Below are 115,343 nucleotides of genomic sequence, written 5' to 3' on the forward strand. Positions count from 1 at the left end.
ATTCGTACGATTTAACGCTGCAAGCTGTGGAGGAAGCGCTCCAATATGAGTAGTGTGTATCCCGCTTCGATCAGCAAAGCAAGGTACTTCTACGCAAGCCTCGGATGGTAAATTCGTAATTAAGCCAGTATTCATGACGTTGCCGCCAAATTTAAATGGCACGCCGGTCTCCATGGCCTCAAAAATACGGGAAGCGTATTCCCCACTTTTCTCATGTTCTAACTCTTTATTGTGAATTAGTTGTTCTCGGAGCTGTTTCCAGCTATTTATTTGGCTGACGCAGCGTCTTGGATATTCGTCCAATGGAATATGATAACGTTCAATCAATTCAGGTGCAGTGCTTTTAATAAAGTATGGATGGTACTCAGCACTGTGCTCGGATGATTCAGTCACATAGTACCCAAACTTAAACATTAATTCATAACGGACCATGTCATGATGCTTGTTCTGCTGCTTCTCTAACGCACGGCGCTTAATTTCGGGGTACAGGTCCACCCCATCCTTGGATACTTCAAGGAGCCAAGCCATATGATTAATGCCAGCGATATGGGATTGTACGCCTTCTACATCAAGGCCGAGATCATAGAACAGATCAGGTATGCACGATTGCACACTGTGGCACAATCCAATGGTACGGATACCTCCGTAGGTGTTCATGACGTTGGTTAATACCGCCATTGGATTTGTGTAATTTAGGAACCAAGCGTCAGGACAGACTTCCTGCATATCTTTAGCGAAATCAAGCAGGACAGGTATGGTACGCAGATTGCGGAATATACCGCCGATACCGACCGTATCAGCGATCGTCTGGCGAAGTCCGTATTTCTTCGGGATTTCAAAATCAGTTACTGTACAAGGTTCATAGCCTCCGACCTGGATGGCGTTAACGACGTATTTGGCATGGCGAAGCGCTTCTTTACGATTATGATAGACAACGATGCGGCAGGAACTTCTGGTTGTCTTTACCAGGTTAAGCAGCATGCGCTCAGAATCAGCCAGTCTTTCCGCATTAATATCGTACAAGGCTAATTCAAAATCTTGCAGAGCAGGAGTCAGCATGCAGTCGCCTAATACATTTTTAGCAAATACAGTGCTGCCGGCACCTAGAAAAGTTATTTTAGACATCAATTTCACTCCTCAAATCAATAGTATTGTTGTAGTGTGGGGAATTTTCGAATTTAAGTGATAGATCATGGTAAATAAATTCGAAATCCCTCATACATGCAGTTAGTTCATGCTTTCGTACTTATAGAGTAAACGGAAGCGAATGCATGTTGACAGGGGTAAAATCATTCAACATATGGAATTATGTATTCTTTTTTCATCAAACACGATAAAATGAATGTAGTATTAGATCCCTCATCAAGGAGGCGTTGACGTGTCGGAGAAGTTGAGCTTTATCATGAACGATGCGCCAAGCAAAGGCGAAATTACGGTATTATTCAGCGGACAATCGCAGACGGACAACGGTCATGATGTAGGTCCGACTGTACTCGACTATATATTGATTCATTGTGTTCAATCTGGTTATGGTAGGTTGACGATGCGAGGGACTACTTATGATTTGGGGAAAGGCGACAGCTTTTTTATATTTCCTGGTGAGCTGTTCCGGTATGTGGCAGATGACAAGGAGCCGTGGGCCTATCGATGGTTTGCATTGAGAGGTACGCATATTGAAGGAATGCTGGCAGATATCGGTATCGGACCACATGCACCGGTTGTACATCCTGCCAGGTCGATGAAAGTGGAGTTGGCATTCAAGAAGGTGCAATCTGCCCTTAGAGAAGGAGGAATCAGCGGTGATCTGGAGGCAGAGGCGCATGCTAGATTAGCGTTGGCAGAATACAGCAGGGCGTCACACCTTGAACGATTAGGGACCTCGGAGGTTCGTTCTGACATCGAGCGGCAGGTGGAGCAAGCCGTACGCTACATTACACTTCGTTACTCAACACCTATTTCTATTGAAAGTTTAGCCCAGCAGTTTGGTTATCATCGGACGTATTTTTCTAAAATGTTTCACGAGCTTACAGGGGAGTCACCTATTCAGCTTCTTATAAGGCTGCGGATGGAGCGAGCACGAACGCTAATCATGACAACAAAGCTGGCTGTTGAACAGGTGGCCTCCTCAGTTGGGTATAATGATGCGTTGTACTTTTCGAAGATGTATAAACGTTGGTTCGGGATGGCACCGTCCAGCTATCGTAAAGAATATCAGCCTGCCTTGTTACCAGTTATGAAGATTGATCCGGTATAACAGAGGAATGAATGCGAATTGGAGCGAATCAAGATTCAAATTAGATATATTCATTTAAGTACGTTAGTACCAATACCCGTTAACTTTTTTTGTAATACGCATCAGATCTACAGTATAGTAATGTGGAGCACATTTTCGAAGATGCATGTGGTGAAATGAAAATAAAGCTGCAGCACCGTCGATGAGATCGAGCAGTCTGCAACTTTATTATTTTTATTGCTTTATTGTTTCTCCTGCAGCGTGCTGCGCTTCAGGCCAGGCAGCAGCGCAAATGCGAATGTACAAAGTGGCGAAATCCAAAGGAAAAAGGCGTAAGGTGTATAATCAAGGACGCTCATTCCTAATGCACTTGTCATCATTGCACCACTTACACCCCAAGGAATTAGCGGATTCACAAGCGTACCGCAGTCTTCTAGTGTCCGTGATAGGGTGAGGCGGGGAATGCCGCGGCGTTCATATTCATCCTTAAACATTTGACCCGGCAGAAGGATTGACATGTATTGTTCACCTGTCATTAAGTTTACCCCGATGGAACTGATTCCGCTGGATACGACTAGCGTTTCTTTTTTCTTAACAGGCGCAATCAAGCGGGTAAAGAGCGCTTGGATGACACCGCCATGCTGCAAAAGCCCTCCAAATGCAAATGCAATCGCAATCAAGGAGATAGACCACATCATTGATTGCACACCACCTCGGTTGACGATAGCTGCTATTGCTTCATTGTGGAACGTACCGTTATAACCAGCCTGCATCACCTGAAGCCATTCCCCAAGGCTCCAGTTATGCTGCACGAACCCAGTTACGAATAAACCTCCTGCGATTCCAGCTAGCATCGTTAATACGATCGGAACTCGCTTTATCGCAGCGATCATGACAATTGCAAGCGGCAGTAACGTAACAATATGAATCTGAAATGCATCTTGTATCGCTTGTTTCATCACAACTAGCTGCGTCATGTCAGCTGAATCCGAATGACCCCATACAATAAATGCTGCACAGGCCATCAGAAAGGCAGGAACGGTAGTCTTGGTCATATTACGAATATGATCCGTCATTTTAACACCGGCTATTGCTGAGGCAAAATTAGTCGTATCGGATAAGGGGGACATCTTGTCCCCAAAACACGCACCAGAGACTACTGCGCCTGCAATGAGTGCAGGATTAAGACCCATCGATGATGCAATACCAACTAGAGCAACGCCGAATGTGCCTACAGTAGTAAGTGAGCTGCCTACGCACATCGATACGATAACAGTAAGCAGCATAGCACTCAGCGCAAACCATTCCGGCTGGAAAAATGAAGTGCCATAAACAAGCAGCGTTGGCACAGTACCACTCATCATCCATACAGCAATCAAGATGCCAATCAGAATGAGCACCATAGCAGGTTGAACAGAGGAATGAAGTCCTTTGACGATGGCTTGTTCCACTTGATCCCAGCTTTGTCCGAATATCATCAGCATGATTCCAGTTGCGGCTGCAGCAATCAGTAATGGCATATGGGGAGCAGCCCCTAAGCCTAATATTGTAATCAAGATCCAACTCATCACGATAATAATAATAATGCTGCTTTGCCTGAATGTGACCGATTTAAGTTGTTCCTTTTGAATGGTTGTGTGCTGTGAATCCATGATGTCCTCTCCTTTATGTGAACGCCCAGTTAGAAGTGAGTAAGCAAGCTGAACCCAGGAATCAAGTGTGAAGGCAAAACACTTTCTCGCTTACACGCTTCTATGCTTTTGTGTATCGAAGTATATAATGTTAACGTACTTACCTTAACGCCAAAGCTTAATCTTGGCAAATGGTATTATATTACACGTTAAGCGGTTTAAATGTTGTCACGGGGAAACGGGATGGTGTCCATCGGAAGATAGGATACTTTGGTGCCAACACAAAAGGCACCGGACTCGCGAGCGCTGTAGAGTACAGCGTGCGCGAATCCGATGCCTGATAACCAATAACGGATAGGTTTACAATTATTCGTCTGCTACTTCAACGATGATCTCTATCTCAACCGGTGTGTGGAACGGCAGATCACTTGTGCCGATCGCAGAACGGGCGTGACGACCAGCATCACCAAATACTTCAATTAAGAGATTGGAACCGCCATTGATGACGTAAGGCTGGTCACCAAATCCAGGAGCACTGTTAACAAATGCAAGCATTTTGACAACTTGCTTTACTTTGTCGAGAGAGCCAATTTCTTTCTTAATGACGGCCAGCGCATTAATGATACATTGACGTGCTGCTTCTTGTCCTTGCTCGATTGTGAGGTCAGAGCCTACTTTTCCTTCGTGAATAAGTACGCCATCTACCCGACAATCCATGCCGGAAGTATAGACCAAATTACCTGTACGGCGGCTTGGAATATAAGAGAACTTTGGCTCGCCAACCTCCGGTAGTGTAATTCCCAATTCGTTTAAGCGCTTTTCAATTTGTCCCATGATGATGTCTCCTTTAAATAAAATAGAAATCAACTCGTTCATAACATAATCCGGCATAACATGTTGCGTTGACGCCATACGAGAGATAACTCATGTAAGCGGCTAATATATGTCTTGCTTTATGCCTGTGAGTGAGCATGGTGTTGACAGCAGCCATGTACTGAACTTGCGGCACGCAGCATGGAGCCTGCGTAGACATCACGGAATTGCCCGTGTTCCATCGTCCATTGCCCGTTAACAAACACATGTGAGATCCCAGTTGGATACTGACGTGGGTCCTCGAAAGTAGCCTGATCCTGAATCGTCTCCGGGTTAAATAATACGAGATCAGCCGCATATCCAGGGACAAGCAGTCCACGCTTGCCAAGCCGGAAGCGGGCGGCAGGGAACGAGCTTACTTTCCGTACAGCATCCTCTAGACTTATGAGCTTGCGCTCACGAACGTACTTGGCAAATAGCCGCGGGAATGTCCCGTACAGCCGTGGATGCGGCTTACCTGTCTCGCAGTGCAGACTATCAGAAGCGACCAATGATTGTGAATAACGAATCACTTGCTCTATATCATTATTATCCATGTGGTAATATACAATGGTTATCTTTCCGCTTTCCTCCAGCAGTAAGTCCATCATAGCATCTATCGGATGGACCCCTCTAAGCTCAGCAACTTCAGCGATAGATTTGCCTTCAAGCTCTTTGTTAGCCGCTGTCTGCAAAGCAGAGATGACTACGCTGTGCCAGCCAGTTGATGCTACTAGATTGTCCCAATCTTCCTGTTCCTCAGCTAATTCCTCGTGCAGCTTTTTGCGAATGGCTGGCTGCTGCAGTGCTTCGAGTACTCCTGCTAGACCACCTTCCAAAATCCAAGGAGGCAGCACAGTAGTCAATGTAGTTGAGCCGGCATGATAAGGATAGACGTCGCAGGTGACGTCCATGCCGCGTGCCCGAGCTGACTCGATTCGATCAAGTGCTTCAAGTACTTTGCCCCAATTGCTGCGTCCAGCAGCTTTTAGGTGACTAACGTGAAGCGAGACACCTGATTGTTCGGCAATCCAGATCACTTCGTCAATGGAAGGGAGAAGGTGGCGTCCTTCACCACGAATATGGGTAGAAAGCAAGCCGCCAAATTCGGCCACGACGCGGCATAACTCAGCAATTTCATGTTTGGTAGCGTAGCTGCCTGGTGCGTACAGGAGACCGATCGATAACCCGATGGCACCTGATTCCATTCCTTCGCGAACGATTGCCTTCATCGCTTCCATCTCAACCTCAGTTGGCGGCCGGTTCTCGAAGCCCATCACACCGATCCGCAAAGCTCCATGCGCAACATAAGTAGCCATATGCTCCGCTGGCCGACTGGCATGAATCGCATCCATAAATTGTCCGACCGTCCGCCATGTCCACGGCTTATTCGTGCTGCCGATAACCGGCGTAATGTACTCGCGAAGCAGATCTGCGCGTTCAGGGATAAACGGCGCTGGTGCTAGGCCGCAGTTGCCTACAATCTCGGCGGTTACGCCTTGCTGCATCTTGATGCCGCTTTCTGGATAATCCATAATCATCAGATCAGAGTGACAATGGCCATCGATAAAGCCTGGCGCGAGTAAATCGCCGGATGCATCCAGCACGTGACGTGCTTCTACGTCAATGGAGCCTGATCCTCCAACATGCGTAATATGCCCATCCTTGATGCCCACTTCTCCCCAGTACCAAGGGTTTCCACTACCGTCCGCGATGCGGGCGTGCTTGATTATCGTGTCTAGCATGATACATCCTCCTACACTTTAGAAGTAATGAGTGCTACTAGTAAACGGACTAAAAATAAGATAACGTTGCGATTCGTCGCAATTGATGCTTGGGACAGCACATCAGAGGCAGTTGAATATAGCAGCTACCAACTGTGTCCTCTGGCGCTTATTTCGAGTTGACGGGGCGGCTGAGTACCAACTAGCCACAACGAATTATACAAATTAAGCGAACTGCAAATATGGTTCGGTATGATGTGCAGCCGATCACCGATTTGGAAAGTGTGACCTTCTTTCAGACGAATGACACCATGCTCCTCTGACAGTCGTTCGAGTATGGCTTCCGGACTTTCTAAAATATGACCAAAGCCCTTCATATAGAGTGGGGCGGTATTCGGTTGTACGTCAGTGGCAAAGGCCTTGCTTCCACCGTCAATGACGATCAAATCAGGATGCGGACAGCTGACCACTGTAGCTACGATGAGAGCTGCGCAATCACGCTGTGCTGCAACTCGAAAATGAAATTGCATACGATCGTTAAAAATGTAGGTGCCCGGTCGAATCTCCGTTACACCTTCAACTGCCGCCGCATAAATGCCAGTCGGTGAGGAGCCGACGCTTACATCACGGATGTCATGACCGGCTTCACGTAATGTCTCGGCATGCTTGACCATGATCTGGCCTTCTTCCAAGCCTGCGGCTTTCAGATCATCGGTGGCTTCGCCATTAAGCATGGCGCCACGGAACGTATAAATACCTGTCAAGCGCAGATGCGTACACGCACCGATAAACGATGCAACCGCAGCTAGATCGGAGGCTCTGACACCCGAGCGTCGAAGTCCGGTATCTACTTCCAGCCGAACCTCCAGCGTGGTCTCCGCTTCTCCGGCTACCTGCTCAAGGATGGCAGCACCCTCCTGACTATCCACACCAACAATGACTCGGGCCTGCTCTGTTAACGCAATGATCCTTCTGATCTTAGAAGGCACGACGATGGGATAAGCAATAAAGACATCTTTGATTCCGGATCGCACCATAACTTCAGCTTCAGATACTTTAGCGACTGTAATACCGACAGCCCCACGATCGACCTGCTTTTGTGCGAAATAGGGCATCTTGTGAGTCTTGATGTGGGGTCGGAGCGACACGCCGCACCGCTTAGCGGCTTCAGCCATTGTATCGAGATTACGATCCACGCGTCGTTCATCCACTAGGACGTAAGGTGTCTCGGCTTCGGGAATATCCAGGGGCGGTGAGTCATTTCCAACTAATTGCCCGTAGGTCTGCATTTGTTCCGTCATTCGTCTAATCCTCCGTGTTTATCGTATTTTTAGACTCATCAAGATAGCTGTACAGCGTGTATTTGGAAATTCCCAGATAGGTACAGATCTTTTCACTGGATTTTTTGATCAGAAATGCGCCTTTCTGATCGAGCAAACCAATCATTCTCATCTTGTCATCTTTTGTCATTACAGCGACAGGCTTCGCCACAGTCTCCTGTGCTTCTTGCAGCAGGGCATCCAGCAGATCGTTAACATTTGTGACAAATGATTCGCGCACCTCTGCCTGCAATCCGCTCATCGTGATGGAACGAAGCGCATGCTCTGCCATCGTTAACTCGGTGATATCAAAATTCATGCAGAGCGAACCAATGATCTTGTCCTCTTGATTACGCATATACAGCGAAGTAGAGCGAAGTAAGCGGCCATCTTTCGTCTGCGTGACATAATTCAGCTTATTGCCATCTTCTGTTGATCCTCTCAGCAATTCCAGACCCAGATTTGTCCCGGGACCGCCGACGGATCTGCCTGTTACATGGCCATTCTCAATGGCTACGATCGTCTGATCATAGGGCAGAGTCAGATCATGGAGCACCACCTCGCAGTTTTCTCCAAATTGCGAAGCGATGCCTTTCACAAGTGCTTGTAGAAAAGGCAGTTCATCTTTAACAGATTCCATAGTTCCTCCCATCGCAACTTATCGTTATAATCAAATGGTGTTGGAAATGATATTGCTTTCATTTTAGCATATGTCGTTATGTAGTCAAACAAAAAGTTTGTTGATCAAACAAAAATTTTAGATGCTATAATGGGCCGAAAGAGAGGATAGAAAGGATGAGCTATCACATGTTGAGATGGTTAACGCGCTCACTGCACCGAAAGCTGACCTTTGTGTTAGTTATCGCCACCATGGTGCCCGTCATCTTGCTAGGAATGGTGTCTTATCACACAGCATCCACCATTACGGAAGAGAAGGCCAAGCTTACAGGCGTTAATACACTCCGGCAAGTTAATGCTATCATCGAAACAATGGTGCAAGATGTTGAGAATATGTCTGTGTTTCTAATCGGGCAACAGGAAGTTCAATCTTATTTAACACGAGAGAGGTCAGGAGCTTCCGAATATTTACGGATGATCGGATTTCTGACGAATCTTGCCTTTTCCAAGCCCTACATATCCGATATCCGCATCATACCTTTTAACGGAAATCCAGAACTGACCAATACTACGATTCTCCAATCTACGTTATTTCAACAAGTCCATACAGAACCTGAATTTTGGCATAAGAATACAAAGTGGTGGTCTCCTCCATTGACAACGGCCACCAGCTCAGGCATAAAACAAACGGTTTCCCTTGTTCGTCCGATTCGCGACATGAATACCTTTAAAACGATTGGCATGCTGTCGATTGGAATTGATACAGCTGTTATTGCCCAACGCCTGCGTGATGCTGCTGTAGATGGAGCCGTCATGCTGGTTCAGGATGCTGAAGGGCATACCATTGCAGCAAGTTCAACCTCTATTACCCCTTCATTTGTTAAAATAGTGACCGATAAAACGAATAACAACCAGGAGTCAGAACGATTGAATAGCGTTGGTGAGGGAGAAGACAATCAGGTTGTTATTGCTGCTCCCGTGCCGCTTGTACCGTGGGAAGCGTATTTGGCTATCCCGCATCATACATTTAGCGCACAAAATCGTTATGTCTTGCAATTAACGGCAGTCGCAGTCATATTGGCAGTCGTGATCATGGCATGTGCGGTAGGCTATTTTGTTCGTCGAGTGACCAAGCCGCTTATTAGACTTGCGAGGCATTTGCCAGCTGTATCTCTTGAGCGAGCATATCGTCCATTGCCTGTAGAGTCAGAGGACGAAATCGGAACCCTAATTTCCAGTTATAATTTGTTGAACGAAAATATCGGTCAATTGACCGAGCAGGTGAAGCGGAATGAAGCCGCCAAGATTGAAGCCGATTTGCAGGCGCTGCAAGCGCAGATCCAACCTCATTTTCTATATAATACTTTGTCTTCGGTTCAATGGATGGCCTGGATGAGCAGCAACGATCAAATTGCCAATATGGTAGGCGCACTGGGTGATTTTCTGCGGTTCAGCTTGAATCGTGGCATGCAGATGTGTACGGTTCAACAGGAACTGGAACACATTCGAAATTATTTATACATTCAGTCGATTCGATATCCTGATCGATTTACGGTAGAAACTTATTTTCCTGACGAATTGATGAGCAATCAGATGCTCAAATTGCTGCTGCAGCCCCTTGTGGAGAATTCAATCATCCACGGCCTGCTCAAAAATAAAGCGGTTCAGCCGGGCCTGCTGACCATAGAAGCGGAAACGCCAGAGCCTGGCTGGATTCGGCTGCGTGTTTGTGACAACGGGGTTGGCATGACGGAAATGGAACTCCATTCGCTTCGCGAACGATTAACCCGCTACCGGTTCGATGATAAGGCCGCTTTGTGTTCGACTATTGGACAAGAAGCGAGTGCTTGTCCGGCACAAATGAAGCCGCAGGGAGGATATGGACTATATAATGTCCAGAAACGACTGCTGCTGCATTACGGAGAACGAGCACAGCTGCATGTTGACAGTAAACTAGGCGAAGGGACCGTCATAACACTTTACTTGTTGAGCAATTGGACGGAGTCTCAGTTGAACGCTTCTTAGAAAAACAATGAGTATAGAAATTGAATGATGTTGAAGTAGAACGAGGAGGTAAGACGATGAAAGCGCTAATTGTTGATGACGAAGTTATTATCCGGACAGGATTGGCTAAGGTTATTCCATGGCAGGAGCTTGGCTTTGAGCTGCTTCCACTCTGCGGATCTGCGGAAGACGCGATGCCTGTTATTGAACAGGAGCTGCCGCAGTTGGTTCTTACAGACATTCGTATGAATGGGTTGGATGGTTTGACACTCGCAGCATTTATCCGATCTAAGAGTCCAGATACGGAAACGATTGTGTATACGGGCTACGATAATTTTAGTTATGCCCAACAAGCTTTAAGAGAGGGCGTTAGCGATTATTTACTAAAAACAAGTCGGCCTGATGATATCATTCGAGCAGCACTTCAGGCGAAAGAGCGAATTTTGATCCGGCGGCAGCAGTTGGCAGAACAAGCGAAGAAAGAATCTTCTTATCGCGACCAACTTTTGCGCATGTGGCTGAGCGGTACTCTATCTTCACAGGAGGCTGAATTGGCAGCTGTTACTCTGCTTAAAGGTAGGGGACAAATGCAAGGTATTTCCGGGGAAATGATTAGCGAGCATGAGGATGAAACACTGCGGGGGTTATTCCCTGCTTATGAGGTGGCTGTTGTTCGAGCGGATGGCTGGGACAACGGACAGGAGCAATTGTTGTTATTTGCAGTTGAGAATATGCTTAAGGACTGTTTGTGCTGTGCGGTGCTGCGTGCCGAAAGCCGGCTTATTGTTGTTTGTTATGAGGCGCAGCATGGCTGGGCACGGGACTGGGAGCATATTTGCAAGCATGTGGAACAGCACTTGAAATGCCGCTTATTTGCGGGGATAGGCAGCGCCAGTCTGTATCCGTCCCGTGTATATATTTCATCACAAGAGGCGCAGCGTGCTGCTGACTTTAGACTAGTGTCTGCTGACAAACGTGCCATGAATATTCATGAGATTCAACAACGTGATGGTTATCCTGTATTAATCAGTGCCGAAGATGAAGCGGGGTGTGTGCATTGTATCAAGGGCGGGAATCCAGATCTGCTGCGACAGTGGGTTACTACTCATATAAGTAAACTGTTGAATGAGCCGCGTGCAACACCAGAATCAGTGATGGCGTATATTCATTCCATCGTAACGGGGACTAGAAGATGGCTGGAGAAATATGCGGATTCATTGTCGATGTCACTGCAACCAATTGTGTGGCGAGCGGACGCTCTGGTGTCTGCAGCAGGAGCTGACCGTATGCAGTGGGAACGGGCTATTTTCATCCAATTGCAAGAAGTATTACAATACTACCGCGATCTGGCGGATCAGACAGCAGGCTCGATCGTTACCCGAGCTATGCATTATATACGAGAACATGCGGATGGAACCTTAACGCTGCAGCATGTGGCAAAGGAGGTACATATTCATCCACATCATCTAAGTGAACGGTTCAAAGTAGAGACCGGGATGAATTATATCGAGTTTGTCACTCAGGCTCGAATGGAAAGAGCGGGTACGCTGCTGAAGGAATCAGGAGCTAAAGTTGCGGATATAGGTCGAAGCGTGGGATATGAGGATGTTAAATATTTCTCACAGCTATTTAAGAAGCATACAGGATGCACACCATCCGAATATAGGGGAGGGAAAAGCTGAATAAGTTCCCGCTATAAGCTGAAGATTTTCCCTCACGCTGATGGTAAACGCTTACTTATACTAAGGATAGTTCCTCAGTTACATGTGAACGGAACATTACATAATGAGATCAGGAGGGGTCCTCATGCGCAAATCATTGCTGCTCGTATTGGTCATGATGGTAGCTGTATCTGTATTTACTGCTTGTTCGGGTAGTCAGAATACAGGAAAGGGAACGAGTGATGGTGGTTCTGGCAAGGAAGAGAAAGTAGCACTTTCCTTGTGGCATAACTTTACAGGAGATGACCTTCGTGCAAGAACAATGCGTGAGATTGTGGACAATTTCAAGAACGACCATCCGAATATTGATCTAAATATTCAGGCGATTCCGCCAGACGGCTACAAAGCAAGACTTAAAACAGTAGCTGCGGCAAATGAGATGCCAGATGTATTTCTAATGTGGCCGGGAACGATGACAAAGGAATTCCAGGGTGGAGATTTACTGCAGCCGATAAATGAATTGCTTGACAGCAAAGCGGATTGGAAAAGTGGCTTCTTACCAGGCTCGTTTGACGGTTTTACGATAGACAATCAGATTTACAGTGCGCCGATGGGTTTATCACCGACGTCAATCTTATATTACAATCAAGCCATTTTTGATAAACACCAATTGCAAGTACCTAAGACATGGGATGAATTGATTAAAGCTGTCGAGAGCTTTAAGTCTAACAAGGTTACACCTATTGCACTGGGGAATAAAGCAGCTTGGCTCGCACAATCCAGCATTATATCATCGCTTGGCGATCGAGTGACGGGAAGCGAATGGTTCATAAAGGCTGCCGCGCAGGACGGTGCTAAATTCACAGACCCCGAATTCGTTAAGGCATTGGAATTGCTTCAACAATTACAGCAGGCAGGTGCTTTCCAAGAAGGTTTCAACAGTATTGACAACACACAGATGGAAATGATGTTTGTACAAGGGCAGGCAGCGATGATGATCGATGGTGGCTGGGCGTTAACGAATTTGTCTGCTAATGCCCCTAAAGAAGTGCTGGATCAAATGGGTGCAACTGTACTGCCATCCGTTCCTGGTGGAAAGGGTGACCCCAACACAACTTCTGGTGTAGTCGGAGTAGGTCTTGGCCTAAGCAAAAAGGTCGAAGGCAAGAAAAAAGAAGCGGCCCATGAGTTAATCTTGGCTATGTCAGGACCGGACGCTCAAAAACGTACGTTGGAAGCGAATCAATTAGTCAGTTACAAGGTTGAATTGGATGAGAGCAAAGTGTCCTCGTTATTCGCCAAAGTGTACAAATTGATGAACTCGGTACAGCGGACGCCTGTATACGATGCCATTTTATCTAGTGCAGGAGCTGATGCAGTTAACAACGGATTGCAAGAACTGCTGATGGGTGGAAAAGCACAGGATATTGCACAGAAAATACAGGATGCGCAGGCCAAGTCCATTCAAAAGTAAGTATGATGGAGAGCGCTCAACGCTGTTCTGCTTAGACGATGGCTATGCCCTGCTGCCTGAATAAGCATAAGCATGGGCAGGGCATAGGTTTTCGTCTTTGAGAAGGGAGGATCACGATGCGAACGTTTACTGCCAAGCGTGCCTTTGTCACGTTCGGTCTTCTTCCGTCGATCATAATTTATACAGTGTTTGTCATTGTGCCTGTGTTCTGGTCGGCATACTACGGTTTTTTCGATTGGAAAGGTATCGGTGAAGCTCGCTTTATCGGCTTCGGCAATTTTACGGAGGCGCTTGGTGACAACATCTTCTGGCTATCGCTTAAAAACAATCTGATTGTTGTTGTTGCCTCGGTATTTGGCCAGGTTCCTATTGCATTGCTGCTGGCACTGCTGCTGCGCAAAGGCACCTGGTTCCAACGCTTCGTGCGCGCATCCGTTTTTATGCCGATGGTACTCTCCTCAGTCGTCATCGGAATCATCTGGAGCACGATTTATCATCCGCAAATTGGTCTTCTCAACGGTTTGCTTGACATGGTTGGCTTAGGCGAATGGAAAAAAGCGTGGTTGTCTGACCCTGCAATTGCAATGTGGATGATTGCGATCCCGATAATATGGAATTTTATCGGTCCTTATCTTATTATGTTCCTTGCTGCTCTCAGCAGCATACCGAGCGAGCTGGACGATGCAGCCGCAATGGATGGCGCCTCAGGAACACGGAAGTTGATATCCGTTACGCTGCCTATGATATGGGATACGATCAAAGTGACCATTGTACTATGTATTTCAGGCAGTCTGAAGGCATTTGATCTGATCTACGTCATGACAAATGGCGGACCAGCACACGCAACGGAGCTGCTAGCTTCTTATATGTACAATAGTACATTTAATGTGTTCCGTTACGGGTACGGCAGCGCGGTATCGACCCTTATTATTATTATTAGCTTAATACTTATTGCCGGGTCCCAACTGCTTATTCGCCGCCGCAACCATACCTGATGCAGCGTGAACATACAACGGAGAGGAGTGGATCCAGTGAACACGACTACTGCAGCCCATAGAAATAGATCAATTCGTGCAAAGCAGCAAGGCGTGCCCAGATGGAAGCAGTTATTGCGAAATGCTGTACTTGGCGTATACGCGTTATTAACGTTGTACCCACTGTTATGGATGTACATGAGTGCGTTTAAGACGAATGCAGAATTTTATGCAAGTCCTTTCTCATTGCCTACTTCCTGGAATTGGGACAACTTCGTCCGTGCGTGGGAAGTATCTGGTATGGGGAAAGCAGCACTGAACTCTTTGTGGGTTACGTTCTTGGCGTTAGTATTAACTTTGCTGCTCGGTGCTCTGACGGCCTATATTTTGTCCAGATTTACATTCCGCGGGAAACGTCTGTTAACGGGAATGCTCCTGCTGGGCATGCTTATTCCTGTTCACAGCACCCTTGTCCCCTTGTTCATTATGATGAATAAGATGGGATTGCTGGATACACATGCAGCGCTTGTGCTGCCCTATACTGCTTTTGAACTTCCGATTGCCGTCTTTATCGTCCTTGCTTATCTAACCAATATTCCAAAAGAAATGGAAGAGGCAGCATTGGTAGATGGATCGGGGTATCTGGGTATCTTTACCCGAATTATTTTGCCAGTGACGCTGCCAGCACTATCGACAGTTGCTATTCTGGGCTTCCTGCGATTCTGGAACGACTTTGCATTTGCGCTTGTGTTTATTAATGATCCGAATTTGAAGACGCTTCCACTAAGCTTGTCCGTGTTTGCAACAGGCTACTCAACCGATTTCCGGCTAACGATGGCGGCTTTAGCGATGGCATCATTGCCAACGATAATCGTATATCTTATGTTCCAGGAACAGGTGATGAAAGGGATGGCAGCAGGTTCTGTAAAAGGTTAGCTGCTTCATCAGGACGACTTACAACTTTGTAAGCAAGCTGTAAGCAGAAGCAATGGCGTGGGATACGAACGACATGTACACTGGTAATCAGGCAGGGGTTTCCATGGAATGGATGATTGCTGGAGATTATCCATTGCAAATGTCATGAGCACCCGTTACGCTCATTGCTCTAATACCCATCCCATCAGGATGTTTATATCACTTTCTCTTTATCTTTCTGCCGATAGAAGCACCGTTTCAATGGAGAACGATGATATAAACATTCACATTCCCTTATAGGCCCATTTGGCGATCGATCTTGTCTGCGACGTCTCATGGGGCTTTTTTTTGTGTACGGAATACCTTCTGCGTTAGGGATATACCAACTGCTCTTTGATTAGATGATAGCGATTACCGCAAACTACGAACAGACACGGAAAATAGATTCGGATAAATGTGGAATAGTTGAATGTACTCGAATAAATGCTGCTTACATGCTCGAGGGGAGCTCTGCGGAGGCCGTTCGATGCATACAGGGTGATCATCATGATGAGGGTAATGTCACGCTATCACCCCGTATCATTACATGGAGCTGGCCGCTACAGGAGTAGGCTCATAAGGAATGACTGAGCCGCCGTGTTTGATCTCGCATGGGAGCTTGACAAGTTTCGGTGCTTGATTCCGGTTGCGGATTCGATCTAACAGAAGCTGAATACCGATCTGGCCGAAATCGTAGGCCGGTTGGGAGGCGACAGAATAGAAAGAATTCATGTTCTCTACCGTGCCGAGGTCGTCGAAGCAGGCAATGGACATATCTTCGGGTACTCGCAGCCCGCGTTCGCGCGCTTCACGGAAAACGGTTAACGCAAGCATATTATTTGCTGCAAATATAGCCGTGGGGCGTTCTTCAGGTGTACGTTCAAACCAATCGTTTAAAATAAGATCCTGCTTGTCCTTGATATAGCTAGCTGTAACGATATGCTTCTCGTCAATTGGAAGTCCTGCTTCGCGAAGTGCGTCTTCGTAGCCAGCGCGGCGTTCACGAGCTGTTGATACATGTTCCAGACCGTTAACAAGTCCAATTCGAGTATGCCCTTGGCGAATCATTTCTCTTACAAGCTGCTTCGCTCCCGCGCGACTGTCTCCCAGCACGGTGTCACAAACGATTCCTGGAACTTCCCGATCAAGCAGAACAAATGGAACGTTTTGACGTTCAAGCCACTGTAAATGATCAAATGACATATCATTGCTTGGCGCGAACAGTACACCGTCTACCCGCATGGAAAGGATCATTTCTACATATTGACGTTCTTTGAGCAGGTTCTCGTCGCTGTTGCCGAACATGAGTCGATAGCCATGCTTGAGTGCAGCATCTTCAGCGCCGCGAGCTATCGTTGTAAAGAAGGGGTTGGTAATATCGGTAATGAGGAGGGATAACACTTTACTTTCCTGTGTAACAAGGCATCTCGCAACGGAGTTGGGGATGTAATGCATCTCTTCCATTACCTGCTTCACTTTGACTCGTGTTTTCTCGCTGACTCTTCCGGTGTTGTTAATGACTCGTGATACTGTCATCGCCGATACGTTAGCCAGCCTCGCAATATCATAAATAGTAGCCATTGCCTCTTCTCCTGCCGTTAGTGGGATAGATGCTAAAAAAGTTATACCGATTTCATTTTATTCTATCGGTAGCGCAAGGGCAAGAGGTTTCTAGGGATCATTTGGAAATAAATAGACTCATTCTATCGGAATTGTGCTAAAATCGTCAGAATGAGCCTAAAATTAACCTAAATTATGACTTGAAAATGAAGGTTATCCTGATGTAATGGGCGATAACCAGTGATCTAATTGCTCACGTGTCGGCATACCGCTTTGCGCACCAAAACGAGTCACAGATAACGCACCAGCTGCAACAGCCCAAGCGATTGCTGCTTCTGTTGGCCGTTTCTCAGCAAGTGCAACGGCCAGTGCTCCGTTAAAGGTATCACCGGCGCCAGTCGTATCCGCTACCGTTACCTGACGGCCAGGACTGTGGTGAACAGACCCATCTGCACTGCACCAGTAAGCGCCTTCACTTCCTTTTGTCATAATGACTTTTCCTGGTAATTGCTGCAGCATACGGCGGTAGAAGTCATCCGTCTGTACTGGATTCTTCTCTGGTGAATCGGATTCATCCTGGCTCGTTTGAACTTGCACGAATGCAGAATCGCCCAGCATAAGTTCCAGTTCGTGCTCATTCGGGGTAACCCAACTGATTTTGTCTATGAGAAGGGGGTCCAATTGAACGGCTGGCGCTGGATTCAGCATGACAGGTACATGATGACGATTGGCGATGTCGATAGCCGTACGTACGGATTCCAAAGGAATTTCCAACTGCAGGACGACGAGGTCAGATTCAGCAATAAGCTTGGTGTGAAGGGTGACAAGCTCGGTTGTGACGGCCTCATTTGCACCCGGTACGACGATAATCCGGTTGTCTCCATCGGCAATAGTAATCGCAGCGATGCCAGAAGATACATTTGAGATCGTGGACACTCCATCACAATGGATGTCCTCACGCTTTAAATTAGCCAGCATCTCTATGCCGAAGCTGTCATCACCTATACATCCAATCATATGCACTTCTGCACCTAGACGGGCTGCAGCTACTGCTTGATTGGCACCTTTTCCACCGCAAAACGTACCAAATTTCTTACCCTGTACAGTCTCACCTGCCTGGGGAATGATATCGGTAACTGTTACAAGATCCATATTTAAACTGCCAATAACCGTAATACGTGGGCGCCGCAATGTAGAGCGGGCTGGATCAGCACTCTGAGATGATTGATATGGGGATGAGTTCAATAGGCTCGACTCCTTTATATAACGTACGTATATGATCTATTTTAGCGGTAATAACGGGAAATATCAAAAATGAAATGAACATCACGAAGACGGTTTCTTTTTTAGAAGGGATATGGTAAAATCTATATACTTACATTTTGTAAGTTGTATAAGGAGGGATAACGAATGGATAATGACCACTCGGGAATGTGTCCGCGATTTGAAGCTGCATTTTGTATATTAGGAAAGCGTTGGAACGGCCTGCTCATCAAGGGCCTGTTAAGTGGACCTAAGCGCTTCAAGGATATCTCCTCTCTCATTCCAACGATGAGTGACAAGATGCTTAGCGAGCGGATGAAGGATCTAGAATATTCTGGAATAGTCACCCGCAATGTATATCCGGAGACTCCTGTACGTATTGAATACGCCTTAACTGACAAGGGACTTGCTTTACAGCCTGTCATGGAAGCAATCCAGTTTTGGGCTGAGTCATGGGTGGATAATCTGCCTGATGCCTCGTACCCTTACTGCGATGAATCTGATTCAAATGTGAGTAACCCGGTGAATGGTTAACATGAATTCATCTTTCTAGTCGAAAGGAATGGATACGATGTTGGATGTGGTAATCATTGGGGCAGGACCAGCAGGCGGCAGTGCGGCGCTATTCACTGCTAAGGCAGGCAAGCAGACTGTAATCATTGACAATGACAGCGGATTGACTAAGCGTGCTTGGATCGCCAATCAATATGGTGTAAGAGAGACGTCAGGACCTGAACTGCTCAAGGTTGGTCAAGAGCAAGCGGCCAAGTTCGGTGCCTTGCTCGTGAGAGACAAAGCAATTGCTGTTGACTCGTCTAGTGAAGGTGTTATTGTCAGGACAGAAAGCGGACAGACCTATGTGACGAAGCATGTCATCATCGCAGCTGGATTCGGAATCGATATTGCGGAAGCCAGCGGTATTCGTACAGTTCCGGGAACAGAACCACGGGTGAAGACGATTATTGATGTCGATATCGAAGGACGCAGCAGCATGGAGCATGTATGGGCAGCTGGTACAATTGCAGGTGTCAGCATGCACACGATTATTACTGCTGGTGATGGGGCAAAGGTTGCGATTAATGTAATCAGCGAGCTGAACGGCACCCGTTACGTAGACCATGATGTCATTAAGGCTTAGCCTAATGCACATGAATGGACAAGATTAAAGCCTGTCATCAGACATGAACTGATGGCAGGCTTTTTTCGGGTGGGGATTGAGTTATTGTTAGGCTATCTGTCGATATAGGAAGACCCTCATACGCATAAAGAGTACATTACCACAGCAATTGTTCTCCAAGCTCCAGATAAATGTCAGCGTTCGTAAAGTCTAACTGATTCCGACGAGCTTTGTCAGAGATAATACTTATCATAGTGGACAGCCCTAATACATCACTGCGAAAAGGCTTATGACGTGTGCCGCCAATCAGATGAGTACCTTTTATGAAGTTCCAGCCGCCTTGTGTATAAAAATCAATCAGTTCAGGCTTGCATGTAAATATACTGATGTCAGCTTGGCTGCTATGAATAAATGACATCGCTTCCCGGATGAGCCGTAGGCCATACCCTTGATTACGATAGGCAGGGTTCGTCACGACCTCGCTGAGCGCATATGCTTTATATCGTTCCCCTTTATGTATAACTTGTTTCCAAGGGACAGCAAGGTAACTGATTACGATATCATCTTCGGTGAGCAGAAATGAAGTGGGGTTTGTGTCGACTTGATGTACCCACTCCATATGGTCATCTCGCCCGTCGAAAGCGGCGGGCCACTCTTGACGCATGAGCTCGACAATTTGATTTCTGTATTGGAAAGGACATTGTTCTTTGGGGAACTGTAAAAGTCGCTGCATTTAAGGTCTCCTTGTGAGTCGAATCATTATTTACAATGTGCATCACTACATATTATAAAATTATTTACAACGATTGAGCAACGATGAACCTTTTTGCTCGTATATATGTTTCGTTGTGACCTAAATTAAAGGGAAGTACAAGGGGGATTGGCTAGGGTGAATTCGTCAAAGTTGGCTCTCCGTTATGTAGAATGGGATGAGGAAGCACAGCTGGAACGAGGCGAGTTGTCTAACTGGAGCGTGTCGCGGGATTATTTGTTTATTTGCAAGCTTGCAGATGCAACCGTGCTCAGAAACCGATTGTGGGAGCATACGTCACATGAGACAGATCAATATGGTCAGGCTATCATTTACGTTCGTGCATACAAAGGTCAGTTGGCACCTGATGTTGCAAACGCGGTGAAGCATACCATTTTTCATACTAAATGTGATGTGGCCGATCCATTTGAAATGGTCTGGTACGTATATGATCGCGTTCAGAATACGTTTCAACATGCAGGCACAGAACGACCATCAGAGCCGCTTCAAGCTGCGTTAGTTATGCTGGATCACTATATGTATTGGCAAAACATGGAGGTAGAGAGTTTAATGACAGTGCTTGACGCAGATCGAAATAAATTGTTGCTGTTTGTCGAGAGATTGAATTAAGGGGAAAAGCAGTTGCTATGAGGAAGACGAAACGGGGAGAGCAAATGAATAACGAAGCCAAGCTGTCGGAACAAAAGGGGCTGACAGGTTCAAGCGAACGCACCGCAACGATGAAGAAGCGGCTTGCCTATGCATTAATGGTCTGTATGCCGTTAACAACGACAGCATGTGATGATAATAATCCGAGCGCCTATGATGAATGTGTCTATGAGCGGCAGACGAGCAAAGGCAACTGGGACTGTGACGACGATGGCAGCAGCAGTCATTCTAGCTGGTATCATACCCGAGGTTACTCGTCCAAGAAAAGTTCAGCAAAGACAGGGACTTCATTTTATAACAGTTATAAAAGCAGTCACTCCACTTATTCAGGTATTGGTAGCAGCGGTCATTCCAGCGGAGGATAATAACAATGGAACAACAAGTGAATCGTATTCGCCACACCATAAAGCTCCCGCTCGGAGACAAAGAAGCATTTACAGATACAAGACTGCACGTCGTACCTTATGTTCGCATGTATGATCAGCCCTATTGTATGACTGAGGCCATACTCTATGATGAAACGGAGGTTATGGAGCTGCGTCAGGCATCTGAACATGTTCACTCTGTATACGAACGGGTAATGCGATTCGTACAGCATGAACTGCCTGATATAACACTTGTGCAGCAGCTTGGAATTCCCATGCAGTTGGTGGAAGCCGCAAGACAATCCGAGCCCATTAGTGGAATCAGCAGGCAAGATTGGATAAAAGGCCCGCAAGGCTGGAAATGCATTGAGAACAATGCGGATACGCCGACCGGTATTCCAGAGGCTGCTTATTTGGCAGAAGAGCTGATTCAAGAAAGCAATCGTTTGTGGGGGAGCATGGGAGCAGGCCAGCGGCTATTGAATCCATCCAATGAGTTATCCAGTCAGCTGCAGCAAGTGTTGGTAAAGCTGCTTCAGCATTATAGGGAGCAAGGATATTCGGGTTCCATCGTATTTAGTGCATATCGAGATCATGCAGAAGATCGGGCAAATACCATGTATCTGCTTAAGCTTGTACAGCAAGCGGGGTGGGAAGCCGAGTTCTGTGCGCTTGAAGATCTCCGTGTAGTGCCAGGTGAAGGCTTATATGCGAATGACAATAAAGTAGGGATATGGTACAGGTTATATCCACTAGAGTATTTAATGACAGATGAGTCCGAGGACGGATTTCCGATTGGCAGGGCTGTACTTGCGCTTACCGTAAGCAAACAACTTGCCGTCATGAACCCTTTGCAGTCCATCTTGCTCCAAAGTAAAGCAATGATGGCGCTCATATGGGCACTTCATGAGCATCACGATGAATTAAGCAGCACGATGTCCACGCCTATTTTGACATCATGGGAGCGTGATATCATCGAACGATATATTCCGCCTACGTATTTGAACCCGGAGCCATTTAGGGCCATGGGAAGTTCATATGTAGCGAAGAGCATCTGGGGCAGAGAAGGGAAAGGCACAGCTATATATGATGCAAATGGCGCATGCGAGGAAATTCAGGATGAGCGTGTAACTAAGCAAGCTTCTATTCCATCCGAAGCTTATATTGAGGATAACGATGACCAGCGATATTATGCAGATCAGCCCAAAGTATATCAGGCATATGTGCCGATGGAAGCGGTACATATGGAATCAACGGGGAACCAGTTAAGCGGATATTTGTTAACGGGGGTATATGTTCCTGGTGGAATATATGGCGGATTGCTGCCAAGAGTTGGGGGACGCATAACCGGTGATCTGGCTAGATTCTGTCCAGCTGCAATCCAGAAAAACTCCCATTTGATGATAAATAAGGAGCAGATAGAAGAGGGGGAGTCAAATTGAAGTCATTTATAGTTGATCTAGGAAACGTTGCGATTGGCGTGGTTGTCATTGCTGTTATTTTAAGCGTCGGTGCGTTTGTGTTCAGTAGGTTAACCAAATTTAACGATCAGCAGGAAATTAGTAAAGGAAATGAAGCAGCAGGCATTTATATGGGGAGTAAACTGTTGGGGTTATGTATTATCGTTGCGATGGTATCCTTTAGTACAGATTCATGGCTCATGATGCTGATGTGGTCGGCCATTGGGATTGTTATCTTATGTCTGTTGTATGTACTTGTGGATCTGCTGCTGCCTCAATTTCGAGTATGCGAGGAGATTGCAAAGGGCAATATGGCTGTGGCACAGTTGCTGCGTTCGATTATTATCGGAGTATCGATTGTAATAGGTACGATGCTTATATAGTCATTGAATAGATAGATTTTGCCGTTTTCATCATACATATGTCACATTATTGTCGAATAAGCTCGGTCTGCCTTCTTTTAGCCGTTGTCAATAGGTTACATGCTCCGTATAATAGAACGGACAGAGACGGTGTAGTCAACAATAAGATAGACAGGAGAATGACATGACCATTCATATCATCACAGACGGAAGCTCCGATTTGACTCCAGAGATCGCCAGCCAATTCGGAATTAACGTTGTCCCGCTCTACGTTCGATTTGGGCAGGATATTCATACTTCAGACATGGATTCGGCAGTGTTCTATGAACGCATGCGTAATGAGGAAGAATTACCTAAAACTTCAAGCCCATCGCCTGGTGACTTTTATAATATGTATAAATCATTGGATGCTGACAAAGACATTTTGGTTTTGTGCTTAACTTCGCAATTAAGCAGTACCTATAACCATGCTGTAATGGCAAAGTCGATGTACGAGGAAGACGGGCACACGAACAGAGTAGAGGTCATCGATACCAAGACGGCTTCTATGGGATTAGGATTGCTGGCAGTCCGTGCAGCTCTAATGGCTAAGGCCGGCAAGAGCCTGACCGACATGAATGAAGCGATCAAGCAGTGCGTACAGCAGACGAGGACTTATTTTACATTGGATACACTAGAGAACGCGATTCGTGGCGGACGCCTGAACCGACTTAAAGGAACAGTGGCTTCTATGCTGAACATTAAAGTATTAATGCGAGCGAACGAAGACGGTGTTATTGAGACGATGGAGAAGATCCGGGGTACGCAGCGAGCGCTCAAGCGAATGATCGAGAAGGTTGGTGAGGCATGGCATCATGCCGACCGCAATTGGATCGCGTTGGCCCATTCCAATTGTGAAGAGCGCGCAAAGGAATTTCTGAATACACTGTTAGAGAAATATCCATTTGAAAATGTGCTATTCGTCAACATGGGACCGGTGATCGGTACATATGCCGGTGAAGGCGGCGTTCTGCTGGCCTTTGAAGAGCCGAATTCGAATTGATTCAGGCTTCCTGAATTGGTCACATCATAAGTGCGTACAATCACAATGGCCTCCAGCCGATTGTTCTATTCTAAATCTGTGAGATTCTTTCACTAGATGCATGAGAAGAACAGTTCGATAGGAGGCTATTATTATGAAATTTCATGATCAAATGATGGTGCGGGATATTGTGCTTTCATATCCTGCGGCTAGCGATATGTTTAAAAAATTAAAAATCGATTTTTGCTGTGGCGGCAATCGTCCACTTGCTGAGGCAGCAGCTTCACGTCAATTAGACCCTGCCTCGATCATTCAACAATTGCAGACTCAATATGACGAGGCTCCTGCTGTATATACAGGAGTGGATTGGAAGTACATGTCCTCCAGATCATTAATTGATTATATTGTGAATAAGCATCATCGTTATTTGGAAGAACAGCTGCCCATGATTGCAGCTAACGTTGCACGGGTGTATCATGTCCACGGGGCAGAACAACCACATTTGCAGGAAATGCACCGATTATTTGGGGAACTTCGTGCAGAGCTTGAAACCCATACCGCCAACGAAGAAGCCGAACAGTTTCCGGCACTTATTCAGGCTGAGGAGATGGGAACAGCGAATGATGAGCTTGCCCATGTGGCAGAAGCAATCGCTAAATTGGAGTCCGAGCACAGTGCAGCAGGCGAGCTGTTAAGACAAATCAGGGAGGCCACTTCCGATTTTACTGTTCCTGAACATGCCTGTACAACCTATCGCGTCACATACGCAAGGCTCGAAGAGTTGGAAGCGATGACGTTTGAACATGTACATCTTGAAAATAATGTACTGTTTCCTCGATTCCTTTAAACTAGAAGGTCGGATTTAAGACATAAAAATGATATGAATTATGCCCAAAACAGCACCTTCCGTTACCACCGAGCTCAAGCTTGGGACGGAAGGTGCTTATGCTGTTTATGCAGCTAATTGGAATGGATTGCTAGATAGCATTACATATGAATACCTGTATGAGCTTTGACGACTACTTCATCAAACTTGGCATCAGATGTCACTGGTCGTGAAGATAGCATTGTGCCGAGCCATGCTCCAATAAACCCTAACGGTATGGATATGATGCCTGGATTCGTTAAACTGATGAGTGGATCACCGGTGAAAATGGCTTTTCCCGCAGGGCCCCAAACACTTGGGCTGATGGCCACCAGCACAATAGCTGAGATCAAGCCAGTGAGCATACCGGTCACGGCCCCAGTCGTGTTAAACCGACGCCACATAATCGTAAACAAAATGACAGGCAAATTTGCACTTGCAGCAACGGCAAACGCCAAGCCAACGAGAAAGGCGACGTTAAGCTTCGATGCAAGCAGCGCCAGTGCGATGGAGAGAACAGCAACGCCAATTGAAGCACAGCGTGCTGCTGACATTTGCTCTTTCTCGCTTGCTTTTCCCTTGCGGACAATATGGTTATAGAAGTCATGTGCAAATGCGGAGGCAGCGGATAAGACGAGTCCAGTAACTACGGCTAGTATCGTTGCGAAAGCAACCGCCGAGATTAATGCAAAGAAGAAATCACCGCCAAGCGCCTTCGCTAGTAAAGGGGCCGCCATATTGCCACCCTTATCCGCACCGATAATGGCATCTGTGCCAACAAAGGCAGCAGCGCCAAATCCTAGAAAAATAGTCATCACGTAAAATATTCCGATTAACCAAGTTGCATAAACAACGGATGTGCGAGCTGTAGGTGCATCTTTTACCGTAAAGAAGCGAATTAGAATATGCGGCAGACCTGCCGTGCCAAGGACAAGACCGAGATTAAGCGAGATGGTGTCCAGAGGGTTCTTATATTTATTGCCTGGGTTGAGGAAGGCGTCACCTAAAGGTGTGGCTGATTTCATCTGGTGAAACATCTCCGTAAGACTGAAGTTAAATTTGGAAAATACGATAATTGACAGCAGCAAAGTGCCGCCCATCAGGAGAATCGCTTTAATAATCTGCACCCATGAGGTGGCATGCATGCCGCCGAAGACCACGTACAAGGTCATTAATAGACCTACAATAACAACCGACCATACATAATCGATACCAAGCAGTAGCTTGATTAACGCACCTGCTCCGACAAGCTGGGCAATCATATAAAAGGTGGAGATGGTGACCGTATTTAAGGCGGCAATGCCTCGAATCTTATTATTGTTAAAGCGCGCTGCAATCATATCGGCTAACGTGTATTTGCCCAGATTACGCAGCGGTTCTGCGACAAGGTATAACACAACAAGATAAGCAACGAGAAAACCGATGGAATAGAAAAATCCATCAAAGCCGACAAGTGCAATAGAACCTGCGATCCCGAGAAATGAGGCGGCCGACATGTAGTCGCCTGCAATGGCAAAGCCGTTTTGCCATCCTTTGAGTTCCCCGCCTGCTGTATAAAATTGTGAGGCGGAGTTGGTTTTTCTGGCGGCGACATAGGTAATGACCATGGTCAGCATCACGATCAGACAGAAGAGTATAAATGGTGTTGTGTTCATTATTGCTGACCTCCCCATTCACGGCTCAGCTTGCGAACCATGTGGTCAAACTTGGCAGCCTTCCGAACGTATAGGGTACACAAGGTCCATGTCATGATGAACTGGGCGAAGGCAAATATCCAGGCCCAGCTAATCGGGCCGATCGCAGATTGGTTTAGTATTGTCGTGTATGAGGTCAATAGAGGAAGCGCCAAATAAAACACCAAAAAAAAGATCGTAGCCGGGATAATAAATCGTTTCTTTTTGTACATTAGAGCTCGAAAATGGGGGGATTGCGCGATGTGTGTATATTCGTGGTCTTGTATTTTTGTCATTTATTCAACCTCCGTATCGATCTTATCAATTGCCTGAATATGTACCCTAAAACTGGCGATAATGCCGAGCAATCTTCCCACCTCCTCCTGCTCCCCATTGATGGCTCCATATGGAATGTATAATGTTGATTGTGCTATGATGGGAAAGCACGGAATGATTTGAATTTAATAAGACTATATGAACATGTTAATGGGGGAACACCTATATGTACCGCATTCTTATCGTAGAAGATGATGACAAGATTGCTTCGATGTTGCAGTCGTCACTTGAAAAATATGATTATGAAGTAAACAGGCCTACGAATTTTAAACTGTTAAAGGAAGAGGTTGTCAAGTTCCAGCCAGATCTTATTCTGTTGGATATCCATTTGCCATCCTATGATGGGTTTTATTGGTGTCGTCAATTCCGATCGGTAACAAATGCACCTATTATTTTTGTGTCGGCCCGTACAGGTGAGATGGATCAGGTGATGGCAATAGAGAACGGCGGCGATGACTTTATTACGAAGCCATTCCATCTTGACGTGCTGCTTGCAAAGATTAAGGGTGTGCTTCGTCGTTCATACGGCGAGTATGCGGCCAGTGGTTCCGGCAACGGTGAAGAGATTGTCGTCCATGGCCTATCTCTGCATCGGTCCAAGAACATATTGGAGTGGCAGGGCAAGCGTGTTGATCTCACAAAGAACGAAGCTTTGCTGCTGGGAAGCTTGATGGAGCGTGTTGACCATATTGTCTCTCGTGAGACGCTGTTGGAGACGCTGTGGGACGACGTTGATTTTGTGGATGATAACACGCTAACTGTAAATGTCACTCGCGTTCGCAAGAAAATGGAAGAGATCGGTGTAATGAAAGCTATTGAAACGGTACGTGGCCAAGGATATCGACTGCTCCAGACCTGGACTGAAGACGGTGCTCTTTCATGACCCTGTGGAAGTACGCGAAGGATCGCTCCATCTTGATTTTGGCATGGCTGCTTGCCTTGTTGATGTCGCTGTTCGTCATTTATCTTGACTTGAATATCGGACGTCAGTATATTCGGAGCCCGAGTCTCGTGTATGTGTTTGTCCTTGGAGTCATTATATTAACACTAGGCATCGTCTATGATTATTTGCGTCAGCGTGATTGGTACAAGGAACTTCATAATGCTTGGGATAACACGTCAGACAGCGATTTTACCCTTTGTATGCAGAACCCGGTTACCGAAGAACAGAAGCTTATGCACGAGCTGATCAATCGGCAATACGGTTCATTTATGAACGAGTTGCTTGTGATGAGGCAGCAGCGTGAGCAGCATGTACATTTTACGAATCAATGGGTTCATCATATGAAAACGCCTGTATCCGTCTTGCATTTATTGACGCAGCAGCCTCCGACGGCGATGAATATCATTGAGACGGAAGATTTGCTGCAAAATGTAAATGAGGAAGTGGAGCGGTTGGCTCGCGGATTGGAAATGATGCTGACGACGGCCCGCCTGGAGAAGTTCGAACTTGATCTTCACGTATCGCGGATCTCAATTCATCATACAATTCGTCAGGTAATCAACCAGAATAAGAAGTCGCTCATTCGCCATCAAATCTTTCCTAAGATTAGTGGGGAAGACATACAGGTGGAGAGCGATGAGAAGTGGCTGCAGTTTATTATTACGCAATTAGTGACTAATGCGATCAAATATTCGAAAGATAAGCCTGGGACGAAGTCCTTACAATTTGAGATCGAGCAGGCTTCATACGGCATATTGCTGCATGTGAAGGATGAAGGAATTGGGATCGCTGAGCACGACGTTGCACGCGTATTTGATCCTTTCTTTACAGGTGAGAATGGCCGCAAAGAAGGTGATGCGACAGGAATGGGACTCTATCTAGTGAAGCAGGTATGTGCTCGCCTAGGACATACGATAACGGTGAACTCTAAGATTCAGGAAGGTACAACGTTTACGATTCGGTTTACATCTGATAGCTTGCAGCGCGGTGTCTATGTGGCTCCCAAGTAACCAGAGCAGAACGTTTCTATTGTATTCGGTTGATAATCAAATAATTGTGTGCACGTATCAGAAAAGCGAACCTGCTCCTCTTAGGAGAAGGTTCGTTTTTTGTGTTAATCTAAACAACAGGCACATCTAGAGGAAGAGGCACCACGAACACTTAAATAGAACCATGGATATAGTCCATCCGAGCGTATTTGTGTTAAAATATTGGGGTTATGAACCATATGCAAGATGTTGGCAAAATGAATTAGGAAGTAAAATGTGAGATGGCTTCCGTCCATCATATTGGATAGATGCTGTATGTATAATGGAAGTACAACATAGAGCGTCTTGTCTGCTTGAACCGGCGGAAAGACGTTTTTCCTTTTTTAGCTGCAGTATGGATATAATAAGAAAGGTGAGCAGCCTCTCTAAACATGTAAAGCAGTATTAAATCAGCTCTAAATTATTATTGGAGGGTACAACATGGAACCATTGCTGCGTGCAGAACAGATCACGAAAGTATATGGCACACGCGGGAAGATGACCTATACAGCGTTGCAGGATATACATTTACAAGTGGAAGCAGGGGAGTTTGTCGGTATAATGGGGCCTTCCGGAAGCGGAAAAACGACGCTGCTGAACCTATTAGCCACAATAGACAAGCCAACGTCAGGCAATATTTATATTAACGGTACGAACCCTTACAAATTAAATAATCGCAAGATTGCCAAATTCCGCAGACATGAGCTTGGCTTCGTATTTCAGGATTTTAATTTGATTGACACCTTAACGATTAAAGAAAATATCATACTACCGCTAGCTTTGGATCGCCTGCCGATCAAAGAGATCGAAGCAAGGCTCGAGAGTACAGTCAAATGGCTTGGTATTGATCATATTCTGGATAGACGCCCCTATGAAATCTCTGGTGGACAGAAGCAGCGTACAGCTATCGCGCGAGCAGTCATTCATCAGCCTTCCCTGTTGTTAGCCGACGAATTGACAGGTAATTTGGATTCCAAGGCTGCGAAAGACGTGATGAAGGCCTTGCAGGATCTGAACGAGAATTTGAATCGAACAATCTTAATTGTCACACATGACCCGTTTGCGGCTAGTTTCTGCAAGCGAATCTTGTTTATTAAGGATGGCAAGCTGTTCACTGAAATTCGCCGAGGCACTAACCGTCAAACTTTTTTTCAACAGATATTGGATACTTTAAGTTTATTGGGAGGCAATTTTGATGACATTCCGACGGCTCGCTTTCAGTAATATTCGACAGAGCTGGCACCGTTATGCAGCTTACTTTTTGAGCTGTGTTTTTTCAGTTACCGTATTTTTTTTGTATTCTTCTTTTATATATCATCCAGATATTGTGAGCGGAAAAGTAAGCGGTGGAGAGATGATCAGCGGTCTCATTGTAGTATGCCAGTTCATGATTATGATGTTCTCCTTTTTCTTTGTGTTATATTCCAGTTCGGCGTTCTTACGTTCGCGTAAGAAGGAATTTGGATTGTTTACATTGTTCGGAATGACCAAATGGCAAATGAGGAGAATGGTCATTTATGAAAATATGATTATTTCTTTGCTTGCGATTGCAAGCGGCATGGCTGCCGGAGCAGTAACGTTAAAGCTTTTTCTAATGGTACTGTCCCATTTGCTGCGAATTGATACACCTTTGCCTTTTTACATCTCATTATCATCGATTCAAATCACGATCATTGCTTATCTGCTGCTGTTTGCGCTTATTACGCTATTCTCCCTGCGTAAAGTAGGCAAGCTTCAGATCATTCAACTGATTAAAGCAGAAAACCAGACCAGGAAACCCCCAAGGTTTTCTTGGTTGTTATTTATCGCATCGCTTGTTTTAATTGGTTCGGGGTATTACATGGCATTTAATACCGACTTGCTGAATATTGTTGCGAATTTCTTTCCAACGATTGGCTTAACGTTTGTTGGTACATATTTTCTGTACACACAAGGGAGTACAGCTATAGTAAAGCTTCTCTCCTATAACAAGCGGTATTTGTATACCGGAACAAATTTGTTAAACGTTACCCAAGCCACTTATCGGATTCGGGATAATGCTCGGGTATTATATACGATTACCTTATTAAGTGCGGTGGTGCTAACGGCTTCAGCTACGTTTTTTGTCGTGGATAAAGGGCTGCAGATCAAAGCAGACGCGTTTAATCCGTTTCAATTTACGGTAATGCAAATTCATGGAGAAGGCAGCCCTTTGGCTATGAATAAAGTCAAAGATACGGTAGAAAGCCATGGACATCAGATAACGGCAGCGATCACAGCCAATATCTTGCTAGCGTATGTGGAAGACGTGTACAGCTTTAATAAGAGCGCAGCGGTGATTGGTGTCACCAAGTATAACGAGATTGCGATAAGTAAGCAGTTTCCAAAAGTCAAACCGATTACTTCAGGAGTTTATTGGATTGATCAAAGTGAGTACATCAAATATACAGACAGCTCTTATCGGAAGTCGGCTGCGCTCGATAAAGTGACCATTAAAGTTGAGGGTATGTCGCAGTCCTATACAGCAAAGGTGATTGAACGAAGAGAGCAGGTTGTGATGACGCCTTCGTATACGGCTAATTTATTGTTTGTTGTTCCTGATAATGTGATGTTAAAGCTGCAGTCCACAGCTCCCGCTGAGGAGAAGAGGATCATTTATAATATTGATTGGACAGACGGGAACGAAGCCCTGCCTTTAGTCCAAGATTTGAAGAAGCAGCTTGCTGCTGATTCACAGCACTTTGTATCCAATCGCATCGAAGATCGCAACGAGCTTAGCCAGACAACTTCGCTCATCTTTTTTATTGGTATTTTCATTAGTCTGCTGTTCTTTATCGCAAGCGGCAGTATTATTTACTTTAAGTTATTCAGCGATCTACAAGAAGATCAAGCCTATTTCCGATCTTTAACGCGTATAGGTTTATCTTTAAGTGAGATTCGCCGTGTAGTAAATGTTCAAGTGGGATTGGTATTTTTCTTGCCTTGTGTAGTAGGAAGTGTCCATACGATGTTTGCAATGAAGACTCTAAGTAATTTGCTGTTAGAAAATATAATGGGTTATGCGTCTACCATTGTTTGCGCATTCATTGTGATGCAGTTCATATACTTTTTAGCAGCAAGACGAACCTATTTGAAGAAAATAATGCAGGAAATCGTCATTTAGGTCCAAATGGTTAAGTTATCATCCAATAGCCACACTTTGTTGACATTTTGAACGGTTATCGCCGTTTTGTTACGGATTTGATACTTTTATCTTTGTATATTCGTGCATAATAACTGATGAAGGTAGATGCCCGTCGAAGAGGAATGCAAGAAAGTGAGTGGACAGAATGAACAATCAACGATTACGCATCGGCAGATCCGGAATTCTTCTCGTGATCGCGCTGCTGCTTATTGCGGGGTGTGCGTCGGTTCAGAAAGAACAGCCACTTATGAGGCAGTCAGCTCCCGCGGTATCTGACACAGCTGTATCCGTCAAAATTGAAGGTGGAACGTATGTCCCTAATTTATCAGAGCGGTTGCAGATTGAATGGCATAATGGATTACAAGTGAGCGAAGCCCTTAAAGCAACAGGCACGATTAAGCTGAAAGAAGACGGATCTGGTGTTGCTTCAGTAGGGGACGCATCATTGGACACTAATATGTCATGGGGTATTTATTTAAATGAAACGGAACTTCGCACGACGGCAGATTTGTCTGCTGAGTTAAATAACGACGATAAGATACTCATTTTCGTGAAAGAGCTTGATGTAGATACAAGCAGTGTGCCGATGCCAAGTATTGACTTGAGTATAGACGGCGGCAAGCTTGCTCCGCATTTAACGAATACGTATGCGATTCCGTGGCAGGAGAACTGCACACTGGCTGATATATTTGAACAATTCGGGCACATAAGAATGGCAGAGAACGGCACCGAGATTAAGCAAATAGGCGACAAGCCGCTGCCTAAAGACACGGTTGCGCGTGTAAAGGTAAATAACAAAGTTATACCTTCAGATCAGATGCTTACTTTTCTGATTCAATCCGATGATCATATTGAGATCGATATTGATAACAAGACCCCATAAGAAGCCTTGCTCCTTAGCAGCTGAACAAGCTGTGTGAGGACAAGGCTTTTGTTATGGAAGTATGCTCTCACTTCTGCATAACATACGAAGTAAGGCATAGATGCGGCCAAAGGCAAAAAATCGCGCTGCAAGGTGACCGTTTGCAGCGCGATTATGTCATAGCTAGAGAGGAGGTGTAGCAGTGGAGGGTGATTGAACCAAATTGTTTCCGGTATCTCTAAATTCGGCAAATTTCCTTTGGACACATTTCACAATGACATACATCCTGCAGATGCTCCAATTCACGTATTACGATCATGCCATTGTCATATTCCAAGACGCCTTTCTTGCGCAGGTCGCTCAGCATCCGGTTTACACTTTCACGAGTTGCGCCTATCATGTTGGAGAGGTCTGTATGGGTTATCTTTTTATTAATAAGTTTCCCGCCATCTTCCAGTTCTTGACCGTACGTGTTCGATAGCCGAATCAATGTAGAGCATAGTGCGCCTGGCTTACCATACATCATCAGATCGCGGAATTTCGTCTGCGTCAAGCGGTGGTGAATTCCCATCCACTTCATAAAATCTATTGAGAAGTCGCAATGCTGACAGATTAGCACCTCCAGATCACGCTGCTCGATCAGGCCAACTTCACCTTCTTCAATGACTTCAGCAGTAAAGCTGTGCTTTGTACTGTGGAAAGGATCGACTTGACCGACAAGATCTCCGGCTTGATACATATATAAAATAAGTTCTTTACCTTCATCCGTTGATTTGGTAACTTTGACACGTCCGCTCTTCAACATAAACAACTTGTCTGCCGTGTCGCCTTCCCAAAATAGGTGAGAGCCTTCGGGGTACGTGCGATCCTTTGCTATGGAAAGGATACGTTCTCGGTTCTGATCCGAGAAACAAGTAATATTTGAATTGTCTCCGTATTGTTCGCTCATATGTTCCACTCCGTTCTCCTCCAATAGGTCTCTAGGCTCATGGTATTAGATTTAGCTGTTAACTACCTCATAGAAACCTTGTGACTTGTTTCACTATTTAATACGTTACTTATATATTGGACGTTCCAGTGATTATTGTCAATTTAATTTATAATTTAAATGAATTTATGAGAACAATTGTTGAACATTGTGCATATATAGTGAAGTTTTTCGTTTTGATGCAGCATGCTGACTATAAATATGCCCACTGTGAGTGTGAAATACCCAAAACAAATCTATCCAACAATGGGGCATACCTTGTATTGTATAACATCGGCCAATCTGTTAAACAGGTGCTGTGGATGCGTTTTTATACAATATTAAAAGCACGCCAACAAAGTTATTTAAAAATGTTTTTACTACGTGAAAAAAATCACTTGATATTTACAGAACTTCGTATTATGATTGAGTTGTGAAATGATTCACATAATAAATTTTAGATCTGACACCCTGATCCAATAGATAACAGGTATAATAGAACGGAGATCGGTGTTTGGTAAATATACCCTTACTGGAGGCGGAGAATGATGGCAAAAGCAGAAGTGAAACCAACTGTAGAGATGAAGGAAGCAACAAATGTCGAAGCGCATATTCAACAACTGATTAATCGTGCGAAGAAGGCTCATGAAGCATTTATGTCCATGAACCAGGAGCAGATCGATGTTGTTGTTCAACAAATGGCGCTTGCCGGTCTTGACAAGCATATGATGCTTGCCAAACTCGCAGTAGAGGAAACGGGTCGTGGTGTATACGAAGACAAAATCACGAAAAACATTTTTGCAACGGAATACATTCATAATCATATCAAATATGCCAAAACGGTTGGTGTAATTGAAGACAATGATTATGATAACTGTGTAAAAATCGCAGAGCCTGTCGGCATTGTAATGGGCGTAACACCGGTTACGAATCCGACTTCAACGACCATGTTTAAGGCGCTTATCTCCATTAAGACACGGAACCCGATCATCTTTGCTTTCCATCCATCCGCACAGAAGTGCAGTGCCGAAGCAGCAAGAGTGCTGGCAGAAGCCGCAGTGAAGTACGGTGCGCCTGAACACTGTATCCAATGGATTGAGATGCCTTCGATGGAAGCTACCAACGCCTTGATGAATCATCCTGATGTAGCGTTGATCCTGGCAACAGGCGGTTCTGGAATGGTTCGAGCAGCATACAGCGCTGGCAAGCCAGCACTGGGTGTAGGACCTGGTAACGTACCTTGCTTCATTGAGAAAAGTGCGAAGCTGGATCAGGCCGTAACGGACTTGATTTTGTCCAAAACATTTGATAACGGTATGATCTGTGCATCGGAACAGGCGGTTATTATTGAGGAACCGGTATACAACGAAGTGAAAAAATTAATGCAGTATTACGGCTGCTATTTTACTAATAAAGAAGAAACAGCGAAATTGCAAGCGATGGCGATCAAGGCAGAGACTTGCGCAGTAAATCCGAACATTGTTGGTCAACCAGCAACTAAGATCGCTGAAATGGCTGGCATCAAAGTGCCTGCCGACACCAAGATACTGGTGGCTGAACTCGACGGAGTAGGACCTAAATTCCCGTTGTCTGCTGAGAAATTAAGCCCTGTGCTTGCTTGTTATAAAGTAAAAACAGCGCAAGAAGGCATCGATCGTGCAGCTGAAATCGTCGCTTTCGGCGGTATGGGCCACTCCTCGGTTATTCATTCGAATAACGAAGAGGTGATTGCAAAGTTCGGTGATCGCTTGCCTACTGGACGTATTCTCGTTAACTCGCCGTCGACTCACGGAGCAATCGGCGATTTGTACAATACCAACATTCCATCTCTTACACTGGGCTGTGGTTCTTATGGTCGCAACTCGACTTCGAACAACGTATCGGCAGTTAATCTTATTAACATCAAACGGGTGGCGAAGCGTACAGTGAACATGCAATGGTTTAAAGTTCCTAACAAAGTGTATTTTGAAAAAGGCTCCACACAATACTTGGCGAAAATGCCGGATATCGAACGTGTGATGATCGTAACGGACCCTATGATGGTCAAATTGGGATACGTGGAACGTGTTGAACACTACTTGCGTCAACGTCGTAATCCGGTAGCTATCGAAGTGTTCTACGATGTAGAACCAGATCCATCAACAACAACAGTAAACCGTGGTACGGATATGATGAAGAGCTTTAAGCCTGACTGTATCATTGCATTAGGCGGTGGTTCCCCAATGGATGCTGCAAAAGCGATGTGGCTATTCTACGAATATCCAGATACTGATTTCAACAACTTGAAACAGAAATTCTTGGATATCCGCAAGCGTACATTTAAATATCCGCGTCTGGGTCAGAAAGCGAAGTTTGTGGCGATTCCAACAACTTCCGGTACAGGTTCTGAGGTTACCTCGTTTGCGGTTATTACAGATAAAGAAAATGGCAACACCAAATATCCGTTGGCTGATTACGAGCTGACACCAGATGTAGCAATTATCGATCCAGAGTTTGTATACAGTTTGCCTCGCGTAGCGGTAGCGGACACAGGAATGGACGTATTGACTCACGCGATTGAAGCGTATGTATCCGTTATGGCTAATGACTATACAGATGGCTTGGCTATTAAAGCAATCCAACTCGTCTTTGAGCATTTGGTTAAATCGGCTAATGAAGCATGCCCACTGGCTCGTGAGAAGATGCATAATGCATCTACGATTGCAGGGATGGCGTTTGCAAATGCGTTCCTCGGAATCAATCACAGTTTGGCACACAAATGGGGCGCTCAGTATCATACGGCACACGGCCGCACAAATGCCATCTTGATGCCGCATGTCATTCGTTACAATGCGAAGAAACCGACGAAGTTCGCTTCGTTCCCTAAATATGACCACTTCGTAGCAGATGTGCGCTACGCTGAGATCGCTAGAATCTTGGGATTGCCAGCACGTACGACTGAGGAAGGCGTGAATAGCTTGATTGATGCCATTCGCGACTTGAACCGTCAATTAGGAATCCCAGAAACATTCCAAGAAATTGGTTTCGATCCTAAGGATTTTGAATCCCGTGTGGATTACTTGGCAGACCGTGCATTTGAAGATCAATGTACGACCGCCAATCCGAAAATGCCGTTAGTACCAGAATTAGCTGATGTATACCGCAATGCATTCTACGGCAGATTCTAATCGAGTGTACGACACCTCATTCCTTTGAGGTAGTAACGGATCCTGATCACGAGCATATCGCGATCAGGACTCCATTCCATCAGGTTGCATCCACCTTTTCTTATAGGCGGCAGACTAATGTCTGCTGCCCTTTTTCCAAATTATTTACGGTACTAAATAGCAAACGGATTATGAGGAAAGATAGGGTATTGTAACAAAATTCACAAAATTGAGATAATTGATGTGATTAAACTCATGTTGAATTGAGATAATGTGATTAAAGTCACATAACCACTATGTGAAAAGGGGTACAATTAGCTCATAGCAAAGAAGTTAACGCTATCGATAAAGGATAAGATTCCTATGATGCATCACTCTTTGCTTAGCTGCACTTGGCGTCATCGTATTGTCAGTTTTACTTCTTACTTTCCATTTTATTGGATAAGACGTAATGCTGGGTGCAACAAGGATAAGATCTATATATAAAGAAAACCTACTTAATGGAGGGATTTCGATGTCGGTAATTGAAAAGAATGTATCAGAAGCAACTAGTCCATGGCGTGGATTCCAAGCAGGAAAATGGAACAATCATGTTGACGTTCGCAATTTTATTGAAAAAAACGTTAACCCTTATCTGAACGACGAATCGTTCTTGGTTGGACCAACTCAGAATACGAAAGATTTGTGGGACATCGTCAGCCAACTTTCCAAAGAAGAACGTGATCGCGGTGGTGTATGGGATGTAGACGTCAATACGCCAGCAACGATTGTTTCTCACAAACCTGGATACTTGGATAAAGACAAGGAAGCTGTAGTTGGTGTACAAACAGATGCACCATTCCGTCGTTCCATTCAGCCTTTCGGCGGGATTCGCATGATGATTGATGCTTGTGAAGCATATGGCTTCAAAATGCCGCAAGAAGTCATCGACATTTTCATGAATATTCGTAAGACGCATAACCAAGGTGTCTTTGATGCTTATACAAGCGATATGCGTATGGCCCGCAAATCCGGTATTATTACAGGACTTCCAGATGCATATGGTCGTGGACGGATTATCGGTGACTACCGTCGAGCTGCGTTGTATGGTATCGACTTCCTAATTAAAGAAAAGAAACAAGTACTGCAAGATCTTGAAGTGGACGTAATTGATGAAGATGTAATTCGTGATCGTGAAGAGACCTCCGAACAAATTCGTGCACTTGGCGAATTAAAGCAGCTTGCAGAAATGCACGGCTTTGATATTTCTAAGCCAGCAGCTAATGCTCGTGAAGCATTCCAATGGTTGTATTTTGCTTACCTGGCAGCTATTAAAGAACAAAATGGTGCTGCAATGTCACTTGGACGCGTATCCTCCTTCCTTGATATTTACGTTGAACGTGACCTTAAAGAAGGCACTTTGACCGAAGAGCAAGCGCAAGAATTGGTTGACCATTTTGTGATGAAATTGCGTATTGTGAAGTTCTTGCGTACACCTGACTACAACGAATTGTTCTCCGGCGACCCTACATGGGTAACGGAATCCATCGGTGGTATGGCGCTTGACGGCACGACGCTTGTTACTAAAAATAGCTTCCGGTTCCTGCACACGCTGTACAACTTGGGTGCTGCTCCTGAACCTAACTTAACCGTGCTCTGGTCTGAGAAATTGCCAGATGCATTTAAAAAATATTGTGCAAAAGCGTCAATTGAAACAAGCTCGATTCAATATGAGAACGATGACCTGATGCGTCCACACTTTGGTGATGATTACGGTATTGCTTGTTGTGTATCTGCAATGCGCATCGGTAAACAAATGCAGTTCTTCGGCGCTCGCGCCAACTTGGCGAAATGCTTGCTGTACGCTATCAATGGTGGTATAGATGAGAAGCTTGGCGTTCAAGTAGGCCCTGAGCTGCCTGCGATCACAAGCGATGTGTTAGATTATGATGAAGTTATGAAACGCTTCAAACAAATGATGCAGTGGCTCTCGAAGCTGTACATGAATTCCTTGAACGTAATCCATTACATGCATGATAAATACAGCTACGAGCGGATTGAGATGGCCCTCCACGATCGTGAAATTCTGCGTACGATGGCATGTGGTATCGCAGGTTTGTCCGTAGCAGCCGATTCTTTAAGTGCTATTAAGTACGCTAAAGTGAAGCCAATTCGTAACGAGCAAGGCATTGCAGTTGACTTTGAAGTAGAAGGCGATTTCCCTTGCTACGGTAACAATGACGATCGTGTTGACAACATTGCAATTGAGCTTGTTGAGTCCTTTATGAACATGATTCGTAAAAACAAAACATATCGGAATGCGTTGCCGACACAATCCGTCTTGACCATTACGTCTAACGTAGTTTATGGTAAGAAAACAGGTACAACACCTGACGGTCGTAAAGCTGGCGAACCATTTGCACCTGGAGCAAACCCAATGCACGGCCGTGACAAAAAAGGAGCGCTTGCTTCATTGAACTCGGTTGCCAAATTGCCATATGAACATAGCTTGGACGGTATTTCCAATACGTTCTCCATCGTGCCTAAAGCACTTGGAAAAGATCTGGAAGGTCGCAAAGCTAACTTGGTTGCCATGTTGGACGGTTATTTCCATAACCACGCGCACCACTTAAACGTGAACGTATTTGATCGTGAACAATTGTTGGATGCAATGGATCACCCAGAAAACTATCCACAATTAACGATCCGTGTCTCGGGTTATGCGGTTAACTTCATCAAGTTGACTCGTGAGCAACAACTCGATGTCATCAACCGTACATTCCATGGTTCGATGTAAATTGGCTCTTCAGATCCAATTTGTAACCGTAGATAACTGCAAGTAACTGCACATTATAGTCAGGGGCGTGACCGACCCGAACAAACGAACCTTGCTGGGCGTTTATTCGGCTGGTTGCGCCCCTTCCTTTACGAGTATAATAAACAGAATAGTGCAGAGGGATAGGAAAGGATTTGTGATCGTTATGATTGGACGTATACATTCTGTTGAAACATTCGGCACGGTTGATGGCCCAGGCATTCGTTTTATTTTATTTCTACAAGGATGCGCGTTAAAATGCCAATATTGTCATAATCGAGATACATGGAACTTAATGGGCGGCAAAGAGATGTCACTTGAAGAAGTATTAAGCGAGATTGAACCGTATTTGAATTATTACCGCTCATCCGGTGGAGGTCTGACCATTTCAGGAGGAGAGCCGACGCTGCAGGCACCGTTTGTCAAAGAGATTTTCAAGGCTGTAAAAGAGCGCTGGAATCTGCATACGACACTGGACACAAATGGTTTTAATGAAGTGACCAAGCTCGAGGAGTTGTATGATCTTACTGATCTAGTGTTGCTGGATATTAAGCATATTAACAACGAGAAGCATCAAGAACTTGTCGGTGTTCCGAATCTCCGCACGCTGGAGACTGCCCGTTGGCTGTCTGATCACGGCAAGAAAATGTGGATTCGCCATGTATTTGTGCCTACAAAGAATGACGATGAAGAGGATTTGCTGGAGTTGGGTCGATTTATTGGCAGTTTAAATGGCGTAGAAAAGTTTGAGCTTCTCCCTTACCATCAGATGGGCGTATATAAATGGGAGGCATGTGGCGAGAAGTATCCACTGGAAGGTGTTGATTCTCCCACAGAGGAAGAGGTAGAGCGTGCTAAGCGTTTGATAGAATTAGGAAGACAACAAACGTTAAGTAAACTTGCTTAAATGGATTTATAATCAGGAATGCTAACCAGAATGGTGTCTGACATCGTTCTGGTTTTATTTTTTTATGAATAATGAGTTCTAAATGAACTGCCTGCTCAACAATGACTACTTGATCGTAACCTCAATTGAACCTACATACCTTTTATCAGCCTACATATGTACCGCATCATCATCTGGTCAGCAGTGATCGCGCTTGAATTTAAATACCTCACGATTGAAACTCTATATTATCTCGACAATCCGCAGCGGCATCCATTAATCCAAGTGTTCAACTCAATTAAGATATCGATCTCTCGAAGCGATCGAGTATGATGCAATTGTCTGTGTCCACTAACATTTGACATGATTAGTGTCTGTTTGACTAAATAATAAATTTAAAATGGGACAAATATTAAAAAAAACGAGACTTAAGTCCCGTACAAGGGTCATTTTGTACAATTATTTTTGTATAGTAGAGATTTTTATCCCTATATTAGAAAAATGACATCCTTACGGAACACATTGTCCCGATCTATAATAAGGATGTACCACAAAACAAGACCAAATGGGAGGGTCATAAGGATGAAGAAAAGTTTAACGCTTCTCCTCACTCTGATTTTTGTAGCATCTGCTGCTCTTACTGGTTGCGGTAGCAGCAACACAGAGACACAAGCTAACGGATCGGACAAAGGAACTGAAACCAAAACAGAAGAGCCTAAAAAAGCAGAGCCATTTGAGTTAAAACTTCGCCATACGCAAGTTGGTGACGCTAAGAAAAATCGTTTCGCTATCTTGGAAGAGGTTGTTAAGACTACTCAAGGCGAGAATGAAGGCTTGACAATCAAGCTTGACGGCGTTGAGTCTGACATTAACCGTAAAGAGAAACTTAGAGGCGAGATGGCTGCTGGTGACATTCCGGATATTTTCGACGTATTTGGTAGCCCAGACGCTAAATTGTATGCTGGACAAGGCAAGATGCTTGACCTGACGCCTATCCTTGATGAACTCGGAATCAAAGACAAGTTCACAGGCTTGGGACCATTCACTTTGGATGATAAAGTATACGGATTGCCAATTGGAGCTTCCGCTGAGGGCGTATTCTACAATAAAGAATACTTTACAGCTAAAGGCTTTAAAGTTCCAACAACATGGGCAGAGTGGGAGAAATTGCTGGCTGACGTTAAAGCGGATGGCAAAACACCACTTGCAGGTGCTTCCAAAGCAGCTTGGGTTCCATTAATGGTAACAAACCAATTGTGGTCACGTACAGCTGGTCCTGAATTCGCTAAAGGCTTCGCTACTGGCGCTGCTAAGTGGACTGATCCAGCAATGGTTAAAGCGTTTGCAAAACAAAAAGAGTGGGTTGACAAAGGATACTTCAAAAAAGGCGAACTCGGTTTTGAGTACGCTGAACTGCAAACTCAATTCGTTTCTGGTGAAGCTGCAATGATGTTTGATGGTACATGGCAGTCTTCCATCTTCAAAGCGGGCGGTATTGGCGAGAAGATGATCGGTAAAGTTGGATTCTTTAACGTACCAGCAATCGACGGTGGCCAAGGCGACCAAACAGCAATGATGCAAGATACAAACAATGGTTATGGGTTCTCTGCTAAAGTAGCTGAAGATCCTCGTAAACTTGCAGCGGTTAAATCTTTCATCAAAAACTTGTACACAGAAGATATGCAGATCCGCGGCTTGGTTGAAGATGGCGTATTGCCTTCCATGTTGGTAGACAAAGCGAAAATTGATGCCAAAGTTACAGATCCGCTTATGAAAGAAATCGCAACGGTGTTGGCAGGCACAACTTCCTCCTTCCCGGCGTTTGATGCATTGGTTCAAGCAGACGTGAATACAACATTGTCTATCGAAATTCAGAAGTTGATCGGCGGTCAAACATCACCAGAGAAATTGGCTGAAGCGGTACAAAAAGTACAAGACGAAGCAAACGGTCAATAACAATGAAGAAAGGAGATGTACCATTCACCCTGTTGTGGGTGGTACATCTTTATTCTTATCTAGGATGTAGAAATGAGTGGAGTAAGTCATACTTAGTGGAGGTTGCCAGCCATGAATAAAGCTTTAAGGAACCCAATCACCTACGCGCTCTTCCTGCTGCCTGCCCTAATCTTGTTCGTGATGTTCTTTATATATCCGACTATTACAGCGGTATATTATAGCTTTACGAACTGGGACGGGGTCTCCAGCACTATGAAGTTCATCGGGTTTAAAAACTATACAAAAGCATTGGGCGACGAGGCATTTTGGAAATCAGTATTAAATAACGGTTATTTCATCTTCTTCTCTTGCTTTATCCAAGTTCCATTGATTATTTTATTCTCGCTCTTAATCGCTAACGTGAAGAAGTTAAGAGGCTTCTATAAAACAGCTGTCTTTATGCCTTCTGTTATGTCGACGGCAGTAATCGGTATTTTGTGGTCGTTTATTTATCAGCCAGAGATTGGTCTGATGAATCAAGTACTCGGCATTTTTGGTATCGACCCGATTTATTGGTTAAGTGAACAAAAGTACGCAATGTGGGCTATTTTGATTACTAATGCTTGGCAGTGGACCGGATTCTATGTCGTAATGGTGTTAGCTGCGATCCTTGCTATTCCTAAAGACCTGGAAGAAGCTGCATCAATTGACGGTGCTACAGGTGTTCAACGTGCATTCAAGATTACATTGCCGCTTATTATGCCTATCGTGTCGGTTGTCATCATGCTATCTATCGCGGGTGCGATGAAAGCTGCTGATATCGTGCTTGTTATGACCAAAGGCGGACCAGCAGGTTCGACGGACGTCATGGCAACATACATGATTCGTTATGCGATCACAAACTTCAAATATGGGTTTGGTAATACGATTGCGGTGTTAATCTTTATCTTTACTGCAATTATCACACTCGTGTATCAGTTGGTGCTTGCAAGACGTAGCGAAAGGATTGAGTACTAATGATGAGAAATTGGAAGAGCAGTATAAATCATATCATTCTACTAGCGTATATGCTCGTCATTTTGTATCCGTTCCTGTTTGTCATCTTTTCCTCACTGAAAGCGGACAACGTTACCATTGCATCGAACCCGTTTGGTTTTCCTACAGAGTTCTATTGGGATAACTACGTAAACGCGTGGGTAAATGCTAAGATTAGCACGTACTTCTGGAACAGCTTGTACATCGCCCTATTGTGTGCGGTCATATCCATCTTTATCGGTGCAATGGCTTCCTTTGCTATTACGAGAATGCGCTACGCGAAGCTAAGCCTATTCTTCTTTGGACTTATTACGGTAGGGATGTTGATTCCGAACAACTCTTTAATGCTTCCGATCTACTTGCTGATTCGTAAAATGGGGATTTTGAATACGCATATGGCCTTGATTGTGCCGTATATAGCGAATGCAATTCCATTTACCGTCATCATATTGGCTGCATTTATGCGATCATTGCCAGGTGAGATTGAGGAGGCAGCTGTTGTAGACGGTTTAAGAGCACCAGGTATTTTTGCAAGGGTAGTGCTCCCACTTACCGTACCCGCGCTGGTTACCGTATTTATTATTAACTTCTTAGGTAACTGGAACGAGTACTTGCTTGCAAACTACTTCTTGTCCGAAGATGCGCTGCGAACGCTGCCAGTTGGTATGGTTGGCTTCCGTGACGCCTATCAGACGAACTATGCACAGATGTCAGCGGGTATCGTATTTAGTGTAGTACCAGTTATGGTCATTTATGCTGTACTTCAAGAACAAATTATTGAAGGTTTGACGGCAGGTGGCGTTAAAGGATAATATTATCCACTTTATAAGTGAAATGTAAGCTCTTACGTGATAAAATGAATATATGATGAATAGAGCCGAAGTGACACGCAGGATCAAAAACAAAGGGGTAATGAGCAGAATGAATTTACGTTATAAATTGTTTAGCGGATTTATTCTACTTATTATAATCCCTTTGTTTTTGTTAGGTACAATTACATTCTTTATTACGTTTCAGCTGCTGGAGAAGAAATATAGTGAGCAGGCTGAGTTTTCTATGCGCGCCATAGGGCATAGCATCGGTTATATTTTTGATGAGATTAATAAAGTAACCGACAGCGGTATTGCTAACAATGTATTCCAGCAGGCCTTGTACTTGCCGAAGGATAACGTTCATCATCTAGTCGATATTCACAAGGACACCAATCTGGACGGTATCGAGAAAGACAAGTTATCGGGTTCCACGGAAGGAACCAACAACGAGAATGAGTCCGATTATAACAACGCAGATTATATTCGAATGATTGAACGTCAACAGAATTTTAGGAAGCTCATTTATAACCATCCTTCGATCGGCTATGCATTTTTATATAATTTCAGGGGGTATGGGGAGTCCAGCATTATTCCTATATTTGCTAAAGAAAATTTTCGTGCGATGCCATTCGAACAGTTCCGCGAACATCGTGTATTCGAAGAGGTTGTGAACCGAAAAGGTGAGCCATTATGGCTTGGGCCAAATGAATATCCAGAGCTAACGGGATACGAATCTGTATTTACGCAGATACGTGTGGTCAAAGATTTAAACACGATGAAAGACTTAGGTATTTCCATGGTTCAGATGAAGGATTGGGACTTGGATACGTTTTTTAACAAGTTTTATTCAGCCAGCCAAATGGATAATACGCGGTTTTTTATTGTAAATGATGATGGTCTTGTTTTTTATGATAACGAGAAGAAAATCGCAGGCAGTAATATTTCAAAGTATTTATCGAAGCCCATTTCACTTGCCGATGGTTATAGCAGTTACAAAGATAAGTTCAGCGATCATGAAAGCGTTATATCCATCTATCAAATGCCCAAATATAACTGGCATCTGGTGTCCGTACGGGACTGGAACTCGATTTCTAAAGAGATGGTCGTGTACATCAAATGGGTATCCGTTATTATGGTTATCTGTGTGTTGGGCGCGTTCCTCTTTAACTTGCTGTTTATGAATCGTATTTCTAAAAATATCGTACGTACGGTGCGATTTATGCGCAAAGTAGAGGACGGGGATTTGAGCGTTAGACTTGATGAGGAAGGCAATGACGAACTACGTTTGCTGTCGCGCGGCTTTAATCGTTTGATGGATCGAGTCAACAGCTTGATTGATCAGGTGAAGCAGGAGCAAGGACAGAAGACATCCGCCGAGATGCGTGTACTGCAAGCGCAGATTAAGCCACACTTCTTGTTTAATACGCTAGAATCAATAAACGTACTCGCGATTCAAAATGAGGGCCGTAAGGTTAGTCAGATGGTATACAGGCTTGGCAACATTTTGCGTATCAGCATTCAGGACAAAGAAGAAATAACAGTGCGGCAGGAACTCGAATATTTACGAAGTTATTTGGAAATTCAGAAATTTCGGTTTGAGGAACTGTTTAATTTTGAAATTGACGTTCCAGAAGATCTCATGAATTGTATGATGCAGAAACTGACGCTTCAGCCGTTGGTAGAGAATTGCATCCAGCATGCTTTCGATGGAATTACACATACGGGTTGGATTCGCATCTCGGCGTATGCCGATGAGGAGCGCATCTATCTCACCGTCGAGGATAACGGAATGGGCATGTCCAATGAGCAGCTCAGACGATTTGAATACTTACAATCGGACGATATGAAATCCGTTACTCCACAACTAGAAGGCACATACAATACTGAGCGTCGTGGACTTGGTGTCCGCAGCGTAGCTGATCGCATCCGAATTCAATATGGCAGCAGATATGGATTGTATATTTGTTCGGCGCCGAATTGCGGAACCATTATTCAATGCACAATACCGAGATATGAACAGGGTGAGAGCCAATGAATGTGAAGGCATTACTAATTGATGACGAGGTCCATATTCTAAACAACTTAAAGATTGTCATCCCATGGGAAGATATGCAGGTCGAAATCATTGGTACAGCCCGTAATGGCGCAGAGGCACTTGATTTAGTTCGATTACACGAGCCTGATCTCATTTTGTGTGATATTCGGATGCCAGTCATGGATGGAATGGAGTTCCTTCGGGAAGTTCGCAAGATGGGCAGTGAAAGCGAAGTGCTGATGCTGACGGGGTATCAGGAATTTGAATATGCAAGAATTGCTCTGCAGCACGGCGTGCGTGATTACATTCTCAAACCAATCAACTATGAAGAATTAGAAGATATTGTTCGTAAAATATCGGATATTATCCGTTCTCGGAAAATGGAAAAAACGATGGCGGAGCGCAGGTGGGGAAAAGTTATTAGTCTCGCCTACGAAAAAATGATGTTCGACGTTATTATGGGGTTCACTTCAGGTAACCCCAGCTACTTTATGGTAGATGACGAGTATCAATCTGATCAGCTTGTCTATACGGTACTGCTGGTTGATTTGGACGGGTATGCGCAGCGAACTGTATCATGGACAGACAATGAACGCAAGCTGTGGAACTTTGCGGTGCGAAACGTACTGCAGGATGCACTTCAGGATGACTGGCTTAAATATGCAGTCCTTCAAACCCGTGAAGGGGAATGGTGCGTGCTGCTGCAATTTTATAAAGAACGATATGACATTACCGAGGCAGACGTGGAAAGATGGGCGACGACGATCCAACAGGCCGTTAAGGAGCATGTCAAAATGACGGTAAGTCTAGCATGGGACTCAGGGCCGATCCCAATGCTAGGATTAGCTGCCACATACAAAAGGCTGCAGCGTGTACTGTTGCTTCAATCGGAAGTAGAGCAGCTTGTACCAGTGGATGAAAGTTCTACAGCACGTCAAGTGGCAATGGTGTCACAGTGGCAATTAGTTGAAGAAATTGTATCAGGCATGAAACAGAATGATCGTCATAAGGTGGAGCATGGCTTGCACGATTTGCAATCAAGCCTCTTATTAATGTCGGAACAATCCATTGTACGTGCAGAAAAGTTTCTTCAATATGTTATCATTCACCTGCTGCGCGAGATGCGGGAATTGGAGCTGCTGACCACACAAGAAGAGGAAGTCATGTGGAACAAGCTGCAATATTGTGTCAGCGTCAAAGATCTGCTCACTGTTATTACACAACTGTTAGCGCAGACCAATGAGCATGCAATGAACAAGAAGTCTAGCGAAATGCTGATGATTTCCGCGAAAGATTATATTCAACGCAACTTAAGCTCAGATATCGGGATTGACGAAATCGCAGATTACTTGGGGATTAGTTGTAGTTATTTCAGCCTGTTATTTAAAAATCATTTCGGGGAAACGTTTGTTGAATTTGTCACCAAGCAGCGTATGGAGCTTGCCAAGTCGATGCTTATTATGACGGATAAGAGTATTACGCAGGTTGGACACTTGGTCGGATATGCAGAACGCCGGTATTTCTCCAAAGTATTCCAGAAATATACCGGTATGACACCTTCAGAATTCCGTGACAAAGAAGCGTCTGTACCTTATCAAGACTAGTTATAATTCGATATACAGCTTAATATAAATACGTAGTCGGCAAGGTTAAACCAGATATAAGATCAATTCAGCGAGGATGGGATAATCATGAGCAGACAGAATATGACGTTGGAGCAGAAAATTGGACAGATGATTATGTGCGGCTTTCAGACGCCACAAATAAATACAGAAATCAAAACCTTAATTGAAGAACATCATCTTGGGGGTATCATTTATTTCCGTCGAAATGTGAATGACAAGGAGCAGGTTGGACAGCTGTCCATCGACTTGCAACAATATTCGAAACAATTTACGGATATTCCACTGTTTATTTCTGTTGACCAGGAAGGCGGAATGGTAGCTCGTTTGGATTGGGACGACATTACGCTTATTCCAGGTAACATGGCAGTTGGCGCCTCGCGAGACGTGGAGCTGGCTTATGAGATGGCACGTATTTGTGGAGAAGAACTGCTGCGTATGGGAATAAATATGAACTTTGCCCCGAGCGTTGATATTAACAATAACCCCAAAAACCCGGTTATTGGTGTGCGATCTTATGGCGAATGTCCAGAGCTTGTATCGGAGATGGGAGCTGCGCAAATTCGCGGCTTGCAAGAAGCAAACGTATCTGCTTCGGCCAAACATTTCCCAGGGCATGGGGATACTGCTGTTGATTCTCACCATGGGCTTGCTGCTGTACCACATGATGAGGAGCGTTTGTTTGCGATGGAGCTGGCGCCATTTGTGCGGGCTATTCAAGAAAGCGTTGATTGTATAATGACTGCGCATGTAATGTTCCCGGCATTTGAGCCTGAACAGATTCCATCCACAATATCACGTAAAGTATTGACTGACTTGCTTCGAAATCGGCTTGGCTTCGAAGGTGTTATCGTAACGGATTGTTTGGAGATGCATGCGATCTCTAAAGAATTCGGGATTCCGGAGGGGACGATAAGAGCTGTAGAGGCGGGGGCAGATCTCATTCTTATTAGTCATCGATTCACGGAGCAAGTAAATGCGATCCATGCACTTGTCGATGCGGTACGCTCAGGCCGTATATCGGAACAACGTATCGACGAATCAGTTGACCGTATTTTGGCACTGAAAGCCAAACGTCAGATGGAGAAATTGACAGCTATAACCGAAAATTACGCAGAAGGATTTGGCAGCGAGTCTTCCAAGAAAGCAGTACAGCTGCTATGTGAACGCAGTATTACGCTCGTGAAAGATGAAGGGCAGCTGCCGCTGCGCAAAGATGAGCGTACATTGGTTATTTGGCCAGAAGTAAGACAACGTACGGAAGTTGATGAACCGATCATTCAGGCTTATACACTGGCTACAGCCTTACAGCCATCCATGTCACAGGTGGATGAATACCGTATTGGCACATATCCAGACGCAGCTGAAGTGCAAGCTGCAGTTGCCCATGCTAAAGATTACGATCAAGTGATCGTTATAACTTATAATGCAGTGTCTGAGCTGCATGAAGGTCAAGTTAATATTGTGAAGCAGCTGACACAGCACTCCAATGTTCGTGTTATTGTGGCTTCGACGCGTAACCCTTATGATTTTAATCAATTCCCGGAGGCAAAAACGTATTTGTGCTGCTATGAGAACCGCCCAGCAACAATGACTGCCTTGGCTAAGGTGCTTCTCGGCGAGAGCCCTACGGTTGGCCGGCTGCCAGTGTCCATTAATGAAACCTATGGTTTTGGCTTTGGACAGCAGTTAGGTAGTACGGTTCAAGTGTAGACGTATACGATACGTTAAGAGTCGAATTCCATGCTTATTTTATTACTATCGTGCTCTCCTCATTTAAACCTGCCGAGCTTTATTTCGGCAGGTTCTTTTTTACATCATCAGGAGATTTGGACAAGAATAGTGTACCTATCTTACAGATATAGTGAAGGAATTAAGCCGTTTGTATCAAAATATATTACGAAGAGAGCAACTTTCTGGTCCAAAAGGCGTCTATTTATATGTCCATGTTCACACATACATGGTAGAATAATAAATTGTACATATTTACATTTTTTTATATACAAGAATGTAGAAATAAAAAGTGGATGAGGAGAGCATGATGAATAACAAGAGTAACTGGAAACGTATGTTAATTGCTTGTATAGTTGCCGTTCAATGCACGGCATTGGGTTCGATGGCTTTTGCACAGACGGGTTTTGCAGCAGTAAACGGGGATCTTAGCCAGTACAATCAGCAATCCAGCAATTCGAATGCAGAATCAAACAGCACAGATCCAGCTCGCACAGATACGAACAATACCAGCATCACAAATGGTAATTCCAGCAGTGTAGATCCAACTCAAGGACTGGAAGGCTCCGCTTCGGAACTGCCAAATCCTGATGAAGCAAACAAGACGACAACCCCTACAAGTAAGAGTATTGACACATCCATATATGGAAATGACGTACTAGTCATTGTTGCCAACAGTAATATCATGGTGCAAAACAATGTAGAATTTAAAGCTCCCGAGCCTATTACCATCAAAAATGGGGTCTCTTTTGTCTCCTTGCGAACTTTGGTTGATCGGTTTGGTTTTAAACTGACTTATGACCAGAAGACCAAGGAATCCATTATTACGAGTGGTAACAGGGAACTTCGATATAAGATCGGAACCAATACATACCGTGTAAACGGTGAGGCTACAAAGATGAGCGGCACTTCTTATTTACAAAAGAATACGTTTATGGTGCCATTGACGTCAGCACTGCAAGCATTCCAGATGCCTTACAAGTTTGACAACGCTACCAAGCGGATTATTGTCCAAATGAGCGCTGCACCAGTTGCTAAATTCTCCATCGGACCGAAGGACATTCTGGCTACGCAGACAGAAGTAAAAGTAAAAGATGAGTCTTTCCATCCGCGCGGGTTAAAAATCGTTGATTATGAGTGGAGCGGGTTGGAGACGTATTATGCGGAGCCAGGCTCACACACAGTTACACTGCGTGTATTGGACGAAAAGGGAGTATGGAGTGAGCCATACAGCGTAAGCATCAATGTACTGCCGGCTAATTTGCCGCCAGTAGCTCACTTTACTACGGATAAAGATACGTACAAAATGGGTGAGATCATCACATACACGGACCTAAGCACAGATGATGAGGGTATTGAGAAGGTTGAATGGAACAACAACAAAAAAGCATTTTTTGAGCCTGGTCAATATACGGTGACGCTGCGAGTTACGGATAAGCATGGATTCGCTAATGAAATGAGCAAGACAATTACGATTACAAATGAGACGTTGTATACGTTTGAAGAATTTAATCAACTGTTTACTGGTATTGGCGAGGTGTATATTTTTAAAGGCAGTTCCATTGTAGATATGAAGCAGATTCAACCGAAGCTTACCCATCTACAGCGTACTTTGTATCGTACAAACAGTCCTGAATCCGTTAAACAAGACGGAATTCTCTACAAAGATAAGATTGCGGGCGGAACGCGTATTCTGCTGCATCACATGAACGCCACGTCGAAGAATATGAAGCTCTACATTATTGCCAAAAATATTTCTGACGAAAATGCGACTGTACGTGTGGAGCATGCAGGCACAGCGGGTCCAAGCACTAATCCACAGCAAACAGGTAAAATGGCTGCTGTACGTTATTTCCAATCATATCGTGAGAACGGAACGATGTCTGAACAAGTGCTTAAGCCGAATGAATCCACATTGCTGTTGCCATCCTTAAGTGATCGGGCATTAAAACCAAATGAAGTGTATACTTCGTACGCGGATTTCTATGGTGATGATAATCTTCAGTATCAGATTGTTGCACTGGATGCCAGTAAAAATATATGGAAAGAGTTGCCGTATTTATCGGAGCTTGATCCTGATGGCACCCATATTCGTGGTACATTTAACAATGCAGACCGTGCATTTACTGTATCAGAGCTTATTGGTGATAAAGCATCTCGGCTTGTGTTTGCTGACAATAAAACAGACACGTACATCCAAGGTTGGGACACGATGAACGGGGATTCTCGCATCAATGCGGGTAACTACGGTGTCTTATACCGCGTTACATTGGAACGAGTAGCGCCTAATACTCTCATTTCCTTTAATGCGCGTGGGGGAACATATTCCGGAGCTATACTTGTAAATGGCCAAACGGTTGAGCTGCCTACTAAAGGATTGTTAAACAACTCGAATGAAGCGGGTGTTGTATACCGTACTGGTGACCGCGAAGAGAAAGTAGAAATGTGGTTCACGCCTGCTGCCGGCAGCAGTATGCCAGTCAACTTGTTATTTGCACCACTTCCTAAAAAGCACTCATAGTAGGTTATTTATCTGGTTTAAAATGGTATTAAGCACAGTTCGTGGTGAACAATTGATTGACTTTTATATATGCAACACAACAGACGCCTGCGGATTCGCAGGCGTCTGTTGTGTTCTAAGCATAGGTGGTTCACAAGCGAAACATATGATAAACTTATTTCATATAGGCTTTAGTAAGGGCTAGTATATCAGATGACGTTGAAAGGAGGTGGCGCTGTGGAGACGTTGGATATTTCTCTCATATGGTTGCTGCTCAGCATGTCAGGGCTTCTGATCGGTCTGCTTGCAACTCCAATTCGAGCACATATAAGTGCAAATGAAGTGATGTTGCCGATTACCCGTATACATGCAAGGGTTCGACCGCATGTACTACACGTATTACGCCATGTCAGAAGAATTCGCATTAAGAAACCTGACCAGAGCGACCATCGCTCCTCCGACGAAGACAAGGCTCCCTTTGGTTGTTGGACAAATTAGTTTTTACCAACTACAAAGGAGAATGAATTTATGCAATGGATTACGGATGGTTTAAATTCCGCTTTGAATTATTTCTACTATGCAACAGGTGATTGGGGACTTGCGGTAATCGCATTAACCTTACTCGTGCGTGTTGCACTTATATATGTTAATTTTTACAATGCTAAAGGACAGGTCAAGCAAATCTCCATGCGCGAGGCGTTAAAAGGGCTGCAAGCAAAGTTTGAGCATAATAAAGAGAAGCTGTTGGAGGAGTCCACGAAGCTGTATCGTCAGTATGGAATTGGACTGACGATGCTACTGCCGTTAATTCAGATGCCACTCTTTATCGGATTATATCGAATGTTTACTGCACACGGTGGGGCGATGTCATCAACCTTTATCCCGTGGGTATCAAGTTTTGGTCAATCAGATCCTTATCACGTTATGCCCATTCTATATGCTCTGTTGTCGTTTGTCGCCATGATGATTCCAGTTGTACCCGAGCTCGCTGTAGCTGGCTCCATGTTAAAACGTATGGGTCTGCCCTTCATTTTTACAGCGATCATGCTAATGGTTTTCTGGCAAGCACCTGTTGCTTTAGGTTTGTATTGGGCAGTAAATGCGATGTTCACACTCATCGAGAGATTGATTTATCGAACTCCAATTGGACAGCGGCTGCTGCGTAAAGGAGTGCCCGGGACAGCGTAAACAGAATATGACGATTAGTTTGCTGGTGAATCCTATAGATGTCGTTCCTTCATGGAACGACTCTTTTTTGGTTTTAACTTGTCTGGTTTGACAAGGGCTTGACGTTGTCGCATTATAGAGTCAGGAGGGACTAGGATGCTACAGACCGAACAGATGTTACAGAAGATGTCAGAGCAAGGACTGCGCATTACGGACCAGCGGAGAACACTTGCAAAGCTATTCTCGGAAACGGACGGCTTCCTTTCACCAAAAGATGTCTACGATGTGATGGGGAAGAAATATCCGGGTTTAAGTTTTGATACCGTATATCGGAATTTACGTGTTATGCACGATCTTGGCGTGCTGGAGCAGATCGTATTTGAAGACGGGATGAAGTTCAGAGGCCATTGTGCGGAAAGCCTTCATCACCATCATATGGTGTGTTTGCAGTGTGAGAAGACATATCCGATTCACTTCTGTCCGATGCCGCTGACGGATGTTCCGGCCCGGTTTCAAGTTGTAAAGCATAAATTCGAAGTGTTTGGCTATTGTGAAGCTTGCCAATTACCAGGTACATTACCTGATAGTCAGTCACAGGATCATAATGTGTCAGGTCAGACACAGGAGGCTCATCATGGGCACGCTCGATCCAAATAAGGAATATGTATCGAGATCACGGTCAGGGTGGACGCGCACCGTTCAGGTGCCGATACATTTCTATCGCAAATTCATTTCGCCATTAAAGCCGCCAACTTGTCGGTTTTACCCGACCTGTTCTGCTTATGCTTTGGAAGCGATTGAAGTTCACGGGGCGGCAAAGGGGAGCTGGCTCACGGTGAAACGGATTGCCAAGTGCCATCCGTTTCATGCAGGTGGCGTTGATTTGGTGCCGCCGGGCAAGGGAAGTTCACCAATTGCTACCTCTACTGCGGACCAGTCAGGCGAGCGTCCTTGACATGGTCATAAGAAGTGAGCTATATTGAGCATATATGTATATGTTTGGCCAATGATGGGATGAGTACAAAGATGAACCATTGCAGAGAGCCGGGTGGGCTGCGAGCCGGTATGGTGACACTTTCGAATATGGTCCCGGAGGTACTGGATGCAAGCGCCCTTTCAGGTTACTTCGATATTGCCTGTGATAAGGACGTAAGCATACGGCGGTTCATTCCCGTTAACGAATTTAGACGGCAGATCATATGCCGGCATAACGAAGCCATTTTTGATGGAAGCTCATGAAGAATGGAAATTTGGGTGGTACCACGTGAGTTCAAGCTCTCGTCCCAAGCGGATGAGGGTTTTTTTGCGTCTTTATTTCGCCATACACAGACAAGAAATAAAGACCTGCTACATGATAAGGAGGAAATAACATGACTAAGAAAGACAACACGTTTTATATTACAACTCCCATTTTTTACCCTAGTGCAAAGCTTCATATCGGCCACGCTTACACGACGGTGGCAGGGGATGCGATGGCTCGCTATAAGCGGTTTCTAGGTTACGATGTTCGTTTTTTGACAGGTACTGACGAGCATGGTCAGAAGATTGAGCGCAAAGCGGCTGAAGCGAACACAACCCCACAGCAATTTGTTGATAACATCGTAGTTGGTATTAAAGATTTGTGGAATAAACTGGACATCTCGTATGATGATTTTATTCGTACGACTGAAGATCGTCACAAAACCGTAGTTCAACAGATCTTTGACCAGCTGCTGCAGCAGGATGACATTTACAAAGGTACTTACGAAGGTTGGTACTGTACGCCATGTGAGTCATTCTTTACGGAACGCCAACTCAACGATGGGCGTTGTCCAGATTGTGGAGGCCCAGTTGAACTGGTTAAGGAAGAGAGCTATTTCTTCCGGATGAGTAAGTATGCGGATCGTCTGCTTGCCTATTACGAAGAGCACCCTCAATTTATTCAGCCGGTGTCTCGCAAAAATGAAATGATTAACAACTTTATTAAGCCAGGCTTGGAAGATTTGGCTGTATCACGTACTTCTTTTGATTGGGGCGTCAAAGTAAAAGGTGATCCAAAACATGTCGTTTATGTATGGATTGACGCGCTCTCTAATTATATTACGGCATTAGGATACGGTTCGGACGATGCGGAACTATATAACAAATTCTGGCCAGCAGATGTACATCTCGTTGGGAAGGAGATTGTTCGTTTCCATACGATTTATTGGCCAATTATGCTAATGGCGCTTAATCTTCCGCTGCCGAAGAAGGTGTTTGGCCATGGCTGGCTGTTGGCTAAAGATGGGAAAATGTCGAAGTCCAAAGGGAATGTGGTAGATCCAGTCATTCTAATCGATCGTTACGGTCTTGATGCACTTCGGTATTATCTGCTGCGTGAAGTGCCGTTTGGCTCTGACGGCGCATTTACGCCAGAAGGATTCGTAGAACGTATCAACTTTGATCTGGCGAATGATCTTGGCAACTTGCTGAATCGTACAGTTGCGATGATTGATAAATATTTTGATGGTCACATCCCTTCTTACTCTGGCCAAGTGACGGCATTTGACGCTTCATTGGAAGAAGCAGCCGCACAAGCGGTGGACAAGGTGGAAGAAGCGATGGAGAAGATGGAATTCTCCGTAGCGTTGACGGCGCTCTGGCAGTTGATCAGCCGTACAAACAAGTACATTGATGAGACACAGCCTTGGGCATTGGCAAAAGAAGATGCGAAAAAAGACGAATTGGCTTCTGTTATGAATCACTTGGCAGAAAGCTTGCGTATCGTCTCGATCGTGCTGCAGCCATTCTTAACGGGTACACCTAAGAAGATCTGGGAGCAGCTTGGGCTTGTAGAAGGAGAAGCAACGGCTTGGACTTCTGCTCGTACGTTCGGCAGTATTCCGGCGGGCACTAAAGTCATGAAAGGCAGCCCGATCTTCCCGCGTCTGGATCTGGAACAGGAAGTAGCCGCGATCGTGGAAGCTATGGGTGGCACAGCCGTTATGATCAATTCACTGTCTGACACAGAAGTTAAAGCTGCTACTAACAAGAGTGTTAACAAGGAAGCGGCGCTACTTGAGACGCCTGAAGATACACTGCCTGAGATCGGGATTGACGAATTTGCTAAAGTTGAGCTGCGTGTAGCACAAGTGAAACATGCAGAGCCTGTGCCTAAAGCTGATAAGCTGCTTCGACTAGAGCTTGATCTAGGCTATGAAGAGCGTCAAGTTGTATCAGGCATTGCCCAGTACTATACGCCTGAACAACTTATTGGCACGAAGGTGATTGTGGTAACTAACTTGAAGCCAGTGAAGCTGCGGGGCGTTTTGTCGCAAGGTATGGTATTGGCAGCGTCCAAGGATGGTCAGTTAACGTTGGCAACAGTTCCAGAAAGCATGCCAAATGGGGCTGTCGTAAAGTAACAGAGACTTAAATAACCTGCAGTAGTCGCTCGATTGAGGAGTGGCAGCTGCAGGTTTTGTTGTGTAGTGAGACTTTACGAGTGGAAGTATATTTGTCTTGCCTGCGGCTTGATATTTGGCGTCGCCACGATTATTATCTCCTTCAAAAATTGGCTAGAATAAGGTGAATATAGAGCACGCAGATAATTGGTATGACTTGATGATGTTTAATGTATCCCTATTGATAGCAGGAGCTTGAGCGTTTGCTTCATAGCAGATGAATATGGAGTGGGAAATGAGGCGGAGGAGATGTGTTCAGGATTAGGCGTTGACAGAACGAACCAAGGTGCCTATAATCTTAATAGTAATGATTACGAATTAATATCATAGAAACAAAATAGAAGTAGGGATTGGAAAGGGAGAGATAAAGATGAAAGCCACAATGATTGGGAAACATAGAGGTATGCGGATTGTTTTGATGATGTTGATTAGTATGGCGCTGCTAGCGGCTGGATGCGGCAATACGAACAGTAAGGGGATTGTAGAAGGAAAAGTGAACGTCGTCACCAGTTTCTATCCGCTTTACTTCCTGGTGAATGAGATAGGTGGAGATAGTGTAAATACGATCAATCTGATTCCTGCCGGCATAGAGCCACATGATTGGACACCTAAAAGTCAGGATATTCAAAATGCATCGCAGGCTCAACTGCTGATTGTACAAGGTGCTGGCTTCGAGGGCTGGCTTGATGACTTCAAGAAAGGCTTGGATGCAGGTTCTAATGTGAAAATTACAGAAGCCAGCAAGGGGATATCGTTAATTACGGCCACTGGGGATGAGCACGAGCACGAGGGTGAGGCTCACCAGCATGAAGAAGCAGAGGCAGGACATGAAGGTCATGATCATGCAAGTCATGATCATGGAGGAACAGATCCACATACTTGGGTCAGTCCAAAGTCTGCTCTCATTATGGCGCAAAATGTTAAGGATGCGTTAATTCAAGCAAATGCATCCCATAAGGCAGAGTACGAGCAACGGTATGATACACTCCATAAGAAATTGGTTGAGCTAGACCATAAATATGACGATTCTCTTAAAAATCTGAAAAACCGTGAAATGGTTGTGTCTCACCAAGCATTTGGTTATTTATGCCGTGACTATAACCTGACACAACATGCGATTATGGGTGTTTCTCCTGATGCCGAGCCACGTGCGCAGGATTTAGTAAAGCTGTCGAAGCTGGTGAAAGATGAGGGCATCAAGTACATTTTCTTTGAAGAGCTGGTGTCAGATCAATTAGCCAAGACGTTGGCAGACGAAACGGGAGTAGAGACGCTTGTGTTAAGTCCATTAGAAGGTTTGACACAAGAGCAGGAGAAAGCAGGCGATAACTATATCACATTGATGGAGCGTAATTTGCAAAATTTACTCCAAGCGCTACAATAGGAAAGATGGCAGTAAGGAGTAGGGAAGTGAGAGGACTATGACAGACACAATCAACGCCTGCCACCAGCAGGTGATCACATTGGATCAAGTAGCTTACCAGTATGAGGATCAGAAAGTTTTTGACGATATTAGCTTTGAAGTTAGAGAACGTGATTTTGTCGGAGTTATCGGATCAAATGGAGCAGGTAAAACAACACTGCTTCGTTTGATGGTGGGCTTGCTGAGACCAACGGCAGGCGAGGTTCGTTTGTTTGGGACACCGATTCAGCAGTTTAAAGACTGGGAGCGGATCGGTTATGTGCCGCAGAAGAACAGCTTTAACCCCTTATTTCCGGCAACGGTGATGGAGGTGGTACAGTCCGGCATGTATAACCGCCGCAACTTATTCCGTCGATTGTCTCGTGCTGACAAAGACAAATGTCTGGACGCGCTTGAAGTGATGCGTGTTACTGATCTGGCCGACAAGCGGATTGGAGCGTTATCCGGGGGCCAGCAGCAGCGCGTATTCCTAGCTCGAGCGATGGTAAATAAGCCGGAGCTGCTTATCCTTGATGAGCCGACCGTCGGCATTGACGCCGATACGCAAAAGGACTTCTTTAAACTGCTTCAGCATCTGCATGAGCATCACCGGATGACATTTGTGATGGTGTCACATGATCTGGATATGGTGAATGCATGGTTAGGCAAGGAGCCTGTGCAGTGCTGCGGCAAGTTTAACTTCTATCGCAAGCATTCACATGAGATGGAATGTGCGCTGCCGAACTTGACGCACAGCGTAATGAGCTGAGGACAGTTCGTCATTAGAAGAACTGGAGAAGAGAGATAAGAGGAGATCATATGCTTATTGATATTATAACGTCACAATTTTTTCAAAAGGCACTTATTGGCGGACTGCTAATCGGTATTACTGCACCTTTGATGGGCATCTTTCTAGTATTGCGGCGTCTTTCTATGATAGGAGACACATTGGCTCATGTGACGATAGCAGGAGTCGCGCTAGGATTTCTTATTGGTATTTATCCGCTGGCAGGCGGACTTATATTTGCGCTGCTTGGTTCTTTTGCGATTGAGAAACTAAGAAAAGCGTATAAGACATATGCGGAATTGTCCATTGCCGTCATTATGTCAGGCGGTGTCGCGCTTGCATCTTTGTTTTTCACGCTTGGCAAGAGCTTTAATGCCAATGTCACCAACTATTTTTTTGGAAGCATCTATACGTTAAATTGGATGGATATCTCGGTAGTTGGCGGTGTAACACTGATTGTTATCGGATTTATGGTCGTCTTCTGGAAGGAAATGTTCCTATTAACGTTTGATGAGGATGCCGCTGCGGTAAATGGACTGCCTGTTCGCTGGTTTAATCTTGCCTTGACTGTGCTTACTGCACTTGTTATAAGTGCTGCAATCAAGATAGTAGGTGCCTTGCTTGTTTCGGCATTGCTAACTATCCCAGTCGCTACCAGCTTGCTTGTGGCCCGCAGCTTTAAGAAAGCCATTATTGCATCTGTGTTCGTATCTGAGTTTGCTGTTGTAGCTGGACTTATTACGGCTGGTGTATGGAACCTGGCTCCGGGTGCTACTATTGTCTTGATCCTTATTGCCGTTCTTATCCTAACTCTGCTTGTGCGTCGTGGAGGAAAGGTATAAACTAGTAATAACTGCGCATTTCCGTATTTTACAAGTTAACGGAGCGCAATTACTAGAAAGTGGAGGCAGACTTCATGACTGTAACGATATGGGTTGCGTTTTGGGCGGGGATGGTGTCGTTTATTTCACCATGCTGCTTGCCGCTTTATCCTTCCTATATTTCCGTCATTACGGGAATGTCGGTTAATCAACTAAAAAATGAACGTTCTAAGCGCGAAGTAAGATGGAAAACAATGACACACACCTTGTTTTTTATTTTAGGATTCAGTGCGGTGTTCTACACGCTTGGACTTAGTGCAGGTGTATTTGGTTCTTTGCTTGTCCAGTATCGTGATCTTGTAAGGCAAATAGCTGGGATTATCATTATTATTATGGGCCTGTTTCTGATCGGCGTGTTTAAGCCACATATGCTAATGAGAGAGCGAAAGTGGGAGATTGCGGGCAAAAGAGGCAGCTATTTCGGTTCCTTTTTATTTGGCATTGGATTCTCTGCGGGCTGGTCTCCTTGTGTTGGTCCTATACTAGGTGCGATTCTATCGTTAGCGACACAAGAGCCTGATTCCTGGTTTTGGCTTTCAACCGCCTACGCATTAGGCTTTGCGATTCCGTTCTTTGTACTTGCATTTTTTATCGGATCAACTCGTTGGCTCACGAAGTACTCCGCGCCTTTAATGAAGGTGGGCGGCATCCTCATGATCATAATGGGCGTACTGCTGTTTACGGATCAACTAACAGACATTAATATTTGGTTGCTAAAGCTGTCTCCACAGTGGTTGATTGACCTTACATAAGCCAGCTTATGTCCATATATGTGATAGAATAGCCATTTAGGCGCTGTGCTGTGTACCTTGGCACTGCATCTTATGGCTATTGTCTTATTTATATATTTAATTCTAGGGCTTACTGCGAAAAGGATAAATAATCAGTTGTATATAAGACTAAGTGAAATACAATATACGCGCAGTGGGAAAATGATGGTAGATTCGCTCTGATATAAATGATTTAAGCAGCTTGGCTTGCTCATCAGGGTATACATATTTTCCTTGCCCCCAACGGCCCCATTTGTATTTGCGCTCATCCTCGTTCATGATCAGCTTAGACTTCGGATATCGTTTCTCGATGACAGACTTGGCTGTTTTCGTAAAACGGTGCTGAATCAACTCAAACGATAAATCCCACGTCGCTTCTTCAGGCAATTCCTTCGCAAGACGTTCTAACAATTGTGCATACCCTGCTTCCCAGCCTTCATACCAATAAATGGGGGCGATAATAAATCCCAGTGGATATCCGGCGCGTGCGATCTTGCCGGCTGCTTGAATTCGTTCTTCGAAGCGGGAAGTTCCCGGCTCAAAGTTCTTGATCACATAATCTGCATTTATGCTAAATCGGACATCTGTTCTTTTTTGATGAGTTAATTGCAGCAATGGCTCTACATGATGGTATTTTGTCACAAATCTTAATTTGCCGAATTCCTCATCTGCCATACGTACAATTAGGTCTGACAGATTTCCTGTAATATGTTCCAAACTTAAAGGATCGGATGTGCAGGAAGCTTCAAAGCGGGTTAATTCTGGCTTGCGTTCTTCGATGTATTGCTTTGCAGCGTTCCATATATCGTCTGTATTTACATACACGCGAATATAAGGTTTGCTTCCTAACGTGGTTTGCAAATAACAATAATGACAATGTCCGATACAGCCCGTTCCAATCGGAATTGCATACTCTGCTGATGGCTTAGACTGGTCAAATGTTAAGGTTTTGCGTATTCCTACAACAAGTGTACGCTTAGCCATGCGATACTTTTCCAATTCTCCCTCTCCAGGGAGGTTCATTATTCGATTGTGAGAAGACGTCATCAGGTATTCAATGCCATGCTGCTTAACCCATGTCATGATTTGCTGTCCTTTAGGGTAGTGCAGTGCATCCGGTTCGAAATATACAAGATCTGGCACAAATGACGGTGTTTCTCTTGACGCTCTTTTGGTTCGTTGTTTATCGGCTGAGGATGTTTTGGCACTGGACATGCGAAGGCCTCCAAATTAGTCGTGTCATAAAGAACAGCAATTTATGCTGCTGTTAGTTTGCACTAAAGTCGATTGAATGTTGTCTGGTAAATGTCGAAATAAGTGTCGAGGTTGAACTTGGGCTAAGAACCATGTAAAATAAAAGAGGTGATTTATTATGAATGTGTCGAAATGGAAGTAAGAAATGAGGGAATAAGTTGCCTACACCAAGCATGGAAGATTATTTAGAGCGCATCTACAAATTAATCGATGAAAAAGGATACGCACGTGTATCTGATATCGCAGAAGGACTAGAGGTCCATCCATCATCGGTGACAAAGATGATCCAGAAGCTGGACAAGGATCAGTATCTGATTTATGAGAAATATCGTGGACTGGTACTTACAAGCAAGGGCAAGAAGATCGGAAAGCGCTTGGTTGATCGGCATGAATTGTTGGAGCAGTTTCTTACAATTATAGGTGTGAAAGATGAGCACATTTATACAGACGTCGAAGGTATCGAACACCATTTAAGTTCGGATTCCATAAATTGTATTGCATCGTTGGTTGAATACTTTAATCGTGAGCCGGAGCGGCTGCAAATATTACGCAGCATCCGCAGCGAATTGGACAACGAATCGTAAAAGATCTGTTTCTTGCGAAACAGATCTTTTATTTTTTACGTCTATATAAATGAGCATATTAAATCATACACCTTTGTGTGATTAATAGGCTCTATGAAACTAGCGTTAGCAATACATACAGAATGGGAGAATGCTTAATGAACAAATGGAAACACAAACTTGTGGCTATAATCGGAGTGGTGACAATATGCGCAGCTGTTATGCCGACTGCTTATGCACAAGTGAAAGAAGAGATAAAGATCTTTGTCGATAGTAAACGACTTGTATCGGATGTTGCTCCCTATCTTGTACCTGGCAAGAATGTGACGATGCTGCCCTTTCGTGCAATTGGGGAAGGACTTGGCGCGGACGTAACCTGGAACCCTAGTACACGAGGGGTAGAATTCAAAAAAGCAGACAAGACAATCAAATTGACACTAGGTGAAAAACGTGCACTAGTGAATGGCACAAATGTGTCATTGGAAGTCGGAGCGGAGATGAAATCGGGACGGACGATGGTACCGCTGCGTTTTATTGGAGAGAGCCTTGGCGTGCAAGTCAATTGGGATCCGCTGCTTCAAACCGTGAGCTTGGTAACTGGCGAGGAGGTGGAGCAGCCTGCTGCCGGGCTGCGTGCGACATGGATCTCATCGGTATACAATATCGATTGGCCGAGTGATCCACGTAAAGGGTATGATAAGGTGAAGCAGCAGCAAGACTTTACGACGATGCTGGATCAATTGCAGCAGATGGGGCTAAACGCCATTTTCGTACAGGTACGTCCGACAGCGGATTCCTTCTATCCTTCCAAGCTGCTTCCTTGGTCTGAATGGTTGACAGGCAAGCAGGGGCAAGACCCCGGATATGATCCGCTTGCGTTTATGATTGAGGAAACGCATAAACGAGGGATGAAATTTCATGCTTGGTTCAACCCTTATCGGATCAGCGTTCAAACAGATCTGAACAAGCTTGTGACGGATCATCCCGCACGACAGCATCCAGATTGGGTTGTCAAGCATAAAAATACGCTCTTATTTGACCCGGGAGTGCCGGCAGCACGGAGCTTTATTATGGAATCTGTCATGGAGGTAGTAAACAACTACAACGTTGACGGTGTTCATTTCGATGACTATTTCTATCCGTATGGTCAAGAAGCCGAGCCATTTAAGGATGATGCATCTTATCGCACTTATAACAAAGTATATAACAACAAAGAAGAGTGGCGTCGCAACAATGTCAATCAATTCGTTCAATCGATGGACAGTAAGATTCATAGTGCAAAGCCTAACATTTTGTTTGGTATCAGTCCGTTTGGTGTATGGCGGAACGCTTCTGTAGATCCAACTGGTTCCAATACCAATGCTGGTGTAACTAGTTATGACTCTTTGAGTGCAGATGTACGCAATTGGATTCAGAATGGCTGGATCGATTATGTGGCACCACAAATCTATTGGCATATTGGTCATAAAGCTGCTTCTTACGATACGCTGGTCCAGTGGTGGGTGAAGGAAACAGAAGGTACTGGTGTTGATCTTTACATCGGGCACGCAGCTTACAAGTTGGCGGATGCGAATGAGAAGGATTGGGCCAATGCAGATGTATTAATAAAGCAGCTGAAGTACAATGAACAATTCAATTCGGTTGCTGGCGACATTTACTTTAGCGCTAAAGATCTGATTCGTAATACAAAACAGGTAGGAGATTCCCTAAAGCAATACTATGAAGATCAGGAAAAGTAACGTGTGCATAGCCAGTACAGCGTATAAGCAATGCAAAGAATGTATACAAGTCAGATAGACTTGTGTATGGATTCGTATCATAACCCTTCCCGAGCAGGCATACATAACAGTATGCAGCACTCAAAGACCGCTCGGGAGGGTATACCGATATGAGCGTAGAAATTAACGCTGTTTTTGAAGGCGGTGGAGTGAGAGGTATATCGTTGGCTGGGGCCGTCAGGGCGGCTGAGCTTGCAGGTATATCCTTTCGTCGTGTCGCAGGTACTTCCTCAGGCGCGATTGTCGCTTCTCTGATTGCGGCTGGCTATACAGCTGAAGAGATGAGAGAGGTCATTATTCGAACGCCATTTTCCTCTTTTCTTAAAAGAGCGCCTATTTTTGAAGTGAAATGGATTGGGCCGATAATACGTTTGTTTCTAAAAAAAGGACTGTACTCAGGAGAAGCTTTGGAGCATTGGATTCATGAATTGCTGCTCGCAAAAGGAGTACGTAATTTTGGGGACCTTGCGCCAGGCCAACTTCGCATTATTGCATCGGACATTACAAATGGTCGATTGCTAGTTCTGCCAGAGGATATGAAACAGTATGGCATCCAGCCTAATGAATTCCCGGTAAGCAAGGCAGTTCGAATGAGCACCAGCATTCCATATTTTTTTGATCCCGTCATGATTAGAGAGACGTTAATAAATGGGAAGGGCCGAGCAAAAGCATTCAGAAAGCAATTCACTTACGTTGTGGATGGCGGTATGCTTAGCAATTTTCCATTATGGTTGTTTGATCAGGAGCGGGATCCGCGCACGATGCGTGTGATTCCTACAATTGGCTTTCAAATGGTTGGAATGCAGGATGTGAAGTCGAATCGCATTACGGGCCTAATTACGATGCTGCAAGCTATGGTTGAAACGATGATATCTGCACATGATCAGCGTTATATTGAACAGCATAATCGGTACAGGACAATAAAGATTCCAACGCTTGGTGTTGGACTGACCGAGTTTGATATCACAAAGGAACAAAGCCTTGCTTTGTATGACTCCGGTCTGACAGCAGGAAATAAGTACTTTGATGATTGGACTTATACGCAATATGAACAATTCTATGAAGTGTTTATGGCGAAGTTTAAATAAGAAACGGGGGAACTTGTACTCCTTCAAGCAATTGACCGCATAGTGTGAGACAAATTCAAAACACCTTCAAAAGAAACTTGGGGGTTGGAACTGCCCCTAATATGAGAAAATTCAAAATGCCTTCAAGTGAAGCATTTCATGTCGTAGGATATGGAGTTAACACTTGGAGGTGTTTTTGCATTTGTAAAAATACTAATCTGAGTGAAGGTACTGCACGGCTATCTTTATTGAATTTGAAAGCAAAGAGATTAGAGTATTACCAATTCGATATAGGTTACAACAACAAAGTGCACTAATTTACAAAACACATGGCTTGGTCGTGATCCAAAAGTATTTGACCATTATTCAATATTAGTATTGCTAAATTCAGGAAAAGAGATACAATGATATTGGATGGACATCCATATTAAGATAATTTTTAGCTAATAAATATATATTAAATTAAAAAATTGTTATAAATATTATATGTTTCCAAATAACTAGAAAGAAGGAAATTATATTGAAAAAGATTATTAGTTCTGTTGTAGCTGTGGCGCTAATGTTCTGGTATGACTATGGGCGGAAGCGCAGATGGCGATCACCAGAGCTATTTATTTTCTAAGGCTACTATGAGCGCTACTATTGTAGCGTTCCCGTTTAGACTAGTTTCAGTTTTCAGGGAAATTGCTGATGGTGGTACTTTCGCAGTATCAATAGCGTAACTTTATTCTAACTATAAAGATATTAACTCAGGATTGAGTAAAGCGTGCAACTTGTTAGTCAGATGTAATCATTAAGTATAATAAAAGAGCCCTTATTTTAAGGGCTCTTTTATTAATTTTCAGACGGAGGGGTATAATGTTAATTACTATTAGTTATGTTGTATTCATCATTTTTATTGCGTCTGTTTTTGTTTATCGAATAAAAAAACAAAAATTTGCTTCATTTTTAAATGAAGAGATTGGCATATTATCTATGTGTTTTATTCTAAGTTTAATTGTTGATGTTTCAATAGTGATTAAAGCTATTGCTGTTGCCTCAGTCTTGGCAATATTTATGTATGGGAGTGTCAAAAAATAATACACGCATAATCCTAAATTATTGCAGAAAGATTGTTTTAATCTAAAATAGTATCATGAAGCCATAAAGGGGACGGCATTATCTTAAGTGTATCTCCAAAAGGCAGCACCTGATGATGACGCCACCATCGAATCGTTACCTCCCATGCGAAGACTGAAACATTCTATCTTTTATTTGTTACTTCTAAAATAATAGATACCATTAAACAGGCCGCTCCAGTATATATCTGTTACTTCAAACCAAAAATTAATACAAAATAAATAGCCAGCCATCGAGATTCCGATGACTGGCCACTTCACGTGCACAAGAGTTAAATTCCTGTCTCACAATTAGTGAGGCAGAGTACCAGACCGCTTCGCTTCCAGGTGGTTACGAATTGGTCTTTGATTTAGGCTTAGACTTATTTCCGTCAATCACAGTTAGAGATGCTGTTGAACGCCGTCGTTCAGCTTTATGTTTGACTACTGGCTTCTGCATTCTCTTAACTTTCGCTTCTGTTCGAGCTGATTTCTTGATTCGGGGCTTTGCCGCCGTACGCTTTGGGCCCCATTTGTATAGTGCAAATATAATAACGGCGAGCACAAGCGGGATCAGGAAGTACGTCGGGTTGCTAATAATCGTCCCGACTAGGCCGATGGTTGCAAGTGCGATCAGCGCAATCATGAACCATGATGGAAATCGTCTCATCAACTATCCATCCTTTCGACAGGGTCTGTTCCTTGTTATCAAGAAGCTTTGGTGGCCCCATTGGGTTGGAGCTGTTTATCCATTTCAAGCATACGGTTAAAGGATGCGATGGATACTTCCACTTGGTCGTCAGAAGGCTCCTTGGTTGTTAACAACTGCAGCCATAATCCAGGGTAACCAAGGAATCGCAGTACAGGAACATCTCGCAGTGCATTTGTGAATCGCAAAAATTCATAGGAAACCCCGATGACGAGCGGAAGCAGCGCCAGTCGCCACAGTACACGCTCCATTAAAGAATCGTATGATACAAAGGAATAAATAATCACGCCAATAATAACCGTTAAAACAATAAAACTGCTGCCGCATCGGTAATGCAGCGTGTTGAACTTCTGAACATTTTTGACAGTCAGCTCAAGTCCTGCTTCATAAGCGGTAATGACCTTGTGTTCTGCACCGTGGTATTGGAACAATCTTTTGATGATAGGTGTCATCGATATGACCCACAAATAGACGATCAAAATAACAATCTTAATAATACCTTCAATAATCGTATGAACGACTTGGTTCTCAAATGCTTTACCAAATAAAAGTTGTTCAATTACAGCTGGTGCGGCTGTAAAAATGACTTTCCCGAAAATAAAGGACAGCACGCCCACTACTGCTACACCCAAGATCATGCTTAGGCTCCACCCAGACTTTTTGTCCGATTCCTGAACGGGCCCTTCTTCGTCCTCCGCATACTTCTCTGCAGCATAATTTAGGTGCTGCGCTCCTCGTGCACTTGCTTCAATAATGCCAACCAAGCCACGCACAAGCGGGATCTTCTTGAGGGCATTAAGCCACTTCTTCTCTTCACGTGGAACTTCATAATAGGAAATCTCGTTATTTTTACGACGCACTGCTGTCACGTTCACGTGGCGTCCTTGAAACATGACTCCTTCAATAACTGCTTGTCCACCGTAAATCGCTTTGGATTGCTCTGACAATCGCTTCACCTTCCTTGAATGAGATCCAGCCACAACAACTGTGATGGACGATATAGTCATATTGTATCGAATTTGCAGTCTTATTGCTACCACAACACAGATGCAGGAAATAGAGGAATAACGTTAAGATGCACCCAATTCGTACATACTACCTTTGCGAGCTTGCCTGAATAACTCCGTAACAAAGGGCGATAGACAGCATGAAAGGGGCACAAAGTCATGAATGAACAGCAATATCGACAACAGCATCACGATAAAGGAAGCAGCGGAAGGAAAACGAATCCTTTTTGGTTCGCTATGCAGCTTGGTATGTTTGCCGGGCTCATATGGGGGGGGCTGAGGTGGATGGCTTATGCTTTTCACTTTACAATTGTAGTTCCTGGCTTTTTAATTGAACCCTTCTATAATCACAGCTACTTGGTAACTGCACGCGGTGGAGCAGCAGGATATGTCGTCTTTATCGGATTCTCTATGCTTGCAAGTGTTATCTATACAATGTTTATGAAGAAAATTCCTGGGCCATGGGCGGGTATTGTATATGGCATTGTGTGGTGGGTTATCTTGTTTGTAGCTGTGGGACCTATGATAAAGATGATGCCGCCAGTAACGAAGACAACTTGGAATTCAATATATACTGATTTCTGCCTATTTTTGTTATGGGGCTTGTTTATTGGATATACGGTTGCAATGGAGTTTAATGATGAGCGACTTCGTGAGCCGGGAGGATCAAAGGGAAGCCATAATCAGCATTCAAGTGGACCAAAAGGAGCTAGCAAGTCAGGTAGTCAAGCTAGGGGGGAAGAGTCGAACGACAATGAGGGCCGTGCAGGTGGAACGGACTCTAACAACCAGCCAGAGCCGGTGATGTAATGTCGCGTCAAAAGTGTCAGGGATCGAAATCGTTATGGTTTAGCTAGGTACATGCTTCTCAAGCGGCTGTTCGTATGATAAAATACGTGAGTATTCGTCTGCATAAGGTGGGATAGGCGTGGCTTGTTACTTAGTATTAAATGGACCGAACCTGAATATGTTGGGGATTCGGGAACCTGGTGTGTATGGCAATGAATCGCTTGTTGACATCGAGGCTCGACTTCTTGCAATCGCCAATGAGCTGGGTGTCGAGCTTGAATGCGTGCAAAGCAACCACGAGGGAGTGGTCATTGACCGTATCCATGCCGCATATGGAACGTGCGACGGCATTTTAATCAATCCTGGGGCTTGGACGCATTATAGCTATGCGATTCGTGACGCGCTTGCCACCGTCAGCATTCCTACGGTTGAAGTTCATATGTCCAATATCCATAAGCGCGAAGCTTTCAGGCATCAGTCGGTGACAGCACCAGTAGTCGTTGGACAGATCGCAGGGTTCGGCTCGTACAGCTACGAACTTGGATTATATGCGCTTCATCAAGCAGTGCAGCAGAACGGCAAAGGACTATCTACGCATACATAACGATGAACACCATTGACAGGAGATGATTCGGATGAGTAACACTCGCGTTCAGCGATTGCGCAAGGAAATGGATCAACGAGGGTTGGAATCGATATGGGTTGCAAGTGACATTAACCGTCGATACTTAACTGGCTTTACAGGCTCTTCAGGTTATGTGTTGATAACACATGAGCGGGCAATCCTGCTGACAGATTTCCGATATATGACTCAGGCACCTGAGCAATCCCCGGATTTCGAAATCTTAGAGCATGCCAAAGTAACGGATACGTTGAAGTCGCTGCTTCAGGAGCTTAACATTTCGCGTCTTGCATTTGAACAGGACCATGTTACCTTTGCTGCTTACTCCAATTATGCCGAAGAGTTGAATCCAATTGAATTGGTTCCGACCAGCGGATTAATAGAAGACCTGCGGATGATCAAGGACGAGGAAGAGCTGCGTGTGATGCGCGATGCTGCAGCGCTTGCAGATCGTACGTTCAGTCATATCTTGAATTATTTGAAGCCTGGTGTGTCTGAGAAAGACATTGCACTAGAGATGGAATACTTCATGCGTAAGCAAGGGGCAACTTCAAGCTCATTTGATACGATTGTTGCTTCCGGTGAACGCTCTGCGCTGCCGCATGGTGTGGCAAGCGATCGTATCATCAAAGGGAATGAGTTTATTAAACTCGACTTTGGTGCTTACTTCCAAGGATACTGTTCCGACATTACGCGTACAGTCGTGCTTGGAACACCAACAGACAAGCATAAAGAAATCTACAACATCGTGTTGGAATCCCAATTATATGCCTTGGAACATATTCGTCCTGGTATGACTGGACGTGAGGCAGATGCGTTGGCGCGTGATATCATTACTCGTTATGGGTATGGCCCGAACTTTGGGCACAGCTTGGGACATGGCTTGGGCATGGAAGTACATGAGCGTCCAGGTTTGTCGAAGGCAAGCGATACGGTGTTAACTCCCGGTATGACCGTAACAGTAGAACCGGGCATTTACGTGCCTGGATTCGGCGGTGTACGTATTGAAGACGATATCGTCATTACGGAGAACGGGATTGAAATAATAACACAATCTACGAAAGACTTGCTCGTGCTTGAGATGTAATTTTGCACGAATAGATTTAGGAGGGTATTCACAGTGATTTCAGTGAACGATTTTAAGACAGGATTAACGGTAGAAGTAGAACATGACATCTTCTCCGTAGTAGAATTCCAACATGTTAAACCAGGCAAAGGCGCAGCGTTTGTTCGCTCTAAGCTTAGAAACTTGCGCAACGGCAACGTTGTCGAGAAGACGTTCCGTGCAGGCGAGACAATCGGCCGCGCACAGATCGATAACCGTGAAGTACAATATTTGTACAACAGCGGTGAAGAATATACATTTATGGACAACGAGTCCTACGATCAATTTGCACTAAGTAAAGAGCAATTGGAATGGGAAATTAACTTCTTGAAAGACAACATGATGGTTAACATCATCAGCTACAAAGGCGAAATTTTGGGCATTAACATGCCTAACAGCGTTGAACTTAAAGTCATTGAGACGGAGCCAGGCGTCAAAGGCAACACGGCTCAAGGCGCAACGAAAAACGCTAAAGTCGAAACGGGCCTGAACGTTCAAGTACCTCTCTTCATCAACGAAGATGATGTATTGCTTATCGATACGCGCGAAGGTAAATACATTTCCCGCGCCTAATCAAATGTTGGATGTAAGTTGATTACAACGTATATACTGACATTTAAATAAAAAAAGTGATTGAACAGGAAGTTGTTTCTGTTTAATCACTTTTTTTAGTTTACAGGTGATTGCGAATATCGAATGTACGCCCTTGAGAGGCATTAATTTGTGTTTGTATACGAGGGAAAAACGTCCTTATACAAGTTTAGACAGACGTACAACTTTTACGACTATTCTGGCAAACATTATGCTATAATATGCAATTAAAAGAAATTATACATTCCTACGGGATTGGAGTGAGTCAGCGTGGCTTTATTCGTCATGAAATTCGGGGGAAGTTCTGTCGGTGACACCGAGCGTATGAAGCGGGTTGCTAAGCGTATTGTAGAAAAGAAAGAGCAGGGTCATCAATGTGTCGTTGTTGTATCTGCAATGGGAGATACGACAGACGATCTGATCGATAAATCCAGATTGCTAAGCGACAATCCGCCTGCTCGAGAAATGGATATGCTATTAACGACAGGCGAGCAGATAAGCGTTGCGCTTTTGTCAATGGCCATTCATTCGTTAGGTCATCAAGCAAAGTCATTTACAGGTTGGCAAGCTGGATTCCGCACGGACGATACACATGGTAAGGCACGAATAGCTGATATCGAACCGTTTCGTGTCATTGATGCACTTGATACGGGTAACATCGTAATTGTTGCTGGCTTCCAGGGCATGTCTGAGTCTGGCGAGATTACGACGCTTGGACGCGGCGGATCTGACACAACTGCAGTAGCTTTAGCTGCAGCTATTCAGGCAGACGTGTGCGAGATCTACACAGATGTTGACGGTATTTATTCCACCGATCCACGTATTGTGCGATGTGCTCGTAAGCTGCAGGAAATTTCTTACGACGAAATGTTGGAACTGGCTCACTTAGGGGCGGCGGTATTGCATCCACGGGCTGTTGAGTATGCGAAGCATAACAACGTATGTTTGGTGGTGCGATCTAGCTTTAATCATAACGAGGGAACTTACGTGAAGGAGGAAGCGGTCATGGAGCAGGGAGTGGTCGTCAGCGGAATTGCGTACGATAAAAATGTAGCACGTATTAGCATATTGGGTGTTGCTGATCTGCCAGGGGTATTGGCAAGAGTGTTCGGCTCGCTCGCCGAAGCCGAGATCGATGTAGATATTATTGTGCAAAGCGGGGTATTGAATGGAGAGGCAGACTTCTCCTTTACAACCGCGCTGCATGATCGTGATCGGGCCATTCATGTTCTGGACCAACTGAAATCCGAGCTTCCATACCGTGAAGTGACTTCTGAGACTGATCTGGTCAAGATATCCATTGTTGGCGCCGGGATGGTCAGCCATCCGGGTGTTGCAGCGAAGATGTTCGAAGTGATATCCGGGCTTGGCATCAGTATAAAGATGGTCAGTACATCCGAGATCAAAGTATCATGCGTGATCGCCAATCAACAGCTTCACGATGTAGTGAAAGCTTTGCACACGGCTTATGGCTTGGACACCGTGGAACAAGTATTCGTAGGTGGCCCGCAGGATCGTCGTTAACGAATAGGAATTATTTTTGAAATATCCACCTTGCAAGCTGTAATAAAAAAGCGGTAATACCTGCGGCCATTAGGGGACCAACCGGTATGCCACGCAGAAAGACGATCCCGATGATCGATCCGGCGACAAGCCCGACGATCATTTGTGGGTCGTTTTTTAATAGGTCAAGTCCTTTACTGTTCATAAATGTAGCAAGTGCACCACCTGTCAGTGCAAGGATGCCTGTCCATGAGGTAAGCGTGTTTACGATGTCTTTTGTCTCGATTCGTTCTGTTGCAAAAGGCACTAACACACCAATCGTTAAAAATAACAGTCCAAGCTCTAACCCTCTACGTTCCAGTGTAGGCAGAAATCGATCAAGCTGGACAAGCTTAATAATGAGTAAAAAGCAGGCCGCAGTCGTAATGATAGGAGAGCGGCTAATAAGTCCCACGATAATTAAAGTGACCAGAACAACTTCGCCGTTCATATATAAGGTGGCTCCTTCATGGAAAATAAGAGCTTGCATATCTAATGCCTTATGAAGCTGGGCAAGCTCTTATCTCACGATATGAACACATACCGCTCATTTAGAACGAAAAGTCGATGTAGCTTCGAAAGCAGAGTGTTAGATTGCTATTATGAGGTGAACCCGGTAAAAGGAATCATCATCTGATGGACCATTCGTGGGACTACAGGAATGGTATTTACTGCTGAGCAGAATTCTACATCTTTATGATAACCAAGTTTGGCAAGCCGTTTGGCACTTGCACATTGCTGTAAAGCACTCAACAAATTGTCCGCATGGTGAAGATAAGCACTCATTACCATCGAGCCAAGATCGTTCATGACGATTGCATCCTGGGTTTCTTCTTTTATTCTACTAATCTCGTGAAGCAGCAGTCCCGCACACAAGCCGTCTTCAAATGCAAACGTATCCTGTGAACCGGCGCACAATAAGGCTACATCTCGCTTTAGCTTCACAGCTACTTGCGCACATAGCTGTGCGTTCAGAAAAGCACCCGCAATAATATGCTCCGCCCGAACCGCTTTTTGAATGGCTCGTGTTCCGTTTGTAGTCGTTAAAACAATGCGGCGTCCTCGAAAATCATCATTTGTGTATTCTAAAGGAGAGTTGCCTGCGTCGAAGCCAATTATTTTTTTACAGTAGCGCTCGCCCCCAAGAATATCCCCTGGTACAAAGCAATGCTTGGCTTGACCGACAGTCTCAACTGGAATAACACCGGCTGCGCCGTAGGCCAACGCTGTTACAATTGTACTAGTCGCCCGCAGCACGTCGATCACAATTACGGTACGATGGGACAGGTCAATCGCGCGTGCTTCACTAATACTTGATATGGCATCGACTTGCATCTGCATGCACCTCCTTTCGTATGCAGGAACATGATATCCACGGCTGCACTAGATCTCATAATAGAATGCAAGACGGTCTAAAAATGTATCTGCTCTTAAACCGCGTCTCAAAGCTTCCAGCGCAATCACGTCCCCATGTGCTACGTTACCAATATTTGCATTTACGCCTGCATTTTTTAATATAAACAACTGTTGGTTTTTGTGGGGAGCCTCCCACATAATCTTCTCTGGAAAAGGGACAGCAGCTAGAATGTTACCGATTAACTCGACATTACAATTGCCGTTGGTGTCAAATACACCGACGTTGACGCCCGATTCGCGGCCTTCAAGTGTCATCCATTGTGCGCCGTGTGTCAGGTCATCCAATAGTATTTCCGTGATTTCCTCTATTTGAAATGGGTTATGTTCGAGCTTCTTTCCGTATTCGGTGCATACGGTATAACCTTCTTCCACAGCACGGCTAATAAGCGACCTTCGTTCTGAACGTGAGAGCGTGATCGAACCATCGGATACCTCGATGGCGTTAAAGCCCGTTTCTTTCATCATATGAAAAAAATCATCTACCATACCTTTAGCAATGGCAATCTCCAATAAGGTACCACCTGGCATAATACGCAGCCCATACGATTTGGCCAACAATGTCTTTGCGCGTATGAAAGAAGGCGGCAGCAGGGCAGATGTGCCGAATCCGAGCTTTAATATGTCAATATGCTCATGTACACAAGCTAAAAAATCTTCAAACGCCTGCAGGCCCAAGCCTTTGTCCATTACCATCGTATAACCGAATGACCTAGGTTGAAGCAAACGTTCTCCGCTTGGATCTGATAGCCCAATTGGCCATTTAGAGGTGGTTATTAATCGGTTCATATGCCAATTCTCCTTTGGATGTGCTGCTTGACATAGCATCTTGAAGCAATATATGCGTTCAATCCCAGACAGGTGCCTAGTGGATGGACCTACTGCTCTATTCTGAGGAGAAACAGCATATGAATAAACGGAAGACAATTGAGGTTGTTATTTAGTTATTCCAGATTAAGGAAAGGAGGCTGCGGAGATGTCTTTTGACAAAATAGTGCTTAGTATGGCAGGCCTGCGATTCCTCTCGGGCAGTCTGGAGTTGCTTGCAGCTGTTATCATGTTAAGGCTTAATGAACCGCACAAAGCGCTTGCTGTGAACTCTATGCTGGCATTAGTTGGGCCAATGGTGTTAATTGCAACGACTACGATTGGTTTGATTGGTATTGCGGACAAGCTCTCTTGGGGCAAATTCGTGTGGATTACGATAGGTGTCACTTGTTTATTAGTGGGCATTTTAAAAAAATAATCTCAAAATAGACGATGGTCTTACCAAATGTAAGGCTAAAACGAATTCATGACCCGTTGTCATATTTGCTTAGGTTGTTCCATACACATCAGTGTAGATGGGCAAGCATTATTCCTGTATGTAGGAATGAATCAGGTGAGCGAGGAGGGATACCATGACTGCGCAAGACCGGACTAGCTGGTCTCTCGTGCTGCCCCCAGAGCTGCGTTCGCTCATCATGCAGCTGCCCTCGCGGCTATTAAACGTAATGGAAGAAATTCGTATTCGTGAAGGCAGGCCGCTTGAGGTCAGTACGTGTGGTGAGTACCACTTTATAACGAATCTTGGGACGATAACCGAGCAACCATTAGAAGCACACACTCCATCGAGGGAAGACTGCCATCGTCTTCTGGATCTGTTGACTAATCATTCCTTATATACGATGGAGGAGCAGCTTAGGAGAGGGTATGTCACTATTGCGGGGGGACACCGCGTTGGTCTTTCAGGACGAACGGTACTTCATCAAGGAAAGGTAAGCCATCTGCGCGATATTTCGGGTTTTAACGTAAGAATCGCTAGAGAAGTCAAGGGGACAGCGGCTTCGATAATGCCGTATTTGCTCGATTTTCGAGCACAGTCTGTCTATCACACCTTGATCGTCTCGCCGCCGCAGCATGGAAAGACAACTTTGCTACGGGATGTAGCGCGTTCGACTGCTTCTGGTATGTGGAACCACCCGGATGCCCGTTGGCAATCACTAAAAGTTGGCATTGTGGACGAGCGGTCTGAAATTGCTGGATGCATAAAAGGCGTGCCAAGCTTTGATCTTGGCTTTCGCAGCGATGTATTAGACGGTTGTCCAAAAGCTGAGGGGATGATGATGTTGATCAGGTCGATGTCCCCTGATGTAATTGTCGTAGATGAATTCGGCCGTGAGGAGGACGTGTTCGCTATGCGGGAAGCTATACACGCAGGTGTACGCGTTATTGCTTCTGCTCACGGCAGTGATGTGGAAGAACTGAGACGCAGGCCAGGCATAGGAGAGCTACTGACAGAAGGGGTTTTTTCTCGAATTATACTGCTAAAGAGGACCAAGAAGGAGTGGACCTGGAAAATATACGATGACAAACGAAGAGCTTTGCTCATGCCAGAAATGACCGCAGGTGTGAAAGGCGGGGGTGGGCGTGTATAAGCTTATTGGGACAGCAATCGTTATTGCTGCAGCCAGCGCAATCGGCTGGGTGCAATCCGCTTCCTATGCAGCAAGACCAAGGCAGATCAGACAACTGATTGTTGCTTTACAACGGCTAGAGACGTCAATCGTATATGGTCACACGCCGCTAGATGATGCTTTTGAGGAGCTTGGCATGCAGCTGTCCGCGCCGTTAAATACATTATTTGCTGCCGCTGCCTCCAGCATGAAGCAGCGGGAAGCTCTTGTATTGACCTCAAAAGAAGCTTGGCATCAGGCCTTGAATCGAGTTTCACCCGAAACCGCTCTTAAGCATCAGGATATTCGCGTGTTGTATGACTTGGGTATGAGCCTCGGCATAAGTGATCGTGAGGATCAGCGCAACCATATCCGACATGCGATCAAAAGGCTGGAGCAGGAAGAAATAAACGCGCGTGAAGATTATATGCGTTATGGGACATTAAGTCGCAGTTTAGGTTTGTTAAGCGGGGTGTTAGTAGTCATTTTAATATATTGAGGTGCCTTCGGATGAATGTGGATGTGAGTGCGATATTTCAGATTGCCGGGATCGGCATAATCATTGCCATGATTCATACCGTACTGAAGCAGATGGGCAAAGAAGACATGGCTCACTGGGTAACTGTGATCGGGTTTGTTGTTGTGTTATTTATGGTTGTTCGGCTGCTGGACAATTTGTTTCAAGAGATTAAGACCATTTTCTTGTTTCAGTAGGTGACACATGTATGGAGATTATTCAGATTGTCGGACTTGGTCTAATCGCAGCCATCCTTGTGCTTGTTGTGAAGGAGCAGAAGCCGATGTTTGCGTTTCTTATATCCGCATTTGCAGGTATTGTCATCTTCCTCTTCTTAATAGGCAAGATTGAGGCTGTTATCAAAGTGTTGGAGGATCTTGCCAACCGTTCGGGGATTCAACCCGTATACCTGAAAACTATTTTAAAAATTATTGGAATAGCCTATATTGCAGAATTTGGCGCGCAAGTCGTCCGTGATGCTGGACAAGACGGCATCGCTGCTAAGATTGAGCTGGCAGGCAAGGTGCTCATTATGGTTATGGCCATTCCGATAATTAGCGTTATTATTGAAACCGTCATGAAGCTGCTTCCGGCTTAATCCCATACATAATGAGGAGAGGTGAAGACTATCGGAAAGAGCCTATTTCATGCGAGTCGTACTCATGTCTTCATCGTACTTCTCTTGTGTATGTTGTGTGCAGGCGTTAGTGCAGTATCAGCAGCCCCTGATGCTGTAGATGAGCAGGTAAAGGCAACTACTTCAGCTCCTGCTGAAGAGTGGGTGAAGCAGCAAAGCAAGGAGATCGGCACAGGTGAAGTAGAGGTATATTGGAACACCTTATTGGACAAGTATGGAGGATTTTTCCCAAAAGAGTCTGTACCTGATTTTGCTGATCTAATTCTGCCGGGGGGCGAGAAGCTTACGATCGGCAATACGTTTAAAGCACTGGGCAGCTTTATGCTGCAAGAAGTGGTCATGAATGGGAAATTGATTGTCACGATTGTTATTTTAGCTGTGTTTAGCATGGTGCTTGAGACGCTGCAAACCGCATTTGAACGGAATACAGTTAGTAAAATTGCTTATTCCATCTCTTATATGGTCATTATTATTTTAGCGATAAACAGTTTTCACGTAGCGATTGGATATGCAAAAGATGCCATATCAGGAATGATTGACTTTATGATGGCAATGGTTCCGTTGCTATTTACATTATTAGCATCCCTTGGAAATGTTGTTACCGTATCTGTACTTCATCCGCTAATTGTATTTATGATTCATTTGGTCGGAACGTTAATCTATGCTGTCGTATTTCCGCTGCTGTTCTTCTCAGCTGTACTTCATATTGTTAGTACGATGTCGGACAAGTACAAAGTAACGCAGTTGGCAAACCTGCTGCGGAACATTAGCGTCGGGTTGTTGGGCATATTGTTAACTGTCTTTTTAGGTGTCATTTCAGTACAAGGTGTGACAAGCTCAGTTACGGATGGGGTGGCATTACGGACAGCTAAGTATATTACGGGCAACTTTGTTCCGGTTGTAGGCCGTGTATTCTCTGATGCAACAGATACGGTTATAACAGCTTCGCTGCTCGTCAAAAATGCGGTCGGCTTAACGGGCGTTATTATCCTCTTGTTTTTGTGTGCATTTCCCGCATTAAAAATATTAACGCTAGCGCTCATTTATAACGTATCTGCCGCTGTAATGCAGCCATTAGGCGATAGCCCGGTCGTAGGCTGTTTGAAGACGGTGGGTAAAAGTATGATTTACGTGTTTGCTGCACTTGCGGCAGTTAGCTTAATGTTCTTTCTTGCGATTACGATCTTGTTAACAGCCGGGAATGTAACTGTCATGATGCGTTAGGGGGGGATACGCATGACGTGGCTTAGCCAATGGCTAAAGGAAATCATCATGGTCATTTTATTAGCGACCTTTATTGATTTACTGCTGCCTAATCGCACGATGCAGCGTTATGTAAAACTGATGATGAGTCTGATCATCTTACTGATCCTGCTCTCTCCGATTATGAAGCTCTTTGACGCGAACATTACAGATGAATTGGCGCAGCAATGGGACCAGGCATCAGCGGCAACACCTGGCACTTACGCATCATTAACCTCCATTCAGCGCGAAGCTAACCGGATAAAAGCGAAGCGTGACGAACAAGTGATGTCCTATGCGGCTGCGCAGCTCGAGACGAATATGAAGAAACAATTAAATGATACTTTGGCCTCACCGTCAACTGGCAATCTAAGCGGAGGCGCTCGATCGGAGGGGGCAGAGACTGTTATTGCACAGTCAAAGCTCATATTCCAAGTGGTTGCCGTGCAGGTGGAATTAACTAGTCGACCTAATCAGGAGCAGCCAACAATCGACATGATACGCATTCAAATGAAGCCAGCCCAGAGAGCAGAAATACAACATGAAACGTTACCAGTAATGGCCCCAGAACACAGTGCTATTAACCAGGTGGAACCTGTCGAGACCGTGTCGAATGTTACCGTACAATCGGTAAGTTCTAATAATAATACACATAAAAAACAACTCGACAATCAAGTTCAACCCCTTAATGAAAACGATGAACGCCAGGCGGTTGAAGGGCTAGTTAAACAGCAATTGTCGCAGCAATGGGTCGTATTGCCGGAACAGATCCATATCGAATGGCAAACGTAGCTCATAAAAAAGTGTACGAGTTCGCATATAGCAGTCATAAATTTGAACAAGCAGCGTATAGGTGAAATGAGGACAAGTAAACGCAAGTCCATCACGTGAAAGGGCGGTTGAGTGCATTGGCGAAATGGCTGCAGAAAATTGAATCCCTACTTGGCAGTGGACCGAACGGGTCCAAAAAGTTGCATACGTTCCGCTTGCTGTTGCTGTTTGGCCTTATTGGCGCCGCGCTTGTCTTATTCAGCTCGTTTCGCTCCTTCGAAGGGGCAGGCAGTTGGCTAAAGGGCAACGTTGGCAGGGAACCGCCGACGGCGGGAGCCTTTCAAGCTGCTGATGGGCAGTCGAGTGAGCTGACTCCCACACCTGGCAACGCCTTTGATGCTATCGAGAAGTCCTTCGAAACAAGAATTCGGTCCATTCTGGAGGAGATTGTGGGTGTCGGACAGGTTGAGGTATTGGTAACGATTGATTCAACAGAAGAGATGGTTATCCAACGCAACAATAAAGATAGCCAGCAGGTAACGGAGGAGACCGATGCGAACGGGGGCAAGCGTCACACGACACAATATTCGCGTGATGGAGAAATTGTAATGACGGAACAGTCGAACAGTCATAGTCCAATCGTAACAAAACGGATCAAGCCCAAGGTGAGAGGAGTCGTCGTTGTTGCGAAAGGCGCAGAAAATGCAGTCGTCAAGCAATTAATAGTGGATGCGGTGGAAAAAGGATTAAATGTCCCGTCTTATCGAATCTCGGTCGTGCCGCGAAAAGTGGCGGAGTAAAGCAGTGAATGGCAAAGGAGGCCTTTTCTTATGAACACGAAAAGACAAACAATTTGGTTAGTATCTATGCTAAGCCTGATGGTTGTATTATCCGCCTATTACTTGTTTACGGAAGATACGACAAGTAAACAAACGGCAACTGGAACGCAAGCGGAGCAAGTGATTAAAGGTGACGCCACTGAAGTTGGGCAGCTTCCAAACGTGCAGATCACGGAAGTATCTGCTGGGGACAGCAACACGGCTGGCAAGGAACAGGCAAATGCAGGCGAAAAGAAAGGCACTGAGAATATCGCAAATGGAAATGCGGGCCATGATACACAAGATCCGACAGGTGCACCATCGCCTGCACCAGCTGATACATCTAAGTCAGTAGCAGGCAAGGAAGATACAAAGACCAATGAGGATGTGTTGAATGAAGCGGTTGCCGGTGGTGTAACCAAACGAAGCATGATCGAAGAAAAACAAATGGAAAGAAATGAGCAATATCAACAAAATATTGAGCGTTTACTCGGTATTATTAATGATACAACCAATATTACCGGTGATAAACTAACAAAAGCTTATGATGAGATGCATCAGCTTGACGAGCGTGAACAAAAAATTACAAACCTGGAGACCGAATTGCAGAAGGAATATGACAATGCAGTTATTACTCAGGATAATGACCGCTATAAAGTTGTCGTGCAGAGCGCGAAGCTGGAAGTGAAGCAGGCCGTTGATATTATGGATAAATTAATAAAAGAATTAAATGTAACACAGGACAAAATAAGTGTTCAGTATGTGTCCGAATAAAGCGATAACATGCACCTTAAATACAAAGGTTGGCAAAGCCCAGTTCCAAACTGGGCTCTTTCTATTTATTGAGGTTGTGATATAATACATACGTCTATGTAGATTGTCCATATGTAAAGTCCTTACGGATACATACTTTCACGAGGAGTGAATGAATTGTTCAAAATTAGTGAGATTAAAGAGCTGGTAAAATTGTTGGACCAGACTTCGGTCCATGAGCTCGAAGTAGAAAACGAAGGCTTCCGCCTATCCATTCGTAAGCCGGGCAAGACAGAGGTTGTAACTGTTCAAACGGCACCAACGACACATACATATACGCCAGTCCCAGCAACTATTCCTGTAACTGCGGCTGCTGAGGCAACTGCAGCAAATCCGGCGCCAAGTACAGATGCTGCATCTGCTCAAGCAGGACTCCACAAGATCGTATCCCCTATGGTAGGTACGTTTTATGCTTCGCCGTCTCCTGAGGCAGGTGCCTTCGTGAAGACGGGAGACCGGGTGAACGAGCGTTCCGTTGTTTGTATTCTTGAAGCGATGAAACTTATGAACGAGCTTGAAGCAGAGGTATCAGGCGAGATCGTACAGATTCTAGTCGAGAACGGACAACTAGTAGAATACGGACAACCACTGTTCTTGGTAAAGCCTGAGTAAAGAAGGCTGACTAGTTAATTCGGATAAACCAAGAGGAGGTTGAACGATGAAGTTTCAGAAAGTGCTCGTCGCGAACCGCGGAGAAATTGCCGTACGTATTATTCGCGCGTGCCGTGAACTAGGAATTACAACAGTAGCTGTTTACTCGGAAGCGGATCGCGACGCCCTTCATGTTCGTCTGGCGGATGAGGCCTACTGTATTGGACCAACGGCGTCCAAGGACAGCTACTTGAATTTTACCAACTTAATGAGTGTGGCAACACTTACAGAGTGTGACGCTGTACATCCTGGTTACGGGTTTTTGGCGGAAAATGCTGACTTTGCCGAGATTTGCAGTTCATGCGGCATTACATTTATTGGCCCCTCTGCTGATGCAATTGAGCGTATGGGTGACAAGGCAGTTGCCAAGCAGACGATGAAGGATGCGGGCGTACCGGTTATTCCGGGATCTGACGGTCTTGTTGAGGATATTGAAGATGCAATTATGATTGCACGTGATATCGGCTATCCTGTCATCATTAAAGCAACAGCAGGCGGCGGCGGTAAAGGTATTCGGATTGCAGATGATGAATCATCTCTGTTGAAGCAGATGAAGACCGCTCAGCAAGAAGCTGAGAAAGCATTTGGCAATTCAGGTGTCTATCTGGAGAAGTTCTTGACGGGTATGAAGCATGTCGAGATCCAGATCGTAGCTGACAAGCATGGAAACGTCGTTCATCTAGGCGAGCGGGATTGCTCGGTACAACGTCGCAGACAGAAACTTGTGGAAGAGGCACCATGTCCTGTTCTGAGCGAGGAAACACGTAACCAAATGGGTGACGCTGCGGTTCGTGCGGCATTGGCTGTTAACTATTCAGGAGCTGGTACGCTAGAATTTTTGCTGGCACCGGACGGACAGTTCTATTTTATGGAAATGAATACCCGCATACAGGTTGAACATCCGGTTACAGAGATGGTTACTGGTGTGGATATTATTAAAGAAATGATTATGGTGGCTCAAGGTGAACAGCTTTCTGTCAGACAGGATGAGATCACGATTAACGGGTGGGCGATCGAGTGCCGTATTAATGCGGAAGATCCGGATCGCAACTTTATGCCGTCTCCAGGGCAGATTACGTTTTATTTGCCAGCAGGAGGCATAGGTGTTCGTGTGGATAGTGCTGCTTTCCAAGGATATACAATCTCTCCGTTCTACGACTCTATGATTGCCAAGCTTATCGTGTGGGCGCCAACAAGACTAGAAGCGATTGAGCGCATGAAGCGAGCTCTGGCTGAATTTGCTATCGAAGGTATTTATACAACGATTCCATTCCATATGCGATTGTTGCAGCATCCAACTTTCATTCGTGGCGATTTTGACATCAAGTTTCTAGAGGAAAATGAGGTATAATGGTTTACACCGATCAGTTGTTTGTCATAAAATTGGACAAATGATATAGTTATGAATAATAGGTGGACAGGATTATATCTCCATACATGAATAGTAAGGAGTGATAATGGATGAATCAAACGATTATTCCGGATTTCGAACGTACAGACTTAGGTAATATTCAAATTGCACCAGAGGTTATTGAAGTGATTGCAGGTCTTGCTACCATTGAGGTAGAGGGCGTAGCAGGCATGAGCGGAGGCTTTGCCGGTGGTATCGCTGAATTGCTTGGCCGCAAGAACTTATCAAAAGGCGTTAAGGTGGAAGTCGGTCAACGCGAGGCGGCAGTTGATGTATCGATCATCGTCGAATATGGCAACCGCATCCCTGAGGTGGCGTCTAACATTCAGAACAATGTAAAACGTTCCATCGAGATGATGACTGGCCTTCATGTGGTAGAAGTGAATGTGCATGTGCATGATGTTCACTTTAAGTCGCAGGAGAAGCCGGAAGAGCCGGACAATTCTTCGCGCGTTAAATAGTGCTGGATGAGAGAACCCCCTCCATATGGCAGGGGGTTACCTGTAATTCAACAAGGAGGCGCGGCAATATGGGTAGAATCTTTGACAGGCTGCTGTTGTTTCTATACAGCATCGTAATCGGCACGTTGTCCGTGGCAGCTATTATTGTAGCAAGCGGCCTGCTGCCTGATCTTATCGTTTTGAACCTGCCGGATGGTATGTTAATTACGGTTATTACTGTAGCTGCGGTTCTGTTCTTGATAAGCATCCGCTTTTTCTATGTTTCGGTTCGACGAGAGCGCACTTCACTGCCATCGATCGATCAGCGTACAGAAATTGGTGATATTAAGATCTCACTTGAGACCATTGAGAATGTAGCATTAAAGGCGGCAGGACGAGTACGTGGTGTTAAGGATCTTAAAGCGCGTATCCGCGCAAATGACGCAGGGTTGGATATTATGATCCGTGCCATCGTAGATGGGGAGAACGCTATTCCTGGCATTACGGAGGAAGTTCAGCGCAACGTTCGTGACTATGTACATGAGATTACCGGAATTCCAGTATCTTACGTGTCCGTTTACGTCGCGAATGTAGTGCAGACGCAGACGTTTAAGGCACGTGTTGAATAGGTGGTGAACTTCCGATGTGGAAACAATTGTGGGAGAGTCACAGTGGACGAATCATCGGTATAGCAGCTGGGATCGGATTAGGTCTAGTGTATTTATTCGTTGGGTTTTGGGACATGCTCTTTGTTGCGCTGCTCGTATTTATCGGTTATTCCGTTGGCAAGCATAAAGATATGGACTTAGGCCCCATGATACCGTGGCAGCGAATGCGTGTGTGGCTGTCCGATCACTGGAGATGGTTGAAGTAGTCCTATGGACGCTCCGAACGACTGTGGCACCGCCGGTCAACCGACGGGGAGCTAATCGGGGCGGGCATAGGATTTTTTCATGGTCGAGCCATAAGGATGTTCCCCGACATATCAAGTAATCATTTGGCAGCAGAAATAAAACATTGATGATATAGCGCATCGACTGCTGGGACATCATGTTGATAAGAGCGCAGGAGGAACAAAGATGAAAAGACGTATCGCGAGAGAAATGGCCATTCAAAGCTTGTACCAATTAGAAATGACAGGGATTACACCTGAACAAGCGGTCGAAATGGTCGTGGATGAAGCGAAGCAAGAGGACAATGAGACGGGTGTAGAGGCAAAGGATGCCTCCGCCATGCGTGAACATGTACTGACATGGGTGCATGAGACTTGGGCGAAGCGCGAGGACATTGACTTTGTTTTGACAGGGTATTTGAAAGGCTGGCAGGTAGATCGACTTTCAAGAGTAGATCGTCAAATATTGCGCCTTGCCAGTTACGAATTATTATACCGTGATGATGTACCACCAAAAGTAATCGTGAACGAAGCAGTTGTATTGGCGAAGCATTTTGGTACGGATGAGTCAGGCAAGTTCGTAAACGGTGTATTAGGACAAATGCTGCGTGACCGCAATCCTTCGGAAGCGATTTCGGAAACGGAAACAGGCGAAGGCGCAACTTCTGGTACAAAACCAGATGTAGAAGCTGGTGCTGTAGAACAAGAATAAGTGTTTGAGTTAAGTTTGACATGGTTTGCTTGAATTAAGCAAGGAAGGGCATTTGGTGTTCTAACGTGTGTTAACATAGATGTATTTCTATTGTTGATCGTGCTTCATGTTGTAATAGATAACGATTTGCATTGGGGGAGAGAACATGACTGGTTCTTTGATGAATGGTAAAACGGTATCAGCAGCTATGCGTGAAGAAATGAAACAAGAAGTGGACAGATTGACAGCAAAAGGTGTTCAGCCTGGACTTGCTGTTGTATTGGTCGGAGAAGATGCGGCATCACAGGTGTATGTGAACAGTAAGCATAAGACTTGTTTGGAGCTAGGTTATTACTCAGAAGTACACCGACTCCCAGCAGATACGACGGAATCTGATCTTCTGGCACTTATTGAGACACTGAATGGACAGTCTACGATTCATGGTATTCTGGTTCAGCTTCCTTTGCCTAAGCATATCAACGAAAAAGCTGTAATCGATGCAATTGCGGTTGCCAAAGATGTGGATGGCTTTCATCCAGTAAGTGTCGGCAATCTGGTTATTGGAGACGAGTCTTTATTACCATGTACGCCTGCAGGTGTTATTGAACTGTTGAAGCGTCATGAAGTAGACATTGCAGGCAAACATGCGGTTGTCATCGGGCGCAGCAATATTGTGGGCAAACCAGTGTCCTTGCTGCTTCAGCGAGAGAATGCAACTGTTACAATGTGTCATTCACGCACCGCCAACATGAAGGAATTGACGCGTCAAGCGGACATTCTTGTTGTTGCGATTGGTCGCGCCAATTTTGTAGATCGTTCCTTCCTTAAGCCAGGTGTTGTTGTGATTGACGTAGGCATGAATCGGCTTGAAAACGGCAAGCTTGCAGGTGATGTTGATTTTGAAGATGTCAAAGATCTGTGTGATTGGATCACGCCTGTTCCAGGTGGTGTAGGTCCGATGACGATTACGATGCTCATGTACAATACACTTAAAGCAGCAAAGCGGATTCATCATTTAACGTAACAGATATATGATGTATACAGAAATGCAGGGTGATAGCGGTGAAGGACTACCGGGTATCACCCTGTGTCTTACTTATAAGGCGGGAGGATGTTGATGTCACGTACAGATGAACAGCGAATTATGTCCGTTAAGGATCTCAATCGATACATTCGTATGAAACTGGATGGCGATGAACGCATGCAGGATATTTGGCTGCGCGGAGAGATATCCAACTTTACGCATCATTCCAGCGGCCATATGTACTTTACATTGAAGGATGCAGACAGTCGAATTAAAGCGATTATGTTTGCATCCAACAATCAAAAGCTACCGTTCCGGCCGAAGGAAGGTACGCGAGTAGTCGCAAATGGCTATGTGACCGTGTATGAGCGTGATGGACAGTATCAGTTCTATGCACAGCAGATGCAGCCTGATGGAATTGGCAGCTTGTATTTGGCCTATGAGCAGTTAAAGCAGAAGCTTCAGGGCGAGGGCTTGTTTGACGAGGGGCGCAAAAGACCGCTGCCGACTTTTCCTAGAGCGATTGGTGTTGTAACTTCGCCAACAGGAGCCGCCGTGCGTGATATTTTAACAACACTTCATCGTAGACAACCAGGAATGACCGTACTGGTCTATCCGGTATTGGTACAAGGCAAGCAAGCAGCCTCTTCAATCGCGCATGCAATACATGCTCTAAACCGCCATGGTGAAGTGGATGTGATTATTGCAGGTAGAGGCGGCGGCTCATTGGAAGAACTATGGGCATTTAACGAAGAGGTTGTAGCACGGGCGATCTCAGAATCACATATTCCTGTTATTTCTGCGGTTGGTCATGAGACGGATTTTACGATTGCTGATTTTGTTGCGGATTTACGGGCACCAACACCAACAGCGGCAGCCGAGCTGGCTGTTCCTCATCAGGAGGACCTTAAGCAGCATTTGCATCACCTGAATCGACGACTAAAGCAGGCGATGCAGCGTAATCTTGCGATACAGCAAGAGCGCCTGTTACGAGTACAGCAATCACCTGTCATTCGGAAGCCGAAACAAAGCGTACAACAGTACCGGGAGAGATTAGCACGCTGGAATGAACGATTGTTAAACAGAGGCAAGTTGTCTGTCGTTAGTGCAGAACATCGTCTACATTCAGCAACCGCAAGATTGCGTGAGCAATCACCGCTGCATCAGACCAAGATGGCGAGATCACGTCTTGTCACAAATTCCAAGCAGCTTCGTTCTCTTATGAGCAGCATCGTCAACAAGCAGCAGATGCAGCTTCACGGGGCCATGCGTCAACTTGATGCATTAAGTCCGCTTAAAGTAATGTCAAGAGGATACAGCCTGGTATATGATGAACAGGAAAATAGACTTATTAAGCAAGTTGCAGACGTGCAGCTTGGTGATATTATAAAAGTTAAAGTGACGGACGGGCAGCTCAATTGCCAGGTATGGTCCATGAAAGGGAGAGAAGACGATGAGTCATGATACGGAACAAGTACAAGCCATGTCCTTTGAAGCTGCGATGGAACGCTTAGAGCACATCGTCAACCAGTTGGAAAGTGGAGATGTTCCCTTAGAGCAAGCGATTGAGTTATTCCAAGAAGGGATGATGCTGTCGAAGAACTGCTCATCCAAGCTGGAACAGGTTGAGCGCAAAATCGAAATGCTGACAGAACAAGACGGAGAATGGCAGAGACAAGCGTTTCAACCGGAAGCAGGTGACCTGATTGAATAACGCCGAAGCAAATCTGGCATTGGAACACTATCTGAAGTCACGGGTAAGCGAGATTGAGGAAGCGCTTCCGAAGACTATTCCCGTAGATTGGTTATTTCCTGACAATCTAAAGGAATCGATGATGTATTCGTTAATGGCCGGAGGAAAGCGGCTGCGCCCCGTGTTTGTGTTAGCAGCTTGTGAGAGCTTGGGGGGCAACGTGCAATCGGCAATGCCTGTAGCTTGTGCGGTAGAAATGATTCACACCTATTCATTAGTTCACGACGATCTGCCAGCGATGGACAATGATGATTATCGTCGTGGCAAGCTGACTAATCATAAAGTACATGGGGAAGCGATGGCGATCCTCGCCGGTGACGGGCTGCTCACCCATGCATTTTATAGTGTGACCCAAGCAACTCGTCAGTATGGTGTGCCAGCAGATATCATCTTAACGGTAGCTGAGGAACTGTCTTATTATTCGGGAATGATAGGGATGGTCGGCGGACAAGCTGCTGATATGCTAGGCGAGCAAGGCGTTACTTCAATTCAACAGCTTGAATATATACATCTGCACAAGACAAGTGATCTGATTGTTTTTTCCCTTCGTGCGGGTGCAAGAATAGGCGGTGCTAACGAGCAGCAGATTGCCGCGCTGACCGAATTCGGCAGAAAGCTTGGCCTTGCATTTCAGATTCAGGATGACATACTGGATATTATTGGTGATGAAACATTGCTCGGCAAACAAAAAGGCAGCGATGAAAAGAGCGGCAAGGTAACCTATCCTTTCTTTATTGGACTGGATGCGTCTAAAGCGGAAGTCGCACGATTGACGCATGAGGCGAAATCAGCTGTTGTGGATGCTAACTTACCATATCCAGCAAGACTGTTGGAACTGGCTGACTATTTGATGAACCGAGTGTATTAATGGAATGAACAACTAGTGGATTAAGTTTCGAAGTGCAGCTGCTCATGTGTTATAATAAGCGGGTACCTTTTATGCGAGAACTTTTACATGAAGTGGTGTATATATAGACAGGTTTTAATTCTGGGATAAGAGTTTAAAATAACCACATTAGAGATGAATATGACATGTGAAATACACCAACCAGGTAGTGCATCATCATCAAATGAACCAACGAAAGCGAGGGAAAACCCGTGCTGCTCGAACAGATAAATCAACCTAGTGATCTGAAGCGGCTGACGGTGGATCAACTGCCAGCGCTCGCCGAAGAGATTCGCCAATTCCTCATCGAGAAGCTGTCTGCCACTGGCGGGCATTTGGCACCTAATTTGGGCGTGGTAGAACTTACAATCGTCCTTCATTATTTGTACAATAGTCCGAACGACAAGTTTTTATTTGATGTTGGACATCAATCATATGTTCACAAAATATTGACCGGTCGCAAGGATAAATTTGATACACTCCGGCAGTACAAAGGCCTGTGCGGATTTATTAAGCGCTCTGAGAGCGAGCATGATGTATGGGAAGCAGGCCATAGCAGCACATCGTTATCTGCAGCAATGGGGATGGCGCTGTCGCGTGACCTAAAGGGTGAGGACAATAAGGTTGTCGCCATAATCGGGGATGGTGCTTTAACCGGAGGTATGGCTCTGGAGGCCCTCAATCATATTGGCCATGAGAAGAGAAATTTAATGGTCGTGCTAAATGATAATGAAATGTCTATTGCGCCTAATGTAGGGGCTCTTCATAATTATTTGAGCAAGATCCGCTCAGACCGTACGTATGTAAAAGCAAAGGAAGAAGTAGAGCAGCTTTTGAAGAAAATACCGGCCATCGGCGACAAGCTTGCCAAAACAGCTGAACGGATGAAGGACGGTTTAAAATATTTAGTTGTTTCAGGTATGTTATTTGAAGAGTTTGGCCTGACATATTTGGGCCCTGTAGATGGGCATGACATCAAGAAACTTATTGATACATTTGATCAAGCAGATCGTGTTGAGGGTCCTGTGCTTGTGCATGTCATTACCCGCAAAGGCAAAGGGTACTCGCCTGCGGAAGCGGATTCGCACAAGTGGCATGGTATCACGCCTTACAAGATTGAATCTGGTCAAGTTGTAAAGGCAGTCGGCAATCCCATGTATACAGAAGTGTTTGGCAATGCGTTGATTGAGCTTGCAGCGCAGGACGAACGAATTGTTGCGGTAACACCTGCTATGCCAGGCGGCTCAGGCCTGTTGCAGTTTGCGGAGAAGTTCCCAGGTCGGATGATAGACGTAGGTATCGCTGAACAGCATGCAGCAACCATGTGTGCTGCACTTGCGCTGGAGGGCATGAAGCCTGTCTACGCGGTATACTCAACGTTCTTGCAACGCGCCTATGATCAAATCGTCCATGATATTTGCCGTCAGGATGCAAATGTCATTTTTGCAATTGATCGTGCCGGATTCGTCGGTCCGGACGGGGAGACTCATCAAGGAATATACGATATCGCGTATATGCGTCATATTCCGAATATCGTGCTGATGATGCCTAAAGACGAAAACGAGCTGCGACACATGATGAAGACAGCTGTGGAATACAATGATGGACCTATTGCCGTGCGTTATCCACGTATTAACGGTGTCGGTGTGGAATTTGACCAAGAACTTCATTCAATTCCAATTGGAAGTTGGGAAGTCGTTCGTCAGGGAGAGAATGCAGTTGTGCTTGCTGTCGGACCCATGATCCAGGTGGCAGAGGAAGCCGCCGAGTTGCTGCGACGTGATGGTATACAGCTGCGCGTCATTAACGCCCGTTTCATTAAGCCGCTTGATGAAACGATGCTGTTGCAGCTTGCCAAGGAGCATTTGCCAATGGTCGTATTGGAAGAAGCTTGTACCAAGGGCGGGCTTGGCAGCAGCGTGCTGGAGTTTTATGCAGAGCGACATATTTATAATCAAATGATCACCCCAATTGGTGTACCGGACTATTTTGTTGAACATGGAAGTATTAAGCAGCAGCGCGAAGAAGTCGGCTTGACTGCGGATCGGGTTGCCAACGAGCTAAGAACGATGTTGTTTTCGCGTGGTGACAATCGTTTGACACGCGCGTAACGTAATCATGACAAGACAGGAGCAAGGGCATGTCAACACCGAAAGAACGCATAGATGTGCTGCTCGTCGAGCAAGCCTTCTATGAAAGCCGCGAAAAGGCTAAAGCCGCTATAATGGCGGGACTTGTCTATGCGGACGGAGAAAGAATCGAGAAGGCGGGTATGAAAGTACCTCGTGCTGTCTCCATTCATGTGAAGGGGGCGCCGCACCCTTATGTAGGACGCGGCGGCCTAAAACTGGAAAAGGCTATCCAGCATTTTGATCTTGCTCTGCAAGACGCGACGATGATTGATATTGGCGCTTCAACTGGAGGATTTACCGATTGTGCACTCCAGAACGGTGCTGCTATGGTATATGCCGTAGATGTTGGATACAATCAATTGGATTGGTCCTTGCGGAACGATGAACGTGTAAAAGTGATGGAGCGTACGAATTTCCGTTACGTCGAAAGAGAACATCTTGAGGGACCTCAGCCGGATTTTGCATCGATTGATGTTTCCTTTATCTCCTTGAAACTTATATTGCCGCCTTTGCGGGCTCTGATTACACGTCCAGGACGTATTGTCGCCTTAATTAAGCCGCAATTTGAAGCAGGTAGGGAGAAAGTTGGAAAGTCAGGAGTTGTAAGAGATCCGGCTACGCACGAAGCTGTACTGCGTGACATTCTCGACTTCGGAACCGAGATGGGCTTCGCGTTGCAGGGCCTAACGTTTTCCCCTATTACGGGAGGCGAAGGAAATATAGAATTTCTGGCGTATTGGATCGTGCCGGATGTATCAAGCGAAAGCCAGGCTGTAACGGTGTCCCGCGATTACATTGCACAAGTTGTCAAGGATGCCAATCAGAAATTTCGCGTTTCTTCTTGACGACTAAGCAGTCATTTCAGAAATGTGTATTAGACGAAACCCATCCGTAAAGGGACAAGCATCCAACGGATGGGTTTTCTTTTGCTGTTTACCCCCTTTTTCCTATACAATGGACATATACAGCAGATTGAAGCCATTTCACATAACTATGAACCATTATCATGTACCTCTAATTAAGGATGGTGTAGGCATGAGGGGCGACTATGCCGTATTGTGGTTTATTATTATTGGACTTGTTGTATGGGGCGTCTTCGCCAGCAGGCGTGCCTTGTTCCGGTCAGAGCCTATGGAGCAAATATATTTGTCCGACCATTATGTTCATGACGATGAGACAGAGCGCTTGCTTGAACAGGAAGGTTATGAGATTGTTGGCGGCAAGTTCTCGGTGCCCATACGAATTCGTGTTGATGAGCATGAAGAACTGAGTTCCCGATTGTGGGTAGACTTGATAGTGCGGCAAAATGAGGACTGGTACGTCGTACGATGTGCAAGAGAACGAATGCAGTTGGATTGGACGGCGAGTGGTATCCGCAAGTTATGGACCACGTACTTTCTTGCATTCCCGGATTGTGCAGGGGTTGTCATTGTTGATATGGCGGAACGTAGTGTCAGAGTCATTCGTATGGATGTAGGAGAGCCGAGTGGTTCCAGCGAATAAATAGTCAAGTGTATAGAGCTTAATACTGGTTTTGGAGGGTCTTCATGAAAGGTCAAAGGCATATTAAAATTAGAGAGATTGTAATGAATAACGATATTGAGACGCAGGATGAACTGGTTGATTCCTTAAGGAAGGCTGGTTTTCATGTCACGCAAGCGACAGTGTCAAGGGATATGAAGGAACTCCATTTAATAAAAGTACCGATGGATAATGGCCGTTATAAGTACTCTTTGCCGATCGATCAGCGGTTTAACCCGGCTCAGAAGCTGAAGCGGGCCCTGCTTGATAACTTTGTTAGTGTAGACCGGGCAGAGAATCTTGTGGTAATCAAATGTTTGCCGGGAACGGCTAATGCAATAGCGGTACTGATGGATGCGATTGAGTGGCCTGAGATTCTAGGAACCGTGTGCGGTGATGACACGATTCTGATCATCAGTCGGACGAAGGACACTGGGCAAGGTGTTGTGGATCAAGTGATGAGTTACATTTCATAATCATATGCAAAGATAGGGCATAGGAGGGGATGCCGGGATGTTAGTAGCATTGTCAATCCGTCACTTGGCGGTTATCGAAGCGGTGCAGTTGCATTTTCATAAAGGGTTTCATGTGCTTACGGGGGAGACAGGGGCAGGTAAATCCATAATTATTGATGCGCTGAGCCTCATTGCAGGCGCAAGGGGCTCTTCGGACTTTGTCAGATACGGGTGCGAACGTGCAGAAGTGGAAGCCTCGTTTGAACTTGACGATGATCATCCCGTATGGGATACAGTCGACAGGCTTGGCATTAATGCGTCCCGGGATGAATTACTGATCATCAGACGTGAACTGACGGCGCAAGGCAAGAGCTTCTGTCGGATGAATGGACAGATGGTGAACTTAACGATGCTGCGCGAAGTTGGTGAAATGCTGATAAACATTCATGGTCAACATGAGCATCAATCGCTCTTGAAGGTGGACAAGCATCTGGATTGGCTCGATGCATACGGCGGGGAATCATTATCTGAGGTGAAACGGCGATATACGGCGCAGTACAATCGATATAAAGAAGTCCGGCGTGAAGTGGAACAGTTAAAGCAGACCAGTCAGCAAACGTATCAAATGTTAGATTTGTACCGTTTTCAAATCGAGGAGCTGTCGTCTGCACAGCTAAAATTAGGTGAAGATGAATGGTTGGCGGAAGAAAAGCGTAAACTAACCAATGCCGAAAAACTTATGGATAATGTCAATGGCGCATATGAAAAATTGTATGGTCAAGGGGCAATGGACGCGGTTAGCTTAGCTGTTGACCGATTGGAGCAGATTGTTCCGGTAGACCCTGAACAATTTCAACCGATTGTGGAGCAATTGCAAAACGCTTTTTATCAATTGGAGGATGCTGCTTTCCAACTGCGTGATTATCGTGAGCAGATTGAATTTAATCCTACACGATTGGAACAAATTGAAGATCGATTAGATCACATCATCGGACTAAAGCGGAAATACGGGTCAACAATTGAAGCTATGCTGCAGCACCTTGAGCACATTCAAGGTGAGGTGGACAAGCTGGAAAATAAAGACGAACGGATCGAGAAATTAGAAAAAGAACAGGCAATCCAGCTTGAGGAAGCGATCTTGTTAGCAAGTGAGCTTAGTGATTTACGGAAGCGGCTTGCTGCTGAATTGACGCTTCGGATCGAGAGCGAGTTAAAGCATCTTCATATGGAAAGAACACGGCTTGGTGTTCGAATCGATCTTCTTCAGGATAACCAAGGCGTAGATGTAGATGGTGTAGCTACTCGTTTGACTAAGAAGGGATGGGATGATGTTGAGTTCCTTATTTCCCCCAATCCAGGTGAGCCGCTGCGTCCGCTGCATAAGATTGCGTCTGGCGGTGAGCTGTCGCGCATAATGCTGGCGCTAAAAACCATATTTGCAGAAGTTGATCGTATCCCAGTTCTTATCTTTGATGAGGTGGATACAGGGGTTAGTGGTCGGGCTGCTCAGGCTATCGCGGAGAAGCTTGCCGAAGTGGCTGGAAGTGGGCAAGTATTTGCCATAACCCATTTGCCACAAGTGGCTTGTATGGCTGATCATCAGTATTACATCGAGAAACGGGTCCTGGACGAACGTACGTCTACTTATGTGACCGAACTGGACGAAGATGGACGGGTACAGGAGCTCGCGCGTATGCTTGGCGGGGTGGAAGTTACGGAAAAAACAGTACATCATGCTCAAGAAATGCTTAAATTGGCTGAACGTCAAAAAGGTGCTTAAAATCAAGGTTTTGAGGAATCATTTTCACTTATAAAAGGTTGGGGTCAAGGTTAACTTAATGTTACGATTAAGGGCCATTCCCTTAAACGTCAAAGCTTCGAAGCAAAGGAGTGTGGACACCTTTGAACCCCAACATTAAACGGCTGCTAGGTCTTGTGCTTGTTCTGATCATTAGTATCGGCTGCACAACAACCCCATTTCGCACTTATGCTGCATTACCAAGCGAATTACGTTTATTTGAAGGGCAACAAAAACAGCTACATCTGGTAATGCCAGTAATGGCAAATGCAACGGTTGACCGTCCTGACATTTTACAGGTCAATGGCAAACGTACGGCAGCGTTGAATGTGTCTCTTCGTCAGCCGCTCTCGCTCTCGACTTCACAAGCAGGACAGGCAAAGCTGAAGTTGAAGCTGTTTAATCGGATTCCACTTAAGACACTGAAAGTAAATGTCGTGCCGGATTTACGAGTTATCCCGGGTGGGCAAACGATTGGTGTAAAAGTGAAATCTGACGGCATCTTAGTAGTTGGTCATCATCTGGTAAAAGTAAGTGAAGAACGTAAATTATCACCCGGAGAAGATGCAGGTGTTCAACTTGGTGATCTTATTGTGCGTATGAATGGAACCCGTATTCAGGATGTGTCCAAAGTTGCGGAGATTGTACGTCAGGCAGGAGAAGCAGATAAAGCCTTGGAATTAGTCATACGTCGTGGTGCCAATGAAGTGCAGACAAAGCTGCAGCCTGCGTATGATGCTGAGGATAAGCTCTGGCGCCTTGGTCTCTATATTCGCGATTCAGCAGCAGGTGTAGGAACATTAACATTTTACGCACCTGATCAGGGCGTATATGGGGCTCTAGGACATGTAATTACTGATATGGATACGCAAACACCAATTGTGGTTGGCAAAGGTGAGATCGTACAGTCCAATGTAACCTCTATTTCCAAAAGTCAAAATGGCGAGCCGGGCGAAAAAAGAGCTCAGTTTGTAAAAGAGAGCAGAGTTCTAGGCAATGTGGAGCGAAATACACCGTTTGGAATTTTTGGAAAAATGACTGCGAATCCAGAACATAGTGTCTTTACGGAGCCGATTCCAATTGGCTTTAATGAAGAAGTGCAGGAAGGGCCTGCTGAAATGCTGACAGTTGTGAATGGACAGCAGGTCGAACGTTTCAAGATTGAGATCGTACATGTGACACGTCAGTCCGCGCCTGCAACAAAGGGAATGGTCATACGAATTACGGACCCGCGCTTGCTTCAAAAGACGGGTGGAATTGTTCAAGGAATGTCAGGCAGTCCAATTATTCAAAATAACAAGCTTATTGGAGCTGTGACTCACGTCTTTGTAAACAATCCAAGCTCGGGTTATGGTTGCTTTATCGAATGGATGTTGCAGGATGCAGGGGTAGTATTGTCTAATTCACAATGGTCACAACAAGGGAAGGTTCACGGCAATCGCGTGGACCTTTCTTTCGTTGTCGAAACATCACGAACAACCATGAAGCATGTTGAAAAACAAACGAAATTATAATTATAAATGTTTTATTGAGAAAAAGAAAGAAAAATTATATTCGACAGAAGGTATTTCATTTTAGATGTCGAATATCATAAACAAGAAAGAATTAACGCCACGTCACTTCAAAGCACAATAAGACGCGACGATTGCGAAACTTGTTTAAGGGAGGATCCTCAGTTGCAAAAGATTGAAGTATTATTAGCGGATGACAACCGAGAATTTACGAATTTGTTAGCGGATTTCTTGTCGGAGCAGGAAGATATGGTCGTCACGGGTGTTGCCTATAACGGCGAGGAAGTGCTCCAATTCCTGGAGCAGTCGAGAACTGTCCCCGACGTCCTTATTCTTGATATTATTATGCCTCATTTAGATGGTTTAGGAGTATTGGAACGATTACGCCAGCTTAATTTATCCCCGCAGCCTAAGATCATTATGCTTACTGCTTTTGGTCAGGAGAGTATTACACAACGTGCGGTTCAACTTGGTGCCTCTTACTACATATTAAAACCGTTTGACATGGATGTGTTAGCGAACCGAATTCGTCAGCTTGCCGGCTCTTCTTCGGCTCATATGATATCAAGTTCTAATGCAAGCTCGTTTATTACGAACTCTTCCTTGAAGTCCAACGTAGTGCCGCTGTCTAAGAGCAAGAACTTGGATGCGAATATTACAACAATTATTCATGAAATTGGCGTACCTGCTCATATTAAAGGATATCAGTATTTGCGTGAAGCCATCACAATGGTGTACAACAATATCGAGATTCTTGGCTCTATCACCAAGACACTGTACCCAGCCATTGCAGAGAAATACAAAACCACGCCATCCCGCGTTGAACGTGCGATTCGTCATGCGATTGAAGTCGCTTGGACACGTGGCAATATCGACAGCATCAGTCGATTATTCGGCTATACGATTAACATCAGCAAGTCGAAGCCAACCAACTCAGAATTCATTGCAATGGTTGCAGACAAGCTGAGAATTGAGCATAAGGTTAGCTGATAACGCTGCTCAGATACATTCTGAAATACATTGAACTTATCGGGGAAGAGATTTTCGAAGCTGGAACGTTAGATGTAAATGGAGGGCTATCCATGAAAACGTTATCTTCGCAAGCTAAATCGCCGCATCATGAGTCGAGTATTTATAAGCAGAACATGCGATTGAAATAGTGGCGGATGTGAAAGCAGGGCACATTCGCCCGCAACAATTCCTTTAGCAAGGAATTGTTTAATACCTGTCCAACTCGCGAATATATACCGCCGAATTTCCTCTTATGCTCAGACTTCTAGCTGCAATTCTCCTATGCGACTACTTATCTAAAATGACCTTATTCTTATTCAGTACGAATAATCGTAAAAATCGATCTCTAGCCAAGAACAATGGCGTTGTATCGTTGTATATTACATTAAGCCCCGTCATTAATAATGGCGGGGCTTAACATATGATTGCTTCAATGACATATTACATTAGCGTGCGTAAATTGACTAATTCTTTAGGGTTCTTACTAATTTTCCCATTTAGTAACCTTTTTCTGTTGTTTAAGTGAAGATGATAATTTATAACTCTACTTGCTTTGATATTTATACCAATCTAAGCACTTTAGACAGATTTATTTCATTTTATTATGGTATGCAACCCTCGACCAAAAATATATGGCACATCCTATCAATAGAAATGTCATTTGCACACCGGGCGTCCCCTTAGTAAACATGTCAAATAGTGCCCATCCCAGCAAGGCTACGGTATAAAATATAAATCCATTTTTTGTGGATTTCTCGTTTTGAAACTGTTCCATTTCATCTGCTTTGCGCAATTTCATCATAAGCTTCCCTTCATGAATATAAATTCGTTCATTTATAAAGCGTAAAAAATCATATAGCCCTCACATTAAATAACGTATATGGAGCAGTTTATTCTAAATTGGAAGAGGAGATAAATCTTAAATGTAAAACATACTTTACATCTTTTATTGTACTGTTTCTTTTCAAAATGTCAAATATATTTTACATTCCAACTATTTTCTCTGACGTGAAACATGAAAGTTTTGTGATTGCTATTTAATGATATGAATTTACTGGAATTTCTGTTGTGTGATATACTTACAAAAAATAACTATATATTTACTAAGATCAAATGGCGTGAACCGACGAAGCAGAAGACAACAGGTGGTGAGACGATGGGTGACATCATTGATTTCCTTTTCAGAATTTTTTACTTATTAATTAGTACAGTTTTTTGGGTGATCGTGAGTGCATTTGCTTGGATAGGGGTATTTATTAATACTATCAATCTACCGCTGTGGTTTGCTTGCATGAGCACCGGATGGATGATTGTTACTTTGTTCATTAAAAGGGATTTTAAAGAGGAACTGCTGCATTTTTTGGACTGAAATGTTTGTATAGATGCAACTAATCGTTAAGCAAGCGAGAATGAAGAAGCATGCTAGAGGTATATGAATAAGCTAGAGCAATAAATTGTAGGGGTGTCCCAAAAGTGTTCGGAGGCACGAAGAAGATCTCGTAATAATTAGCGAAATGCCCTCAAATTCCACATTGAAGTGGGATTTGAGGGCATTTTTATGCGTCAAATTCAGAGTCTAGTGAGTCCGAAAGATAATAAATGGGCTTTTGGGATAGCCCCTTTTATTCTGAATCCTTTTATTTCGGCTGCTCGTGAAATACATCAGCGATCAGTTGATAAGACTTAAGCTTGGCCTCAATATCATGGACCATAGTGACAATCATGATCTCGTCGGTTTGATAGGCTTCACTTATATCAAGCAGTTGTTGTTTCACTTGTCCGGGGGTACCGACGATCACCCGGTTACGAATATCTTGGAGCCGCATCCGTTCATATGCGGTATATGGATAATCTGTCGCCGTCTCCACAGAAGGAAATCCATTAGTTTGCTTGCCTTGTTCCAGCAATACAAATGTCAACTGCATGCTCCGTGCAAGCAGTTCAGCTTCTTCCTCGGTATCCGCACAAATGACGGATACGGTTATTAGTGTTTTTGGCGCCTCTTGATACAATGACGGCTTAAAGTGCTGACGGTAATAGCGCATCGTGTCTGTACCGCCATGTGGGTTAATGAAATGCGCGTAGGCATAGGCGGCTCCTTGCTCGGCTGCTACAATGGCGCTGTCACCGCTCGAACCAAGCAGCCACAACACTGGCGCTGTCTCAATATAGGGTGCAGCGCGCAGTCCGGCAAAGCGATGCCCCTGCGGCAAGGAATCATGCAAATAGGCTGTTAAATCACGTATTTGCTCTGGATAACGATCTATGGATCTATGGATGTCCTCTTGCAGCGCACGTGAGGCAAGTGGTGTTCCGCCTGGAGCTCTGCCAACACCAACATCCATCCGTCCAGGGTATAACGCTTCAAGGACCTTAAAGTTCTCGGCTACTTTATAAGCGCTGTAGTGGGGGAGCATCACGCCGCCTGACCCAAGACGAATGTTACTAGTCTTGGCTCCGAGGTGTGAGAGCAGCACCTCGGGACTGGTCCCAGCAATGCCGCTGGAAGCATGATGCTCCGACACCCAGAATCGATGATAGCCGAGAGATTCTACATGCTTAGCCAGTCTAACTGTATCCCTTAGTGCGTCAGTAGGGGACTTGCCTTCAGGGATGAGTGATTGATCCAAAACACTTAACGTTATCACGGTGACTTCACCTCTAGGCATAAGATTTTGAAACGGAAATTCAACTTTTATTCATATATATACTATATTATATATAGTTTAAGAAAAAGTAAAAGCATCTGTATCGAAGATGATTTTTGTTGGACGGTTATTTATTATCCGTCCACAGGTGGAATTAAACCGTGGAGCGGCAGAAATTTGCGTCATTTAATGATAATCTTTCTCAAGAGACAATATTGCAGTATATAGGGTTGGGAGATGAGAACGTGCAGTCGAAAGGCAGTTTACGTAAACTTTTGGAATTAGCAGGCACACACCGCGTGCAGTTGTTTTGGTCGTGCCTGTTCTCCGTTATGAGTGCAGCACTAAGCCTGGTGCCCTATCTCATTGTATACCAGATGACAGTGGCGCTGCTGACTCCACCTGTAGATACGGGTGCGGTTTGGACGATGGTATGGATTGCGCTTGGAGCTGTTGTATTACGATTTGGCTTGCTTGCAGCATCCACGATTATTTCGCATACTGCAGCTTATCGGATTTTGTATTCGCTGCGAATTCAGCTGACCAACAAGCTTGCCAGCCTTTCACTAGGTTATTTTTCTGACCGGACAAGCGGGAAACTTAAAAAGATTATAGCGGAGGACGTAGAACGAATCGAGAATTTTATCGCTCACCACCTGCCTGATTTCGCTTCTTCTTTATTTACCCCCTTATTTACGGTTATCGTGCTATTTGCGATGGATTGGCGGCTTGCCCTGGCGGCACTTATTCCTATTCCGCTCGCTTTCTTCATGCAATCTACTATGTTTCGTGGACAGGGAGAAAGAATGAAAGAGTATCATCAGACATTAGAAGTGATGAATAGCACCATTCTCGAATATGTCCGTGCCATGCCAATTATTAAATCGTATCGTATGACCGTACAGTCTTTTGTCCGCTATCAAGATTCTGTTAACCAGTATACCTCATTCTGGATTCGGACATCACGGCGGCTTGCCCCTGTATACGCATTGTTTATGGTGATGATTGAGACAGGACTGCTGTTTATTCTGCCGGTTGGAATATGGCTCTATACGTCAGGTGATGTGTCGCTTGAGATATTGCTATTGTTCCTTATTCTTGGAGTTGGCTTTACTGCGCCAATCAAGCAAATTTCGGAGCTCGGCCATATGTTGAAAGCAAACATGGAAGGCGTTAATCGAATTGAGGACATTTTGCAAGAGGATGAAATTAAAGAGCCTGTAAATGCATTAATTCCTCAGCGTCACGATCTAGAGTTTGCTAACGTGCACTTCAGTTACGGCAAACAGCAGGTGCTGCACAATGTAAGCTTTAGGGCTGAAGAGGGGACGATTACTGCCTTTGTAGGGCCTTCGGGAGCAGGCAAGACAACGGCAGCACAGTTAATTGCACGTTTCTGGGATGTATCATCTGGATCAATTTGCATCGGTGGTGTGAATCTGAAGGATATGAAAACAGAAATATTAATGGACCGCATTGCCTTTGTATTCCAGGATGTATTTATGCTGAATGATTCAGTTTTGGAAAATATCCGCCTAGGCCGCAAAGAAGCAACGGACAGCGAAGTGTACGCAGCTGCAACTGCTGCACAGGCCCATACTTTTATAACGGAGCTGCCTGATGGTTATCGTACAGTGATCGGTGACGGTGGAATGCATCTAAGCGGAGGCGAACGTCAGCGCATTTCGATTGCACGAGCGATTTTGAAAAATGCGCCAATTCTAATATTGGATGAAGCAACTGCATTTGCAGATCCAGAGAATGAAGCCCATATTCAAGACGCATTAAGTGAGTTGCTGCCAGGTAAGACTGTAGTTGTCATCGCTCATCGTCTATCCACGATTACAGATGTGGATTGTATCATTGTATTTGAAGAGGGTAGAATTGCCGGCAGCGGCAAACACGAGGAACTGCTGCAGCACTGTGATACGTATCGTTCCTTATGGAAAGCGTATACGGCTGCGAGCGTATGGGTAGTAGGCGGAAAGGAGGCTTCACAGCATGCTTAATATGGTAAGAGCCGTTACAGGCGGTTCACTTGGCAAGCTCCGTCGCGCAGCATTATTTACTGTATTGGAAATGATATTTGCTAGTGTACCATACGGTATGCTGATTGTAGTCATTCATCAATTGTTCCATCCTCCACTGGATATGAAGCAAATCTGGTTATGCATTGGCATTATGATTGTTGCCTTTTTGCTGCAAGCCGTCTGTTCTGTAATAGGCTATCTGGATGCCATGATAACTGGGGCAAGTCTAATGCGAGACACAAGGCTGCGCCTGGGTGAGCATTTGCGTAAGCTGCCGATGGGCTATTTTGCACGTAAAGATAAGGGAGAGATTAGTCACACGCTGCTTAACAATGTAGATGAAGTTGAGAAAATATTAACCCATCTCTTTTCTAACATTGTAGGTGCTATTGCGATGCCATCAATTGTGGCTCTTTTTCTACTATGGTTGGATTGGCGGCTTGGCTTGGCGATGATCGTAGCGGTTCCGCTGGCACTTCCACTGCTGATTTGGTCGCAGCGCACCATTAATCGTGCTAGCCGCCGTCGTTTGTCGATGGTATCACATGCGAATTCAAGGCTGTTGGAATACATTCATGGCATTAAATTGTTCAAAGCGTACAATCAGACAGGTGAGAAGTTTGCCCGGATGCAGCAGGCAATGAAACAGCTTAGTGATGAGAGCATTAAGCTGGAGGCGACGGTTTCCCCAATCATTCTGTCATACGCCATTGTGCTGGAAGTTGGATTTATCGGCTTGTTATTATTGGGCAGTTATTTATTATTTGGAGGCACATTAGATGTGTCGGTATTTCTGATCTTTCTTATCATTAGCTTACGCTTCTACAATCCACTACGAATGGCTGGCGCTCATTTGGCAGAACTGCGTTATATGAGCAATGCAGGTGAACGAGTGAAAGAAGTACTAGAGGAACCCATGCTGCCAGAACCGATCATTTCTAGGACACCGCAACAATTTGGGATCGCGTTTCAGAACGTCCATTTCCAATATGACGGCAGGCCCGTGTTGTCTGGAATTAGCTTTTCGGTAGAACCTTGCAGCATGACGGCATTAGTCGGTGTATCCGGTTCCGGCAAATCCACGATCGCACATTTGATTGCCCGCTTTTGGGATGTAAAGAGCGGTTCGATCCAGATTGGCGGCATTGATGTACGCGAGATCGCTACTGACAGCTTGTATGCCTCCATCAGCATGGTCTTTCAAGATGTTGTCTTATTCAACGATACCGTGCTGAATAATATTAAAGTAGGCAATCCAAAGGCAATGTTCGAGCAGGTCGTACAAGCGGCCCAGTCTGCCAATTGCCATTCCTTTATTACGAGACTACCACAAGGGTACGACACTGTTATTAGTGAGGAAGGTTCGTCTTTATCGGGAGGAGAGAAACAGCGGTTGTCCATCGCACGAGCTATTTTGAAAGATGCACCGATTGTACTGCTGGATGAAGCGACGGCCTCACTTGATTCGGAAAACGAGCTTTATATCCAGCAAGCGATACAAGCGCTTGTTCGCTCCAAGACGGTCGTGGTGATCGCCCATCGCCTTAAAACGATCCGCAACGCCGATCAGATCATTGTAATTGAGAATGGCCAAGTAGCGGAAGCGGGCACCCATTCAGAATTAATAAATGACATGGGGATATACAATCGATTGTGGAATGAACAGCAAAAGGCAGGCGGCTGGAAAATGAGTAAAGCAGCTTATAAAGGTTAGTCAAAAATAGTGTTGATGCTGTCCAATTAATCGCCCGTTAACTCCAACCAGCTTGGAGACGGGCTTTTTTTGTTATACTCCCCTTTCAGAATTCCTATTTAATGGTATGATTAGCAAGGAGATATGACCTAGGTTGATATGAGATGAAACGGAGTGTTGACGCATCTTGCGACGAATATGTATAATTCCATGCGGTTCCCGAAAAATATGGGATAGTGATAGAAATGCTGTTGGTCCTTATGAAGCGCAGTATGCATATACCGGAGCGCTGCATCGGAAATGTCAAGCCTATGCCCGTGCTCACTATGAGCATTGGGTTATACTGTCAGCCAAGCATGGCTTGTTGTTGAAGCACGATATCGTGCCAGACAACTATAACGTTCGTTTTGGAAGCGATCATCCGCAGCTTGTGACGATATCGGAATTACAAAAGCAAGCAGCAGAAAAAAAGTTAGATCAGGCTGCTGAGGTAGTCATGTTGGGTGGAAAGAAGTTCCGATCGATACTGCCGTTGATTTTTACATCCGAAGATCTAATCTTTAATTATCCTTTAAGTGACTGCTCGGGTATCGGATACATGCTGCAAAGATTAGACAATGTTATCGAAAACAATTTAGAAATGAAGCCGATTCTTTTGTGAGGCGACACACTCGTTTGAAGGGGTGATATTACCGATAACGTCGTATCACTTGAAAAGTTCAACGTCATGCGAGTGATGATTAAGGTGAGGATACATGTTAAAGTCAAAAAAAGTTAGAGTGGGATGCGCAATCCTTGTTGTTGGTTTGTTGGGTTGGATATATCAGATGATTGGAGTATGGCTCGATTTCAGAAATGTATCCCCAGCAGGCAAGCTTATTTCGATTAATGGGCATCAGATGTTTGTTTCTGCAAGTGGTCAGCCAAGTGCTAAGGGAACGCTCGTGTTGTCGGCTGGAAATGGGACGTCTTCTCCTTATGCTGATTTTTATCCAATAACAGCAGAAATGAAGCACTATACCCGTGTAGTTACATATGAAAGACCTGGATATGGCTGGAGCGAAGCTACCGACATCTCAAGAGATATCGATACGATGACTAATGAAATGCGGCAGCTGCTGCAGCAATCTGGTGAACATCCGCCTTATATCATACTAGGTCACTCTATGGGAGCTCTTGAAGGAATCCGATTTGCACAAATGTACCCAGAAGAAGTGAGCGGTCTAATTATGTTAGATGGCATCAGTCCTGAATTCGCTCGCGATGCTGACATGGACTGGGGATATAAAATGGGCTGGTACATGATTGAAGGTGCTAAAAAGCTAGGTGTACTGCGTGGATTAAGTGATCTAGGCATAATGACCCATTCGTTTAATGACATGGAGGATCTCCCAGAGTCTATTGAGAAGCTTAAAGTCAGCATGATTCTAAAAAACGCCAACAATCGGATGATGCTGGAGGAACGGAAGCAATTTCATCAGAGCGGTCTCAAATTATTGGAAAAAGGTAAGGTTGGGGATATTCCTGTACTCATCCTGTCTGCCCCCAACAACGGCTATCCGAATTGGCGCGAGGTGCAGCGTCAGCTTATGTCTATTTCGTCCAAGGCGACGCAAAAGTCGTACATTAGAGCAGGGCATTATATTCACCATGACTACCCACAGGACGTCAATAACCGTATCTTGAAATTTATTACAAGTATTCCTCCACAGGAGAACTCCACAAAAAAAGCTGATTAAGAAAGAAGCTTGCTCTTTACAAGTTGTTTCCTCTGATTGGTTTGGTATGTTATGTTGCAAAAGGCGCTCGGTCTTGAGCGCTGTTTTTCGTATCTTTTGATGGCCCGTGGAGCATGGTATATTCCGAAAGGCCTCATCGATCCATTTGTTATTTTCCACTGTAAGAAAGAGGGTCAGAATTACAGATGAATGATTATTTATTTCCAATTAAGCAAGCGATCATTACCTTTCCGTTTATCGCTTTGGTACTCACAGCTCCGTTTCTCATTGTTCAATACCGTAAATACGGGTATGTCAACAAACTGCGGTCTGTCGTGCTGTATTCCTTGCTGCTTTATTTGCTCTCTGCTTATTATTTGGTCATTTTACCTCTGCCGGCAGACTTCAGTAATTGTCTTCGTGAGGGTTCATTATGGTCATACATGCAGACAAAGCCCTTTACCTTTATAAGTGATATCAAAAAGGAAGCAGTCATTACTTGGAGCAGTCCCGCTTCTTATATTTACCTGCTTAAAGAACGTGCATTTTTACAAGCGTTGTTTAATGTGGTGTTAACATTGCCCTTAGGTGTCTACTTGCGCTATTATTTCCGTCGCGGTTGGATGAGCACCTTGCTGATCAGTTTACTTGTCTCCATCTTCTTCGAGACTACTCAGCTTACAGGTTTATATGGCATATACGAATGTCCGTACCGTCTATTTGACGTAGATGATCTCATGCTGAATACATTGGGTGGTATGATCGGTTTTGTTGTGGCGCCTATTCTCACTTACTTCCTGCCGCGAGCAGACAAGTTGGACGAGCATATAGATTTGGAAAAAATGACGGTTGGATTTATCCGCCGAGGTATCTCTTTTGTCATTGACACTACTGTGCTCGGGATGCTTGCGAGTATTGTCGGTCTTGTCTTGTACGGTGCTGATACGATGACATTGGGATATATTGATCGCAACATGGATGCCACTTCGTTCCGCTTAGTTGCACTTGCCATATCTGTGTTTTTATATTTTGTTGTAATTGCTGCGATCACGAACGGGCGCACGCTTGGCAAGTGGATTACTCGAATTCACGTCATTGAAGATGCTCGCCGCAGCAGTAAGCCATCGATTACGTGGCTCGCCTTATTAAAACGATATGGAATGCTGTATTACGGAGTGTTTGGATTAAACTGCATGCTGGCGATCATTTACACCTATGGCGAGTTGCCGTATAGCACCAGCTTGATCCTTGTTATTGTTCATCTCGTGCTGATCGCAGTAATGGGAGTCCATGTCGTTTTATGCTTGTTCAGTCGGGACAAACGGTTATTCTATGAACGTATAAGCGGTACGCGAAACGTCGTGACCCTGCATACAGATAAGGAGGACGAGGGCCTCAAAGGTGAGCGGAAAGCAGCAAACGAGATGGAGCAGATAAGTGCTGATGAAACAGTAACTACATCTGCTCCAATAATGGAACCTGTTAATGTTCCTAAGCCTGAACGTGCACTTATTGGTAACAGGAATGATTCTAATTTGATGCAGGTGACAGCTAAGGCAAATGTGGTTCATTCTGATCACGTTACAGCATCCACAAAACCGGAACAGCTTGCCAATCTGTCTACTGTGGATCAAGTCGATCTAGAGCTGGAACGATTAAGAGCAAAGCTGAGACGTGAGCAGATTCAGACGAAGCTGCCTGCGGAACAGGACGAATAGGACAGGAAGATTCATGAATTATACTCACCATTCCTTAGTCCAATGACTATACTAATAGCAGTTGATGTTAAAGTACTGTCGTCAGACAAGAATGAAAGGTGGGCTTATTATGGGTCCACGGCCAAATCAGCATCATCCTAGTTCCGGATATGGAGGAGCAAGGCACGACGGCAGCGAACAGTTCTCTGCGTCATCAATACAGCAAGGGGAACCTTCTCCTTTCCCGCATGGCGAAGGTCCGTTTTCTCACGAAGGCGCAGAACCTTCGCCTGGGGAAGGCGGCAGAAGACAGCCTCCGTTTCCCAGGCCGCCCAACTGCCCTTTAACGGTGCAGAAGGCTGCGCTTATTGCAGCGCTGCTATATGATTGGCTGCTCATAGAGTCTGTCATTATTAACCGGAACAAATCGGTACAGGTCATTTTGGCTGGAGATTTCGGCAAGATCGGATTTTCGCCGGATTTGTTTAATAGCGAGCAGCTTGCTGAAAATGTAGGTTTGTTCGAAGCGTTAGAAGATGCGCAAATATTCCCTAATGCTGGAGAAATTGCAGCGGAAGAGGCGTCTGTCGTCGAAAGGAATAAGAAAAAGAAGCCGCCGTTATCAAGAAACAAGCAGCGTCCGGGGAATACGCCTGTCCGTAAGCCGAGACGAAAGCGGTTGAGTCGAACTCCATTCTTTAATAAGAACATATAAGATCAGGTAACAAAACTGCATTATGAATGAGCACGGGGCTGTCCAACAAGTCAGTACAAATTGACTGCTGGAAGCCTCGTTTTTGTTAATGTTAAAAATAGGAACGATTTAAATTTTAGCTACACGAACAGTGTTACCGTGCCTCTGTATAAGTCTTAGTAAATCCTCAATTGAAATCCAGATTGTTGCGGTATTTTCATTTGGATGTATGCCGATGTTATTAAGTGGTAATAAATCCTCATCGATTATAACTTCGATTTTACGTTCGGTATCGTTTAGTACGCCCAAGGGTGTCACTGCGCCTTTATGCAAGCCAAGATAGTTAAGCAGATCGTCTTCAGAAGCAAAGCTGAGTGGTCTTGAATTCAGTAGCGCTCGCAATTCCTTCAAATTTACCGTTTTATCTTTTTGAATGGTTAGTAAATAATAACTTCTTTTTTTATCGTCCCGAACAAATAGATTTTTCGCAACTTGATTGGCATTAGGCATTGCGAAACGATCCATTTCTTCGATCGTATACGCAGCGGGATGCTCCACGATGTCATAGCTAATACTCAATTGCTCAAGCAATTCCAAGATTTCTGTTTTGTTCATGTTGTTCACCTGTCTTTATGATTATATATTCTCGACTAAGCTAATTACTTATTGGACAACCCTTGGTTATGTTATTCCTCTTGTGAAGCGGCGGTCCTGGCTTGAGATGACGCCCGCCCAATCGGACGAGGCTTCTTGTCCCGAAAGCGAGGGGCGACATAATTATGTTTCTTGTCCCGAAAGAAAATCCAACCTCCGATAAACGAAACGCCGATTGCAAACAAGAGTAAGCCAAATAAAAAGGAGAGCCACTCGAAAGTAGGAGACACGATTGTGCTGTTGCCATTATCCGCTATGTAATGGAAGATAGCGTTTTTCATTTGTAAAAAGCCGATAGTGGCCAGCACTCCAGGAACAACTAATAACAAGATGGCGATAAATCTGGAAATCGTAGTCCTTATGCTCATGCGTTATTCCATCCCTCTGTCTGAATAGTCCAATTCTCTCCATATTTTACCTTGAAATGAGAACGTTGTCTAATGCCGTCATTACGCGCAGGCTTGATGATCACAGGGTTGCAGCTTGTTTGGCGAGAGATTAAATAAGTTGTACAATAGTACTATATGCAGCATTATCGATCGTAATGGGGAGTGAATATCTAGATGACTAAACAAGTGGATGTCGCGATATTAGGCGGCGGTACAGGTGGTTACATTGCAGCAATTGCTGCTGCACAGGCTGGGCATCAAGTGGTTGTTGTGGAACGAGACCTTCTTGGAGGGACGTGCCTGCATCGAGGGTGCATTCCAAGTAAGGCGCTGCTTCGTAGTGCAGAAGTATACGCGCAAGCACGTGAGAGTGAACGATTTGGTATACATATGGAAGGCATAACCTATAACTTTGAGCGTGTACAATCACGCAAGCAAGAAATCGTAGACCAGCTTCATCGTGGTGTTCAGTACTTAATGAAGAAACATAATATTGAAGTGATTTATGGAAATGGCCGTGTGATGGGCCCTTCTATTTTCTCACCGCAGAGCGGATCAGTAGCGGTTGAATTAGAAGAAGGCGAGTCGGTTACAATCGTTCCAAAACACCTCATCATTGCTACGGGTTCACGGCCGCGTATTTTGCCAGGATTGGAGCCTGACGGCAACGCTGTTGCAACGAGTGACGAAGCATTGGAGTGGAGCAGCTTACCCCAAAGCGTTGCGATCGTGGGCGGCGGCGTAATTGGCGTGGAATGGGCCTCTCTGCTAGTTGACTTTGGTGTGGACGTAACCGTAATTGAAGCAGGACCGCGTCTATTGCCAACAGAGGATAAGGAAGTATCCAAAGAGATGGAACGATTGTTGAAGAAACGTGGGGTTCGTATTCATACTAACACCACTGTAGGTCATGACGGTGTTCTGAAAGCGGATGATTGCGTACAAATGTTGCTAAACAAAAAGGATGAGCCGATCTCCCTAAAAGTGGAACGAGTGCTTGTATCGGTCGGGCGTCAAGCTAACGTTGAACATATAGGGTTAGAAAATACGAATGTTCGTATTGAGAATGGTTTTATTAAAGTGAATGAATGGATGCAGACACAGGAGCCTCACATTTATGCGATAGGTGACTGTATTGGCGGTTTGCAACTAGCACATGCCGCTTCTGCTGAAGGACTTGCAGCTGTAAAACATTTCAGCGGTGAATCTCAATCGCCGTTATCTGAACATACGATTCCTAAATGTATCTATTCGCGGCCGGAAGCCGCGTCAATCGGAGTGACGGAAGAACAGGCGCGAGAAGCAGGTCTTGACGTTGTGACAGGGAAGATTCCTTTTAAAGCGATTGGCAAAGCAATCGTGCAGGGGGAAACTGATGGATTTGTAAAAGTTGTCATTAACAGCCTGACGCAGGATGTGGTAGGCGTACATATTGTGGGACCGCACGCGACAGAACTGATAGGTGAAGCTTCGCTTGCACAATTGCTCGATGCCTCGCCTTGGGAACTGGGACAAGTGATACATGCCCATCCATCGTTGTCCGAAATTATGAGTGAAGCCATGCTTGCTGCCGAAAATAAGTCTTTAGTGATGTAAGGTAAAGGATAGTAACAGATCGGTGAAAACAGGCTTCGTTGGTTGTGTGAGGAATGAAGTTTTCTTTTTTAAAATGTCGGAGTATAATGGATTTAGGCTCAAGTCTTAGTACCTGGTATTAGTTCCAGCCATAAGTACAACAAGATGCTGTATAAGCTGGGCTATTTTAGCTGTGGTTGCATGAGCTTATCATATCCAGAAAGATAGCCCTGTTAATTCTAGTTTCGGCTAGCAAGGGAATAATAAAGCTACGGCTTGAATAAAGGGAGGAATACTCCATGACACCAGAAACTTCGGTTCGTCAACAAACGAAGCATGAACAGGTTGGTCTAACGGATGCGCAGGCAGTTGAGATGTACAAGATGATGCTGCTTGCACGCAAATTTGATGAGCGTGGCATTTTGTTGCAGCGCTCGGGCAAGATTACGTTTCACATATCAGGTATAGGTCAAGAAACGGCTCAAGTCGCATCTGCTTTTGCGCTTGATCGCGAGCGTGACTACTATTTACCTTATTACAGAGATTATGGTTTTGTACTCTCAGTGGGTCTTACTGTCAAAGATCTGCTGCTGGCTTCTTTTGCGAAAGCGGAAGATATTAGCAGCGGTGGACGCCAGATGCCTGCTCACTTTGGCGCGAAGCGCCATCGCATCGTAACAGGTTCAAGTCCCGTAACGACACAGGTGCCACATGCAGTTGGCATTGCATTGGCTGCTAAAATGCGCAAGCAGGATATCGTTTCCTTTGTGACCTTTGGAGAAGGTTCAAGCAATCAGGGGGATTTCCATGAAGGCTGCAATTTTGCAGGTGTGCATAAGCTGCCTGTCATTATTATGTGTGAGAACAATCAATATGCAATATCTGTACCATTCTCCAAACAATCGGCGGGACAGATTAGTGACCGGGCCATTGGTTACGGATTCCCAGGTGTGCAGGTAGACGGAACGGACCCGTTAGAAGTGTATCGTGTCGTGAAAGAAGCCCGTGACCGTGCAGTACGTGGAGAAGGTCCTACATTGATTGAAGCTATGATGTATCGGATTGCACCGCACTCCACTTCAGATAATGACATGATTTACCGCTCTAAGGAAGAAGTGGATTCACATCGTGAGCGTGATGGCTTGCCTCGTTACCGTCAATATTTGATAGAGTGTGGTTTATGGTCAGAAGAGCAGGATGCTGAGCTCGTGAAGGAACTGCAGGCTCAAATCAATGAGGCGACAAAATATGCCGAAGAAGCACCTTATCCGCAGCCGGAAGATACGTATACGCATGTGTATGCACAGTCAGAGGAGGTGCGCAGCTAATGGCGGTTATGGAATATATTGATGCGATTCGATTAGCGATGAAAGAAGAAATGGAACGCGATGATGAAGTGTTTGTACTGGGTGAGGATGTGGGCCTGAAGGGCGGCGTATTTACGACAACTAAAGGCTTGTATGATCAATTTGGTGAGCAGCGTGCCATTGATACACCGCTTGCAGAATCTGCTATTGCAGGTGTAGCAATCGGTGCAGCCATGGTAGGTATGAAGCCCATTGCGGAAATGCAATATTCAGACTTTATGTTCCCGGCGGCGAACCAGATTATAAGCGAAGCGGCCAAGATCCGTTACCGTTCCAATAACGATTGGAGCTGCCCTGTCGTTATTCGAGCGCCAATCGGTGGCGGTATCTTTGGCGGGCTGTACCATTCACAGTGTCCAGAATCCGTATTTTTCGGTACACCAGGTCTCAAAATTGTTGCACCTTTTACTGCCTACGATGCTAAAGGATTGCTAAAAGCGGCTGTACGCGATCCTGACCCTGTCATTTTCTTTGAGCATAAGAAGTGTTACCGTATGATATCCGGGGAGGTACCTGAGACGGATTACATCGTTCCGATCGGGAAAGCCAACGTGCTCCGCGAAGGAACCGATATCACCGTTATCGGATATAGTTTGCCGCTTCATTTTGCATTGGAAGCGGCGGAAGAGCTGGCGAAGGAAGGCATTAGCGCTCATATTCTAGATCTTCGTACCATTCAGCCACTCGACCGCGAATCCATATTGGAAGCTGTATCCAAGACGGGGAAAGTCCTTATTATCCATGAAGATAATAAGACGGGTGGTGTAGGGGCAGAGGTATCTGCCATCATCGCTGAAGAGCTTTTGTTTGAGCTTGATGCACCGATTATGCGGCTTTGTGGTCCTGATGTTCCTGCAATGCCTATCAGTCCTCCGCTTGAGCGTACTTTTATGCTTAATAAAGATAAAGTCAAAGAAGCGATGCGTCAGCTCGCTATGTTCTAATACTGACGTATTCTTGCCTGTATAACTCAGCAATAACGATGCGTAGCGGCGGTACGGGATGTTCCCGTACCGCGCGTTAGCGATAGGAGTGAATGTGGATGTCCGGAAACGGAATTGTGAAGGATGTAGTCATGCCGCAGCTTGCGGAATCGTTGGTATCTGCTACGATCGGCAAATGGTTGAAGCAGCCTGGAGAAGCAATTGAAGCTTATGAACCGATCTGCGAGGTTATCACCGACAAGGTGATGGCTGAGATTCCTGCAACAGAAGCGGGAACTATGCGGGAAATTATAGCTCAGGAAGGTGAGACCGTTCAAGTTGGAGCGGTTATTTGTCGTATGGATCACGGCTCAGCTGAGGTTGCAGGTGCGACTCCCGCTGTTAAGGCTGAACGTTCAGATTTGAGTGTGTCTGAAGCAGTGCCTGCACAAGGGCAAGAGATGCGCAATCGTTATTCCCCGGCTGTTCAGCGCCTTGCCCAAGAACACGGAATTAATCTAAATGATGTGCCCGGAACTGGACTTGGTGGGCGTATTACGCGTAAAGATGTGATTCAATTTGTAGAAAATCATCAAGCGATTGCTGTATCTGTGCCTGCTGCGTCCGTTCATCGGAGCAACCCGGCGGAGCAAGGGACGATATCTTCTGTTTCCACACAAAATGCAGTCTCAGCTCAGCAGCCATCAGTTGTTCATCCTTCCGCGGCACAGGTGTCCCAGAGCAGTAGCGGGCATAATGAACCTGTTCGTACGACAGGATTACACTTATCTGAGAATCCTCGTCTGCCGACGATTGAGATTGATAACGGTCAATCGGGTCGCGGCGAGTATTTGATTGACGTGACACCGATTCGCAGTACGATCGCTCGCAACATGAGACAGAGCGTATCTGAGATTCCGCATGCATGGACAATGATTGAGGTGGACGTGACCAATCTGGTTCAGCTTCGAAATAAATTAAAAAATGAGTTTATGCGCAATGAGGGCATTAACTTGACATACTTGGCATTTGTACTTAAAGCTGTTGTTAATGCCATTAAAGATTATCCAATCATGAACTCGGTCTGGGCCGTGGATAAGATTATCGTGAAGCGGGATATTAATATATCGCTAGCGGTAGGCACTGAAGATTCGGTCATAACACCAGTTATCAAGAAAGCCGATCAGAAAAATATTGCCGGCTTGGCTCGCGAAGTGGAAGAGCTTGCTCGCAAAACCCGTGAAGGTAAACTTAAGCTTGATGATCTGCAAGGAGGAACCTTTACGATCAATAATACGGGATCATTTGGTTCAATCTCTTCTTACCCTATCATCAACTACCCGCAAGCAGCGATCCTTACCTTTGAATCGATCGTTAAGAAACCAGTTGTTATTAATGATATGATTGCCGTTCGCTCAATGGCTAATATGTGTATGTCACTTGACCATCGTATTCTGGATGGTGTCATTTGCGGCCGCTTCTTGCAGCGTGTGAAAGAGAACCTTGAAGGGTTTGATCTTGAAACGAAGCTGTATTAATGGCATGCTAGACAGTGGAGAATGAGGATGTCAGATAGATAGAAAGAAAGTGTGAGCGGTTATGGATGAACAGCAGGTACAATCAGTTGGAACAGATGACAATGAACTAAAGCGACTTGTCGTACATACGTTTGATATGCTGGACTATAAGCAGGCTTGGGAAATGCAGAAGCAGGTTGTACGTGCGGTGGATGAAGGGACACGTTCGGATACATTGTTCCTATTGGAGCATCCGCCTACCTATACTATTGGTTCGCAGCGTCACCCTGAGCATCTGCTGCTGTCTCCCGAGCAGTTGAAGCAGCGCGGCATTCAAGTGTATGAGATTGACCGTGGCGGTGATATTACTTATCACGGACCTGGGCAATTGGTGGGTTACCCGATTTTGCTGTTGGATGGTCAGCGGCTGGATTTGCATGGCTACTTACGCAATCTGGAAGAAGTGATTATCCGCTACTTAGCGTCTTTTGGTCTGGTGGGCAGCCGCAAGCCTGAATTTACAGGCGTCTGGGTCGGAGAAACGAAGATTGCAGCAATTGGTGTGAAGTTTAACAAGTGTCGCCGGCATCGTGGTTTTGTAACGAGTCATGGATTTGCATTTAATATTAAGAGCGGTATTCAGTATGAGGGATTCACCGGAATTGTCCCGTGTGGTATTCAACAATATGGAGTTACCTCGCTAGAAGATGTAACAGGC

At 45.0% G+C, this 115,343-nt stretch carries 107 protein-coding genes and 1 pseudogene (2 of these 108 cut by a window edge); 87 read left to right on the forward strand and 21 right to left on the reverse strand.

The window, feature by feature from the left end:
• Window positions 1-1,125, reverse strand: partial view of an alpha-glucosidase/alpha-galactosidase gene (gene melA, locus QP775_RS00240; RefSeq protein ID WP_285102712.1) — the 5' portion only. The gene continues 177 nt to the left of window position 1, outside the view; the window shows 1,125 of its 1,302 coding nt (coding positions 1-1,125); its start codon is at window positions 1,123-1,125; its stop codon lies off the left edge, out of view.
• Between the two features lie 253 nt (window positions 1,126-1,378).
• Between melA and QP775_RS00245 the strand changes: the two genes are divergently transcribed.
• The gene (locus QP775_RS00245; RefSeq protein WP_239326954.1) at window positions 1,379-2,254 is read left to right on the forward strand and encodes an AraC family transcriptional regulator; all 876 of its coding nucleotides are present in this window, start codon (window positions 1,379-1,381) and stop codon (window positions 2,252-2,254) included.
• A 221-nt stretch (window positions 2,255-2,475) separates the two neighbouring features.
• On the opposite strand, the gene nhaC is transcribed toward QP775_RS00245, so the two are convergent.
• Window positions 2,476-3,885 (reverse strand): Na+/H+ antiporter NhaC, encoded by a 1,410-nt coding sequence (gene nhaC / locus QP775_RS00250; RefSeq protein ID WP_239326956.1) that lies wholly within the window; start codon window positions 3,883-3,885, stop codon window positions 2,476-2,478.
• A 170-nt stretch (window positions 3,886-4,055) separates the two neighbouring features.
• On the opposite strand from nhaC, the gene QP775_RS00255 reads away from it, so the two are divergent.
• Window positions 4,056-4,205: a hypothetical protein gene (locus QP775_RS00255; RefSeq protein ID WP_239326958.1), complete on the forward strand. Its 150-nt coding sequence runs from the start codon at window positions 4,056-4,058 to the stop codon at window positions 4,203-4,205.
• A gap of 25 nt (window positions 4,206-4,230) precedes the next feature.
• On the opposite strand, the gene QP775_RS00260 is transcribed toward QP775_RS00255, so the two are convergent.
• From QP775_RS00260 to QP775_RS00275, 4 genes are all read right to left on the reverse strand, one after another.
• A complete protein-coding gene (locus tag QP775_RS00260; RefSeq protein ID WP_239326960.1) occupies window positions 4,231-4,698 on the reverse strand; it encodes a RidA family protein in 468 nt (155 codons plus the stop codon).
• 119 nt (window positions 4,699-4,817) lie between these two features.
• The gene (locus QP775_RS00265) at window positions 4,818-6,461 is read right to left on the reverse strand and encodes an N-acyl-D-amino-acid deacylase family protein (RefSeq protein ID WP_239326962.1); all 1,644 of its coding nucleotides are present in this window, start codon (window positions 6,459-6,461) and stop codon (window positions 4,818-4,820) included.
• A 125-nt stretch (window positions 6,462-6,586) separates the two neighbouring features.
• Window positions 6,587-7,741: an alanine racemase gene (locus tag QP775_RS00270; protein WP_285102718.1), complete on the reverse strand. Its 1,155-nt coding sequence runs from the start codon at window positions 7,739-7,741 to the stop codon at window positions 6,587-6,589.
• A gap of 4 nt (window positions 7,742-7,745) precedes the next feature.
• Window positions 7,746-8,399 (reverse strand): helix-turn-helix transcriptional regulator, encoded by a 654-nt coding sequence (locus tag QP775_RS00275; RefSeq protein WP_239326964.1) that lies wholly within the window; start codon window positions 8,397-8,399, stop codon window positions 7,746-7,748.
• A 167-nt stretch (window positions 8,400-8,566) separates the two neighbouring features.
• Here QP775_RS00275 and QP775_RS00280 point away from each other — a divergent pair, with 167 nt between their 5' ends.
• The 5 genes from QP775_RS00280 (at window position 8,567) to QP775_RS00300 (ending at window position 15,426) form a co-directional block, all read left to right on the forward strand.
• On the forward strand, window positions 8,567-10,402 hold the full coding sequence (locus tag QP775_RS00280; protein WP_285102721.1) for a sensor histidine kinase: 1,836 nt from the start codon (window positions 8,567-8,569) through the stop codon (window positions 10,400-10,402).
• 56 nt (window positions 10,403-10,458) lie between these two features.
• Window positions 10,459-12,063, forward strand: a complete 1,605-nt coding sequence (locus QP775_RS00285) for a helix-turn-helix domain-containing protein (protein ID WP_285102723.1) — start codon at window positions 10,459-10,461, stop codon at window positions 12,061-12,063.
• A gap of 124 nt (window positions 12,064-12,187) precedes the next feature.
• The gene (locus QP775_RS00290; protein ID WP_285102725.1) at window positions 12,188-13,516 is read left to right on the forward strand and encodes an extracellular solute-binding protein; all 1,329 of its coding nucleotides are present in this window, start codon (window positions 12,188-12,190) and stop codon (window positions 13,514-13,516) included.
• 116 nt (window positions 13,517-13,632) lie between these two features.
• On the forward strand, window positions 13,633-14,511 hold the full coding sequence (locus tag QP775_RS00295; RefSeq protein ID WP_285102727.1) for a carbohydrate ABC transporter permease: 879 nt from the start codon (window positions 13,633-13,635) through the stop codon (window positions 14,509-14,511).
• A 72-nt stretch (window positions 14,512-14,583) separates the two neighbouring features.
• Complete coding sequence (locus QP775_RS00300) at window positions 14,584-15,426, forward strand: carbohydrate ABC transporter permease (RefSeq protein WP_285105639.1); 843 nt, start codon at window positions 14,584-14,586, stop codon at window positions 15,424-15,426.
• A 561-nt stretch (window positions 15,427-15,987) separates the two neighbouring features.
• Here QP775_RS00300 and QP775_RS00305 read toward each other — a convergent pair.
• Complete coding sequence (locus QP775_RS00305) at window positions 15,988-17,025, reverse strand: LacI family DNA-binding transcriptional regulator (RefSeq protein ID WP_239326969.1); 1,038 nt, start codon at window positions 17,023-17,025, stop codon at window positions 15,988-15,990.
• A gap of 192 nt (window positions 17,026-17,217) precedes the next feature.
• A complete protein-coding gene (gene rbsK / locus QP775_RS00310; RefSeq protein WP_285105642.1) occupies window positions 17,218-18,195 on the reverse strand; it encodes a ribokinase in 978 nt (325 codons plus the stop codon).
• A 219-nt stretch (window positions 18,196-18,414) separates the two neighbouring features.
• Between rbsK and QP775_RS00315 the strand changes: the two are divergent.
• Together QP775_RS00315 and QP775_RS00320 are read left to right on the forward strand one after the other, a co-directional pair.
• Window positions 18,415-18,726: pseudogene (locus QP775_RS00315) on the forward strand (winged helix-turn-helix transcriptional regulator); the annotation flags it as partial.
• Between the two features lie 112 nt (window positions 18,727-18,838).
• Complete coding sequence (locus QP775_RS00320; protein WP_239326972.1) at window positions 18,839-19,405, forward strand: FAD-dependent oxidoreductase; 567 nt, start codon at window positions 18,839-18,841, stop codon at window positions 19,403-19,405.
• A 136-nt stretch (window positions 19,406-19,541) separates the two neighbouring features.
• Here the strand turns inward: QP775_RS00320 and QP775_RS00325 are convergent, their stop codons facing one another.
• Window positions 19,542-20,117, reverse strand: a complete 576-nt coding sequence (locus QP775_RS00325) for a GNAT family N-acetyltransferase (protein ID WP_285102731.1) — start codon at window positions 20,115-20,117, stop codon at window positions 19,542-19,544.
• 156 nt (window positions 20,118-20,273) lie between these two features.
• Here QP775_RS00325 and QP775_RS00330 point away from each other — a divergent pair, with 156 nt between their 5' ends.
• The 6 genes from QP775_RS00330 (at window position 20,274) to ric (ending at window position 24,859) form a co-directional block, all read left to right on the forward strand.
• A complete protein-coding gene (locus tag QP775_RS00330) occupies window positions 20,274-20,765 on the forward strand; it encodes a hypothetical protein (protein WP_239326976.1) in 492 nt (163 codons plus the stop codon).
• 17 nt (window positions 20,766-20,782) lie between these two features.
• Window positions 20,783-21,169 carry a hypothetical protein gene (locus QP775_RS00335; protein WP_239326978.1) on the forward strand — a complete coding sequence of 129 codons (387 nt, stop codon included), beginning with the start codon at window positions 20,783-20,785 and terminating at the stop codon, window positions 21,167-21,169.
• 5 nt (window positions 21,170-21,174) lie between these two features.
• Entirely contained in the window at window positions 21,175-22,611 is a 1,437-nt protein-coding gene (locus QP775_RS00340; RefSeq protein ID WP_285102733.1) for a glutathionylspermidine synthase family protein, read from the forward strand.
• The gene (locus tag QP775_RS00345; protein WP_239326982.1) at window positions 22,608-23,012 is read left to right on the forward strand and encodes a DUF350 domain-containing protein; all 405 of its coding nucleotides are present in this window, start codon (window positions 22,608-22,610) and stop codon (window positions 23,010-23,012) included. The genes QP775_RS00340 and QP775_RS00345 overlap by 4 nt, the downstream gene beginning before the upstream one ends.
• Window positions 23,013-23,175: 163 nt before the next feature.
• Entirely contained in the window at window positions 23,176-24,033 is an 858-nt protein-coding gene (locus QP775_RS00350; RefSeq protein WP_239326984.1) for a DegV family protein, read from the forward strand.
• A gap of 133 nt (window positions 24,034-24,166) precedes the next feature.
• Window positions 24,167-24,859: an iron-sulfur cluster repair di-iron protein gene (ric, locus tag QP775_RS00355; RefSeq protein WP_285102737.1), complete on the forward strand. Its 693-nt coding sequence runs from the start codon at window positions 24,167-24,169 to the stop codon at window positions 24,857-24,859.
• 140 nt (window positions 24,860-24,999) lie between these two features.
• On the opposite strand, the gene QP775_RS00360 is transcribed toward ric, so the two are convergent.
• The gene (locus QP775_RS00360; protein ID WP_285102739.1) at window positions 25,000-26,532 is read right to left on the reverse strand and encodes a solute symporter family protein; all 1,533 of its coding nucleotides are present in this window, start codon (window positions 26,530-26,532) and stop codon (window positions 25,000-25,002) included.
• Entirely contained in the window at window positions 26,532-26,846 is a 315-nt protein-coding gene (locus QP775_RS00365; protein WP_239326990.1) for a DUF485 domain-containing protein, read from the reverse strand. The genes QP775_RS00360 and QP775_RS00365 overlap by 1 nt, the downstream gene beginning before the upstream one ends.
• A gap of 206 nt (window positions 26,847-27,052) precedes the next feature.
• Here QP775_RS00365 and QP775_RS00370 point away from each other — a divergent pair, with 206 nt between their 5' ends.
• The 5 genes from QP775_RS00370 (at window position 27,053) to QP775_RS00390 (ending at window position 32,903) form a co-directional block, all read left to right on the forward strand.
• The gene (locus tag QP775_RS00370; protein WP_239326992.1) at window positions 27,053-27,769 is read left to right on the forward strand and encodes a response regulator transcription factor; all 717 of its coding nucleotides are present in this window, start codon (window positions 27,053-27,055) and stop codon (window positions 27,767-27,769) included.
• Window positions 27,766-28,839 (forward strand): sensor histidine kinase, encoded by a 1,074-nt coding sequence (locus QP775_RS00375; RefSeq protein ID WP_285102743.1) that lies wholly within the window; start codon window positions 27,766-27,768, stop codon window positions 28,837-28,839. Before QP775_RS00370 ends, QP775_RS00375 begins: the two co-directional genes overlap by 4 nt.
• 459 nt (window positions 28,840-29,298) lie before the next feature.
• Window positions 29,299-30,081, forward strand: coding sequence for an ABC transporter ATP-binding protein (locus QP775_RS00380; RefSeq protein WP_239326996.1), 783 nt, complete (start codon window positions 29,299-29,301; stop codon window positions 30,079-30,081).
• Window positions 30,053-31,999, forward strand: coding sequence for an ABC transporter permease (locus QP775_RS00385; RefSeq protein ID WP_285102745.1), 1,947 nt, complete (start codon window positions 30,053-30,055; stop codon window positions 31,997-31,999). The genes QP775_RS00380 and QP775_RS00385 overlap by 29 nt, the downstream gene beginning before the upstream one ends.
• A 166-nt stretch (window positions 32,000-32,165) precedes the next feature.
• Complete coding sequence (locus tag QP775_RS00390; RefSeq protein ID WP_285102747.1) at window positions 32,166-32,903, forward strand: hypothetical protein; 738 nt, start codon at window positions 32,166-32,168, stop codon at window positions 32,901-32,903.
• Between the two features lie 217 nt (window positions 32,904-33,120).
• On the opposite strand, the gene QP775_RS00395 is transcribed toward QP775_RS00390, so the two are convergent.
• Window positions 33,121-33,831: a Crp/Fnr family transcriptional regulator gene (locus tag QP775_RS00395; RefSeq protein ID WP_239327732.1), complete on the reverse strand. Its 711-nt coding sequence runs from the start codon at window positions 33,829-33,831 to the stop codon at window positions 33,121-33,123.
• Between the two features lie 563 nt (window positions 33,832-34,394).
• Here QP775_RS00395 and adhE point away from each other — a divergent pair.
• The 20 genes from adhE to QP775_RS00495 all read left to right on the forward strand — a co-directional run bounded on the left by adhE (window position 34,395) and on the right by QP775_RS00495 (window position 60,756).
• Window positions 34,395-37,016 carry a bifunctional acetaldehyde-CoA/alcohol dehydrogenase gene (gene adhE / locus QP775_RS00400; RefSeq protein WP_483311981.1) on the forward strand — a complete coding sequence of 874 codons (2,622 nt, stop codon included), beginning with the start codon at window positions 34,395-34,397 and terminating at the stop codon, window positions 37,014-37,016.
• Window positions 37,017-37,509: 493 nt separating this feature from the next.
• Window positions 37,510-39,771, forward strand: a complete 2,262-nt coding sequence (pflB, locus tag QP775_RS00405; protein WP_239327003.1) for a formate C-acetyltransferase — start codon at window positions 37,510-37,512, stop codon at window positions 39,769-39,771.
• 184 nt (window positions 39,772-39,955) lie between these two features.
• Window positions 39,956-40,696, forward strand: coding sequence for a pyruvate formate-lyase-activating protein (gene pflA / locus QP775_RS00410; RefSeq protein ID WP_239327005.1), 741 nt, complete (start codon window positions 39,956-39,958; stop codon window positions 40,694-40,696).
• A 561-nt stretch (window positions 40,697-41,257) separates the two neighbouring features.
• Window positions 41,258-42,631, forward strand: a complete 1,374-nt coding sequence (locus tag QP775_RS00415) for an extracellular solute-binding protein (protein ID WP_239327007.1) — start codon at window positions 41,258-41,260, stop codon at window positions 42,629-42,631.
• 111 nt (window positions 42,632-42,742) lie between these two features.
• Window positions 42,743-43,627, forward strand: a complete 885-nt coding sequence (locus tag QP775_RS00420) for a carbohydrate ABC transporter permease (RefSeq protein WP_028544106.1) — start codon at window positions 42,743-42,745, stop codon at window positions 43,625-43,627.
• Between the two features lie 2 nt (window positions 43,628-43,629).
• Window positions 43,630-44,457 (forward strand): carbohydrate ABC transporter permease, encoded by an 828-nt coding sequence (locus tag QP775_RS00425; RefSeq protein ID WP_481857237.1) that lies wholly within the window; start codon window positions 43,630-43,632, stop codon window positions 44,455-44,457.
• Window positions 44,458-44,566: 109 nt separating this feature from the next.
• Window positions 44,567-46,492 (forward strand): sensor histidine kinase, encoded by a 1,926-nt coding sequence (locus QP775_RS00430; RefSeq protein ID WP_285102755.1) that lies wholly within the window; start codon window positions 44,567-44,569, stop codon window positions 46,490-46,492.
• On the forward strand, window positions 46,489-48,096 hold the full coding sequence (locus QP775_RS00435; protein ID WP_285102757.1) for a response regulator transcription factor: 1,608 nt from the start codon (window positions 46,489-46,491) through the stop codon (window positions 48,094-48,096). The genes QP775_RS00430 and QP775_RS00435 overlap by 4 nt, the downstream gene beginning before the upstream one ends.
• A gap of 87 nt (window positions 48,097-48,183) precedes the next feature.
• Window positions 48,184-49,827 (forward strand): beta-N-acetylhexosaminidase, encoded by a 1,644-nt coding sequence (nagZ, locus tag QP775_RS00440; protein WP_285102759.1) that lies wholly within the window; start codon window positions 48,184-48,186, stop codon window positions 49,825-49,827.
• Window positions 49,828-50,155: 328 nt separating this feature from the next.
• The gene (locus QP775_RS00445; RefSeq protein ID WP_285102761.1) at window positions 50,156-52,366 is read left to right on the forward strand and encodes a stalk domain-containing protein; all 2,211 of its coding nucleotides are present in this window, start codon (window positions 50,156-50,158) and stop codon (window positions 52,364-52,366) included.
• Window positions 52,367-52,582: 216 nt separating this feature from the next.
• A complete protein-coding gene (locus tag QP775_RS00450; RefSeq protein WP_285102763.1) occupies window positions 52,583-52,843 on the forward strand; it encodes a hypothetical protein in 261 nt (86 codons plus the stop codon).
• 30 nt (window positions 52,844-52,873) lie between these two features.
• Entirely contained in the window at window positions 52,874-53,533 is a 660-nt protein-coding gene (locus tag QP775_RS00455) for a YidC/Oxa1 family membrane protein insertase (protein WP_285102765.1), read from the forward strand.
• Window positions 53,534-53,668: 135 nt separating this feature from the next.
• The gene (locus QP775_RS00460; RefSeq protein WP_285102767.1) at window positions 53,669-54,169 is read left to right on the forward strand and encodes a Fur family transcriptional regulator; all 501 of its coding nucleotides are present in this window, start codon (window positions 53,669-53,671) and stop codon (window positions 54,167-54,169) included.
• A complete protein-coding gene (gene yidD, locus QP775_RS00465; protein ID WP_239327025.1) occupies window positions 54,147-54,467 on the forward strand; it encodes a membrane protein insertion efficiency factor YidD in 321 nt (106 codons plus the stop codon). The genes QP775_RS00460 and yidD overlap by 23 nt, the downstream gene beginning before the upstream one ends.
• Window positions 54,468-54,538: 71 nt before the next feature.
• Entirely contained in the window at window positions 54,539-54,751 is a 213-nt protein-coding gene (locus QP775_RS00470) for a hypothetical protein (protein ID WP_285102770.1), read from the forward strand.
• A 131-nt stretch (window positions 54,752-54,882) separates the two neighbouring features.
• A complete protein-coding gene (gene metG / locus QP775_RS00475) occupies window positions 54,883-56,895 on the forward strand; it encodes a methionine--tRNA ligase (protein WP_285102772.1) in 2,013 nt (670 codons plus the stop codon).
• Window positions 56,896-57,304: 409 nt separating this feature from the next.
• A complete protein-coding gene (locus QP775_RS00480; RefSeq protein ID WP_239327031.1) occupies window positions 57,305-58,318 on the forward strand; it encodes a metal ABC transporter solute-binding protein, Zn/Mn family in 1,014 nt (337 codons plus the stop codon).
• A gap of 37 nt (window positions 58,319-58,355) precedes the next feature.
• Window positions 58,356-59,105 (forward strand): metal ABC transporter ATP-binding protein, encoded by a 750-nt coding sequence (locus QP775_RS00485; RefSeq protein WP_239327033.1) that lies wholly within the window; start codon window positions 58,356-58,358, stop codon window positions 59,103-59,105.
• A 50-nt stretch (window positions 59,106-59,155) separates the two neighbouring features.
• Complete coding sequence (locus QP775_RS00490; protein ID WP_239327034.1) at window positions 59,156-59,965, forward strand: metal ABC transporter permease; 810 nt, start codon at window positions 59,156-59,158, stop codon at window positions 59,963-59,965.
• A gap of 74 nt (window positions 59,966-60,039) precedes the next feature.
• The gene (locus QP775_RS00495; protein ID WP_239327035.1) at window positions 60,040-60,756 is read left to right on the forward strand and encodes a cytochrome c biogenesis CcdA family protein; all 717 of its coding nucleotides are present in this window, start codon (window positions 60,040-60,042) and stop codon (window positions 60,754-60,756) included.
• A gap of 147 nt (window positions 60,757-60,903) precedes the next feature.
• Here the strand turns inward: QP775_RS00495 and splB are convergent, their stop codons facing one another.
• On the reverse strand, window positions 60,904-61,989 hold the full coding sequence (gene splB, locus QP775_RS00500; protein WP_285102779.1) for a spore photoproduct lyase: 1,086 nt from the start codon (window positions 61,987-61,989) through the stop codon (window positions 60,904-60,906).
• A gap of 197 nt (window positions 61,990-62,186) precedes the next feature.
• Here splB and mntR point away from each other — a divergent pair, with 197 nt between their 5' ends.
• The 4 genes from mntR to QP775_RS00520 all read left to right on the forward strand — a co-directional run bounded on the left by mntR (window position 62,187) and on the right by QP775_RS00520 (window position 66,516).
• A complete protein-coding gene (gene mntR, locus QP775_RS00505; protein WP_239327037.1) occupies window positions 62,187-62,612 on the forward strand; it encodes a transcriptional regulator MntR in 426 nt (141 codons plus the stop codon).
• Window positions 62,613-62,749: 137 nt separating this feature from the next.
• The gene (locus QP775_RS00510) at window positions 62,750-64,330 is read left to right on the forward strand and encodes a family 10 glycosylhydrolase (protein WP_285102781.1); all 1,581 of its coding nucleotides are present in this window, start codon (window positions 62,750-62,752) and stop codon (window positions 64,328-64,330) included.
• A 149-nt stretch (window positions 64,331-64,479) separates the two neighbouring features.
• Window positions 64,480-65,457: a patatin-like phospholipase family protein gene (locus QP775_RS00515; RefSeq protein ID WP_285102783.1), complete on the forward strand. Its 978-nt coding sequence runs from the start codon at window positions 64,480-64,482 to the stop codon at window positions 65,455-65,457.
• A gap of 837 nt (window positions 65,458-66,294) precedes the next feature.
• Window positions 66,295-66,516, forward strand: coding sequence for a hypothetical protein (locus QP775_RS00520; RefSeq protein WP_285102785.1), 222 nt, complete (start codon window positions 66,295-66,297; stop codon window positions 66,514-66,516).
• Window positions 66,517-66,885: 369 nt separating this feature from the next.
• On the opposite strand, the gene QP775_RS00525 is transcribed toward QP775_RS00520, so the two are convergent.
• A complete protein-coding gene (locus tag QP775_RS00525) occupies window positions 66,886-67,203 on the reverse strand; it encodes a hypothetical protein (protein WP_285102787.1) in 318 nt (105 codons plus the stop codon).
• A 38-nt stretch (window positions 67,204-67,241) separates the two neighbouring features.
• Window positions 67,242-68,135, reverse strand: a complete 894-nt coding sequence (locus QP775_RS00530) for a DUF1385 domain-containing protein (protein WP_483311997.1) — start codon at window positions 68,133-68,135, stop codon at window positions 67,242-67,244.
• Between the two features lie 273 nt (window positions 68,136-68,408).
• On the opposite strand from QP775_RS00530, the gene QP775_RS00535 reads away from it, so the two are divergent.
• From QP775_RS00535 to QP775_RS00555, 5 genes are all read left to right on the forward strand, one after another.
• Entirely contained in the window at window positions 68,409-69,059 is a 651-nt protein-coding gene (locus tag QP775_RS00535; RefSeq protein WP_285102789.1) for a YqhR family membrane protein, read from the forward strand.
• 118 nt (window positions 69,060-69,177) lie between these two features.
• Window positions 69,178-69,642, forward strand: coding sequence for a type II 3-dehydroquinate dehydratase (gene aroQ / locus QP775_RS00540; protein WP_285102791.1), 465 nt, complete (start codon window positions 69,178-69,180; stop codon window positions 69,640-69,642).
• A gap of 31 nt (window positions 69,643-69,673) precedes the next feature.
• Window positions 69,674-70,747, forward strand: a complete 1,074-nt coding sequence (locus QP775_RS00545; RefSeq protein ID WP_239327045.1) for a M24 family metallopeptidase — start codon at window positions 69,674-69,676, stop codon at window positions 70,745-70,747.
• Window positions 70,748-70,780: 33 nt separating this feature from the next.
• A complete protein-coding gene (gene efp, locus QP775_RS00550) occupies window positions 70,781-71,338 on the forward strand; it encodes an elongation factor P (protein WP_239327047.1) in 558 nt (185 codons plus the stop codon).
• 288 nt (window positions 71,339-71,626) lie between these two features.
• On the forward strand, window positions 71,627-72,880 hold the full coding sequence (locus tag QP775_RS00555; RefSeq protein WP_285102794.1) for an aspartate kinase: 1,254 nt from the start codon (window positions 71,627-71,629) through the stop codon (window positions 72,878-72,880).
• Window positions 72,881-72,890: 10 nt separating this feature from the next.
• Here the strand turns inward: QP775_RS00555 and QP775_RS00560 are convergent, their stop codons facing one another.
• From QP775_RS00560 to comA, 3 genes are all read right to left on the reverse strand, one after another.
• Window positions 72,891-73,349: a DUF441 domain-containing protein gene (locus tag QP775_RS00560; RefSeq protein WP_239327050.1), complete on the reverse strand. Its 459-nt coding sequence runs from the start codon at window positions 73,347-73,349 to the stop codon at window positions 72,891-72,893.
• A gap of 149 nt (window positions 73,350-73,498) precedes the next feature.
• Complete coding sequence (locus tag QP775_RS00565) at window positions 73,499-74,233, reverse strand: 2-phosphosulfolactate phosphatase (RefSeq protein WP_285102796.1); 735 nt, start codon at window positions 74,231-74,233, stop codon at window positions 73,499-73,501.
• Window positions 74,234-74,281: 48 nt separating this feature from the next.
• A complete protein-coding gene (comA, locus tag QP775_RS00570; protein ID WP_285102798.1) occupies window positions 74,282-75,100 on the reverse strand; it encodes a phosphosulfolactate synthase in 819 nt (272 codons plus the stop codon).
• 187 nt (window positions 75,101-75,287) lie between these two features.
• Here comA and QP775_RS00575 point away from each other — a divergent pair, with 187 nt between their 5' ends.
• From QP775_RS00575 to QP775_RS00710, 27 genes are all read left to right on the forward strand, one after another.
• The gene (locus tag QP775_RS00575) at window positions 75,288-75,557 is read left to right on the forward strand and encodes a YqhV family protein (protein WP_239327056.1); all 270 of its coding nucleotides are present in this window, start codon (window positions 75,288-75,290) and stop codon (window positions 75,555-75,557) included.
• A 154-nt stretch (window positions 75,558-75,711) separates the two neighbouring features.
• The gene (gene spoIIIAA, locus QP775_RS00580) at window positions 75,712-76,728 is read left to right on the forward strand and encodes a stage III sporulation protein AA (RefSeq protein ID WP_285102800.1); all 1,017 of its coding nucleotides are present in this window, start codon (window positions 75,712-75,714) and stop codon (window positions 76,726-76,728) included.
• Window positions 76,721-77,245, forward strand: a complete 525-nt coding sequence (spoIIIAB, locus tag QP775_RS00585; protein ID WP_239327060.1) for a stage III sporulation protein SpoIIIAB — start codon at window positions 76,721-76,723, stop codon at window positions 77,243-77,245. The genes spoIIIAA and spoIIIAB overlap by 8 nt, the downstream gene beginning before the upstream one ends.
• 11 nt (window positions 77,246-77,256) lie before the next feature.
• Entirely contained in the window at window positions 77,257-77,460 is a 204-nt protein-coding gene (gene spoIIIAC / locus QP775_RS00590; RefSeq protein ID WP_028544139.1) for a stage III sporulation protein AC, read from the forward strand.
• Window positions 77,461-77,471: 11 nt separating this feature from the next.
• Window positions 77,472-77,861 (forward strand): stage III sporulation protein AD, encoded by a 390-nt coding sequence (spoIIIAD, locus tag QP775_RS00595; protein ID WP_028544140.1) that lies wholly within the window; start codon window positions 77,472-77,474, stop codon window positions 77,859-77,861.
• Window positions 77,862-77,882: 21 nt separating this feature from the next.
• Window positions 77,883-79,124, forward strand: coding sequence for a stage III sporulation protein AE (spoIIIAE, locus tag QP775_RS00600; protein ID WP_285102805.1), 1,242 nt, complete (start codon window positions 77,883-77,885; stop codon window positions 79,122-79,124).
• Between the two features lie 12 nt (window positions 79,125-79,136).
• Window positions 79,137-79,934, forward strand: coding sequence for a stage III sporulation protein AF (spoIIIAF, locus tag QP775_RS00605; RefSeq protein WP_285102807.1), 798 nt, complete (start codon window positions 79,137-79,139; stop codon window positions 79,932-79,934).
• 116 nt (window positions 79,935-80,050) lie between these two features.
• Window positions 80,051-80,713 (forward strand): stage III sporulation protein AG, encoded by a 663-nt coding sequence (spoIIIAG, locus tag QP775_RS00610; protein ID WP_239327736.1) that lies wholly within the window; start codon window positions 80,051-80,053, stop codon window positions 80,711-80,713.
• A gap of 30 nt (window positions 80,714-80,743) precedes the next feature.
• A complete protein-coding gene (locus QP775_RS00615) occupies window positions 80,744-81,505 on the forward strand; it encodes a SpoIIIAH-like family protein (protein WP_285102809.1) in 762 nt (253 codons plus the stop codon).
• A gap of 156 nt (window positions 81,506-81,661) precedes the next feature.
• Window positions 81,662-82,156, forward strand: coding sequence for an acetyl-CoA carboxylase biotin carboxyl carrier protein (gene accB / locus QP775_RS00620; protein ID WP_239327066.1), 495 nt, complete (start codon window positions 81,662-81,664; stop codon window positions 82,154-82,156).
• A gap of 46 nt (window positions 82,157-82,202) precedes the next feature.
• Window positions 82,203-83,546, forward strand: a complete 1,344-nt coding sequence (gene accC / locus QP775_RS00625) for an acetyl-CoA carboxylase biotin carboxylase subunit (protein ID WP_239327068.1) — start codon at window positions 82,203-82,205, stop codon at window positions 83,544-83,546.
• Window positions 83,547-83,656: 110 nt separating this feature from the next.
• A complete protein-coding gene (locus tag QP775_RS00630; RefSeq protein WP_028544147.1) occupies window positions 83,657-84,067 on the forward strand; it encodes an Asp23/Gls24 family envelope stress response protein in 411 nt (136 codons plus the stop codon).
• A 68-nt stretch (window positions 84,068-84,135) separates the two neighbouring features.
• Window positions 84,136-84,675: an alkaline shock response membrane anchor protein AmaP gene (gene amaP / locus QP775_RS00635; protein WP_285102812.1), complete on the forward strand. Its 540-nt coding sequence runs from the start codon at window positions 84,136-84,138 to the stop codon at window positions 84,673-84,675.
• Between the two features lie 14 nt (window positions 84,676-84,689).
• Complete coding sequence (locus QP775_RS00640) at window positions 84,690-84,920, forward strand: DUF2273 domain-containing protein (RefSeq protein WP_239327072.1); 231 nt, start codon at window positions 84,690-84,692, stop codon at window positions 84,918-84,920.
• A 205-nt stretch (window positions 84,921-85,125) separates the two neighbouring features.
• Window positions 85,126-85,650 carry a transcription antitermination factor NusB gene (gene nusB / locus QP775_RS00645; RefSeq protein ID WP_239327074.1) on the forward strand — a complete coding sequence of 175 codons (525 nt, stop codon included), beginning with the start codon at window positions 85,126-85,128 and terminating at the stop codon, window positions 85,648-85,650.
• A 145-nt stretch (window positions 85,651-85,795) separates the two neighbouring features.
• A complete protein-coding gene (folD, locus tag QP775_RS00650) occupies window positions 85,796-86,653 on the forward strand; it encodes a bifunctional methylenetetrahydrofolate dehydrogenase/methenyltetrahydrofolate cyclohydrolase FolD (RefSeq protein WP_239327076.1) in 858 nt (285 codons plus the stop codon).
• A 93-nt stretch (window positions 86,654-86,746) separates the two neighbouring features.
• Window positions 86,747-88,117 carry an exodeoxyribonuclease VII large subunit gene (gene xseA / locus QP775_RS00655; protein WP_285102815.1) on the forward strand — a complete coding sequence of 457 codons (1,371 nt, stop codon included), beginning with the start codon at window positions 86,747-86,749 and terminating at the stop codon, window positions 88,115-88,117.
• Entirely contained in the window at window positions 88,107-88,367 is a 261-nt protein-coding gene (gene xseB / locus QP775_RS00660; RefSeq protein ID WP_239327080.1) for an exodeoxyribonuclease VII small subunit, read from the forward strand. The genes xseA and xseB overlap by 11 nt, the downstream gene beginning before the upstream one ends.
• Window positions 88,360-89,274: a polyprenyl synthetase family protein gene (locus tag QP775_RS00665; RefSeq protein ID WP_275444472.1), complete on the forward strand. Its 915-nt coding sequence runs from the start codon at window positions 88,360-88,362 to the stop codon at window positions 89,272-89,274. Before xseB ends, QP775_RS00665 begins: the two co-directional genes overlap by 8 nt.
• A 230-nt stretch (window positions 89,275-89,504) precedes the next feature.
• Window positions 89,505-91,403: a 1-deoxy-D-xylulose-5-phosphate synthase gene (gene dxs, locus QP775_RS00670; RefSeq protein ID WP_239327082.1), complete on the forward strand. Its 1,899-nt coding sequence runs from the start codon at window positions 89,505-89,507 to the stop codon at window positions 91,401-91,403.
• Between the two features lie 29 nt (window positions 91,404-91,432).
• The gene (locus QP775_RS00675) at window positions 91,433-92,269 is read left to right on the forward strand and encodes a TlyA family RNA methyltransferase (RefSeq protein WP_239327084.1); all 837 of its coding nucleotides are present in this window, start codon (window positions 91,433-91,435) and stop codon (window positions 92,267-92,269) included.
• Between the two features lie 148 nt (window positions 92,270-92,417).
• Window positions 92,418-92,927, forward strand: a complete 510-nt coding sequence (locus tag QP775_RS00680) for a DNA-binding protein (protein ID WP_239327086.1) — start codon at window positions 92,418-92,420, stop codon at window positions 92,925-92,927.
• Window positions 92,928-92,971: 44 nt separating this feature from the next.
• Window positions 92,972-93,421 (forward strand): transcriptional regulator AhrC/ArgR, encoded by a 450-nt coding sequence (gene ahrC, locus QP775_RS00685; RefSeq protein ID WP_028544156.1) that lies wholly within the window; start codon window positions 92,972-92,974, stop codon window positions 93,419-93,421.
• Between the two features lie 37 nt (window positions 93,422-93,458).
• Entirely contained in the window at window positions 93,459-95,180 is a 1,722-nt protein-coding gene (gene recN, locus QP775_RS00690; protein WP_239327088.1) for a DNA repair protein RecN, read from the forward strand.
• A gap of 122 nt (window positions 95,181-95,302) precedes the next feature.
• Window positions 95,303-96,712, forward strand: a complete 1,410-nt coding sequence (spoIVB, locus tag QP775_RS00695) for a SpoIVB peptidase (RefSeq protein WP_239327090.1) — start codon at window positions 95,303-95,305, stop codon at window positions 96,710-96,712.
• Between the two features lie 162 nt (window positions 96,713-96,874).
• Complete coding sequence (gene spo0A / locus QP775_RS00700; protein ID WP_239327092.1) at window positions 96,875-97,699, forward strand: sporulation transcription factor Spo0A; 825 nt, start codon at window positions 96,875-96,877, stop codon at window positions 97,697-97,699.
• 1,177 nt (window positions 97,700-98,876) lie between these two features.
• A complete protein-coding gene (locus QP775_RS00710) occupies window positions 98,877-99,089 on the forward strand; it encodes a hypothetical protein (protein ID WP_239327096.1) in 213 nt (70 codons plus the stop codon).
• Window positions 99,090-99,357: 268 nt separating this feature from the next.
• Here QP775_RS00710 and QP775_RS00715 read toward each other — a convergent pair whose 3' ends face one another.
• Complete coding sequence (locus tag QP775_RS00715; protein ID WP_285102824.1) at window positions 99,358-100,368, reverse strand: LLM class flavin-dependent oxidoreductase; 1,011 nt, start codon at window positions 100,366-100,368, stop codon at window positions 99,358-99,360.
• A 161-nt stretch (window positions 100,369-100,529) separates the two neighbouring features.
• Between QP775_RS00715 and QP775_RS00720 the strand changes: the two genes are divergently transcribed.
• The 6 genes from QP775_RS00720 to QP775_RS00745 all read left to right on the forward strand — a co-directional run bounded on the left by QP775_RS00720 (window position 100,530) and on the right by QP775_RS00745 (window position 108,221).
• Complete coding sequence (locus QP775_RS00720) at window positions 100,530-102,377, forward strand: ABC transporter ATP-binding protein (RefSeq protein ID WP_285102826.1); 1,848 nt, start codon at window positions 100,530-100,532, stop codon at window positions 102,375-102,377.
• A complete protein-coding gene (locus QP775_RS00725) occupies window positions 102,370-104,112 on the forward strand; it encodes an ABC transporter ATP-binding protein (protein ID WP_285102828.1) in 1,743 nt (580 codons plus the stop codon). The genes QP775_RS00720 and QP775_RS00725 overlap by 8 nt, the downstream gene beginning before the upstream one ends.
• Before the next feature lie 166 nt (window positions 104,113-104,278).
• The gene (locus QP775_RS00730) at window positions 104,279-104,752 is read left to right on the forward strand and encodes a DUF6884 domain-containing protein (RefSeq protein ID WP_285102830.1); all 474 of its coding nucleotides are present in this window, start codon (window positions 104,279-104,281) and stop codon (window positions 104,750-104,752) included.
• Between the two features lie 94 nt (window positions 104,753-104,846).
• The gene (locus tag QP775_RS00735; protein ID WP_239327106.1) at window positions 104,847-105,830 is read left to right on the forward strand and encodes an alpha/beta fold hydrolase; all 984 of its coding nucleotides are present in this window, start codon (window positions 104,847-104,849) and stop codon (window positions 105,828-105,830) included.
• Window positions 105,831-106,015: 185 nt separating this feature from the next.
• Entirely contained in the window at window positions 106,016-107,527 is a 1,512-nt protein-coding gene (locus QP775_RS00740; RefSeq protein ID WP_285102831.1) for a VanZ family protein, read from the forward strand.
• Window positions 107,528-107,636: 109 nt separating this feature from the next.
• Window positions 107,637-108,221 carry a hypothetical protein gene (locus QP775_RS00745; protein ID WP_285102832.1) on the forward strand — a complete coding sequence of 195 codons (585 nt, stop codon included), beginning with the start codon at window positions 107,637-107,639 and terminating at the stop codon, window positions 108,219-108,221.
• A gap of 108 nt (window positions 108,222-108,329) precedes the next feature.
• Here the strand turns inward: QP775_RS00745 and QP775_RS00750 are convergent, their stop codons facing one another.
• Both QP775_RS00750 and QP775_RS00755 read right to left on the reverse strand, forming a co-directional pair.
• Window positions 108,330-108,815, reverse strand: a complete 486-nt coding sequence (locus QP775_RS00750; protein ID WP_285102833.1) for a prolyl-tRNA synthetase associated domain-containing protein — start codon at window positions 108,813-108,815, stop codon at window positions 108,330-108,332.
• 71 nt (window positions 108,816-108,886) lie between these two features.
• Window positions 108,887-109,222 carry a DUF2627 domain-containing protein gene (locus tag QP775_RS00755; RefSeq protein ID WP_275444473.1) on the reverse strand — a complete coding sequence of 112 codons (336 nt, stop codon included), beginning with the start codon at window positions 109,220-109,222 and terminating at the stop codon, window positions 108,887-108,889.
• 195 nt (window positions 109,223-109,417) lie between these two features.
• Here QP775_RS00755 and lpdA point away from each other — a divergent pair, with 195 nt between their 5' ends.
• The 5 genes from lpdA to lipB form a co-directional block, all read left to right on the forward strand.
• The gene (lpdA, locus tag QP775_RS00760) at window positions 109,418-110,839 is read left to right on the forward strand and encodes a dihydrolipoyl dehydrogenase (protein WP_285102834.1); all 1,422 of its coding nucleotides are present in this window, start codon (window positions 109,418-109,420) and stop codon (window positions 110,837-110,839) included.
• Between the two features lie 278 nt (window positions 110,840-111,117).
• The gene (locus tag QP775_RS00765; protein ID WP_285102835.1) at window positions 111,118-112,146 is read left to right on the forward strand and encodes a thiamine pyrophosphate-dependent dehydrogenase E1 component subunit alpha; all 1,029 of its coding nucleotides are present in this window, start codon (window positions 111,118-111,120) and stop codon (window positions 112,144-112,146) included.
• Entirely contained in the window at window positions 112,146-113,129 is a 984-nt protein-coding gene (locus tag QP775_RS00770; RefSeq protein ID WP_285102836.1) for an alpha-ketoacid dehydrogenase subunit beta, read from the forward strand. Before QP775_RS00765 ends, QP775_RS00770 begins: the two co-directional genes overlap by 1 nt.
• 98 nt (window positions 113,130-113,227) lie before the next feature.
• Window positions 113,228-114,646: a dihydrolipoamide acetyltransferase family protein gene (locus tag QP775_RS00775; protein WP_285102837.1), complete on the forward strand. Its 1,419-nt coding sequence runs from the start codon at window positions 113,228-113,230 to the stop codon at window positions 114,644-114,646.
• A gap of 61 nt (window positions 114,647-114,707) precedes the next feature.
• A protein-coding gene (gene lipB, locus QP775_RS00780) for a lipoyl(octanoyl) transferase LipB (protein WP_285102838.1) crosses the window boundary here: on the forward strand, window positions 114,708-115,343 show its 5' portion. Its footprint extends 129 nt past the window's final position; only the first 636 of its 765 coding nucleotides appear in the window; its start codon is at window positions 114,708-114,710; its stop codon lies off the right edge, out of view.

It is taken from the genome of Paenibacillus sp. UMB4589-SE434 (assembly GCF_030226685.1).
Lineage (GTDB): Bacteria > Bacillota > Bacilli > Paenibacillales > Paenibacillaceae > Paenibacillus_B.

What these genes read in the sequence shown, in the direction of transcription:
- QP775_RS00750 (WP_285102833.1), bottom strand. Translation starts at nt 108,815, where the DNA reads ATGAACAAAACAGAAATCTTGGAATTGCTTGAGCAATTGAGTATTAGC.
- QP775_RS00615 (WP_285102809.1), top strand. Translation starts at nt 80,744, where the DNA reads ATGAACACGAAAAGACAAACAATTTGGTTAGTATCTATGCTAAGCCTG.
- QP775_RS00470 (WP_285102770.1), top strand. Translation starts at nt 54,539, where the DNA reads ATGAACCATTGCAGAGAGCCGGGTGGGCTGCGAGCCGGTATGGTGACA.
- QP775_RS00725 (WP_285102828.1), top strand. Translation starts at nt 102,370, where the DNA reads ATGCTTAATATGGTAAGAGCCGTTACAGGCGGTTCACTTGGCAAGCTC.
- QP775_RS00305 (WP_239326969.1), bottom strand. Translation starts at nt 17,025, where the DNA reads ATGGCTACTATTTATGATATTGCGAGGCTGGCTAACGTATCGGCGATG.
- spoIIIAA (WP_285102800.1), top strand. Translation starts at nt 75,712, where the DNA reads ATGACTGCGCAAGACCGGACTAGCTGGTCTCTCGTGCTGCCCCCAGAG.
- QP775_RS00350 (WP_239326984.1), top strand. Translation starts at nt 23,176, where the DNA reads ATGACCATTCATATCATCACAGACGGAAGCTCCGATTTGACTCCAGAG.
- QP775_RS00510 (WP_285102781.1), top strand. Translation starts at nt 62,750, where the DNA reads ATGAACAAATGGAAACACAAACTTGTGGCTATAATCGGAGTGGTGACA.
- QP775_RS00275 (WP_239326964.1), bottom strand. Translation starts at nt 8,399, where the DNA reads ATGGAATCTGTTAAAGATGAACTGCCTTTTCTACAAGCACTTGTGAAA.
- QP775_RS00375 (WP_285102743.1), top strand. Translation starts at nt 27,766, where the DNA reads ATGACCCTGTGGAAGTACGCGAAGGATCGCTCCATCTTGATTTTGGCA.
- QP775_RS00560 (WP_239327050.1), bottom strand. Translation starts at nt 73,349, where the DNA reads ATGAACGGCGAAGTTGTTCTGGTCACTTTAATTATCGTGGGACTTATT.
- QP775_RS00520 (WP_285102785.1), top strand. Translation starts at nt 66,295, where the DNA reads ATGTTAATTACTATTAGTTATGTTGTATTCATCATTTTTATTGCGTCT.
- splB (WP_285102779.1), bottom strand. Translation starts at nt 61,989, where the DNA reads ATGTCCAGTGCCAAAACATCCTCAGCCGATAAACAACGAACCAAAAGA.
- QP775_RS00390 (WP_285102747.1), top strand. Translation starts at nt 32,166, where the DNA reads ATGAACAATCAACGATTACGCATCGGCAGATCCGGAATTCTTCTCGTG.
- nagZ (WP_285102759.1), top strand. Translation starts at nt 48,184, where the DNA reads ATGAGCAGACAGAATATGACGTTGGAGCAGAAAATTGGACAGATGATT.
- spoIIIAF (WP_285102807.1), top strand. Translation starts at nt 79,137, where the DNA reads ATGACGTGGCTTAGCCAATGGCTAAAGGAAATCATCATGGTCATTTTA.
- spoIIIAD (WP_028544140.1), top strand. Translation starts at nt 77,472, where the DNA reads ATGGAGATTATTCAGATTGTCGGACTTGGTCTAATCGCAGCCATCCTT.
- QP775_RS00420 (WP_028544106.1), top strand. Translation starts at nt 42,743, where the DNA reads ATGAATAAAGCTTTAAGGAACCCAATCACCTACGCGCTCTTCCTGCTG.
- recN (WP_239327088.1), top strand. Translation starts at nt 93,459, where the DNA reads ATGTTAGTAGCATTGTCAATCCGTCACTTGGCGGTTATCGAAGCGGTG.
- QP775_RS00415 (WP_239327007.1), top strand. Translation starts at nt 41,258, where the DNA reads ATGAAGAAAAGTTTAACGCTTCTCCTCACTCTGATTTTTGTAGCATCT.
- QP775_RS00265 (WP_239326962.1), bottom strand. Translation starts at nt 6,461, where the DNA reads ATGCTAGACACGATAATCAAGCACGCCCGCATCGCGGACGGTAGTGGA.
- lpdA (WP_285102834.1), top strand. Translation starts at nt 109,418, where the DNA reads ATGACTAAACAAGTGGATGTCGCGATATTAGGCGGCGGTACAGGTGGT.
- QP775_RS00280 (WP_285102721.1), top strand. Translation starts at nt 8,567, where the DNA reads ATGTTGAGATGGTTAACGCGCTCACTGCACCGAAAGCTGACCTTTGTG.
- QP775_RS00445 (WP_285102761.1), top strand. Translation starts at nt 50,156, where the DNA reads ATGAATAACAAGAGTAACTGGAAACGTATGTTAATTGCTTGTATAGTT.
- QP775_RS00385 (WP_285102745.1), top strand. Translation starts at nt 30,053, where the DNA reads ATGACATTCCGACGGCTCGCTTTCAGTAATATTCGACAGAGCTGGCAC.
- QP775_RS00425 (WP_481857237.1), top strand. Translation starts at nt 43,630, where the DNA reads ATGAGAAATTGGAAGAGCAGTATAAATCATATCATTCTACTAGCGTAT.
- QP775_RS00395 (WP_239327732.1), bottom strand. Translation starts at nt 33,831, where the DNA reads ATGAGCGAACAATACGGAGACAATTCAAATATTACTTGTTTCTCGGAT.
- QP775_RS00270 (WP_285102718.1), bottom strand. Translation starts at nt 7,741, where the DNA reads ATGACGGAACAAATGCAGACCTACGGGCAATTAGTTGGAAATGACTCA.
- QP775_RS00630 (WP_028544147.1), top strand. Translation starts at nt 83,657, where the DNA reads ATGAATCAAACGATTATTCCGGATTTCGAACGTACAGACTTAGGTAAT.
- QP775_RS00370 (WP_239326992.1), top strand. Translation starts at nt 27,053, where the DNA reads ATGTACCGCATTCTTATCGTAGAAGATGATGACAAGATTGCTTCGATG.
- QP775_RS00480 (WP_239327031.1), top strand. Translation starts at nt 57,305, where the DNA reads ATGAAAGCCACAATGATTGGGAAACATAGAGGTATGCGGATTGTTTTG.
- metG (WP_285102772.1), top strand. Translation starts at nt 54,883, where the DNA reads ATGACTAAGAAAGACAACACGTTTTATATTACAACTCCCATTTTTTAC.
- QP775_RS00745 (WP_285102832.1), top strand. Translation starts at nt 107,637, where the DNA reads ATGGGTCCACGGCCAAATCAGCATCATCCTAGTTCCGGATATGGAGGA.
- QP775_RS00710 (WP_239327096.1), top strand. Translation starts at nt 98,877, where the DNA reads ATGGGTGACATCATTGATTTCCTTTTCAGAATTTTTTACTTATTAATT.
- QP775_RS00755 (WP_275444473.1), bottom strand. Translation starts at nt 109,222, where the DNA reads ATGAGCATAAGGACTACGATTTCCAGATTTATCGCCATCTTGTTATTA.
- ahrC (WP_028544156.1), top strand. Translation starts at nt 92,972, where the DNA reads ATGAAAGGTCAAAGGCATATTAAAATTAGAGAGATTGTAATGAATAAC.
- QP775_RS00485 (WP_239327033.1), top strand. Translation starts at nt 58,356, where the DNA reads ATGACAGACACAATCAACGCCTGCCACCAGCAGGTGATCACATTGGAT.
- yidD (WP_239327025.1), top strand. Translation starts at nt 54,147, where the DNA reads ATGGGCACGCTCGATCCAAATAAGGAATATGTATCGAGATCACGGTCA.
- QP775_RS00255 (WP_239326958.1), top strand. Translation starts at nt 4,056, where the DNA reads ATGGTATTATATTACACGTTAAGCGGTTTAAATGTTGTCACGGGGAAA.
- QP775_RS00530 (WP_483311997.1), bottom strand. Translation starts at nt 68,135, where the DNA reads ATGTTTCAAGGACGCCACGTGAACGTGACAGCAGTGCGTCGTAAAAAT.
- QP775_RS00290 (WP_285102725.1), top strand. Translation starts at nt 12,188, where the DNA reads ATGCGCAAATCATTGCTGCTCGTATTGGTCATGATGGTAGCTGTATCT.
- xseB (WP_239327080.1), top strand. Translation starts at nt 88,107, where the DNA reads ATGAGTCATGATACGGAACAAGTACAAGCCATGTCCTTTGAAGCTGCG.
- QP775_RS00640 (WP_239327072.1), top strand. Translation starts at nt 84,690, where the DNA reads ATGTGGAAACAATTGTGGGAGAGTCACAGTGGACGAATCATCGGTATA.
- QP775_RS00775 (WP_285102837.1), top strand. Translation starts at nt 113,228, where the DNA reads ATGTCCGGAAACGGAATTGTGAAGGATGTAGTCATGCCGCAGCTTGCG.
- QP775_RS00740 (WP_285102831.1), top strand. Translation starts at nt 106,016, where the DNA reads ATGAATGATTATTTATTTCCAATTAAGCAAGCGATCATTACCTTTCCG.
- QP775_RS00680 (WP_239327086.1), top strand. Translation starts at nt 92,418, where the DNA reads ATGAACCATTATCATGTACCTCTAATTAAGGATGGTGTAGGCATGAGG.
- QP775_RS00525 (WP_285102787.1), bottom strand. Translation starts at nt 67,203, where the DNA reads ATGAGACGATTTCCATCATGGTTCATGATTGCGCTGATCGCACTTGCA.
- QP775_RS00435 (WP_285102757.1), top strand. Translation starts at nt 46,489, where the DNA reads ATGAATGTGAAGGCATTACTAATTGATGACGAGGTCCATATTCTAAAC.
- QP775_RS00675 (WP_239327084.1), top strand. Translation starts at nt 91,433, where the DNA reads ATGTCAACACCGAAAGAACGCATAGATGTGCTGCTCGTCGAGCAAGCC.
- QP775_RS00340 (WP_285102733.1), top strand. Translation starts at nt 21,175, where the DNA reads ATGGAACAACAAGTGAATCGTATTCGCCACACCATAAAGCTCCCGCTC.
- QP775_RS00295 (WP_285102727.1), top strand. Translation starts at nt 13,633, where the DNA reads ATGCGAACGTTTACTGCCAAGCGTGCCTTTGTCACGTTCGGTCTTCTT.
- QP775_RS00285 (WP_285102723.1), top strand. Translation starts at nt 10,459, where the DNA reads ATGAAAGCGCTAATTGTTGATGACGAAGTTATTATCCGGACAGGATTG.
- spoIIIAC (WP_028544139.1), top strand. Translation starts at nt 77,257, where the DNA reads ATGAATGTGGATGTGAGTGCGATATTTCAGATTGCCGGGATCGGCATA.
- QP775_RS00735 (WP_239327106.1), top strand. Translation starts at nt 104,847, where the DNA reads ATGTTAAAGTCAAAAAAAGTTAGAGTGGGATGCGCAATCCTTGTTGTT.
- QP775_RS00320 (WP_239326972.1), top strand. Translation starts at nt 18,839, where the DNA reads ATGTTGGATGTGGTAATCATTGGGGCAGGACCAGCAGGCGGCAGTGCG.
- QP775_RS00430 (WP_285102755.1), top strand. Translation starts at nt 44,567, where the DNA reads ATGAATTTACGTTATAAATTGTTTAGCGGATTTATTCTACTTATTATA.
- xseA (WP_285102815.1), top strand. Translation starts at nt 86,747, where the DNA reads ATGTCACGTACAGATGAACAGCGAATTATGTCCGTTAAGGATCTCAAT.
- QP775_RS00380 (WP_239326996.1), top strand. Translation starts at nt 29,299, where the DNA reads ATGGAACCATTGCTGCGTGCAGAACAGATCACGAAAGTATATGGCACA.
- amaP (WP_285102812.1), top strand. Translation starts at nt 84,136, where the DNA reads ATGGGTAGAATCTTTGACAGGCTGCTGTTGTTTCTATACAGCATCGTA.
- QP775_RS00575 (WP_239327056.1), top strand. Translation starts at nt 75,288, where the DNA reads ATGTCTTTTGACAAAATAGTGCTTAGTATGGCAGGCCTGCGATTCCTC.
- nhaC (WP_239326956.1), bottom strand. Translation starts at nt 3,885, where the DNA reads ATGGATTCACAGCACACAACCATTCAAAAGGAACAACTTAAATCGGTC.
- comA (WP_285102798.1), bottom strand. Translation starts at nt 75,100, where the DNA reads ATGAACCGATTAATAACCACCTCTAAATGGCCAATTGGGCTATCAGAT.
- accC (WP_239327068.1), top strand. Translation starts at nt 82,203, where the DNA reads ATGAAGTTTCAGAAAGTGCTCGTCGCGAACCGCGGAGAAATTGCCGTA.
- QP775_RS00460 (WP_285102767.1), top strand. Translation starts at nt 53,669, where the DNA reads ATGCTACAGACCGAACAGATGTTACAGAAGATGTCAGAGCAAGGACTG.
- QP775_RS00770 (WP_285102836.1), top strand. Translation starts at nt 112,146, where the DNA reads ATGGCGGTTATGGAATATATTGATGCGATTCGATTAGCGATGAAAGAA.
- QP775_RS00535 (WP_285102789.1), top strand. Translation starts at nt 68,409, where the DNA reads ATGAATGAACAGCAATATCGACAACAGCATCACGATAAAGGAAGCAGC.
- ric (WP_285102737.1), top strand. Translation starts at nt 24,167, where the DNA reads ATGAAATTTCATGATCAAATGATGGTGCGGGATATTGTGCTTTCATAT.
- QP775_RS00545 (WP_239327045.1), top strand. Translation starts at nt 69,674, where the DNA reads ATGAGTAACACTCGCGTTCAGCGATTGCGCAAGGAAATGGATCAACGA.
- QP775_RS00495 (WP_239327035.1), top strand. Translation starts at nt 60,040, where the DNA reads ATGACTGTAACGATATGGGTTGCGTTTTGGGCGGGGATGGTGTCGTTT.
- QP775_RS00260 (WP_239326960.1), bottom strand. Translation starts at nt 4,698, where the DNA reads ATGGGACAAATTGAAAAGCGCTTAAACGAATTGGGAATTACACTACCG.
- folD (WP_239327076.1), top strand. Translation starts at nt 85,796, where the DNA reads ATGACTGGTTCTTTGATGAATGGTAAAACGGTATCAGCAGCTATGCGT.
- pflB (WP_239327003.1), top strand. Translation starts at nt 37,510, where the DNA reads ATGTCGGTAATTGAAAAGAATGTATCAGAAGCAACTAGTCCATGGCGT.
- QP775_RS00365 (WP_239326990.1), bottom strand. Translation starts at nt 26,846, where the DNA reads ATGACAAAAATACAAGACCACGAATATACACACATCGCGCAATCCCCC.
- nusB (WP_239327074.1), top strand. Translation starts at nt 85,126, where the DNA reads ATGAAAAGACGTATCGCGAGAGAAATGGCCATTCAAAGCTTGTACCAA.
- QP775_RS00335 (WP_239326978.1), top strand. Translation starts at nt 20,783, where the DNA reads ATGAGGAAGACGAAACGGGGAGAGCAAATGAATAACGAAGCCAAGCTG.
- QP775_RS00455 (WP_285102765.1), top strand. Translation starts at nt 52,874, where the DNA reads ATGCAATGGATTACGGATGGTTTAAATTCCGCTTTGAATTATTTCTAC.
- QP775_RS00765 (WP_285102835.1), top strand. Translation starts at nt 111,118, where the DNA reads ATGACACCAGAAACTTCGGTTCGTCAACAAACGAAGCATGAACAGGTT.
- pflA (WP_239327005.1), top strand. Translation starts at nt 39,956, where the DNA reads ATGATTGGACGTATACATTCTGTTGAAACATTCGGCACGGTTGATGGC.
- QP775_RS00490 (WP_239327034.1), top strand. Translation starts at nt 59,156, where the DNA reads ATGCTTATTGATATTATAACGTCACAATTTTTTCAAAAGGCACTTATT.
- QP775_RS00325 (WP_285102731.1), bottom strand. Translation starts at nt 20,117, where the DNA reads ATGCAGCGACTTTTACAGTTCCCCAAAGAACAATGTCCTTTCCAATAC.
- QP775_RS00515 (WP_285102783.1), top strand. Translation starts at nt 64,480, where the DNA reads ATGAGCGTAGAAATTAACGCTGTTTTTGAAGGCGGTGGAGTGAGAGGT.
- QP775_RS00360 (WP_285102739.1), bottom strand. Translation starts at nt 26,532, where the DNA reads ATGAACACAACACCATTTATACTCTTCTGTCTGATCGTGATGCTGACC.
- adhE (WP_483311981.1), top strand. Translation starts at nt 34,395, where the DNA reads ATGATGGCAAAAGCAGAAGTGAAACCAACTGTAGAGATGAAGGAAGCA.
- QP775_RS00565 (WP_285102796.1), bottom strand. Translation starts at nt 74,233, where the DNA reads ATGCAAGTCGATGCCATATCAAGTATTAGTGAAGCACGCGCGATTGAC.